Origin of the sequence: Spirosoma lacussanchae, assembly GCF_005870035.1 — a bacterium.
GTDB classification, from domain to species: Bacteria; Bacteroidota; Bacteroidia; order Cytophagales; family Spirosomataceae; genus Spirosoma; species Spirosoma lacussanchae.
In genome coordinates this window covers 945,010-1,060,352 of the sequence record NZ_SWJG01000001.1, presented here as the reverse complement: position 1 = coordinate 1,060,352, position 115,343 = coordinate 945,010, and the positions used below count along the sequence as shown (strand labels likewise).

Here is a 115,343-nt window from a genome sequence, read left to right as displayed (position 1 = left end):
GCTCAAAGATATAACAGCGGGTGGATTTGTCTTCTATACTAACTACGAAAGCCGTAAAGGACGCGACCTGACCGAACGCCCGGTGGCCGCTCTGACCTTCTTCTACCCCGAGCTGGAACGCCAGATCCGGATCGAGGGCCACGTGGAGAAAGTAAGCGCTGCCGAGTCAGACGCGTACTTTGCCAGCCGGCCGCGAGGTAGCCAGATCGGGGCCTTGGTATCAAACCAAAGTTCGGTTATTACCGATCGCAACACCCTCGAACAGCGCCAGCAGGAACTGGAAGCCCAGTTTGACGGTCAGTCGATTCCGCGACCGCCCCACTGGGGTGGGTTTCGGGTGATACCGGATCAGGTTGAATTCTGGCAGGGGCGCCCCAGCCGTCTGCACGACCGCATCCGTTACCGGAAAGACGGACAGGACTGGCTTATCGAACGGCTTTCCCCCTAGAACTTGTTAAAACAGTTTTTTTTGAGGTTGCAGGATGGGCCGATGCTCATTTTGCAACCTCTTGTGTTTGCTGGCCCCTCTTCTCCTCAACTGCCAACCTGATGGCAGTCCCCGCTGTCGCCAGTTTCCTTCGTCTGGCTACAGCACCCTTTCGCCAACGGATGGTTTGCCAATATATACTACTGAAAGCGGCCGTTTACAGCCTATTTTATTGAGCTATTTTGGGATAAAATTGTGCTATTATGCTAAGTTACTATATATTTGGTAATTTGATAGCGATAATCCTACCCACCCCTCATGACTGCGTCTCATTGTCCCAAGTGTAATAGCTCTCAACTGGTTAGAAACGGCATTCTTAATAACCGACAACGATACCGATGTAAGCACTGCGCGTATAACTTCACTGTCGACAAGGTGGGCAAAGGCATCAATAGCTATTACGTCATCAAAGCGTTGCAGCTTTACATTGAGGGCGTCAGCTTCCGGGAGATCGAGCGGCTGCTGGGCGTAAGTCATGTATCGGTTATGAACTGGGTCAAGAAATACCAGGTGAAAGCCCCCCAGAACCGGCTCTACCACCCAACCTATAAGATATTGAACCACAAAGAGTTGTCTGAATTTTTCAGTAGTCGCGAAAACGTGCAGGGCGCAGGTATGATCGTTACCGAATTAGGCGATAAATTTATGGTTATTCGCTGGGAACGCTTCCGCGACTGACCATCGCTATCAATTGACCGTATCTATCCCAACGGTTTCGCAGGTCTTGCAGAAAGAGACAGTTTTGATCCGGCAACGAACGCCGATCCGAACTTGTCTTACCCATGAAACATAGCTTACAACTGCTTGTACTCGCGCTGCTGATCAGCGGGCCATGTCAACAACAAAGTATAGCTCAGGGGTCATCCGACTACGGAGCCGGGCTCAAATTGAACCTGAATCCGGAAGGGACTAAATACGCCCGAATTATTATGTGGAACCAACTGTGGTTCAGATCCATGCAGATGAATCCCGGCACGGCGGTAAACGGAGTGCCGACCGAGACCCTGACGGATATAGGCGCCCGGCGGCTTCGGGTACTGGCCTACACCCAGATTTCGCCCCGTTATCTGATTCTGACCCACGTAGGTATTAACAACCAGACATTCATAAACGGCGGAGCCGCAGGAACCAGCGGTACGGGTGGGTACGGCCAGGGCAAAAAGCCGGGTCTGTTTTTCCACGATGTCTGGAACGAATATGCCGTCGTGCCCAGCGGGCAAGACGCAGCCGGCTTGGTTCGTAAAAACACGCTCTATCTGGGCGCCGGGCTGCACTACTGGCACGGTATATCCCGGATGACATCGGCCAGCACGCTGAACTTCCTGGCGGTCGACGCCCCGATAGTTAACTGGCCACTGATCGAAAATTCGGATCAGTTTGCCCGGCTGTTCGGTATCTATGCCAAAGGCAAACTGGGTAAGCTGGAGTATCGCCTGAACTACAACAAGCCCTTTGCTACCAACCAGACGCCCCCCCTGAGCGGCACGACCGTAACGCCCAATGTAGCCGTTGACAACAATGGCGTCAGTAAAATGTCCTATGGTGGCTACTTCGAGTATCAGTTCCTGGATCAGGAAGCGAATGTGTTACCTTTTAAGGTGGGCTCTTACGTAGGTACCAGGCGCGTATTTAACCTGGGCGCGGGGTTTTACCGGCAGCCCGAAGCAACACGCTCTATGAACAACGGTAAACCCAACGCCCACGATATCAATCTTTTCTCGGTCGATGTCTTCGCGGATATGCCCATTGGGAAACAGGACAAAAACATGGCCGTAACCACTTACAGCGTACTTTACACGTATGATTTCGGCTCGAACTACCTGCGGAATGTGGGAATCATGAACCCCGGTACGGCCGACCCTTCTTTTGAAGGAAAGCGTGCGCTAGCCGGTCCGGGTAATGCGCGGCCGCTGGTCGGTACGGGAACGATCTGGTATACCCAGGCCGGTCTGCTGTTGCCCAAAACCACTGACAAACCCTTAGTGCGGATACAGCCCTATGCAGCCTACACCCTCAAAAACCTGGAAGCGCTCGGAAAATCCGGTACTTATTACGACCTCGGCTGTAACTTTTATCTGGACGGCCACCATGCCAAAATTACCCCCCAGTGGTCGGTACGTCCTGTCTACACCGACAAAAACACCATCAGCGGTAAGCGGGGTGAGTTTATCCTGCAGGCCCAGGTTTATCTTTGATTCATTCCCTATTCCATTAATCTTCTTTCATTCATGATTACAGAACCTAAGGCCAAACCAGCCACTAACATCCGTTCGCTGATCAGCGTCATCGGAGCCTCTTCCGTTGGAACGCTCATCGAATGGTACGATTTCTACATATTCGGGTCGCTGGCAACGGTACTGGCCACCAAGTTTTTTCCGGAAGGCAATTCAACGGCGGCCTTTCTGTCTACGCTGGCCACGTTTGCCGCCGGTTTCGTTGTTCGTCCGTTCGGCGCGCTGTTTTTCGGGCGGCTCGGCGATCTGATTGGCCGGAAATACACGTTTATGGTCACACTGCTGCTGATGGGCGGGGCCACATTTGCCATCGGTCTGATTCCGAGCTACGAAACCATTGGCTTCCTGGCTCCGCTGCTGGTGCTGATTCTGCGCCTGTTGCAGGGGCTGGCCCTGGGTGGCGAGTACGGCGGTGCCGCTACCTACGTAGCCGAACACTCGCCCAAAAGTGAGCGCGGGTTCTGGACTTCCTGGATTCAGACTACCGCCACCATTGGTCTGTTCGTTTCGCTGCTGGTGATTATGCTCACGCGGTTGTCGATGTCCAAAGAAGCCTTTACTGACTGGGGCTGGCGGGTGCCGTTTCTGGTATCGATCCTGATGGTGCTTATTTCATATGTCATCCGGAAAAACATGAGTGAGTCGCCCCTGTTCGCCAAAGTCAAGGCAGAGGGGAAAACGTCGGCCAGTCCGCTGAAAGAAAGTTTTGGCAACCGGTACAACTTCAAATTCGTTCTGCTGGCGCTGTTTGGCGCAACCATGGGGCAGGGCGTAGTCTGGTATACGGGCCAGTTTTACGCCATGAGTTTTATCCAGAAGATCTGTAACGTAGAAGCAATGCAGGCCGACGGGCTGATGACCATAGCCCTGCTGATGGGCACGCCTTTCTTCGTGCTATTCGGCTGGCTCTCGGACAAAATTGGCCGAAAAAGCATCATGCTGGCGGGTATGCTGGTCGCCATTCTGTCGTACCGGGCCATCTACGAGAAAATGTACCAGACCACCAACCTGAGCAACAAAACCGAAATAGCCGGTGCTGCCCGAATCGACTCGGCAACCGCTCCCAACCCAAAAGAAGCCGGTGGGTTTATCATGACCAAGACCATTGCCAAAGCGTATACCGACGGCACCACCTATGAGGAAGTGATCAAAACAAAAATTGCCGCTACGCCTGCGGCTGAAGCGCCCAAGCCGGAAATCAGGAAGACCGTCACCATCAATGATGCTGACAAATGGACGCTGATCTGGCTGGTATTTATTCAGGTGATTTTTGTAACGATGGTGTACGGCCCTATTGCCGCTTTTCTGGTCGAGATGTTCCCGACCAAGATTCGGTACACGTCCATGTCGTTACCTTACCACATCGGGAACGGGGTTTTTGGCGGCCTGCTGCCGGCTGTAGCGACCTACCTGGCCACCAAAGCCAACGACGCCAACACGGCTGCGGAAGCCGTTGGAGCCGCCCTGCCCAACGCAGCTCCCTATCTGGAAGGCCTCTGGTACCCGATCGGTGTGGCTGCGGTCAGCTTTGTCATTGGCCTGCTCTACATCGACAACAAAAACCGGACAACCCACGACTAATTCATTTCAACCTGTAGACATTCTGTTTCATGAACGCAATCAAAAAATACGCTGGCATTGTCTGGCTGGCGCTGGCGGCTGTTGTCGGCTACTACGGCCTTACCCAGTTCGGTCTGCCCAAACTGACGAGCGGCAAAACCGAAGACCTGGTTTTTGGCATCATCATTTTGTTCGTACTGTTGCCCATTATCGTGGGTGGACTGGTCCGGTTTGGCCTCTACGCGCTCCAGGGCGAGTATGACGATGAAGTCAGCTAGGCCACACCCGCTGTCAGTAAGGCGGCAGAGCAGTACCGCTGGCCCAATACCAGCGGTACTGCCCGAGACCGGCTGTTGATCTATACCTATCCCGTAACTGACCCTATGAAAACCCGGCGACTACTGTTGCTAAGCATCGTATTCATGCTGCTTTTCAACGAGCCGTTCCTGTCGATCGTTAACGTACCCGACCTGACGGGTGGGTTGCCTGGCAGCTATGCCTATGTGCTGGTAGTATGGGCCGCCCTGATTGTATCGCTGGTGATCTGCCTGCACGGCAACCGCAACGCTGACGATTCATTCCATCCCGATGAATAGCCTTACGCTCATCGTCTGCTCGCTGCTCTACCTGAGCCTGCTCTTTCTGATTGCCTACTGGGCCGAACATCGCACGCATACCCGCCAGAGTCTGGTCAACAACCCGTATGTCTATTCGTTATCACTGGCTGTTTACTGCACGGCCTGGACCTTCTACGGCAGCGTAGGCCGGGCTGTATCGCACGGGATGCAGTTTCTGACGGTCTATATCGGCCCAACGCTCGCGGCTCCGCTCTGGTGGCTCATCCTCCGGAAAATCATCCGCATCTGTAAAGTGCAGCGCATTACCAGCATTGCGGACTTCATTTCGGCCCGATATGGCAAAAACCGGGGGCTGGGCGTTTTCGTGACGGGGTTGTGTGTAGCCGGTATCATTCCCTACATCTCTATCCAGATCAAAGCCATAGCGACCAGCTTTTCGGTATTGTCGGGGCAAGCAGATAACGCGTCGGAAGGCTTGTTTCTGGGCGATCAGGCCTTTTATATTACGCTGGTTCTGATCGTTTTCACGATCCTGTTTGGTGCCCGCACCCTCGAAGCGACCGAGCGACATGAGGGCCTGGTCACGGCCGTTGCGTTCGAGTCGCTGGTGAAGCTGGTCGCTTTCGTAGCGGTCGGGCTGTTCGTCACCTTTGGGCTGTTCAACGGCCCGACGGATATTTTTCAGCAGGCCCGGGCCATACCCGCGCTACGCCAGCAGTTCACGTTCGGGCCGGGCCATACGTCGGGCGACTGGTTCTGGAATATTATACTATCGATGCTGGCCGTTCTGTTTCTGCCGCGCCAGTTTCAGGTGGCCGTCGTAGAAAATACCAGCGAGAAGCACCTCAACAAAGCCATCTGGCTGTTTCCGCTGTACCTGTTCGTCATCAATATTTTTGTGTTGCCGCTGGCCTTTGGCGGACATATTCTGCTGGGCAACCTCCCCATCGACGCCGACAACTATGTACTGGCCCTGCCGGTGCAGTACGGCCGCGAAGGCCTGGCCTTACTGGCCTACATCGGTGGGTTTTCGGCGGCCACGAGTATGATCATTGTCGAAACGATTGCGCTCAGCGTCATGGTCAGCAACAACGTCGTGATGCCGTTTCTGGTGAGCCGTTCCAACTGGCAGAATCGGTTTGGTTCGGTGTCGAGTACGTTTGTCATCAACATCCGGCGGCTTACCATTGTCCTGTTTCTGATCCTGGCGTATATATACTACCGAACGGTGTCGCAGCAGTTCTCGCTGGTATCGGTTGGGCTGATTTCGTTCGCGGCTGTTGCTCAGTTTACGCCGGCCATGATTGGCGGTATTTTCTGGAAAGAAGGCAATCGGGCGGGGGCGCGGCTGGGTCTGTATGCCGGTACCGCTATGTGGTTTTACACGCTGATTCTGCCTACGCTCGTTCCCGGGCTGCTTCCGCCTACGCTACTGACCGAAGGCCCCTGGGGGATCGGCTTCCTACGCCCGCAAAACCTGTTTGGCCAGACCGATCTGGAGCCGCTGGCCCAGGGAATTTTCTGGTCCCTGCTGGTCAATAGCCTGGGGTATCTGTGGGGGTCTATCAACCGGCCGCAAAGCGCGCTGGAGCACAACCAGGCGGTCCTCTTCGTCGATATTTTCCGGCTTTCGCGCTCCGACGAGAGTTCCGTAATCTGGAAGGGGCAAGTAGTCGTATCGGAACTACAGCGACTGCTCACCACCTTTTTCGGAGCCGACTGGGCCAGGCGCGTTATTGAGCGGTATACCAGTCGTCATGCACCCGCCACCCCGACCATCTATGCCGACGCCCGGCTGGTTACCTACTGCGAGAAACTGCTGGCGGGCGCTATCGGAACGGCTTCGGCCCGTACGCTCGTAGCCTCCATCGCGAAAGAAGAAACCATTTCGGTCGATGAAGTGATTCGTATTCTCAAGACCTCGCAGGAGCTGATTTCGGTCAACCGGGAGCTCAAACGAAAGTCGACGGAGCTGGAACAGATGGCTCAGCAACTCAGCGAAGCCAACGAACGCCTGCAGGCAGCCGACCTCAACAAAGCCGAGTTTCTGTCGACCATCACGCATGAGGTTCGTACGCCCATCACGTCGGTGCGGGCGCTGGCCGAAATCCTGTACGACACCCCCGATATGAACGACCACTCCCGCCAGCAGTTTCTGGGAACGATCATCCGCGAGTCGGAACGGCTTACCCGACTCATCAACCAGGTGCTGGATCTGGAGCGGTTCGAGTCGGGGCGGTTACAACTGCAGCTGGAGCCGGTTCTGTTGCGCGATATCGTACGCCAGGCCATCGACACCATACAGCAGCTGATCCGCGAAAAAAACATCAGCATCACGGTGCAGCACGATATTCCGCCCACAACCGTGCGGGCCGACCACGACCGGCTGATGCAGGTATTCATCAACCTGCTGTCGAACGCGATTAAGTTCTGCGAGCCTAACCAGGGCCGGATTGCCGTACTTACGTCGGCTGATGGCACCAACCTGATCGTGAGTATTACCGACAACGGCGTGGGCATCGACCCGGCCTATCATGAGCTGATTTTTGACAAGTTTTACCAGCTCCACCACAAAACCCGCGACAAACCGACGGGCAGCGGACTGGGCCTGGCGATATCCCGAAAAATTGCCGAATTACACGGCGGTAGTATTCGGGTGGAGAGTCAATTGGGACAAGGTGCTACCTTTACCGTCCGTATACCAATTGACTAGCCATCAGATTACTGATCTATATGCTTACCGTAGTAATTGCTGACGACGAACCAAACATTCTGCTCTCGCTCGAATTCCTGATGAAGAAAGAAGGGCACCGGGTCTTTATTGCCCGCGACGGAGCCGAAGCGCAGGAACTGATCGACGCCGAAAAACCGGACCTGCTCCTGCTCGACGTCATGATGCCTAAAATGAATGGTCATGAACTCTGTCGGTACGTACGGGCGCAACCCGATCTGAACCATGCGAAAGTAATTTTTCTGAGTGCCAGAAGTAAAGAAGCCGATGTGCAGGCCGGTTACGAGGCCGGTGCTAACCTGTACATACCCAAGCCTTTTTCGACCCGTGACCTCGTCAGCCGAATCAATCAATTAATGAAGCCGGTCGGGTAAGTGGGTAGCTGTCTATACCAACTTAGCAAATAAATTGCCGGCTGGAACGCTGGTGTCATTTACTTTTACTGTCTCATTTACCTTTTGCCCTTCAACTATGCGTATCCGAACCTTTGACGACTATCAGCAGGCCTACCAGCAAAGTGTCGAAGACCCCGAGGCCTTCTGGGCCGGTGTAGCTCAGGAATTCCAGTGGCGCAAACCCTGGACCAAAACCCTGCAGTGGAACTTTACCGAACCCAATATCAAGTGGTTTGTAGGGGGTAAACTGAACATTACCGAAAACTGTCTCGACCGGCACCTGGCCGAGCGGGGCGATCAGCCCGCCATCATCTGGGAACCTAACGACCCGCACGAAGCCGGGGTTACCCTCACCTATCGGATGCTCCACGATCAGGTTTGCCGAATGGCCAATGTGCTCAAACGCAACGGCGTAGGCAAAGGTGACCGGGTCTGCGTCTATATGCCGATGGTGCCCGAACTGGCCATTGCCGTGCTGGCCTGCGCCCGTATTGGCGCGATTCACTCCGTTGTTTTCGGTGGATTTTCGGCCCAGAGCATTGCCGACCGGATCAACGATGCTCAGTGCCGACTAGTGATTACGGCCGACGGTGCTTATCGGGGCAACAAAGAAATTCCGCTCAAGAGCGTTGTCGACGACGCCCTGATCGGCTGCCCCAGCGTGGAGAAGGTAATCGTTATGACCCGTACCCGCACCCCGGTAGCCATGCTGAAGGGTCGCGACGTATGGATGGAGCAGGAACTCAAGCAGGTAACCGCCGACTGCCCGGCCGAAGAAATGGATGCCGAAGATGTGCTGTTCATTCTGTATACCTCGGGCAGTACGGGCAAACCCAAAGGCGTAGTCCACACCTGCGGAGGGTATATGGTCTATGCGGCCTATACCTTCGAGAACGTGTTTCAGTACGAGCCGGGTCAGGTGCATTTCTGCACGGCCGACATCGGCTGGATTACGGGACATAGCTACATCGTATACGGGCCACTGGCCTGCGGGGCCACGTCGCTGTTGTTCGAAGGGGTACCGACCTACCCCGACGCCGGACGTTTCTGGGATATTGTCGATAAACACCAGGTCAACATCCTGTACACCGCCCCAACGGCCATCCGGTCGCTGATGGGCTTTGGTCTCGACAAGGTAGAAAACCACGACCTGAGCAGCCTGAAGGTACTTGGCTCGGTAGGCGAGCCCATCAATGCCGAAGCCTGGCACTGGTACGACGATCATATCGGTAAAAACCGGTGCCCGATTGTCGATACGTGGTGGCAAACCGAAACGGGTGGTATGCTGATTTCGCCCATTGCAGGCGTCACCAAAACCAAACCCACTTACGCCACCCTCCCACTGCCCGGCGTTCAGCCCATGCTGGTCGACGAAAACGGGCAGGAGATCGAAGGCAACGGCGTATCCGGAAACCTGTGCATGAAGTTTCCGTGGCCGGGTATTTTACGGACAACCTGGGGCGATCATGAGCGCTGCCGACAGACGTATTTCAGCACCTATCCCGGCCTGTATTTCACCGGCGATGGCTGTCTGCGCGACGAAGACGGCTATTATCGGATCACGGGCCGCGTCGATGACGTCCTGAACGTATCGGGCCACCGCATCGGTACGGCCGAAGTGGAAAACGCCATCAACATGCACACGGGCGTGGTCGAAAGCGCCGTTGTCGGGTATCCGCACGACATCAAAGGGCAGGGTATCTATGCGTACGTCATTGCCGACGCCATGCCCTCCGATCATGACGCCGACCTGACCAAGCGCGACATTCTGGCTACCGTTAGCCGGGTTATTGGCCCCATTGCCAAGCCCGATAAAATCCAGTTTGTTTCGGGACTGCCCAAAACCCGGTCGGGCAAGATTATGCGCCGGATTCTTCGCAAAATTGCCGAAGGAGACACCAGCAACCTCGGCGACACAACCACCCTGCTCGACCCGGCCGTTGTAGACGAGATCAAAGCCGGCGCCGTATAGGTTCCTTCAGAATCCTTTCTCAAGCCTAAACGGTCTGTTTCGCGACCGTTTAGGCTTTTTTTGATGTCCTCAAACCCGCTTTCGCCCACCGGGCTATACAGGACCGCTGGCTGCGCCGTACCAGCAACAGGCTGAGTACGCCCAATAGGTTTTGTCAACGACGTTTTCAGTTCAGGCGATCTTTTAGGCTCGTCTGTTGTTACACCGACAAATCCCGTCCGCTCACCACCAGGCCGGGCCGTTAACTCCTGTATGAAACTACTTTACAGTTATTTGCGCCGTTACTGGGGCCTGCTGATCCTGGCGCTGCTGCTGGCCGCTATCAACCAGATTTTTTCGCTCCTCGACCCGTATATCTTTCGCAAAATCATCGATCAGTACGTTGTTAAGCCCGGCGGCACCCTGCGCGACATTAACTTCTGGGAATTTTTGCAGAACGGAGCGGGGCTTCTGATCCTCCAGGCCCTGGGCGTAGCCATGGTGAGCCGAATCGCCAAAAATTTTCAGGACTATTACGTCAACGTAATTACCCAGCGGCTGGGCGCCAGACTCTATACCGACGGCCTTCGCCACTCCCTCGAACTACCCTACCAGGTCTTCGAAGACCAGCGCTCGGGCGAGACGCTCGGCAAGTTGCAGAAAGTACGGTCCGATGTCGAGAAGCTGATTCAGTCGTTCGTCAACGTTCTGTTCACGTCCGTAGTGGGTATCGTGTTTGTGATGTGGTACGCCACCACCGTATACTGGCCCATTGCACCGGCTTATTTTCTGACCATTCCGCTGCTGGGGTTCGTGAGCTCGCTGCTCAGCAAAAAAATCAAGAACGTTCAGAAAACGATCGTTGCCGAAACCACGGCCCTGGCCGGATCGACCACCGAGAGCCTGCGCAACATTGAGCTGGTCAAAAGCCTCGGCCTGGCCCAGCAGGAAACCGAACGACTGAACGCCACAACCGAGAAAATTCTGAAACTCGAGCTGAAGAAAGTGCGCTACATCCGGTCTTTGTCGTTCGTTCAGGGCACTTTTGTGAACCTGCTTCGCAATGCCATCATGCTGCTGATGTTGTTTCTGGTCGTGCAGGGGCGCATTACGGTGGGTGAGTTTTTCTCGCTGTTCATCTATTCGTTCGCCATTTTCGGACCGCTCCAGGAATTGGGCAATATCATCAATATATACCGCGAAACGGAAGCGTCGCTGGCTAACTTCCAGCAGATTCTCGACACCCCGCGCGACGTTAAACCCGCCCTGCCGCAGCCCGTCAGGGATCTCCAGACGCTGGCTTTCGATGCGGTCCGTTTCAAACACCTGTCGGCCAGCGTTCCGGCCCTCGATGGTATTTCGTTCGATGTCCGGCTGGGCGAAACCATTGCCTTCGTAGGGCCGAGCGGCTCGGGCAAAACCACGCTGGTCAAGTTGCTGGTGGGCCTCTATACGCCCATGAGCGGCCAGATTCTCTACAACAACATACCCGGCTCGGCCGTCGACCTCGACGAGTTACGTGAGCAGATCGGGTTCGTTACGCAGGATACGCAGCTTTTTGCCGGCACCATCCGCGAAAACCTGCGCTTTGTGGCCCCCAACGCCACCGACGAAGAATGTCTGATGGCGCTCCGGCAGGCCGCGGCCGATTCGCTGCTGGCCCGCGCCCCGCAGGGCCTCGATACGGTTATTGGCGAAGGGGGCGTAAAGGTCTCCGGGGGCGAGAAACAACGGCTCAGTATTGCCCGCGCGCTGCTGCGCAAACCGACCCTGCTGGTCTTTGACGAGGCTACCTCGGCGCTCGACTCGCTGACCGAAGAAGAGATTGGCCGAACGGTTCGTGAGTTGTCGGGTTCGCACCGGCACATTACCATCCTGATTGCACACCGGCTGAGCACGATTCTGCACGCCGATCGTATTTTTGTGCTCGAACAGGGGCGGGTGGCTGAACAGGGCCGTCACGACGAGTTGCTGGCGCTGAAAGGTCTCTATTATGCCATGTGGCGGCAGCAGATTGGCGAACGCAAAGAGCTGGTAGCTGTCTAGCCGTTTACCCATAGCCCATCAATAGTAAAAAAGTCAGTTCTCCCGCTTCATTCGTAAAACAAGTCCCATCCCCCCTATGCTACGCTACACGATTGGCAGCGCCTTTGTGGCCGTATTTTGCCTCAGCAGTTTTCTGATCGACCGAAAGCCGGCGGCAAAAACGGCGCGCGAAAACTACGAAACCTATTGCTCCTCCTGCCACGGCGAAAAGGTAGAAGCCTTTGTTGATCGCCAGTGGAAACACGGGAAAGAAAAAAGCGATCTGGTCAAAAGCATAACCGGCGGTTACCCCGACCTGGGCATGCCGGCCTGGAAAGGCGTGCTGACCGATAAGGAAATCGACGAAATGGCCGATCTGATTCTGACGAGCCTGAAGAACGTGGATCAGTACAAGTTTGCCAACAAACCATCCTCCAACGTATTTACCTCGGAAGGCATGACGGTCAAGCTCGACACGGTGGCGAGTGGGTTCAAGTCGCCCTGGGGTCTGGCCTTCCTGCCCGATGGCAGCATGCTGGTGACCGACCGTACGGGCGATCTGTACCGGGTCGAAAAAGGCAGTCAGAAAACCAAACTAACCGGCGGCCCAACCGTACTGGCCGAAGGACAGGGCGGCCTGCTCGACGTAGAACTGCACCCCGACTTTGCGAAGAATCAGCTGATCTACCTGTCGTATTCGGCGGTGAAGCAGGAAGGCAGCGACAAACTTTCAACCACGGCCGTGATGCGCGCCAAACTGACCGGCAACACCCTGACCGATCAGAAGGTAATTTTTGAAGCGCTCCCCTACGCCAAAACCCGCCACCACTACGGCTCACGGCTGGAATTTGACAAGAAAGGGTTTCTGTACATTACGGTTGGCGACCGGGGCAGCGAGCAGCAAAACCCGCAATCGCTGGACCGCGACGCGGGAAAGGTGCACCGCCTGCACGACGATGGCCGCATTCCGGCCGATAACCCCTTCGTAGCCAACAAGAGCGCGCACCCGTCTATTTATTCGTATGGTCACCGCAATCCGCAGGGTATGGCCCTGAACCCGGCCACGGGTGCCATCTGGACCCACGAACACGGGCCGCGCGGGGGCGATGAGATCAACATCGTCAAAAAATCGGCCAACTACGGCTGGCCTGTCATCTGCTACGGCATCAACTACGACGGTAAACCGATCACCAACCTGACGGCCAAAGAAGGCATGGAGCAGCCGCTTACCTACTGGTTGCCCTCCATCGGTCCCAGCGGCATGGCTTTCGTAACCAGTTCCAGATACCCGGGCTGGAAAAACAACCTGATGGTGGGGTCGCTGCGGTTCCAGTACCTGAACCGGTGCGTCATGAACGGCGACAAAATTGTCAGCCAGGAAAATATTCTGAAAAACATTGGCCGGCTGCGCAACGTGACCATGGGCCCCGACGGCTACCTCTACGTATCGGTCGAAGATCCGGGCTACGTATTCCGGCTGCTGCCCGTTACCCAGTAAGCGGCTCACAACCCGACAAAAACGCCCGACAGCGCTGCTGCCGGGCGTTTTTGTATTTTACGAAGTTGTGTCTTCCGGCCATGGTGTCAGCTTCAGCAGGGCCCGCATGCGTTCTTCGACCAGATCGAGAAAAGAATCGTCGCGCAGGTAGGCCGTGTGCGACAGGGGCGTTTCTGACAGGGGCCACATACCGGCATTGATCGGAATGTCGTCGATGCGGGTGCCCTGCGTATCGTCCCAGATGTCGGCCAGCGGATACCCAAGCACATCGTCCGGATCGAACACGTTCTGCCAGCGGGCTTCGGCTTTCAGGGAAGCCGGTAGGTTCTGGTGCGGAAACGGAATGCATTTGATGGGGGGCGAAGGCGGCAGAAAGAGCGGAATATTGGAGCCGAACGTGATAAACGACGTGAGCGTTTCGGTCCGCTCGAAGGGCGTTTTGCCCAGACCAACATCCTCCTCGTTTTTGTTGTAATGCTGGTCCCAGATGTAATTACTGGCGATTACGCTGCCCAGCGAGTGGGCCAGGATCATTAGGGGCCGAGGTTGTCCCTCGCCTAGCCGGGCCGAGAGCTGCTCCAGACTGGTCCGCATGCATTCATGAATCTGCCCATACACCGGTTTGCCATCCTTGAAAAAACCAGACAGGTAACTCACCGGGTCGCCCAGTGCGCTGACGATCCAGCGCCGAAACGCCAGCGCATCCAGCTGACCACGCAGCAGAAGCCGATGCCAGGTTACGTCCTGCTGTTTCTGCAGAATAGGGGCCCAGTAGCACGCTTCAAACTCGACCTCCCGGGCCGCATCGCCCAGGCGTTTTGTCAACTGACCAATAAGTGTTTCGGCATAATCGGGAGCAGGATCGCCCATGCCGTGGATGATAAAAACGCCTAGTTTTTTGGTCATGGTTCAGCCCGTTTCATTGCCCTGAAAGTACGCAAAACATAAATCCCGTTCGCTCGAATAGCACTTTTCCAACACAACATCTCATCCCGGTGCCCCGTTAACCTTCCAACTACCTCTCGTTACGCAACAATGACGACAGGATTGCTTACTTATTTAGTCAACGATTTACCAACTCAACGTATGACCATTCATCTCAATTTCAACACATTCCGATCAGTGGCAGCGGCCTGCCTGCTGAGTTCGGTTGCCTTTCTGAGCAGCTGTACCAATAGCCCCGATCCGCAACCGGTTCCACCTACGACGACCAATCCGGGTTCGGGCACCGCGACTACGCCCGGCACCGGCACGGCCACGACACCCGGCTCCGGCACATCGACCACGCCGGGTTCAGGCACAACAACCCCCGGCTCGAACCAGACCGTTGTGGCCTCGTATGATTACATCAAGCAAAAAGATAATCTGACATTCCTGACGGCTGCCATCGCGCAGGCGGGTCTGGTTGCGGATGTGAACAAAGGCGCACTGACCATTTTCGCCCCCTCCGACGACGCCTTCCGGGCGGCTGGGTACGCCAGTGTGGCCGCAGTAAGCGCTGCGCCGGCGGCTGACCTGAAGCGGATTCTGCAATACCACGTCATCGGGTCGCTGATCGACCTGTCGTCCATCCCGACGCGGGTGAATACCTCGTATCAGACCACCTTGCCCAATACGCAGGTGTCGGTCTACAAGGTTAGCAACAGCGACGTCAGCATCAACGGGGCAAAGGTTACCCAGGGCGATATTCCGACAACGGGCAGCACGATTCATATCATCAACAAGGTGCTGATGCCGCCAACGATCAACGCAGCCGATGTAGTAAAAGCCAATAATGATCTGTCGCTGTTCGTAGCTGCCGCCAACCGGGCCGGTACCAGCATTCAGAACATTCTGAGCAACAGCACGCAGAATGGCGTAACCGTTTTCGCCCCCAACAACGCGGCCTTCAACGCAGCGGGCTATGCCAACGTGGCGGCCATCGAGAAAGAAGACCCGAAAAAACTGGCCGATCTGCTGGCCTATCACACGCTGAACTACCGGGCCTTTGCGCAGACGTTCCAAAACGGGGCTGATGTGGTAACGGCACAGGGATCGAGTGTGCGGTTCAACGTAGCCAATGGCAAAGTAACCGTTTTGGGTAAAGGCAATGGCACCAGCGCAGCCAACATCACCCAGGCTGACGTAGTGGCCAACAACGCCGTTATTCACGTCATTGACCGCATCCTGCTGTTCCAGTAGTGACCGCAGACAGGAGGTAGTTAAGCGTGCCCCGTTCAGGAACGGGGCACGCTTGTTTTAGGCCGTACAGTAGCGAACGACTTCGGCCCGTCTTTTACAACAAACACGTTTTCATACAGCCCATGCGCTTCCGGTTTATTTTGTCTGCCCTACTCATTCTGACTGCCAGCCTGACGCAGGCTCAGAATACCCTAACCTCACAGGAAAAGAAAGAGGGCTGGACCCTCCTGTTCAACGGCCAGAACACCAACGGCTGGCATACCTACGGTGGTAAAGGGGTTGGTTCGGCCTGGCGCGTGGAGCAGGGGGCGCTTCACCTGTACGTGCCGAACCGAATCGGCAACAAAGCCGCTAACGGGGGCGACCTGGTTACGGATGCCTCGTTTACCGGCGATTTTGAGTTCAAGGCCGACTGGAAAGTAGAACGGCTGACCAACAGCGGTATTTTCTTTTTCGTGCAGGAATCCCCCGCCCACAAGAACGTATACGATACGGGGCTTGAGCTTCAGGTCCTCGACAACGCCATTTACGAAGGAGCCGATGAAAATAAACACCGGGCGGGCGACTTTTTCAGCGTAGCCAACGCCCGCGTTCGTGAGGTCAACCCAGTCGGCTCGTGGAATCAGGTGCATTTTGTCATGAGAAAGAACACGCTGACCGTATCACTGAACGGGTTTACCATCCACGAGTACACCCTCAACAGCCCCGAATGGAAACAACGGGTGGCCGCCAGTAAGCTCAAAGACGCCCCCATCGGCAAAGGGCAATACATTGGCCGAATTGGTTTGCAGGACTGGGGCAGCCCCGTCTGGTTCCGCAACGTCAAGTTCCGTCGTCTATAGCATCCTTATAGATACCGCAGCCAGGTCACCTCGGGGTGGGCGGCTTTGTAGCGACCATACCAACGGCAGAGCGGATACAGAACAGCCACCAGCGCAAGCCAGACCCCATAAACGCCCCCCAGCGATATACCCGCTCCTTCGGGCCGACCAAAGTTGAGCGGCCCCGAAGGCACATCGGCCCAGGAGTAGCCCTGCGCAAACGACATCGCCAGCATAGACAGGTGAACGAGGTACCAGTGGATGAGGTAGTAGAACATAGGTACCTGGCCATATACGCGTAGCAGGCGGGTCAAGCCGTTGTCGGCTCCGTCGGCAGCAGCCAGAATCAGCAGTGCCAGTCCGATGGTTACGGCCGTGTAGAGCAACGAAGGCGGATATTTGCTCACGTTCAGGAACGAAAGCACCGTTAGTAAACCACTCTTCTGCACCGACCAGGGTGCCGGATCGCCATAGAGGTTCAGCAATCGAAGCACCAGAAAAACCGCCAGCGCCCCCAGGCCCAGTTGCCACAGCAGCCGTCGGCGACTGGTAATCGGCTGCTCGAACAACCGCCCGGCTGCGAACCCCAGCAGCATAATACCCAGCCAGGGCACCAGCGGATAACCCACCAGCACTGTCAGTTCCGGGCTTACCACAAACACGTTGGTTCGGAACAGCAGCGACCATACGAAACTCCCCACCGGATTAGCAAACGGCGCAAACGGCAGCAGGTTATGCAGCAGGACAATACCGAACCCGATACCAGCTATCCACCGAACGGATAACTTCGCCAGCAGCGACAGTACCATCAGCCCGCCCCCAATGGCAAAAATGACCTGTAGCATAAGGCTCCTGAACTGAATATCGAACCAGAACGCGAAGTTGATAACGGTCAGCTCCAGCACGATCAGCACCAGCCCCCGTTTCAGCAGAAACCGCCGGGCTTCGGGCGAGTTGCGCTTTTGTAACGACAGATAAGCCGACACCCCCGACAGAAATACGAAGGTCGGGGCGCAGAGGTGGGTAATCCAGCGGGTCAGAAAAATGGCAGGGGTTGTCGTGGCCAGATCGGTCGGGTTCTGCGTCAGGGCGGGTGTGTGGAGCAGGTCGCGGACGTGATCGAGGGCCATGATGACCATGACCAATCCCCGCGTTACGTCGATTGTCGTAATCCGGTTCATGTCATTTCTTGCGTCCGTACTGGCATCGGGTATTGTCGGACTTTACGTAGTAGGATTTGTAGTTCAGCGCCTTACGGTCGGTACAGCCTTTGAGTTCGAGAATCTCGACCGAGCGGAAATCGATCGGGTGGCTCTCGGCCTGCAGCGCAATGTAGCCTTCACCGAGTGGTTTGTTAGCCCGGCTGGCCCAGTAATCGACATTCTGAATTCCGGCCGCTTTCCAGTCATACTCGTCGCTGATGAAATAGCTGCTTACCCGGGGCCGCTGGTAGGTCAGCACCGTATCGCCATCTACCAGATGATGAATGACCGAATCGCCCAGCACGATGGCTTCGGCCGTTACCCACTGGTCGCCGTCGTAGGTTTTTGAGTCCGAATCGATGCAGTGGGCGGGGTTCAGCTTGCCATCCATGTAGACCTCTGTGCCGGGGGTGCAGAGGTTAGCGGTGTGGCGCGGCCCCTTCCCCAGCCCGCCCAGCAGCTGCAACTCGAGCGACACCGGAAAATCCTGGCCCAGCGACAGACTCGCAGCCGACTGCGAATGGAGCATGACTCCACTGTTGCGCACATTCCAGGCCGCTCCGCCTTTGGTTTGCTGACCAACAAACCGGTACGTGAACCGCACTCTATAGTGCGAGTAGGGTTTCTTGTAGTACAGGTGCCCGTATTTACCATCGAAGCTGGTATACTGATCATAGGCCAGCCGCATAATACCATTCTCGACCCGGAATGTATTCTTGTAATTATCATTCAGGGGCTGGCCCGTGATCTTGATATCCCAGCCGGTCAGGTCTTTTCCGTTAAAGAGCGGCTCCCAGTCCTGACGGTTGGGGTTAGTCTGGGCAAAGGCCAGGCCTGATGTAACGAAAAGCAGACCAGCGAGCAAGAGTGTACGCAATGGCATCATAACGAGTGGGGTTAACTACGTGTAGGACAGGCTCACGAATAGGATCAGTGCGAACACGACGGCACCGAAACCAGGTTTAAAGAGCCTGTAGGGCAGAAAGACGATAACCGCCGATAGCCTACTGTCTGTACAGCCCAGAAAGCCCTACTGCCGACGCTGGTAAAGGCTTTTTCGTAGCTTTGGGCCCCGGATAGGCTATGGTTCGACCTTCTTCAACCTCAATAATCGGCGCCTACTGGCAGCGCGTTCGCCCGTATCTGACCTCGGCCGACTGGTGGCTCTGGTGGGGATCGGTAGCGCTCTTCGGCAGCGTTGCGCTGGGAAGCTGGCTCGGTCAGCTCTACTTCTTCGAGTTATTCAGCCATTTTCAAGTTCAGTACACATGCATTGCGCTGGCCTTACTACTGGCAAACGGGCTGCGTGGGGTATGGCACAAACGATGGGTGCACCCCTGGTTCCTGCTTCTGACGCTGGCACTACTTGGCTGGAATAAGACAAACTACGCAGGCTGGTGGTATCCGGGCGACTACAATCAGCCGGTTCTGCCCCCGCAGGGCGACGTTCGGGTCTACCACGCCAATGTACTCGTTACCCGTAGCGAATACGAGACAACCCTGGCCACCCTCCGAAAACAACGGCCCGACCTATACGTGCTACAGGAAATGACACCCGCCAGCATTCGGTACGTTACAACCCGCCTTTGCGGAGCGTATCCGCACTGGTTCGCGTGCTGGTCGAAGAAACGGTTCTGGATACTGGTCGGTAGCCGCACGCCCATCCGGGTCGATACGGCCCTGGCCCGCAACCATCAGCTCATTACCCTCACGACGGTTGTGAACGGCCAGCCGATGGCCCTAGTCACCGTTCATCCACGCATCCCGCTGCTCCCGTCCTGGTTCAGGGGGCGCAATGCCCAACTGACCGAAGCCGCCCGCCGAACCCGCTACCACAGCCTGCCTGCCCTGCTCATCGGCGACTTCAACATCAGTATTTTTTCGCCCGTGTATGCCGATGTGTTTGGACCGCCCAACGCCGTTCCCGCTACGGGCGGGCGCTCTAACGTGCCCGCGCTAACCAGCGGTCGGCACACGCGTACCCAGCCAACCTGGCCCGCCTTCTTTCCGCCCCTCCAGCTTCCGATCGACCATGCGTTCGCCAATGCGGGCTTTCAGTTCAGTCAGTTCCGAACGCTCCCGCAGGCTGGCTCTGACCACCGCGCGCTACTGGTCGACCTTCGGTTTGCGAGCCGCCCCTGATCGGCAAACATCTTGGCACGCCGGTAGTTTTTCTGTATAGAAAATCGGGCCATCCGCCACGCGGCCGACCCGACAGCTAATAACCACTATCGTTATGAAAAACTCATCAATCTGGCGCATCGCCACGGCGGTACTGGCCGTCGGCAGTATTATCTATACCACCACCTCCAGTGCCCGTTCGCGTCGGGTAGGCAAACAGATGCAACAGGCCGAATCAGAACCTGAATTCGATGTGCCGGCCGAATACCAGAACGTATTCGACCGCAATCTGATCATCCCGGCTGGCTGGGCGTTCGGGGTGGTCTGGTCAACTATTTATTCGGGGCTAGGGGCAATGATGGTTCACCAGGCGCTGCCGGGTCAGGCCTACAACCCGCGCTACCAGAAAGCATTACCGTGGTGGCTAACCAGCTGGACGCTCAACGCCATCTTCGGCCGTTATTTTTCGCAGGATGATAAACGCAGTGTTGTCGTGTCTGATCTCACTACAAAGGCTAACCTGGTAGCAGCCCTGGGCTTGCACCATGCGCTCGAGATTGGCAAAACCGACGTACCCGCTCCCGAAAAATACCTGCGGATTCCGGTCAGTTTGTATACCGGCTGGCTAACGGCCGCCACCGTTGTCGGCACCCCCGATACCCTCCTGACTCTCGATGCCTGGGAAACTGATGACGAGCGGGATGTACCCGTAGCCGCGGGCATTCTGGGTGCTACGGCGGGCGCGGGTTATCTGGTAGCGCGCCAACTCAACGATCCCTGGTTCATGCTCCCGTTTGTGGCTGGCTTTGGCGGCATTGCTTCCCGGCAGTGGAACCGCTATCCGGTTGTAGGGCTGACGGCAGCCGGTCTGGCAGCCGCGTATGTCGGTTTGCTGGCCTACTGGCTTCCCAAAGGAAAGTTTCGTGACCATGACCGTACGGTTCTCGACGCGGCTGTAGTCGATCCCGATTATCAGGACAACCCGGCCGATGTATATTCGGGGCTTCAGCATGAAACCAATATCGAACGGGAACGTATGACGCCGATCGAAGCCGAAGGACTGGATTGATGACTCTATTTTGTCGAGCCTGTTTTTCTAAAGACTGCCCCGATCGGGCGGTCTTTTTTTATTGTGAGCAACGTTTATCAGACTATTCTGTCATTGGTGTAACTATGTTTTGCTTTACGTGGCAAAATGACGGTATTGTTTATCTTCCTAATCCCGATCCGTTATGTACGCTCCTGACACCCCCACATTTTCGGCACCGGTCAGCAAACCATCCCGCATTCAGGTTGTGGATGCGCTGCGCGCTTTTGCCCTGCTCGGCATCTTAATTGCCCACGTATCGGTCTGGTTCGATGGTGGGCCGTTACCCGGCTCGGTCTACCAGATCAACAGCCAGGGAACCGCCAACATGGTGGCCCAGACGTTTGTGGGTATTTTTATCAGCGGTAAATTTTACACCTTCTTCTCGTTTCTATTCGGGCTGAGTTTCGCGCTCATGCTGACCCGTTCTACCGATTCTGACGGCACGTTTCTCCGCCGATTTGCCTGGCGGCTGCTCATCCTGGGTGCCATCGGATTTCTCCATCACCTACACTGGCGGGGCGACATTCTGAGCATTTACGCCATGCTGGGTTTTGGCATGCTCCTGTTCCGGAACGTACCAACCCGCTGGGTGCTTGTTGCGGCCATACTACTGGTTCTGAACGTACCGGCTCAGATACGGAATAACTACAACCAGTTTGTAGCTCCGCAACCCACGAAAACCCAAAACGAACAGCGGCAAAAAGAGGACGAGAAGCTGGTAGAGGCCAATTACAAAGTCATCAAGCAAGGCACGTACGCAGAGGTTGTCCGCGTGAACCTGAGCGAATTCAAAACCAAGATGCAGTTCCAGTTCGAGAGCGGGCGTATCTATATCACCCTAGGCTTCTTTCTGCTGGGCTTGTATGCCGGTCGTCGGCGCTTGTTCCAGCAGCTCAGCGAATACCGTCCGTTTTTCCGGCAGCTGACACGGTATACGGGGCTACTGGTCTTGGGTATCATCCTTCTGTTTGTAGCGACTATTCTGACCCTCGGCCCTAACAGCCAGCCTCCCAAAGTAATCGAGGTTATTTTTGGATTTCTCTTCGATCTGGGGAATGCTGCCCTAACGGTATTTTATATCAGTGGCTTAACCCTGCTTTTCCAGCGGCTATCCTGGCAGCGGGTCGTTTCACCGCTGGCTGCCGTTGGGAAGATGGCCCTGACGAATTACATCCTGCAATCGGTCATCGGCACGCTGCTCTTCTACGGCTACGGCCTCGGCCTGATTGGCGAAATCGGCACAGCAACGGTGTTGTTGCTTACTATTCCCATTTTTCTGGTGCAGGTGCTGTTCAGCCAGTTTTTGTTATCCCGGTTTCATTACGGCCCCCTGGAGTGGCTATGGCGCTCGCTAACGTATCTGAAGTCGCAACCCATGCAGGCCCGCCACCCGTAAACCACCGCAACCATATTCCTACCCTCCAATAACCGGGATATCACCACAACCAAGCCCCGTGGGGGCGGCATGTCATAATTCATGCCGCCCCCACGGGGCTTCTCTATAAACTCCGTCCGTATGGCTATGGACACCCAGCTCCTGCGAAGCCGACCGTATTTATCCTATCCAACTGCTATTGACCTGTCGCTCCTATGGAGCTAATCATATCCGCCTTGGCCAATTGCCGTTGACATGCATCCCGTAGGCCACAGGCGGAATACCGAGAACCTTGCGCATTCAGAACGCCTGAACAAACCTGCCTATACAATTCCGAACAGACATTTTGACGCATTTAGCGACCCGGATAGCTTATTTTACGTCAAAATGTCCGCAAAACAGACCCGGCCCGGAGTTTGTTACCAACTGGTAAAGACTGACGGTACTCTCTGGTTATTGATTTATCTCATTCATTCCTCAACCAGCCATGAACGTTAACAACTATACCATCAAGGCGCAGGAGGTCGTGCAGCATGCGGCCCAGATGGCGCAGGGTAATCAGCAGCAAACGGTCGAAACGGGCCATGTGCTGAAAGCCATTTTAGAAGAAGACCCAAACACCGTCGGGTTTCTGGCTAAGAAACTCGGCACCGACATCAAACGACTGACCCTCGCCCTGGATGCCATCATCAACGGATACCCGAAAGTGGTCGTTGCGGGTGGGCAGCAGCAGGGCATCTACCTGGGCAATGACCTGAACGCGGCTTTGCAACGGGCACAGACGCAAATGAAAGACTTTGGCGACGAGTATGTCAGCGTTGAAATGATGCTGCTTGGCCTCGTTGGTGGTAAAGACACCGTAGCTACGTTACTGAAAGACATCGGATTCTCCGAAAAAACCCTAAAAGATGCCATTCGCGACCTGCGGGGCAAAAACAATCCTGTGAAAGACCAAAACGCAGAAGCAACGTACCAGTCGCTGGAGCGGTACGGTATCAACCTCAACGAGCGAGCCAGCGCGGGCAAAATTGACCCGGTGATTGGCCGCGACGAAGAAATACGGCGGGTGCTTCAGATCCTGAGCCGCCGGACTAAAAACAACCCGATGCTGCTGGGCGAACCCGGTGTTGGTAAAACCGCCATTGTAGAAGGACTGGCCCAGCGTATTGTACAGGGCGACGTTCCGGAAAACCTCAAGTCGAAGATTATCATGTCGCTGGACATGGGCTTGCTCGTGGCTGGTGCCAAATACAAGGGCGAGTTTGAAGAACGGCTGAAGGCTGTCATTAAGGAAGTGACAGACTCCGATGGCGAAATCGTCTTGTTCATCGATGAAATTCATACTCTCATCGGTGCGGGCGGTGGTGGCGAAGGGGCTATGGATGCGGCCAACCTGCTGAAACCAGCTCTGGCAAGGGGCGAACTGCACGCTATTGGCGCCACTACGCTCAAAGAATACCAAAAATACATCGAGAAAGACAAAGCCCTGGAACGCCGGTTCCAGGCCGTACTGGTCGACGAGCCCGACGTGCCGGATGCGATCTCGATCCTGCGCGGTATCAAAGAGCGCTATGAGCTGCACCATGGCGTACGCATCAAAGACGACGCGGTTATTGCCGCCGTTGAGCTGTCGAACCGCTACATTTCGGACCGGTTCCTGCCCGACAAGGCCATTGACCTCATGGACGAAGCAGCAGCCAAACTCCGGCTTGAGATCGACTCCGTACCCGAAGAGCTCGACGAGCTGAACCGCCGGATCATGCAGCTGGAAATTGAACGCGAAGCCATCCGGCGCGAAGACGACCGCGACAAAGAAAGTGTGCTGAGCCGGCAAATTGCCGAACTCAACGAACAGCGCACCGAACTGAAGGCCCGCTGGGAAACCGAAAAAGCGTCGGTCAACGAAGGCCGTACGCTGAAAGAACAACTCGATCAGCTCCGTATTGAAGCCGAACAGGCCGAGCGCGCGGGCGATTACGGGAAGGTAGCCGAGATTCGGTACGGCCGCATCCCGGAAATTGAAAAACGCCTGAACGAACTGCAACGGGAGAAAGGCGACGGCGACGTGTCTAACACCCAGAGCCCTATGCTACAGGAAGAAGTCACCTCCGAGGATATTGCCGAAGTGGTGGCCAAATGGACGGGTATTCCAGTGAGCCGAATGCTCCAGTCGGAACGCGACAAACTGCTATTCCTGGAAGCGGAACTCGGCAAGCGCGTAGCGGGTCAGGAAGAAGCGATCGAGGTCGTGTCGGATGCCGTACGTCGGAGCCGCGCGGGTATGCAGGACCCCAAGCGCCCCATCGGTTCGTTCATCTTCCTGGGTACAACCGGCGTCGGTAAAACCGAGCTGGCCAAGGCCCTGGCCGAATTCCTGTTCAACGACGAGAACGCGCTGGTTCGCATCGACATGAGCGAGTACCAGGAGCGCCACGCCGTGAGCCGCCTGATTGGTGCCCCTCCGGGCTACGTAGGCTACGACGAAGGTGGTCAGCTAACGGAGGCCGTTCGTCGGAAACCGTACAGCGTTATCCTGCTCGATGAGATCGAGAAAGCGCACCCCGATGTGTTTAATATTCTGCTGCAGGTGCTGGACGATGGTCGCCTGACCGACAACAAAGGGCGGGTAGCCAACTTCAAAAATACGATCATCATCATGACCTCGAATATCGGGTCGCACGTGATCCGGGAGCGGTTCGCCGATATAACGGATCAGAATGCTGATCAGATTATTGAGAGCACGAAAGAAGAGGTGTTCGAGTTGCTGAAGCAGACCGTACGACCCGAGTTTCTGAACCGGATCGATGAGCTGGTGATGTTCCAGCCGCTGACCAGACGCGAAGTGCGCAAGATCATGGAGATCCAGTTCCGGCAAATCCAGCACCGGCTGGCCGAGCAGGGTATCGCACTCGAAGCCGACACGGAGGTACTCGACTTCATCGCCCGCGAAGGCTTCGATCCTCAGTTTGGCGCCCGCCCGCTGAAGCGTGTGCTGCAACGGCGCATCCTGAACGCCCTCTCGAAAGAAATTCTGTCGGGCCGGATTCAGAAAAACGCCATCGTGGGCATGATGCTTAACGAAGACGAAAGCGGCAAAGAAGATATCATCTTCTACAACCTCGACAAGGTGGTACCGATACTCGACTAACAAAGACACAAAAACGCCCGGCCAGCAGGTCGGGCGTTTTTTTATGTCCTGTCAGGCAGTTCCTGATTATGGCACCGTTACTTAACGCGAACGACGAACAGTCAATTAAGCCTATTCGTTGCCATCCCGATGAGAGGACAAAAAAGCTATCTATAGGTTACCCTCGAATCATAGCCACATCACAACGCTGCGTCGGTAACAAACGGCAGGATCGCCTTGTCCCGTCAGGGCCTTCACAACGCAGCGTCGGTAGCAGCAAACGGCCCGATCATCTATGGCCCGTCAGGGCCTTCACAGCGCAGCGTCGGTAGCATGTCGGTAGATGTCGGTGCTTTTATTCGGTTTTGAAATCCGAATCTTTAAGCCCTTTATTCACCTTCACGTTATCGACGGTCATGACCATGGTACCGCGGGCCGACTTCTGGTTAAGCGTCATCGGGAATTTAATGCCACTCACATCCTTATAATCGTCGTATACGGTTGTCGTCGTCATACTACCCCGGGGCGATTTGTTGGTTACGACCGACTGCACTTTCAGGCCCGTGCTGGTGTCGAAGTTGTCTGTCCAGGTAGATGATCCGTCGGCGGTTGTGTGGCTGAGTTTATAGGTGCTCTTACCGTCAACGGTCTCGGGCCCGACCAGGGTGGTTTTCACCCCATTTTCGGCATAGTGCAACTCCGGAAACAGCGTATTCATCAGGGTCATCTGCTGGGCCGCCGGGCCGTCTAGTGTCTGGCTGCCCTGCATCCCGCCCATGAGTACCTTCTGTCCGTCGCCGGTTTGCTTCATCACCTCCATACCGTTGGCGTTAATCACCATCGAGAACTTGTTGGGTAGTTTCTGCTTGCGGGTAATGATCATCACCCCGCGCTCGGTCTCGCTCGACATGCTCATTGTCAGATCGTTTACCTTCATCAGGGCATCTTTACCGCCGAGGGCCGTAACGTATTTGTCCAGTACCTGATCGGCCGTGGGGGTGTCTTGTGCGGTGGCCTGCCGGAGCATCGCAGGCAGCAACAAGAGGGCTATAATGTATCGTTTCATGAGGAGAAAAGGGGGGTGATTGGTTCAACCAAATGTAAGCGATCGGACCTGAATCAGCAAGCCATTCAGCAGCTCCTGTACAGGCGGCTTCGGCTATCGGAACAGGGCGTATTCAACCAGGTATACCGCAGCCCCCGCGGCATAACCGATCAGCGCGAGCCAGCTGATCCGGCGCAGGTACCAGCCAAACGATAAGCGCTCCATACCCATAACCGCTACCCCGGCCGCCGACCCGATCAGCAGCAGACTGCCACCGGTACCGGCGCAGTAGGCCAGAAACTCCCATAGCTTGGCATCGGGCGGGTAGGTCTGCAAATCGTACATCCCCATGGCAGCCGCTACAATCGGTACGTTATCAACCACCGCCGATACGATCCCAATCAGCAGGACGATTACGTCCAGGTTTCCGACAGAATCGGTCAACGCGCCAGCCAGGCTCCGCAGCACGCCCGTCGCTTCGAGCGAACCGACCGCCAGCAGAATGCCCAGAAAGAACAAAATGCTGGACGTATCGATGCGGCTCAGGGCGTGAGCGGCTGTAAATTTCTGCCGTTCGGCTTCATCCTTATCGCTGTGAATCACCTCCGACGCCACCCAAATCACACCCAGCACGAGCATCATGCCCATGTAAGGCGGCAGATGGGTAACGGTTTTGAAGATCGGCACAAACAGCATGCCTCCCAGTCCGATCGCCAGCATCAGCCGTCGGTCGCGTCGGGCCGCCTTCGATACATAGGGACGACTGATGCCCTGCTTCGCCGTTGGCTGAGCGGCCTGCGTATCGGCTTTGTACATGAATGTCAGGATACCCAGCGGCACGACCAGCGAGACCAGGCTGGGCAGTAACAATTCGCGAATGATGTTGGCGGTGGTAATCTGCCCGCCTATCCAGAGCATAGTCGTCGTTACGTCGCCAATGGGCGACCAGGCCCCGCCGGAGTTGGCAGCCAGGATGATCATACCGGCAATGACCCGCCGTTGTTCCGCGTTACGGACCAGCTTACGGGCTACCGAAATCATGACAATAGACGAGGTAAGATTATCCAGCAGCGCCGACAGCACAAATGTCAGCAGGCTGATAATCCAGAGCAGCGTACGGGTATTGCGGCTGGCAATCCGGTCGGTAATGAGCGTGAAGCCATCGTGTGCATCGATCAGTTCAACGATGGTCATGGCCCCCAGCAGAAAAAACAGGATCTCGGCAACCCCCGTCAGGTGCTCGCCCAGGTGGTGGACAACGGCTTCTATATCACTGACCGACAGGGCATATACCGTCCAGCAAACCACGCCCGTAATCAGCGCCGTAGCGGTTTTGTTAATTTTGATCGGATGCTCGAGGGTAATCAGAATGTACCCAATAACGAAGAGTATGATGAGGGTTATTGTCATAAGTAGAACCGGAACGACTCCGCAATTGTCTGTATGTCGATGGCAAAGAAGCTATTTATTTTACGAATTCCTGCACTTGGCCCCGATGGCATGGCCCTGTTTCCATTCATTCTGGTCCGGCACAGAAACCCCGGTGCCACGCTGATCAATCACGAACGGATTCACCTGCGCCAGCAACTGGAGCTGGGCGTCGTACCTTTCTACCTTTGGTATCTGATCGAATACGCGATCCGCCGGTTTCAGTACCGCGATCATTATACGGCTTACCGGAATATCAGCTTCGAGCGCGAAGCGTTTGCCAACGACCAGAATCTGGGCTACCTGGCCATACGACCGGTCTGGGCCTTTCTGAAATGGACAAAGAAAAGCAGGCTGTAGTTCACTCGTTGTTCAGCCGCTGCCCCCGAACCGCCCCGCCGATCATCACCAGCGACGACATCACCACCACCAGCATGGGTATGCCCTCGCGAAAGCCAACCAGCCGCAGGTTCTCCGGAATGTTCAGGTAAAGAAGAATCGTGATTAGACCACGGGGCGCAATCCAGAGCAGGGGTCTTGCAGCACTCGAGTAGGTGATGCGCAGCGTAAGCCAGCGCCAGACAATGATGATAAAAACAAATAACGCACTGACAATCAGAGCATCCGTATCAACGAGTTCGCTCGGTACGGCTATGTAGCCGAAAATTAGGAAGAAAAATGTCCGGACAACGAAGGCCCCCTCGGCGGTGAGGTTTTTGAGCTGCTCAAGCTCTTTCTCAAACAGATCGTTTTTCAGAATACGGCTGAGTGTGCCGCGGATAAACAGCTCCGTGTTGTTCAGGAAAAGCCCGAAGATCAGGATCAGCAGCAACGACGACAGATGGTTTATTTCGGCCAGGGCGTAGACCAGAAACAGCACCGAAATAATGGGCAGAAACTTGATCCGGTGGTTGATGCGGCTGATCAGGTAAAGCAGCAGGAAACAGCAGGCCAGCGAGATCAGCGCCATCACCAGGGTGTCGCGTGCGAAGAACCAGACCGCTCCCAGCACCGAATCGCGGCTGAGCAGCAGAAAGTTATAGGCCATAATACCCAGAATACCGGCAAAGGCCGACTCATAAACTACAAAATCCTGTTTTCCATCCGAGAGGTTGGTCACGCTCGCATTGGCAACGGCACTACTGATGATAGAAAACGGAAGAGCCGCAATGAGGCAATGGTAAAACGTATCGTTGAGCAGCAGATACAGCGTGCCCGCCATCAGCAGCGTACCGCCAATAATCGATAGCAGCGACGCCAGCAGGGTTCGGCGCAGCACCCCCAGTCGCTCACCGTGGAGTTCGAGGTCCAGCCCGCCCTCCAGCACGATCAGAATAAGTCCCAGCGTGCCCAGTGTTGGCAGGATGGTATCCAGATAAGGCACCCGCACGCTAAAGTAGTCGGTGGCCTGCCGGGTCAGCATACCCAACGCCAGCAGCAACAGCACCGATGGAATCTTGAAACGACTGCTGAACAGGTCGAAGCCGTAGGAAATCAGCACCGCCAGGCTCAGCACTATAATCAGAATTGAGGAATCCATGCAGCAAGATACTAAAACGGTACTCAGTTTACAGAGTACCGCATCTGGTTTACTACGTTCTGTTGCCGTAGCTACCCGTCAGAATTAAACTACTGGCTGGCCTGCTCGTTAACCAGATCCGTCATGATTTTGGCCGAGAGCAGGCAGAGCGGAATGCCTCCGCCGGGATGAACGCTCCCCCCTACAAAGTACAGGTTCCGGAATTCGTGCGAGAAGTTGGCATGCCGCAGGAAAGCCGCAAACCGGTTGTTGCTGCTGTTGCCGTACAGAGCACCCTGGCTCGATGAGGTCCGGGCTTCGATACTGCGCGGGTCCAGAACAGCTTCGGTTTCTATTAGCGGCCCCACATCAACGCCCAGATTGTGGCTCAGTTTGCGGATCACGTCCTGCCGCGCCCGGCTGATGATAGTATCCCAGTCCTGGCCGGTATTGTTGGGCGCGTTGAGCAGGATGAACCAGTTTTCGCAGCCCGGCGGAGCATCATCGGCCTTATGTTTCGACGTGATATTGAGGTAGATAGTCGGGTCGCTGTACAGCTGGTTCTGGCCAAATAACTCGGCAAACTCGGCGCGGTAGTTGTTGCTGAAGAATATATTATGCAGCCCCAGCTCGGCAAACTCCCGCCGGATACCCCAGTAAAAAATCAGCCCCGAGCTGGATTTGGGCTGCCGCAGAATTCGTTCCGGCTGCCGGGCGTTGGGCAGCAGTTTCCGAAACGTACTGACCACATCCATATTCGACACAACCAGCGTGTAGGGCCGCGGAAGGTCCTCGCCCGCCAGCTGAACGCCCAGCACCCGCGTTCCTTTCGTGACGAGCTGGCTTACACGCGCCCGGTAATGAAACCGCACGCCGAGATCTTCGGCCAGCCGAACCAGGCTCCCGGTAATGCTGACCATGCCCTGCACCGGAAAAAAAGCGCCGATGTTATACTCCAGATGCGGAATGATATTCAGGGTGGCAGGTGTCTGGTACGGGTCAGAGCCGTTGTAGGTGGCGTAGCGATTAAACAGCTGAACGAGCTTGGGATGCCGAAACCGACCTTCATTGGCCTTGTTCATGGTGCTGAACACCCCCAGCCTGGGCAGGTTGAGATAGCCCCGCAAGGCATCCCGGTTCATCCAGGTACTAATTTTATGCAGCGACCGGTGCAGAAATAGCTTTTCGGTCACCTCGTATTTGAGAGCACTGTCGCGGAGGTGGTCCAGCAGATGACCGGCGGGTTCGCCCAGAACGGACTCTACTTCCTGACCAAATCGGGTATGGTCGGCCCAGGCCGTGAGCCGGGTGGCATCGTCCCAGAAATAGCGGCAGGTTTCGTCCAGCCGGATATAGTTAAAATAGTCGGCCGGCTGCCGACCCGCCAGCTGAAACAGTTCATCGACCAGGTGCGGCATCGTAAACAACGACGGCCCCGCATCGAATCGGTAACTCCCCCGCTCTGTGGTCAGATCGAACGCAGAGAGTTTACCGCCCGGATAGTCGTTAGCCTCGAATACGTCGACGGAATAGCCTTTCACCGCCAGCCGGATGGCCGACGCAATACCGGCAATACCGGCCCCGATAACAGCAGCAGTTTTCAAAAGGTGATAAAGTGAACCGGCAACAGGGCGTTCCGTTGCTGGTTATTTCCGGGCGTAATAAAAGAGATTAACGGCAGAAGCGCTGCCTTTCTCGCTGATGGTGAAATAGCCTTTGCCATCCTTGTCGAAACAGATGGCTTCACCCTGCGGCTCTACCCGATACGGCAAGGCCTTGCTATTACCTCGTTGCAGGGCATCGGCAATACTTTGGCCGGCATTCCGCTTCCAGTACCGGATTTCGGTATAAGTCCGTACCACAATCTCGGATCCATCGGGCGAAATAGCCGCTCCGGTTACGAACGTCATGGGAATTTCACCCAGCGATTCGGCAACGGTCAACTCGTTGATGTTCTGCGGGTACGGCAGCCGATACAGCCGCACGTTGGCCTCCCGCTTCGAGATAATGTAGATATCTTTAGTAGCCGGATCAATGAACATAGCTTCCGCATCGCGGGGGCCATCGGGGTAGCGGAAGTTGATCCGCTCAATCTGCGTGATCGGAGTTTGCAGGTTGGCAGGCTCCGGGAGTCGGTAGATCTGCAGAAACGGCTGCTGGGCGTTATTGTCGCCAATATCGCCGATGTAGAGGTAGTTAACGCCGTCCTGAGGGCCCGGTCCGCTGGCCAGCTCTTCCCAGTCGCGGTTTTCGAAACGCGGAACGCTGATCCGGCCTTTGAGTTGCCCGTTGTGTCCGAGCAGCGCTAATTCGGCTGGTGAGCCGCTGTCCTGGTTGATCCAGAGGTTACCCGGCTGGGTTCGGCTATCGACCATACCCGAGGCTTCGTCGATCAGACCAGCCTGAACGGGGGTTGCCGTCGGGTCCGCAAACTGAGCCTGATCTACACCCGGCAACTCCAGTTTGCAGGAGCTGGCGGTGAGCAGGCCGATTAATATAAGAACAATACGCATGAAGTCTTTCAGGTTGATTGTGCCTCAAAGTAACGAAAGGCCAGACGAAAAATTAGCGAATCGGGCTGATAAGCTATTCAACAGTCTATTATTCGGATTAAGCCGGAAGCAAAATGGAGAACGTAGCCCCCTGGCCCGGTCGTCCCTCGGCTTGTATGTAGCCGTGGTGGTTCTCGACTACTTTCTGCACAATGGCCAGCCCAATACCCGTTCCCTGGTATTCGCTCCGGCCGTGGAGTCGCTGAAAGACCTGGAAAATCCGGTCGGCCTGGCGCGGATCGAACCCGATGCCGTTGTCTGACACGTCGATCCGGCAAAACCACCGGCCTTCATCGGCCACCGACACCGGCATGCCCGCGTGTTTGCCCCGTATCATCTGGCCCGTAATGATCACTTCCGGCATCTGGTTCGGCTTCGTGAACTTGAGCGAATTGCTGACCAGATTCTGAAACAGCTGCCGAAGCTGAAGACCATCGCCCGGAACGGTAGGCAACGGGTGTACCTGAATATGCGCCCGTTTGTCGGCTATGGCCGTTTCCAGATCGATCAGCACATCGTCGATAAGCGGGTTTAGCTCTACAGGTTCTACTTCTTCGCGTTTGGTCGCTACACGCGAATAGGCCAGCACATCCTTTATGAGCACCTGCATACGGGCTGCGGCCGACTGCATACGCCGGACCATATCAACGCCTTCGGCATCCATGACGCTGACATACTTCGTCTGGATAATATCACCAAAGGCCTGAATTTTACGAAGCGGTTCCTGCAGGTCATGGCTGGCCACATACGCAAACTGTTCCAGATTCCGGTTCGACCGCTGCAGATCTACTACCGAGGCCTGAAGTTGCTGCTGGAGCTGTTTGAGGGGGGTATAATCGCCGAACGTGACCAGCACCTCATCGCCCATTTTGGTTGAGAGGATATCCAGCCATGCGTCGATCCCGTCGGTATTGTAATGAAAATCGAACCGCTGCGGATCGCCGGTAACGTAGGTTTTGTAGTAAGCATCGAACAGGCCATTGCTTTTGTAGCCTGGAAACCACGTGCTACCCAGCGCCCCGACTACGGCCGCCGGATCCTGCCCAACATACGAAGCGAGTTGCCGGTTGGCCACCCGAAACCGGAAATCAACGACCTGCCCCGACTTGTCGTGTACAGGACTGAACAGAAATATACCCGTCTGCGACGTGTCGATAACCGTTTGCAGCTCAACCGCCGACCGCTCAATGAGCTGAGAAGCCCTTTTTACGACTGATACATCCGAAAAGGTAACCACGAAGCCATCGCCCAGTTTCTGAGCCGACACATCGATCCAGAAGTCGAGTCCATCATGATTATAGTGTAGTTCCGTACGCGTCGGCTCGCCCGTTTCGGCGGTATTCACGTACATGGCAAACAAGCCACTCTCTACGTTACCGGGAAACAGGTTCAGCATCGTATGACGCTTGATAAAGTCGACGGGGTAGCCAACCAGCTGTTCGCTGGCCTGGTTCACCGTTACGTACCTGAAATCAACAATCGATCCTTCATCGTCCCGGATGGCTTCGAACGACATAATACCGCTGTTGGAGCTGTTGAGCACACTATCGAGCAGGTCGGCCTGGCGTTTGGTTTCGGCTGCCTGCCGTTCTACGGCCAGCTGAGCCTGCTTGAGGTCGGTAAAGTTGGTGAACGTAACCAGTACATCCTGCCCAAACTTCATGGAATGCACATCGAACCAGAGATCGAACTCGTCGACATCGTAATGAATGCTGAATCGCTGCTCCTCGCCGGTATCAAACGTATGCCTGTACCGATCAAACAGGCCCGTTTCGCGATAACTGGTAAACCAAGCTGACGCTATGGCCCCCGTTAGCACCTCGGGCGTCTGACCCACCATAGCGGCCACCATCCGGTTAATGGTTTTGAACCGGAAATCAACGTGCCGACCGGTTTCATCATACACCGGACTAAAGACAAATATGCCGGTCTGCGAATGATCAATAACGGCCTGCAGGTCGGCAGCAGCCTGTTTCAGGGCTTGCTGGGCGCGTCGGACTTCGGTGGTATTGGCAAAAGTAAGTACGACTTGTTCGCCCTGCCGAACCGACGACACTTCGAACCACCCCTGCAGTACCTCATCTTCGTAGTAGTTCTCAGCACGCCGTTGTTCACCGGTGGCCAGTGTCTCGCAATACAGCGCAAAGAAGCCTGCCTGCCGATAGCCCGGGTAAACGTCCTGCATGGTTCGGCCGATGGCCTGCACCGGGTCAGCGCCGGTGAGTTGCTCTACAGCCCGGTTGGCAGCCAGAATCCGGAAATCGATTACCGAGCCGGGTTCAGAACCAGTTGCCGGCTCGCGGATTGGCTCCAGCAGCAACACACCGTTGATGGAACCATCAAGCATGGTATGCATCAGTTCGGCCTGGGCTTTGTTGGCAGCGGCAGCCTGTTCGAGCGCCAGCTGCGCGCGTTTCTCGGCCGACACATTGGCAAAGGTGATGACCAGCTCCTCGTCGGCGAGTTTACGGGTATTTACGTTTAGCCATTGGCTGAGCCGTCCGTCGTTGTAGTACGTTTCAACAAACTGAGGTTGTCCCGTCTCTATGGTTTTAACAAAAGCGTCGAATAAGCCCGAATCGCGCAGGTTCGGGTGCAGTTCAAGATCGCGCCGACCGACCAGCGCATCGACCGTTGACTGCGAGATCGTGGCTGCCTGCTGGTTCGCCGACAAGACCAGGAAATCAACAATTTCGCCCTCGGCATTACGAATCGCCCGTTCGGCGACGATGCCGTTCGACGATGCGTCGAGTAATTTATTGAGAAAGTTGGCCTGCCGTTCTTTCTGCACAGCCGTCTGGTGCTGCTCGGTAACGTCGGTATAGGTAACCACCAGCCCATCGTAGAACGGCGACAGGGTGATATCGAGCCATATACCGTGGCCATCCAGTTCATACCATGTTTCGAATCGATGCGGTTCACGGGTTTCGGTCACCCGTACATACTGATCGAACAACCCATGTTCACGGATTCCCGGAAACACGTCCGAAGCACGCTTTCCAACTAAGTCTCCTACACTTTTGCCGCGCAGAGCCGCCCCTACTTTATTGATCGCAATGACTTTAAAATAGTCGATCCGGCCGGTTTCATCGCGAACGGCTTCCAGGGCTTTGATACCACTGGCTGAGCTATCCAGCACACTGTTGAGCAGGTCGGCCTGCCGTTTACTCGCGCGCGACTGCTCTTCCAGGGCCTGCTGATTCCGGCGGGCCAGGGTGATATCGTTGAAGGTAATGACAAACCCGTCGGCCAGCTTTACAACGGCCATATCGTACCAGAGCAGCTGATCGCCATCCGGATAGGGCGTCTCAACGCGGGCGGGCTCACCGGTATCGACAACCTGCATGAAGATGTCGAACAGCCCCCCTTCTTTTACGCCCGGCAGCTGGTCCAGCATAGGCTCACCAATAACCGCATCGGTCAGCCCCAGCATGCGTTTGGCCGCTTTATTGAGCCGAATAAATTTGAAGTCGATAATCTGGCCCGTCTGATCACGAACGGACTCATAAGTAATAATACCGTTTAATGATGCATTCAGGATGCCATCCAGTTGCTCAGTAAGCTCTGCGAGTGATTGGTGATCCGTGGAATCCGTTAGCATGATTGATGACATCCCAACCATTCAGATTGGGCAACGTTGAATGAGATAGCAAGTTATCATTTTTTACGGACAGTATCGTTTTTGCCGTTTCTGTGGCTAATTTTATACGCACGCTAACCTAAAAACTCAACTCATGTCCTTATTTACGACAATTTCTGACCTGTCGCGGTCGGTAGGCAAAGCCCGTTTTGCGCTGGCCCTGTCTGGCTTGCTGCTACAGGCCAGACTAACGGGTGCTCAGGATACACCGACGTATCAGACGCCACCCAAGGCGCTGGCCGATCTGGTTACGATGCCGCCCACGCCAACGGTCAGTCTGTCTGACAAAGGTGATGTTATGGTCATTCTGGAGCAGGCCTCAGCGCCCGGCATTGCCGAACTGGCCCAACCGGAACTCAAACTGGCCGGTCTGCGCATGAACCCAGCCAATAACGGCCCCAGCCGCATGCGCTACATCACAGGCCTGAAAATTAAAAAACTGAACGCCAGGGAAGAAACACCCGTAACGGGGCTACCAGCGTCGGCGCTGATCAGCTACGTACAATGGTCACCCGACTACAGCAAGATTGCCTTTGCCAACTCGACCGACGAGCGAATCGATCTGTACGTAGCCGATGTGGCGACGGCCAAGGCGACTAAAGTGGGGAGCGCTGCTCTTAACGCGACCATGGGTACCCCTTTCCGCTGGCTGTCTGACAGTCGGGCGCTGATTGTGAAGACCGTGCCAGCTGGCCGGGGCAACACCCCCGAAATGAGCCGTGTGCCCGCCGGACCTACCACCCAGGCCAACATTGGTGGCAAACGCGGGCAGGCTCCTACCTATCAGGATTTGCTCAAAAGCCCGTCTGACGAGAAACAGTTTGCCTACTACACCACCGCCCAGGTGGTGCGGCTTAGCCTGGACGGACAGGCAACCCCCATTGGCCAACCCGGCATCATTGCCTCGGCCGACCCATCGCCGGATGGTAAGTACGTCCTGATCGAAACCGTACATACGCCCTTCTCCTACCTGGTGCCTGTTTATCGGTTTCCGCTGCGTACTGACGTATATGCCAGTACGGGCGCTCTCGTAAAAACCCTGAACGACGGCCCCCTGCAGGAGAGCGTACCCTACAGCGCCGACGGAGCGCCAACGGGTCCGCGCGAGTTTGCGTGGCGGGCCGATGCCCCAGCTTCGGTCTACTATACCGTAGCGCAGGACAACGGCGATCCCAAAGTAAAGGCCGACGTGCGGGATAAGGTATTCCTGGTCGAAGCGCCTTTTTCGGGACAGCCTCGCGAAATATACGCAGCACAATACCGGTTCGAAGGCTTTGAGTGGGGCAACGAGACCATGGCACTGGCTACCGAACGCTGGTGGCAGACGCGCAAGATGTTGACCCGTACCGTAAACCCGACCAGCTGGCAGGCAGCCACCCTGTTCGACCGGTCGTACGAAGATCGGTACAGCAACCCCGGTCAGCCCGATACGCGCCACAACCAGTACGGTCGTGAAGTACTGAACCTGCTGGCTAACAACGAGATTCTGATGCTGAACGGGCAGGGTGCCTCGCCCGAAGGCGACCGTCCGTTTGTGAGCCTGCTCAACCTGAAGACCAAACAAACCCGCGAACTGTGGCGGTCGGCAGCTCCGTATTTCGAGCGTCCCGTTGCTGTACTGGACGCAGCCCGGCAGGTCATTCTGACCACTCGCGAAACGCCCGACGAGAACCCGAACTACTTTGTCCGTAACCTCAAGGCCCGCATCGCTCCGGTTCAGGTAACGGCTTTCCCGCACCCCTATCCGCAGCTGAAAGGCGTTCAAAAGCAACAACTTCGCTACAAACGGGCCGATGGCGTTGACCTGACGGCTACGCTGTATCTGCCAGCTGGCTACAAGAAAGAGCAGGGCCCACTGCCTACCTTCCTGTGGGCTTACCCGGCAGAGTTCAAGAGCAAAGACGCGGCCGGCCAGGTGTCGGGTTCGCCCTACCAGTTTAACCGCATCAGCTACTGGGGTGCTGCGGCCTTCGTAACCATGGGCTACGCTATTCTCGATAATGCCAGCATCCCCATCGTGGGCGAAGGCGACAAAGAACCAAACGACACCTACGTTGAGCAGCTCGTCAGCAGCGCCAAAGCGGCCATCGACGAAGGGGTTCGGCTGGGCGTAGTCGACTCGAGCCGTGTGGGCGTGGGTGGTCACTCGTACGGTGCCTTTATGACGGCCAACCTGCTCTCGCACAGCAAGCTGTTCAAAGCCGGTATTGCTCGCAGCGGTGCCTATAACCGCACGCTGACTCCCTTCGGTTTCCAGAATGAACAACGTACCTACTGGCAGGCGCCGGAGGTTTACAACACGATGTCGCCGTTCATGAATGCCGACAAAGTAAAAACGCCGATCCTGCTGGTTCATGGCGAAGCCGATAACAATACCGGTACGTTCCCAATTCAGTCGGAACGCTACTACAACGCGCTGAAGAGCTTCGGTGTAACCAGCAAACTGGTGCTGCTGCCGTACGAAAGTCACGGTTATACGGCCAAAGAATCACTGCTGCATATGCTCTGGGAAATGAACGGCTGGCTCGAAGCCTACGTCAAAAACCCCAAGCCAGCCACAGCCGCCGGTCAGGCCGGTAAAGTAGGGGGCGGCAAGTAAGAAGTCACCCGCTGATCGGGGTTGTTGAGATGCGGGTGATCCGTTTCTTGACAACCCCGATTTTTTTATAGCTACCTATCAGGCATCTGATACGGCCCAACCGAACCCGCGCCCCCCGCTGAATGTTGTGTATACAGGAGCAGCCTGTACGGCTCTATACCATCTGTTTTCTGCCTACAAACCCGAATGCTTTACCCCCAGACATTAGAACATAAACTAGGTTTCGACACCATCCGCCAGCACCTCAAAGACGCCTGCGTTAGCCCGTTGGGTCAGGATTATGTCGAGAAAATCCGCTTTACCGATAACCTCTCGCTGATTGATAAACTCCTGCGCCAGACCGACGAGTTTCGGCAGATTGTGCAGTTTGAACCTGACTTTCCGAGCAGTAACTACATCGATGTACGGCCCCACCTGAGCCGCGCCCGCATCGAAGGCCTAGCCCTGACCGAAGCTGAATTTTTTGACCTTAAACTGGCTCTGCGCACCATTCAGGACTGTCTGAAGTTTCTGGCCAAACGTGAAGAGAGTCAAACATTCCCGTTCCTGCGTGAGTTGGCCGGGCCGGTTGGCGTCGACAAAAAACTGACCGACGCGCTCGAACGCGTCATCGACGACCGGGGCAACGTTCGCGACTCGGCCTCGCCCGAGCTGGCTCAGATTCGTCGGCGGATCATTGGCGAACAGGCCAACCTGCGAAAACGACTCGACAGCATTCTGCGTCAGGCCCGGCAAAACGGCTGGATTCCCGACGACCTCAGCCTGACCGTACGCGGGGGCCGGCTGGTTATCCCGATTGCGGCCGAACATAAACGCAAGATCAAAGGCTTTGTCCATGATGAATCGCAGACGGGGCAGACCGTATTTCTCGAACCAGCCGAAGTGTTCGACGCCAACAACGAAATCCGCGAGCTGGAGTACGAAGAACGACGCGAGATTTACCGAATCCTGCTGGCCCTGACCGATCAGGTCCGGCCCCACCTCGATGATTTGAAACGGGCCATCAATTTCCTGGCGCAGATCGACTTTATACGGGCCAAGGCTAAATTGGCCATTCAGCTGGACGCGGTGCTGCCTAAGCTCCACGAGCGGCCGTTCGTTAACTGGACCAGTGCGCGCCATCCGCTGCTCCATCTGTCGTTCCGGAAACAGAATAAAACCGTGGTCCCGCTGGGCGTTCGGCTCGACGAAAAAGCCCGGATTCTGATCATATCCGGCCCCAACGCGGGTGGTAAGTCCGTTGCGCTCAAAACCATCGGGCTGGTTCAGTACATGCTGCAGTGCGGTCTGCTGGTTCCCATGGCCGATTATTCGGAGATGGGCGTCTTCCAGAATCTGTTCATCGACATTGGTGATGAGCAATCGCTGGAGAACGACCTCAGTACGTACTCGTCGCACCTGACGGCCATGAAGCAATTCGTGATTGGGGCCAACAAACGCACGCTCTTCCTGATCGATGAGTTCGGAACGGGTACCGAGCCAGGCCTGGGCGGAGCCATTGCCGAGTCGATTCTGGAAGACCTTAACAAGTCGGGCGCCTACGGAGTCATCAACACCCACTACACCAACCTGAAGGTGTTTGCCGATAAAACCCCGGGCCTTATCAATGGCGCCATGCGCTTCGACGGGGAGCATCTGGAGCCGCTTTACCAGCTGGAAATTGGTCGGCCGGGCTCGTCATTTGCGTTCGAAATTGCGCAGAAGATTGGCTTGCCCAAAGGCATCATCGACCGCGCCAAAGAGAAGCTGGGCAGCCAGCAGGTCAACTTCGAGAAACTGCTGAAAGAACTCGACATCGAGAAACGCGTCTTCTCGGAGAAAAACCTCGAAATCAGCATCAACCAGCGTAAGGTAGCCCAGCAACTGGCCGAATATACCGCCCTGAAAACCCGACTCGACAACGAACAGAAGCAGCTGCTCAACGAAGCCAAGCAGAAAGCCAAAGCCCTGGTGCAGGAAGCCAACCAGCGAATCGAGAACACCATCCGGGAGATTAAGGAAAACAAGGCCGAACGCGAAGCCACCAAACAGGTGCGCCAGGCACTCGAACGGTTCGACCAGAAAGAGCTGAAGCCCGAGCCGGTAGAGCTGGAAAAACCCAAACCCGAAGAAGAGTTCGAAGCCGATAACGGCGCCATTGCGGTCGGCAGCTACGTCCGGATTCAGGGCCAGAATACCATCGGCGAAGTGCTGTCGATTCGCGGCAAAGACGCCGAAATCCGGATTGGCGATCTGAAATCGAACATAAAGCTGAACCGACTCGAGAAAGTCAGCCGGAAAACGTTCGTAGCCGCTACCGAAACCCGAGACGACCGACCGCGCAGCCGGGGTGTCGACATGAACGAGAAGATGCAGAACTTCAGCTTCAACCTCGACATTCGGGGCAAACGGGGCGAAGAAGCCCTGGGCGAAGTAGACCGTTTCTTCGATGATGCGCTGATGCTCGGATACCCCGAATTGCGCATCGTACACGGCAAGGGCGACGGTATACTTCGTACCCTGGTCCGGAATCACCTGCGCGGCTACAAACAGGTCGGGTCGATGCAGGACGAACATGCCGACCGGGGCGGGGCCGGTGTTACGATTGTGAAGATGAAATAGGCTCGCCGACCAGCTGTACTCCTCAACCACAAACCGCAGTTCACTTGAGCTGCGGTTTGTGTGTCTATAGGCCCCCGAAACAGCCACCGGCCGACCGAAAAGCTGGCTATTATGACCAGAAAGTAATAGATTGTCAGCGGCTTATCCGGCCATTCATCCATACAACCTTACTCCAACCGTCACATGCGCAACCTGTACCTACTCGTTTTCTGTTTATGGGGCTTCATCACCTACGCCCAGCAACCGGCCGCCAACCCCGCCGACCTCACCGAACGCATCCGCAACCTCGAAGAAAAACTGGATTTTGCGTTGCAAAGCCAGGACAAAAGCACCGATGATCTGATGTGGTACCAGCGCGTAGGCGACGTTGCCTTTGTCGACAAAGTACGCTATACCAGCAAACCACCCCACGTGATCCGAAACCCGACCGGACAGGGTGCTACCAATCCACTGGTCATCCCGGCCTACACGTTCACGCCCCGCAAATACGCAGCCGACAAAAAACTACCGCTGATCGTGTTCGTTCACGGCGGGGTACATAGCGATTTCAACTCCAGCTACGCCCATATTGTCCGCGAACTGATCGAGCAGGGGTATATTATTATTGCCCCCGAATACCGGGGCAGCACGGGCTACGGCGGCTCGTTCTACAAACAGATCGACTACGGCGACTACGAAAATGATGACGTACTGGCCGGCAAACGGTGGGCCGTTGAGAACCTGCCGCAGGTTGATCCTGACCGGGTAGGTATCATGGGCTGGAGCCACGGCGGCATGATTACCCTGATGAATATCTTCGACCATGCCGACGACTATAAAGTAGCCTATGCGGGCGTTCCCGTCAGCGACATGATTGCACGGATGGGGTACAAAAGCCAGAGCTACCGCAACGAATTTTCGGCCGCTACGCACATCGGCAAAGATGCAGCCGACAACGTAGCTGAGTACCGACGCCGGTCGCCGGTCTGGAACGCCCAGAAGCTGAAAACGCCCCTGCTCATCCATACCAACACCAACGACGAAGACGTAAACGTACTCGAAGTAGAATCGCTGATTAACGCCCTGAAGGCCAACGGTAAGAAGTTCGACTACAAGATCTACCAGGATGCGCCCGGCGGCCATATTTTCAACCGCATCGATACCCGGCTCGCCAAAGAATCGCGCCAGGAGATTTACCGGTTTCTGGGTCGGCAGCTAACGCCCCCTAATGCGGTGAAATAGCAATCAATCAAGGAGCCGCCTGCTGCTCATCGGCTGAGTAGCGGGCGGCTCGTTTCACGCTGTTAACAGTGAGTCACGTCAGTGCGCCGATACCATTTTCAGCCCGATTACCGAACCGATCAGGAGCGCGATGAAGAACAACCGCCAGAAGTCGGCTGGCTCGCGGAAGAACAGCATCCCGATCAGCACCGTGCCGACCGCGCCGATGCCCGTCCAGACGGCATAGGCCGTACCGAGCGGAATAGTGATCGTGGCTTTGTTGAGTAAGTAGAAGCTAACTGCCGCACACACCAGAAACCCGGCCGCCCAGCCAGGTTTCTGAAAATTATCAGACAACTTGAGACAGGTAGTGAAGCCGACTTCAAAGAATCCGGCCAGAATCAGCAGTAACCACGCCATTCGATTAAAACAAATTGGTACATGCTGATAACCGCCAACCGGTACCATTTGTCTCCAAAGGGCCGGAAAGCCGCAATAAAAAGTGCCGGAAGCAACGCCCCCGGCACGCATGAAACTGACTGGCAAACAAGCCGCAAAACGGCTTCGCCGGTTACGACAGGCCCAGCACTTTTTTGTTAAAACTTTCGTCGGCTCCTGTGCCGGCGAAGTCGTCGAAGGCGCGTTCGGTTACCCGGATGATGTGGCCATCAATGAAGGGGGCTCCTTCGGCGGCTCCCTGCTCGGGATGCTTCAGCGCACACTCCCACTCCAGCACAGCCCAGCCATCGTAGTCGTACTGCGCCAGTTTGGAGAAGATACCCGAGAAATCGACCTGGCCGTCGCCCAGCGAACGGAACCGCCCGGCACGTTCTACCCAGCCCTGGAAACCGCCGTACACGCCCTGCTTACCCGTTGGGTTAAACTCGGCATCTTTTACGTGGTACGCATAAATACGCTCGTGGTAGAAGTCGATGAACTGCAGATAATCGAGTTGTTGCAGCAGGAAGTGGCTCGGGTCATAATTGATACCGGCCCGCGGGTGGTTATTCACCTTCTCCAGGAACATCTCGAACGTAATGCCATCGTGCAGGTCTTCGCCGGGGTGCAGCTCGTAGCCCACGTTGACGCCTGCCTCGTCGAAGGCGTTCAGGATAGGAAGCCAGCGGTTGGCCAGCTCGGTAAAGCCCGTCTCGACCAGTCCGGCCGGCCGCTGCGGCCAGGGGTACATAAATGGCCACAGCAGCGCTCCCGAGAAGGTAACGTGGCTCGTCAGACCGAGGTTTTTCGAGGCTTTGGCCGCCAGCATCAGCTGGTCAACGGCCCAGGCCTGCTGTTCGGTTGGTTTACCAGCCAGTTCGGCCGGGCCAAACCCGTCGAACATGGGGCCGTAGGCGGGGTGTACCGCTACCAGCTGCCCCTGCAGGTGGGTCGACAGTTCGGTGATTTCAACACCGATGTCGCCGAGTTTGCCTTTCAGCTCATCGCAGTAGGTCTGGCTTTCGGCCGCCTGCTTCAGATCAATGACGCGCGGATCCCAGGTCGGCAGCTGAATGCCCTTGTACCCCAGGTCTGCCATGTATTTGGCAATGGTATCCAGCGAATTAAAGGGTTCGGCATCACCCAGGAACTGAGCCAAAAAGATGCCGGGGCCTTTCATTGTTTTCATCTTTTATTGAGCGAGTTAGTGATTGTGTGATTGTGTGATGACTACGAGCCGCTATTGGCGCTACTACGCGATTTGGATAGTATCTTCAACAACTGATAGCCCTCATTCATCAAATCACTCAATCGTGTTTCAGACACTATTTCTGTAAAAATTAACATCTCCAGCCAAAAGAGCGACTCATCTAATTCCTCAACGACAATGCTGAGCTTAGCGAAAAACTCATTCTGGCTACGGGCACGGCGAACAGCGCGGTAATTGGCGGCAGATGAAGATGATGACCGTATCAGTTGCTTGCCAAAATGCTGAGCTTCATAAGCATGAGGAAGAGCCCGAAAAACCTGAACACAACGAAGCATGAACGTTTTCAGACGTTGCTCAATGTTGTCAGCAAACACCCCTTTATCCAGTTTGGCAGGCTCCATAATCATGCATAGGTAAGCGTCGCACTCAATCGCTCATTCACCCAATCACTCAATAATTACCCAGGCCTGGCTGCGGTTCGATTCCAGAATTTTTTCGCAGATGAGCAGTTCGCGGTAGCCGTCGGCGAACGTCGGATACGTCGGGTTTTCGGGTTGTTTACCGGCTTCGATGGCGGCATAAACTTCTTTGAACATCTGTTTCGATGTATCGGGGAAGCCTTCGTTGTGCCCACCGGGGAAGCTGATGACCGAGCGCGCTTCGGCATGAACCAGCGACGGATCGTCGGTCATGGTTTGGTTGTACCCGTCGCGGTTACCGATCCAGAGCTGGTTTGGCGACTCCGAATCGAAGGCGAAGGTCTTCTTCGAGCCCGAAATTTCGATCTTCAGCTGATTCTTGCGACCGGCCGATACCTGCGAAACCGTAATGACGCCCCGGTTGCCGTTGTCGAACCGCAGCAGCACGTTGGCATGATCTTCGGTATTGATCGGTACATCGGCATAATCTTCCGGCTGCAGCATCTTGCCCGAATACGTCTCAACGGGCTTCAGGGGCTTTTTGCGGGTTTTGTGAACCGTGTTGAAGTCGGCCAGTACGGCTACCGTTTTCACCCCGGTTACGTATTCGAGCAGGTCCATCAGGTGCGAACCGATGTCGGCAATAGCCCGCGAATCGCCCGATTTATCGGGTTCGAGCCGCCAGTTGTAGTCGGTGTTGTAAAAGAGCCAGTCCTGGAGGTAGGAGCCAATAATGCTGTACACATCGCCCAGCTCACCTTTCTCGCGCATGACCTTCATCTGCCGAACCAGCGGGTAATAACGTAGGTTGAAATGAACAGCATTGACCAGCCCCGTCTCTTTAGCCAGCTGTACCAGCTCCTCGGCTTCGTGCAGATCTTTGGCCAGCGGCTTTTCGCAGATCACGTGCTTACCGGCCAGCAAAGCGGCTTTCGACTGCTGATAGTGCAGGAAGTTGGGCGTACAGATGTGTACCACCTGGATATCGTCCATCTTGAGCAGCTCCTCAAACGTGGCCGACCGCTCAATACCGAGTTGATCGGCTTTCTGACGGGCCAGCTCCGGCGTTACTTCGCAAAGGGCCAGTACATTCGTGTTGGGCAGGCGACGGAGGGCTTCGATATGCGCCGGTCCAATGAATCCGGTGCCGACGACACCGATGTTGATTTTTTGCATGAAAGGTAGTTCCGAAGCTCCAGCTTCGGTTAAGGTTTGGTGTTTGTTACAGCCGAAGCTGGAGCTCCGGTTTTACTCAACAAATTTGGTCCACTTGGTAGAGTCGTCCTGGCTGGAGGCTATTACGGTGTCGATAAAAGCCAGCCCGCGCACGCCATCGTAGACCGTCGGGAAGTCATAGAGCGGATCGGCCGGCCGGCCTTCCATATGCGCCCGAACGGCGTAGGCAAAGTTGCGGTAAATGTTGGCAAAAGCCTCAAAAAATCCTTCCGGATGGCCCGCGGGCAGTCGGCCGTGCGCTTTGGCAGCCGCCGACAAATCACCCACCGACGGGCGAATGATGCGCTGGCTTTCCTGCGTCTTGTAGAGGAGAGTATTAGGCTCCATCTGACGCCACTCAAGGCCGCCCAGTTCACCGTAGACGTAGATTTTGAGGGAGTTTTCTTCACCGTTGCTGATCTGGCTGGCGTGCAGAACCCCTTTGGCACCCCCTTCGAAGCGCAGCAGCACATTGCCATCGTCATCCAGCTGACGGCCCGGCACGAAGGTGCTCAGATCGGCGCAGAGTTCGCTGATTTTTAGTCCGGTGATGTACTCGGCCAGGTTTTCGGCATGGGTACCGATGTCGCCCATCGCGCCGGCCGCACCCGACCGCGCCGGATCGGTACGCCAGATCGCCTGTTTGTAATCATTGTGCTCTTCGTCTTTCGAGAGCCAGCCCTGCGGGTATTCGACAACAACCTTCCGGATAGGGCCCAGTTTGCCGTTGCGCACCATGTCACGGGCTTCTTTTACCATCGGGTAGCCGGTATAATTGTGCGTCAGCCCGAACACCAGACCGGTTTTCTCCACAATGGTTACCAGATCTTTGGCTTCCTGCAGGTTGAGGGTCATCGGCTTATCGCAGATGACGTGAAAGCCGTTCTCCAGTGCCATTTTGGCGGCCGGGAAGTGCAGGTGGTTGGGGGTAACAATACTGACAAAGTCAATACGGTCGCCTTCGGGCCGTTCCTTCTCGGCCCGAATCATCTGTTCGAACGAATCGTAGACCCGTTCGTCGGGCAGATAGAGTGCCCGACCGGTGGCTTTGGATTTTTCGGGCGACTGGCTGAAGCAGCCGGCCACCAGTTCAATTTCGTGGTCGAAGATAGCGGCCCGACGGTGTACGGCCCCGATGAAGGCGTCGAGGCTACCCCCTATCTGACCCATGCGCAGTTTGCGATGCATAACGTAGTTTTTTAAGTAAAGAGCCTGTTCGGGCCGGTTTACCCGTTGTTCGGCGTGAACAATTTTCGGGGCGGAAATTAGCGGAATAACTTTTTTTTAGGAAATTTTGCACGAACGGACTACTTACAACAGGTAATTGCTACCATTAGACACCTTTTTTTGACAACCCATTTCGTTCTAATCTAAACCCCTAAAGTATATTCCAAATGAACCTAACCATCAACCGTTCGCGGCTGTTCAACGCCAGTTGCTTTGCAATCATTACCACGGCCATGGCGTTCGCTATCCGGGCGGGTGTGCTTACCCAACTGGGTAAAGAGTTTAACCTGACCGCCCAGGAACTAGGGTATGTAAACCAGATGGCTTTTCTGGGATTCCCCATTGCCATGATCTTTGGAGGACCGCTTTATAATATCATTGGACCAAAACGTATTGCCTGGGTAGCGTTTGCTACGCACGTGCTGGGTCTGGTACTGACCATCACAGCATCGGGCTTCTGGAGTCTGCTGATTTCTACGTTCTTCGTTGGTTTTGGTAACGGAACCGTCGAAGCAGCCTGCAACCCGATGGTTACGGACATGTACAGCGGTAACCAGACCACCAAGATGCTGAACCGGCTGCACATGTGGTTCCCAGGCGGTATTGTGATTGGTAGCCTGCTGTCGAAGTTCATGACCGACGCGGGCCTAAGCTGGCAGCTCCAAATTAGTGCGATCCTGATTCCGGCGGTTATTTACGCAGTCCTGTTTTTTGGCCAGCAGTTCCCAGCCAGCAAAGTAGAAGGGGCTTCGTCAACGGGAGAGAACTTGAAGGCCATGGCGTCTCCGCTCTACCTGTTCATGCTGGCCTGCATGGCGCTGACGGCTATTTCTGAGTTTGGCCCCGAGCAGTGGATTGATCCGATCATGAGAAACGCCGGTGCTAACCCCATGCTGATTCTAGCGCTAGTTACGGGCCTGATGGCCGTTGGACGTTATTTTGCCGGGCCTATCGTACACCGCCTTAACCCCACAGGTGTCATTTGGGGCTCGTCTATCGTAGCCGCTATCGGTATCTACATGATGAGCAACGCTACGGGCGGCATGGTCTATCTGTCGGCCGTTATCTTCGCTATCGGCGTGTGCTACTTCTGGCCAACCATGCTGGGCTTCGTCGCCGAATACATACCCAAGTCGGGCGCGTTTGGCTTGTCGATTATGGGCGGTATGGGCATGTTTGCTACCTCGATCTTTCAGCCCGTAATTGGAAGCTGGCTCGATACAGAAGCAGCCAAACGCGGTCTTACGGCCGAAACGGCCGACCTGGCAACGGGACAGGCTACCCTCGGCCACATGGTTATTTTCCCGCTAATTCTCATTGTGGCTTTCGGCATACTGTTCTTCGTGATGCGCAACCGCAAGCCGGGCCACCACGTAGACGAAAGCGTCGTGCTGAATCAGCCGATCCAGTAAGAAAGCAGGTTATTCTACCATCAAAAAGCCCTACTGTTGATAAGCAGTAGGGCTTTTTGATAGTGCCAGATCAGAATTTACGTTCTCGCCAGACAACCTGACGTGTGCTTGCTCCCAATCCGGCATCGGCAGCGATGCAGATCTGTATCTCAACGGCTTACCAGACAGCGGTAACGAACGTCTCCGGCCGACTTACACCAGAGCCCGTAGTGCATCCAGTCGCTGCTCCTTGGCCGCTTGCCGGGTAGCGATGGCTGTGGGGGTCCAGTAGCGGTGGCTGGCCAGAAAACTAACCTGTATCTGGTTCCAGACCGTTTTATCGGGCACCATATCCCGGACTTTCAGTTCTTCGAAAAGCGAGTGGGCAATGGGTTCGAAATCGGTGCGGCCCAGGTAATCCAGGTCAGCATCGCACAGGATCTCTTCCAGCTTGTTATGAGGAGTTTGTGGGATGCGTGTGGCCATGATCATCCCGCAGATGGTCTCTATTTGCCTGTCATTGTAATCAAAATCGGGCAATACCTGCCGCACGTACACGCAGCCAGCTTCTTCGTGGCCCCGGTAGGTCGACAGAAAGCCGGCATCATGAAACAGCGCTGCTGTATGGAGCAACGCCAGCGATTCTTCATCAGTGATGCCCTCGCCCTGGGCGATCCGGTTGGCAGACTCCACCACATCACGCACATGATGCAGGCCATGATAATGCAGGGTTGGCGATAGCCCGGCCCTCAGCTTATCAAAAATAAACTGTTCAGCATCGGCAAGATTCATGGATAACTACGATCAAATTTTTCGTACTGTTTTAGCGAATGTAAGCGAACAACCCAGTATATTAATAACATAGTACTGGAATATTTATAATTTAATTCAGCAGGTCAACCTCTTCATAGGCATATTATTCACGTACGTATGCCTCGACTGCTCGCGCCGAAAACTCACCTAACCCAGTATACTACAGACATTTTCCGGGCAGAACAGTGAACCCGGCGAACGGACCCATACAGGCAGACGCGCCAGGGAGGTTATTCACGACTACTTACAGGGTCCGTTCTGTAAGCGTGCCAATGCCAGAAAAAAGTCGCTGTCAGTATGTATTATTCATTGACAACCAGCTGACGTCACTCAATACACCCACTTTACGGCACGTTTTACCACTCCCGGCAAATTATCAAGTACGTAGTCAAGCCAGATCGATTTGTTGACCCGACTGGCAGTGGGGTACGGGTATATTTTGTTGAAGAAATCGCCGACCGTAAGCTTTTTCTGCACCGCCAGAATCAGCTCCTGAACCAGTTCACCCGCATTGGGCGCAATGACCGTTCCGCCCAGCAACCGGGTTCCAAACGGGTTGAGGCCTTTAGGTTCGGTGAACAGAATCATTTTAGCGTATTCGTAGGCTTCGATGACGGCCCGATCGTCTTCGGCAAAGTCATAGACGACCCGTTCGTACCGAATGTTACGCTTCGTCAGCTCATCTTCCTGCAGGCCGAAAGTCGCCACTTCAGGATCGGTGAAGGTTACCCAGGAAAAATGGTCGTAGTTTAGTTTTTTGTCGAGCACCTGGCCCGGCGTCAGCAGGTTGGTCACCAGCGTTGACACGTGAAGCTCGGCCGCGTGGGAGAAATAACGAGTACCCGCCGGCGCGCCGGCGGCCGCGTCGCCAGCCGCAAAAACGTGCGGATTGGTCGTTTGGAGGAAGTCGTTGAGCTTGATCTGCCCTTTATCGTTCAGTTCGATACCCGCAGCCGACAGGTTCAGGTCATTGAGGTTGGCTGTCCGGCCAACGGCTACCAGCACCACATCGAACGGCAGGGTCTCGGTGGTGCCGTTTCGGCTCTCGATCCGGGCCGTATGCGAATCGGGGAAAGCGGTTACCTGCTGCCCCAGCCGGAACGCGATCCCTTCGGCCTCGAGCCGCTGTTGCAGCAGCGCCGACACCTCGGGCAGTTCTTTGCTCAGAATCCGGTCTTCCTGGCCCACTACGGTTACCTGGCTCCCAAACCGCGCAAACGCCTGCCCCATCTCCATGGCAATTGGCCCGGCTCCTACGATGAGTAATCGGTTGGGCAAGCGATCGAGCGAGAAAATGGTCTCGTTGGTATGCACCTGAACAGCCTCGACTCCATCGGCTTTCAACCGCTGCGGCTTCGACCCGGTGCAGAGGACAATGTTTTTGGCCGATGTCCGTAGGGATGTCCCGTCTTCGCGGGTCACTTCGATTTCCTGTCGGCCAACGAAGCGTGCCGTTCCCAGCGCCACATCGAGCCCTTCGCTATCACGCAGGTAGGCCGCGTTTTCGTGGGTACGGATAATGTCCTGCCGCTCCCGGACGTACTGCATCACGGCCCCCAAATCGGTAGCTCCCTGCATTGTCCAGCCAAACGGGCCGGAGCGCCGGGCGTTGTGAATCATTCGGCTCACGTGGATCAGGGCTTTACTCGGTACGCAGCCATCGTTGAGGCAGTCGCCCCCAATACGCCGGTCTGATCGGTCAATGATAAGCACATCAAAGCCCAGGCGTTTCATGGCAATGGCCACGCCCAGCCCGGCCGAACCGGCTCCAATAGCAATTAAGTCGTAGTGCGTTTTCATGGTGTCGGCCGGCTAGTCTTTCTTAAAATCGGCCAGGGTTCCGCGAATGGTCGTGTTGAACTGGCTGTTTTTGAACGCCAGGTTACCGTCTTTATCGATGATTTTACAGTGAAACGTCACCAGGAAAGGGGTGTCTTTTTTGTCGAACAGCATCTTGGGCAATAAACCCAGCGACTGCCCCGGCTTTACCGTTACCGGAAAAACAACGGGTGTAACAGCCTGTTTTCTGATCAAAATTGGTTCTGGCTGCTCTCCCTCCGCAATCTGCTTTCCATCAATAGATACCGTATAGCGCGTGTCGGTGAAGTTATACGGAAACCGGTTGCGGTTTTCAACGTTCACCTTCGCGGCTACATCGGTTCGTTTCAGGCCGAGTTTACCGAAATCTATGTCTTCAATTTTGATGGTTGGAATGTAATACGTAGGCAGCTTCTTCTCGATGTTCTGCGTGAACGTACGTTCGCCCAGAATGGGCACATCGAGATCGAACGTGGCCCGAACCCCGTAGGTGGTACTGTCGATGCCTTTCTCATCCAGAGTTTTGAGTACCGTCATCAGTTTTTTGTTCAACAGCTTCATGGGCAGCGTAATAAACGTGCTGTCGCCCGACTCGACCTCGATGGGTTTGGCATAGGTTTCTTCGACAATGGGCGTTTTGGCCATGTAGACCGTATACCGTAGTCCAGTGGCCTTGAACCCTACCGGCAGCGGGTTGTCGATCAGCATCTTCAGGGTCATGTCGATCACATCGTCATCGATATTGGTGATATCGAGCGTGCTGACTTCCAGGCGTGGTTTGAGTGTGTTGTCATACGCGCCCCCTTCCGATTCGGCATTATTTTTCAGTCGGCTATACCAGACATAAGCGCCAATGACGCCGAGCAGCAGCAGCCCCAGAGCAATGATCCATCCTCTCTTCATAACGTTGTGTTAATAAGCTAACTTAACGATACACAGGCAACGACTGTTCAGACCGTTAAACTATTGGCCCCTTTTTAAACCTAAAAGGCATCAAAGACATTATTAGTCGGGTAGAGACCGGTTGGTTTTCTGCCTATCTCAACTTCCGTCATGATACTGAGACTCGTTTTAGTTCTGTTGCTTATCAGCGCGGCATGCCGCAGGCCGTCGACCCGGTTAGGCGCGACACTAACTCCGACCGGACAGGCGTCCCGGCCGGTTTCGACCACGCCCCTCCCCCAACTGGCCGACTACAGCTCCGCGCTGAAAGCCGGGCATGAACTCGTTGCAACTGGCACAGAGCCCTTCTGGTCGCTGACCATCAATCCATCCAAAAACCGACTACAATTTTCGACCCTGACCGGCGACAGTCTGACGACAGCCGTACCGCCAATGACTACCAACCCGGACGGCAGTTTCCGGTATCAGACCGAAGCAGGCACCGACCCAATCACCATTCAGTTCCGGCCCGACAGCTGCGTCAACGCTATGTCGGGACAGCGCTACGATTACCAGGTAAACATTTCGTATAAAGGTCAGAATTACGCGGGCTGTGGCGTATCGCTCCGGCAGGTTGCTCTGCTTCAGGACATCTGGGTGTTAAAAACCCTGAACGGCAAACCCGTTCAGGCCGCTGGCCCTCGGCAGGAGGTGCCACGGCTGGAAATCCAGCTAACCGAAGGGCGGGTTATGGGTACCACCGGCTGTAACCGCCTGAGCGGGCGCGTCAAGGCCGATACCCGACTGATTCAGTTTGGACCGCTGGCCGTAACGAAAATGGCCTGCCTCGACGAATCCGGCCGGACCGAGGGCGACTTCCTCGAAGCACTCAGCCAGTCGCTCACCTACAACGTTACGAACGGCACCCTGACGCTGTTGCGGGACAACAAGCCAATTATGACTTTCAGGAAGGTAGACTAAGTGGTTTACAGGCCGGTATAAAGTGTGTTGCCCTCGTCAAAAAAGCGGCAAAACCGGTATAAAACCTAGCCAACGAGCTTACTAGATCAGTGTCTTTTTGGTACATTTGTTTCTTGGTATAAGCCAATGTGGCTTTCCGTCCGGAACGTAGCTTCCGTCGTACTGTTCCCAGTTACCCAATCAGGTATATCTCTATGAAAAATGAATGGCTCCCCTCCCGCTCATGGTTGCTGGCGGGTGCGCTGGCAGCGCTGTTGCCCGGTCTGAGCGATCAGGCACTGGCCCAGTCATCGGCCAAACCAGCAACCGCAGCCGTTAAACCAATTGCGCTGAACCGCGTGCTGGTCTTCTCCAAAACAAAAGGCTACCGGCACGGCTCAATCCCCGCCGGTAAACGCGCTATGGTTAAACTCGGTCAGGAAAACGGCTTTGCGGTTGACACCACCGAAGACGCCAGCCAGTTTACCGATGCCAACCTGAAACGCTACGGTGCCGTAATCTGGCTCAGCACCACCGGCGATGTGCTGGACGACGCCCAGCAGGCCGCTTTTGAGCGGTACATTCAGGCCGGGGGTGGCTACGTAGGCATCCACGCAGCCACCGACACCGAATACGGCTGGCCCTGGTACAACAAGCTGGCGGGCGGGCAGTTTGCCAGCCACCCCGGTAATCCGAACGTTCAGGAAGGCGAAGCGTATGTAGTTAATAAGGACCACGCGTCGATGTTTGGCTTCCCTGACCGCTGGAAAGTCAAAGACGAGTTCTATGACTTCAAGAACTTCAACACCGACGTGAATGTGCTCGTCAAGATTGATGAGAAAACGTACAAAGACGGAAAAATGGGCGATAACCACCCCATGTCGTGGTACCACGATTACGACGGCGGCAAAGCGTTTTACACCAACTTTGGTCACCCCGACGAAACATTTGTCAACCCGGTTTATCTGAAGCACCTGCTGGGCGGACTCAAATCCGTGATGGCTACCAGCCTGAAATACAGCCAGGCCAAAACCCAGCCCTATCCCGAAGAAAACCGGTTCGAGAAACAGGTACTCGTATCGAGCCTCGACGAACCGACCGAACTGGCGGTGCTGGACAACGGTAAAGTGCTGTTTGCCGAACGCAAAGGCGCGCTGAAGCTCTGGGACCCGAAAACCAAGGCGGTAAAAGTAGTGGCCAATTTCCCGGTCTATACCAAGTTTGAATACGGCCTGATGGGTATCAACATCGACCCGAACTTCAAACAGAACAAGTGGATTTATGCTTACTACTCGCCCGTTGCCCGGGCCGAAGCGCCCGGCGATACTGCCCAGCACCTGTCCCGGTTCGTGTATGACGACGTTCGGGACACCCTGTTGCTGAACACCGAAAAGGTGCTGCTGACCGTCCCCGTCAAACGCACCGACTGCTGCCATACCGGCGGCTCTATTGCGTGGGATCGTACGGGTAACCTTTACCTCTCGACCGGCGACGATACCAACCCCTTCAACTCCCAGGGGTTTGCGCCCATCGACGAGCGGCCGGGCCGGAGCGGCTGGGATGCCCGCCTGACCAGCAGCAATACCAACGACCTGCGCGGCAAAATCCTGCGTATCAAACCAGAAGCCGACGGTACCTACTCCATACCGGAAGGCAATCTGTTTCCGAAAGGCAATCCCAAGGCCCGTCCGGAAATTTACGTGATGGGTAACCGTAACCCTTACCGCATTGCCGTTGACCAGCGTACGGGCTTCCTGTACTGGGGCGAAGTAGGACCTGATGCCGGTGAAAACAGCCCCCAAAAAGGCCCACGGGGTCATGACGAGATCAACCAGGCTCGTAAGGCGGGCTACTACGGCTGGCCGTTGTTCGTAGCCGACAACCGCGCCTATAACGCATACTCGTTCAAAGACAGCCTGTCGGGTCCGCTGTTCGACCCGATGAAGCCGATCAACGACTCGCCCCATAACACCGGTTTGCGCGAGTTGCCCCCAGCGCAGAAAGCGTTTATTTATTACCCCTATGCCGAGTCGCCCGAGTTTGGGGAGATTGTTGGCAAGGGTGGCCGTAACGGCATGGGCGGCCCGGTTTACTACTACGACGACTATCCGGAAACCCCCGTCAAGTTCCCCCGCCACTACGACGGGAAGTTCTTCGCCTACGACTGGATGCGCGACTGGATCAACCCCGTTACTATGACTAAAGAGGGTGACTTCGTGAAAATGGAGCGGTTCATGCCCAGCGCCAAATTCTCGCACACCATCGACATGCAGTTCGCCAATGACGGTAGCCTCTATACGCTGGAATATGGCCAGCGCTGGTTTGCCGCCAACGACGATGCCCGCCTGAGCCGCATCACCTACAACGCCGGGAACCGCAGACCGGTAGTCGTAGCCTCTGCCAGCAAAATGGTAGGCGCGGCCCCGCTGACGGTAAAGTTCGACAGCAAAGGCACCACCGATTATGACGGCGACGCGCTGAAGTACGAATGGTCGTTTGGCAAAGGACTACCTAAACAAACCACCGCCAGCCCATCGGTAACCTTTACTAAACCGGGTGTTTATCCGGCCGTTCTGAAAGTGACAGATGCCGCTGGTAACGTGGCCACCAAAACGATGGATATTCGGGTTGGGAACGATGAACCAAAAGTCGACCTGGCCGTAACAGGAAACCGCTCGTTCTACTTCCCCAACAAGCCGGTCAAATACGCCGTCAAAGTGGTCGATAAAGAAGACGGTACACTGCAGAAAGGCATCAGCGCCGACGACGTAACGATGACAATCGACTATCTCGAAGGTTTCGATAAAACGATGCTGGCGCAGGGTCACCAGGCCAATACCAGCTTCTCGACCGGCAAACGTCTGATCGAACTGAGCGACTGTAAAGCCTGTCATGCCATCGACAAAAAATCGATCGGACCGGCTTACCTCGATGTAGCCAAAAAATACAAAGGGGCGTTCCAGATTGAAGGCAAACTGGCCAACAAGATCATCAAAGGCGGGGGCGGTGTATGGGGCGAACAGGCCATGAGCGCACACCCGCAGCTCAAAGACAGCGAAGCAACCGAGATGGTCCGGTATATTCTGTCGCTGGCCGATGAGAAAACAGCCAACAAGCAGCCAGTAGCCGGTAACTACGTACCCGCCGATCAGAAGAAAGAGGGTGCTTATGTGCTGACGGCCTCGTATACCGACCGTGGTAACGGTACCATGGGCCCACTGACGGGAACAACCACACTGGCGCTGCGTAGCCCAAAGATCAAAGCCACCGCTGCCGATACGAAAAAAGATATCCGCGAGGTCGACATTCCCAAGCAGGGACCAGCCGCTTTCGGCACCAAATCGGGTAGCTACGTAGCCTTCAACGATATCGACATGACTGATATTCAGAGCCTGTCGGTGATGGCGTTTGCGCCGAACGAACGAGCCGCTGGTGGTAAGCTCGAAGCTCGTCTCGACTCACCCACGGGTACGCTGATCGGTGAGGCCGATGTGAAACAGGGAACAACCGGTCCGGTAAACCTGCCCTTCCGCCAGCCGGTAGCGGGTACCCATAAGCTGTACCTGATTTTTGTAAACCCATCGGCCGGGCAGAAACCCCTGTTTGCCGTTGATCGGGTACAGTTCTCAACTTCGGGTATGTAAGTAATTCCATCTGCAGATAAACATGAGTCATCCCGAAGTTTGTATCTGGTGAGCGATGAACAAAGCTCACAAAGCCGATCACAGCAGGAAAAGCGGTGTCAGTGCAAACTGGCACCGCTTTCCTGTTTGACGGCACTACCTCGAACTAAGGCTGTGCGCGGCTGGGTTTATTCAACTAACGGTTAGTCAAAGCGATCCAACAAAGGCTGTACACACTTACGGAACTGCGACTAAAAATAACAAGCCTTTTACTTGCCTTAGTCGGCTGTAGAGCCAATTTTTGCCACGTTTTTGGATACAAGAAAATCTATCGGTTAGTCGTTCGCACCACCAAACTCAGCAGGTTTCGCTGTTCAGCCGACTCCATCAAACTCCGGGATAACTCCTATTTATTTTTTTATAAGGTGAGAGGATGAATCATTCATACAACGCCTAAACAGATAGCTTAGTGGCTAATTATTCAGATGTGGCTGATCAGCTCACCCAATTTACGGATGCCATTGATGTATAGCTGGGTGAGAGGCTGACCACAAGTGATCCGCAGACATTGACCGTACTGCGGTTGAGTGGAGAACAGATAACCCGGGAAAAACGCAATACCCTGAGCCACAGCCTGCGCCAGAACCGATGACAGATTAACAGACAGATCATCAGGTAAACGCACCCACAGCACCAGCCCACCAGCAGGCATACTAACATGTGTGTTAGCCGGAAATGCCTCCAGAATCAACGCCCGATATGCCAGCACCTGCTGCTGAATAACAACCCGCAATTGACGCATATGACGTTCGTAACGACCCGTCTGCATAAAGTCGGCGATAGCGGCCTGGGGCAGCGTTGCCGGGCTGTTGGTTTGCATCAATTGCGCCCGGATCACTTCATCCCGGTAGCGGCCGGGTACTAGCCAGCCTACCCGATAACCCGGGGCCAGCACCTTCGAGACCGACCCACACAGCAAAACCCGCCCAACCCGGTCGAAACTCTGGCAAGTTCGGGGCCGGGCATAGCCAGCATACAGTTCACCATATACGTCATCCTCAATCAACGGCACATCATACGAGGCCAATAAATCGACCAGCGCTTTTTTGTGCTCATCGCTCATACAATATCCGATCGGGTTGCTAAATGTAGGAGTAAGCACCACCGCCCGAATGGGTTGGGTAGCTAATGATTGATTTAGCACCTCCAGATCAGGACCGGTTTGGGTATCAGTAGGCAACTCAAAGGCGCGCAAACCCAGCCCTTCCATAACTTGCAATAGGCCATAGTAGGTGGGCGACTCGATAGCTACCATGTCGCCGGGTTTGGTCGTGACGCGCAGGGCTAACGTAATGGCCTCGATACAGCCCGTAGTAATCACCACCGAATCGGGAGTCAGGACATGGTCGGCCCAGGTCAATCGTTGCGCTACTTGCCGACGTAATTCGGGAAAACCACACGTCGTTTCGTAGCCCAGACCGCTATCAGGTAAATGGCGCAGGATAGTCAGCAGGGACTTGTTGAGTTTGGCCTGCGGCAAGAGCGACAAACCCGGCACGGCCACGGCCATATCTATAACGTTCGGGTGAGACCAGCCTCGGGGCAATTGGCGCAGGGCTTGGCTCACGGTAATGTTCATGGCGATAGGCTGGGGTTTGCTAAGCTGGGAAGGTTGTCGGAAGCGATTCACCACTTCTCGAACATAATAACCTGATTGGGGCCTAGCCACTACTAGCCCCCGGGCTTCGAGTTCGTAGTAAGCCCGGAAAACAGTCGTCAGACTGACCCCTTGTGTATGACTGGTCTGACGCACTGAGGGCAGCCGTTCACCAGGTTTCAACAAACCACTAACGATTTGTTGTTGCAGTTGTTTGGCAATAGCCTCGTAACGATAGGCTGTCTTCATCGGTAAATTGATCTGGTTATTTTTCACAAAATTGCTACTGTTTTTTTCATCAATCTAACCCAACCTTTGCAGTCGATATCTAGCCGATAGTAAATGACTCACTATGCCATCTACTCCTTACTTGCCCGAACACGATTCACTTGATCAGTTACTCGATGCGGCCCGTGCCTATTGTGGCCAGTTTCTGGCAGATTTACCCGAACTACCCACGTCTCGTCCCGATCCGCAGCTACAGCCCGCTCAGCTTCCTGAAATCGGCATAGGTGGCCTGGCTGCGCTGGCCGAGTTCGACGCTCAGTTTCGGAATCTGTTGGTGGGGTCGGCGGGGCCACGCTATTGGGGCTTCGTCACAGGCGGCACTACCCCCACCAGCATCGTAGGCGACTGGCTCACCACTGTTTTCGACCAAAATCCGAAGGGCCTGACCGGTCCAGGTGATCTATCAGCAAACATAGAAGCGCAATCGCTGGCACTTTTCCGCCAGCTCCTGAACCTGCCTGACGATTTCATGGGTGGTTTCGTGACGGGGGCAACTATGGCAAATTTTACGGGGCTGGCTGTGGCCCGGCAGTGGGCGGGGCAGCAACTTGGGTGCGATGTGGCGCGGGAGGGTGTCAGGCCCGGTCAGATCCGGGTGCTGGCTGCCGTGCCCCACTCGTCGGCTATCAAGTCACTGGCAATGCTGGGGTTGGGCAGTACATCGCTTGAAAACGTACGCAGCCTACCCGACCGGGAAGCTATCGATATAACCCACCTGACCGAACTGCTGAACCAGCAACCCGGCCAGCCCGTGATTGTGATGGCTAGTGGCGGCACAGTTAATACCGTCGACTTTGACGATCTGACTGCGCTGGTGGCGTTAAAAAAGCAATTTGGTTTCTGGCTGCACGTCGATGCTGCGTTTGGTGGTTTTGTGGCCCTCGTCCCCTCCCTGGCGCCCCGGCTGGCGGGTTGGGAATGGGCCGACAGCATTGCCATCGACAACCATAAGTGGCTCAATGTACCCTACGACAGCGCTGTCTGGCTAGTGCGATCAGTTTACGCCGTTCTGCAGGTTCAGACGTTTCAGAATACCAACGCCCCCTATCTGGGCGATCCTATGACTAATTTTAGTTACCTCAATATGGGTCCCGAAAACAGCCGCCGACTCAGAGCCTTACCTGTTTGGCTGTCGCTCATAGGGTATGGCCGAACGGGCTTCCGCGTTATCGTGGAGCGGTCGGTGGCCCTGGCGACAGAATTTGGTCAACTGATTGCCAAAAGCGGTTTTCTCCAGCTAGAAGCTCCTGTTAGGGTTAATGTAGTGTGTTTTTCGTTGCGGCACCATAGAACCGACGCGACCTGGCTGGCCACGTTTCAGACAGCCTTGAACGCTGAAGGCCAGGTATATCTCACCCCGACGGTATATAATGGAGTAAGCTGCCTGCGAGCAGCTTTCGTCAACTGGCGGACTCAGACGGAAGATCTGCACCGGGCTATCAGAACCATGACTACCGTTTACCAACAGCTGACCGAGGCTGGCACAGACAACCTTCGTATCGATCGGCACTTTTTGTAGGTTTGTGTCTCCTCCACTCTGTATCCTATGCTCCGTCTTTTCCTTACCGCCTGCTCTCTGCTCTTCATCGCAGCCGCCTGCCAACCGCAGAACGACGCTCAAAACCTGATCGATCAGGCGATTGCGGCCCACGGTGGCGATGCGTACCAGAATAAGCGAATCTCGTTCGACTTCAGGCAGTTTCACCTCGTGCTGGAACAACAAAATGGCCGTTTTCGGTACGAACGCAGCTATCGGGACTCGGCCGGCGCAGCCATTCGCGAAGTGCTTACCAACGATTCGTTTACCCGCACCCGCAACAACCAGACTCAGCCGCTCGATACCGCCCAGATCGGTAAATACAGCCGCGCGGTGAACTCAGTAGCCTATTTTGTGCTGCTGCCGCACAAACTGAGCGACCCGGCCGTACTGGCCGATTATGCCGGCCAAAGCCAGATTGACGGGCAGACTTATGATAAAGTACGGGTGCGGTTTCGGGCCGAAGGCGGTGGCGACGATTACCGGGACACATTCTTTTACTGGTTCAACCAGCAAACTCACACCATGGATTACCTGGCCTACAGCGAAGGAGGACCCCGCTTCCGCAAAGCCATCAATCCGAAAACGGTCGGTGGTATCCGGTTTCAGGATTATATCAACTACAGGGGCGACGAAAAAGATACGACCTCGGTGGGCACCTATGACCAGCGCTACCAGGCGCGACAGCTTCCCGAGCTGTCGCGCATTGAGCAGAAAAACATTCAGGTTACGCCCTTGGCCGATCAGTAGCGAATGGTCCAGAACGGGTTGCGATGAGCGGTCATGCTCTCCGCGATATGCTGCGAAATCAGGGCGTCGTAGGCCGAATCGCTCAGCTTTTTCCCTTTCAGCTTGGGTAGCTTCAGATCATCGGGGGTGAGTTTACGGAAGGCCACGCCGGTTGCTTCGATGATAACATCTCCCTCGTTCAGGTTCAGCTCCAGAATGACTCCGGGCAGGCCACTGTACCGCTCCGGACCGGCCGGTACCGGAATATCCTGCGCAAACCAGGCCGTTATCTTCTGCTTCTTGATGGGATCTTCCGTATCGGCCCGCATACAGATGTAGCCTGCCACTTCCTTGATCTGGTTACCGATTTTCCAGGTCGGTGTATGCAGAGAGTCTTCAACGATGTAGGTTTTACCCAGCATCTCCATCACATCGATTTTTTTGTCTTTGTCGAAGTTTCGGTACAGCACCAGATCGGCATTACGCCACGAATACTGGCCGTCTTCAGTTTCGCCCTGCTCGCTGGCGTAGGTATAGAGACTCTCATTGGCGTTGAACGACAGCTTCATTTTTTCTTTCGATTCGTCGTCGTTTTTCCAGGTCTGAGCCGCCCGGTCTTTCTGTTCCTGGCTCAGAAAGGTCATCCGGGCTATAATCTTGCTCCAGTAGGTTTTGCGCTGGTACGTTACCACGCCTTCGGTTTGCTGCGCCAGCGATAGCGTAGTCGTCAGTATACCGCAGAGAATAAGAATGAACCGGTTCATAACTGGCTAATTTGAGTGTATCAGACGGGTTGGTTTCTCCATTAAAAGTTTTCCCGGCGCATCTTGGCCTGAACGCCACGCATGTTATAGGTAAAGCTAAGCAGAAAATACCGGGCCAGCGTCTGCACCCGCTCTTCCGAAACGAAGTTCTGGCCGGCATACTGCGACACGTTGAGATTCCGATTCAGCAGGTCGACCGCTGATAGCCGGACTTCGGCTTTTTTCGCCTTGCCCAGGATGTGATAAGCTGATACGTTCAGGAGCGGCACCCGCTGATCAAAACCGAAACGTTCATTTTTATAGACCCGGTAGTTCAGCGCCGATGTCAGGTAGATACCGGCCGGTAGCTTCAGGTTAAGATCGCCCCCGAAGTTGTTGGTGATAATGGTCTGATTCTGGCCCGTATTGATCGAATATCGGGTTTGGGCGATACCTACGTTCGCGTTACCGTAGAACGTCAGCCACTCAACCGGTGTCAGGTCGAGCCGGGTTCCTATATTGTAGCTTTGGTTGTAGGTCTCATTGGTAACTCTATCGATATTGGTCAGGTTGCGCCCAAAGTTGAGCTGGGTGTTGAGCCGCAGTGTAGCTTTGGTTTTTTTGATGGGAAAGCCGTAGTCCAGGTATGACCCGATGGTACGCCCGCCGGTCAGGTTTTCCGGAAAGCTGCGGGTAACGAGCGTTTGCCGGTCAACAAGCTGGCTGTATACGATCTGGTTGACGTAGTAATTGCCGTAGAGGTTGGCGAAAAAATTGGTGAAGTTACCGGGGTTGAAATAGCTGAAGCCCACATTCACACCGTGCTGGAGTTCGGGCAGCAGGTTCGGATTACCCTCGGTGATGAATAACGGATTGGCGTTATTGGGAAACGGCTGCAAATCCCGCGACGAAGGTATGCGTACGTTCAGGTCATACCCGCCGTAGACGTACCGGTTGTTTTTCATATCGTAGTTCAGCGAGACGTTCGGCACAACGGTCGTGAACGTCCGGCGAATGAACCGGAATGCCGACGAGGTCTGATCAACCGCAAACCGACCATCGATCGTAAACTGCTGCCCGGCCAGCCCCACCGCCAGATTCAGTCCCTTGTACGAATAGCGGACGCTGCTGCCCAGTCGGTTGTAGATGTAATTGTTTCTGTAGTAGCGGCTCAGCGAATCGTTACGACTGTTGCCCACATCGGCCACATCGAGCACGTTCCGGTCTACTTCATCATAGCGGAGGCTGAAGTTGTAGAACGACTCCCAGAAGAACTTCTTCGCAAATGGTTCGATAAACAGCAGACTGGCTTTGTATTCGCTGCGCAAACTGGTGGTTTCCTGATCCTGCCGAATCCGGCGCAGCTGTTCGTTGACGCTGGTGGCCTGAAAAAACTCATTCGTCGCGTCCAGGTTCAGGGTGCCGTCGCTAGTATTGATCTGGTAGGTAGCGCTGGCGGCAAAGCTGCGCCCTTTCTTTTTGAACTTGAGCCGGTACAGGAGCGTATTGGCCGACCCGAATGTGGCCGCTATCGTTCGGTTGTTGGTACGGTTGCGGGTCGATACTAGCTCGGGCCCCGATGTCCCGTTGACCCGGAATTGTTCCTGTAATCTGAACAGGCCCGCATTCCCGTTGCCGAGCCGACTGTTGTTGATAAAGATGATGGTATTCAGCGAGTCGATGGCTTTTTCGTAACGCAGGCTGACGCGGTGGTTGGCGTTGAAATTAGTCTGACCGCTCGTTTCTGCCGTCCGGAACGAACCGTCTTCCAGAAAGTTACGGCGGTTTCGTTCGGCATCGAGTTGCAGACGGGTCTGGCTGTAATAGTAGCTGGTGCTGAGTTTGGTTTTCTTGGTATCGTAGTTGTAGTTGGCCCCACCGGCCACGTTGTTGGAAAAGCCCCGCCCCGCCCGGCCATCGACCGGAATACTCAGGCTTTCGTTGTCTTCATCCCCCCCGAAGAATATGAACCGTCCTCCGCTGCTGAAGCCAAAATCAGCGTTGTCGTTCCAGTTGAACGAGTTACTCCCCCTAAAATCCTGATAATCGTTCCAGGACAGCCCCTGCTGGTTGGTGTTGTTGCCCAGCCCGATAACCGAGAACTGCCGCTTAGCGTCGAATTTGTTGTAGTTTCCCTTGGCGTCGGCCCGGGGGCTTATGCCGTTCGAGGCCGGGCCTGCCCCGGCGGTCAGCTTACCGAATCCGCCTTTCTTAAATTCTTCCTTAAGTTCCAGGTTAACGGTCTTCTCTTTCTTGCCGTCTTCAACACCCGTCAGTTTGGCCTGTTCCGTTTTGTCGTTATACACCTGCACTTTCTGAATCGCGTCAGCCTGGAGATTCTTGGTAGCCAGTTTGGGATCGTTGCCGAAGAAATTCTTGCCATCTACGGTTACTTTCTTGACCTCCTGCCCCTGCGCCCGGATGTTGCCGTCCTGATCGACCTGCACGCCGGGTAGTTTCCGGAGCAGGTCTTCAACAGTCGAGCCCGGCGGCACCTTGAACGAACTGGCATTATACTCAATCGTGTCTCCTTTGATGGTCAACGGGGCCTTGGCCGTTCTGACCACGACTTCCATCAGCTCTCTGGTAATCGGTTTGAGTTTCAGCGCACCCAGGTCTACGAGGGCCTCGCCCGCTGGTTTCACCAGCTGATTATAGGGCATGTAGCCAACGAAGGATATTTTCAGGATATAGTTACCTGCCTTCAAGTTCTTGAATGAGAAGGCTCCTTTCTCGTCGGTCCGGCCAAAATTCACCAGCGACGAATCCCTGGGGCTGAGCAGCATCACGGTAGAGGAAGCCAGCGGAGCGGCCGACGTATCTACGGCGCGGCCCTGCAGGGTAAACCGAGCCGGAGACTGAGCATGGAGTTTCCCCATTAGCAGGCACAGTATGGCCAGCAGGAAAAGGTTTTTCATACGGTTTGGATTTAGGAAAGGTGTAACCAATAGTAAAGCTACGCGTACAATCTTTACCCTGGTTACAGGCTTAACGATTTTTAACTAAAAATATAGTAGTTTATTTCGTAAGCGGCAGATACCGCCCTCTGGAGCCTGTAAACCAGCAAATGACCGCGCGACTTACCTCTGGTGAGTCGATTCCGACAGAAATTCCATACCGATCTGGCAAAAGATTATTGAACCGCCAGCGCCCTCGCTCAGCCAGCCAGGGCGGTCTGCTCCAGCACCTCCCGAATAGCGCTGGCTTTGAGCAGACATTCGGCCCACTCCTGGTCGGGGTCAGCGTCGTAAGTAATGGCGCTCCCTACCGAAAACGATGCATACCGCTGCTCGGCATCGTACAGTAATGAGCGAATCACTACGTTGAAGTCGAAATCACCGTCGGGGGTAATGTAGCCGATCGCCCCCGAGTATACGCCCCGCCGACTGGCCTCCAGCTGATCGATCCGTTCCATAGCCCGGATTTTAGGCGCTCCCGTCATACTACCCATCGGGAAGGCATTGCGGATACTATCCGCCCATGACACATCGTTCCGTAGCGTGGCCGATACCGTTGAGATCATCTGGTACACCTGCCGGAAGCCATAGATTCCGAACAACTCGTCTACTCGTACCGAGCCAGTTTCGGCACTTCGGGCCAGGTCGTTCCGTACCAGATCGACAATCATCAGGTTTTCGGCCCGCTCTTTTTCCGACTGAAAAAGCTGGCTCCGCAACTCGGCATCTTCGTCGGTCGTTTGCCCGCGCCGGATGGTGCCTTTGATGGGTTGTGACAGAATACGGGAGCCTGTTTTTTTGAGAAACCGTTCGGGCGAGGCTCCCAGCACATACCGGTTGTCAAGCCTGAGAAACGACGAGAACGGCATCGGCGACCGCTCGGTTAGCGCCTGGTATGTACGCAGCGGGTCCAGCCGGGCCTTTTCCAAAAAGAACTCAATGCAGTAATTAAGTTCGTACACATCCCCATCGCGGATAAGCTGCTGAATCTGCCGAACAGTATTCAGGTAAGCTTCGGGCGTAACGCGACACTGAATGGCGGGCGCTGCTGGTTCATCTGACCGGAAAACCTCGCTCGCCGGCGTCCGAAAGGCCAGGATAGCCGCCATAACCGCCCGCGCATCTCCCTCGCCCCGAACCGTTATCTCCTGCAATGAGCCGTTGATCTGGCCTATGTCGATAACCCAGGCTGGCTCCACAAAGTAGGCATCCGGGAAACCCAGCCGATTGGGGTGGCGGCTGTTCAGTTTTTCGAGCTGGTTTTTGAGGTCGTAGCTGAAGTAGCCAACCAGAAACGAAGCCTGTTGCCGATGGGCTTCGTACAGAGCCTCGAAAACATCGGAACCCGCAGAACGCCTTGTGCTATCGGCGGTGGTTATGGTCGTCTCCTGGCTGGCCTCCGAAAACGAAATAACCCGTTTCGCCCCAACAAACAGTCGGTTCGGAAACGGGTCATTGGGATACATAATGCCGTTATTGGTCAGTGAAGCAACGAAGGTACCAGTGGGGCTGGGTTGTGACATTGCCCACTTCAGCGCCTGCCACTGAAGGGGTGAACCATCGGTAATCGTTACCCGCGCTTCACGCATATTTACGGCCGAAGCAGCCGGACATCTACGGCAATGTCTTTGCCCTCGGCGTTATGACCAATACTGAACTCCACTTCATCGTCTACCTGCAGTTCGTTAAAGTCCGTATCCAGCAGACTCGTGTAGTGGAAAAACAGGTTGTTGGGTGGGTAGTTCACAAAACCATAGCCGGTTTTCAGGCTGCGGATCGTACTGATCTTGCGGCCTTCCGGATCGTCGTCGACATCGTCGGCCACGTTATAGTTAGGTTCGTCATTTACCTGGTACGCGTTGTTATACCCGTTCCCGTTCAGGTAGTCGCCGTCGTAGTTACTGCCATTGGCGGTAGCCGCCGTGAAGGCGGGCCGGGACTGCTGTTTTACGAACAGGTTCTGGATAACGGTATCGTTCCGGCGACTGCGGTCGTCGATCAGCGCGTGCATACCAACCGGATAGGATACTTCTTCGAGCAGGTCCTGCGAGGTGCGGGTCACCTGCTTTTCGCCCTGTTCGTTCAGGAACTCAAAATCCCAGCTCAGCACCATGATCCGCGAGCCGAGCGTGTTGAGTTTACGAATCAGCGGTACGTAATCGCCATCAGAAGTGATCAGCACAACGACATCGAATTTTTTGTACTGAGCCAGCTCGAAAGCTTCCAGCGCCAGCCATACATCGATTCCTTTTTCCTGCCGATACCCCTGGTAGGTTTTAACCGGCAGATAGTGCGTTACTACCCCTTCCGACATCAGGATATCGTCGAACAGGCGATCGTAAAAAAGCTGATTACCGCGCTGGTTGGCTTCGTGTGCGTTGAGCCGCCCCCGGAAATAGTGAGCATCGACAATCTGGCAAAGCCGTTCGTTAACCCCTTCTTCTTCAGCTACCTGGCGTCGGATAAAGGCATGAAGTCCGGAAATACTGATGCGACTGCGTCGTTCGTGGGAGTAGTTGTAGTAGTTGCTTACGTGTAAAAAATAATTACCATCATAAAAAACCCCGATTCGGGTTAGTCCAGATTGTGCAGGCATAAGTTAACCGTAGTTTATCGAAATGTACGAACTGTAAAAAAAGGCAACGTCTGATGTTCTTATTACTGTAATCGAGCTGTTAGGATGTGTACGGGTTGTCTTTCGTCTGGCTTCTTTTGCGGAGCAGGTCTCTATTTCTTTCGTATGGATAAACCAATAAGGCAGCTTACTACAGATAACAACGGGTACTTTTTCTGGCTAATAAAGAGAGGTGTACAGCTATAAAGAACTACAGGGCAAAAATAGCATAATTTCACTTGCAATCCGATGGGGGCGTATCTTTGTCCGCTCATTTGCGCCTACCATGCAGAAAATTCTTTTCATTGATCGCGACGGTACTCTCATCGTAGAACCCCAGCCCGACCAGCAAGTCGACTCGCTCGCCAAGCTCGATTACATACCCAAAGTGCTATCGGCCCTGCGCCGGATTGCCGAAGACACCGACTACAAACTGGTGATGGTTACCAACCAGGATGGGCTTGGTACCGACGCCTTTCCGGAAGATACCTTCTGGCCCGCCCATACCAAGATGATGAACACCTTCGCCGGTGAGAACATCCACTTTTCGGGCGTCCATATCGATCGCCATTTCCCCCGGGATAACGCCCCTACCCGTAAACCCGGTACCGGCATGCTGACCGAATACATGGACGGCTCGTACGATCTCGCTAATAGCTACGTCATTGGCGACCGCCTTACCGACGTGCAGCTGGCGGTCAACCTGGGGGCGCAGGCCATCCTGTTTCTGCCGCCGGGTGGCCTCGATACCGTCCAGATGGCCGATGTTACCGGTTTGACGGAGGCTATGCAGGAGCGGATAGCGCTCAAAACGGGCGACTGGGACGAAATCTACGCGTTCCTGCGAATGCCCAACCGCACGGCCACCGTTGCCCGAAATACGAAAGAGACCCAGATCAGCGTCGAGTTGAACCTCGACGGGCGCGGCCGGGCCGATATTCAGACGGGCCTTGGCTTCTTCGACCACATGCTCGATCAGGTTGCCAAACATTCCGGAGCCGATCTGACCATACGGGTGCAAGGCGATCTGCACATTGATGAGCACCACACGATAGAAGACACCGCGCTGGCCCTCGGCGAAGCCTACCGGCGCGCCCTCGGCGACAAGCGCGGCATTAGCCGCTACGGCTTTCTGCTCCCCATGGACGAAGCGCTGGCTCAGGTGGCCATTGATTTTTCGGGGCGACCCTGGCTGGTTTGGGATGCCGACTTCAAACGCGAAAAAATTGGGGACATGCCAACCGAAATGTTTTTCCATTTCTTCAAGTCGTTCTCCGATACGGCCCTGTGTAACCTCAACGTAAAGGTAGAAGGCGATAACGAGCACCATAAAATCGAGGCTATTTTCAAAGCCTTTGCCAAAGCCATCAAAATGGCGGTTCGGCGCGATAGTAAGGAGCTGGACAACCTGCCCAGCACCAAAGGCGTTTTATAAGCAGTTACCCCAAAAGGTAGATCGAGCCTTTAGGTTTAAACCGCTGGCTCTTGTACTTTTGCACCCGAATTCAACTGAATACAGACATGGATCTTTCAACCCCACTAACTATTCTGTTCTACGTTGTTCTGCTGGCGGCTTCTTTCATGACCGGCCGTTGGTTAGAGCGCAAAGACCGGAAGTACTAGTTCAACTAGTCGTGAACAGGTATTGGTCAGGCTCTTCAGCTTCGGTTGAGTGTATACCCGTATCTGTTCACGACTAGCTGTTCACGTCTTTTTATTATGCTTGGCGCACTAGCCCGTTGGTTATTTAAAATATGGGGCTGGCGTATTGTCGGGCCGGTTCCAACAGTGCCGAAAGGGATCTGGGTAGTAGCCCCTCATTCGACTAACTGGGATTTCCCGATTGGCCTTGGTATTCGGCCCACCATTCACATCTGGATTCAGTATCTGGCCAAAAGCTCGCTGTTTACCTGGTATGCCGGGTGGCTGTTCCGGGCGCTGGGTGGCAAACCCGTTTACCGAGACAAGTCGAACAATATGGTCGACGCCACCGCCAGTCTCTTCCGGGAAAGCGACGAACTTCACATCTGCATTGCGCCGGAAGGAACCCGAAGTAACGTTTCGCGGCTCAAGACCGGCTTCTACTACATTGCGCTCAAGGCCGGGGTTCCGCTTATTCTGGTTGGCTTCGACTGGCCCCGCAAGCTCGTTCTGCTCAGCGAACCGCTCTACGTGACCGGCGATTACGAACGCGATATGCTGCCGTTTTACCAGTTTTTTTCGCAGGTTCAGGGCGTCAAGAAAGACTGGCTCCGCAACTGGGAGCGTACGGGCATCATCGAAAAGAACTAGCGCATCAGCTCGACCATGCGTTTGCCCGCCCGCTCCGACCCACCGGGCTCGCCCATTTTCTGCGCTACCTCAGCGTATCCCGTCAGGACTTCCTCCCGCCGGTTGCCGCCCGGCAAAATAGCCCGCAACTCGGCCGTGACCCGCTCCGGTGTGCAGTCGTGAATCAACTCCCGAACTACTTCCCGACCGGCAATCAGATTTACCAGCGACAGAAACGGCACCGCCAGAATACGCTTGCCGATCTCGTACCACCAGCGTGGCGTTTTGTAGAGCACCACTTCGGGTACGTTGAGCAGGGCGGTTTCGAGCGTGGCCGTACCGGACGTAACGAGTGCAGCCGACGCCAGATGCAGCAGGTCGTAGGCCGCATCGCTCACCCGCAGTACGGCCGGGTAGTCGGCCATGTATGTATTATACAGATCGTCGGGCAGGTTGCTGACCGTTCCGACCACGAACTGATAGTCCGTAAACGACCGGGTTGCCGCCAGCATAACCGGTAACATCCCTTTGATTTCCTGCCGCCGGCTACCGGGCAACAGCGCCACTACGGGCCGCCCGTCGAGCGCCAGCCTGCCGGCAAACGTCGGATCGGGCCGGAACGCTCGGAGCGCGTCGAGCAATGGGTTACCCACGTACTCGACCTCGTAATCATACTGGGCAAAAAACTCGGTCTCGAAGGGAAAAATGGTAAACAACCGATCAACACTGGCTTTGATCTTGAGCGCCCGGCGTGGATTCCAGGCCCATACCTTGGGCGATATGTAATAGAACACCCGAATGCCGTGGCGTTTGGCGAAATGGGCCATGCGCAGGTTGAATCCGCCGTAATCAATCAGAATCAGCACATCGGGCCGGTTGGCGAGCAGGTCTGCCTCACACTCACGCATGATGCGCCGGATCGTGCCCAGATTTTTGGCCACCTCCAGAAAGCCCATAAACGCCATCTCGCGGTAATGCCGGACCAGCACGGCCCCGGCGGCTTCCATCTGTTCACCCCCATAGCCGCGGCAACGGGCTTCCGGATCATACTGCCGGATGGCCCGGATCAGGTTCGCTCCGTGCAGGTCGCCCGACCGTTCGCCGGCTATCAGGTAATACGTCATCGGTGGTTTTTGACAGTCAGATGGAGACAGGCATTGCCTGATGATAAAGGCTATTCGCCAAAGTAATCAACGAAGTTTTTGGGTGTTTCGTAGAGACGCAGCTGGTGCAGATGGGCTTCGGTAACGGGCGCCAGCGCGCGCTCGAGAATTTTCCAGATCTCCATGACAAAAATTTCGCAGCTGGCCATTTTTCCCTGCATGAAATCGACATCAAGGTTCAGGTTTTTGTGGTCCACTTTCTCGATCACCTCCCGCTTGATGATATCGCCGAGGACTTTCAGATCGATCACGAAACCCGTATCCGGATTGGGCTCTCCTTTTACCGTGACAATCAGCTCAAAATTATGCCCATGCCAGTTCATATTCGCGCAGGGGCCAAACACCTCTTTGTTGCGCTCTTCCGACCAGGCCGGGTTGTACAGCCGATGGGCGGCATTGAAATGTTCAATTCTGTTTATATAGACCATTTTTCTGGTTTAGATAAGGCGGTTGCCAGAAACGCCGGTGAAAAAAAGTGCACAAAGATACGCATTGATGAGCCGCTATAAAAGCCGGGGGTCAATCCACAGAGTCAGTACCCGGCAGTACCATGCGGGTAGCATCAACTTCAATAAATACAATTTTATCATCAAAAACGCTATTCCTTTCTTCGGCCTAAAACCAGTATCTTTACACCCTACTTTGCCTTGTTTATCCTGATTATTATCGACTTATCGATACGAACACGTTTACGGACATACATTTATGATTATTGTTACGGGGGCCGCTGGTTTTATAGGGAGCTGTTTGATTGACAAACTAAATCAGGAAAATTTCAATTTTATCATCGCCGTAGATGACTTTTCCAACCCCCGTAAAGCGCCAAACCTCGCCAATAAACGTATTCAGGAACGGGTAGATCGGGAGGTCTTTTTTGATTGGCTCGACCAGAATTATCACGAGGTTGAATTCATCTTTCACATAGGCGCCCGCACCGATACGACCGAGTTTGACCGGCAGATATTTGAGCACCTCAACGTAGAATATTCCAAACAGATCTGGCACCGCTGCATCCAGTATCAGATTCCGCTCGTCTATGCTTCGTCGGCGGCTACCTATGGTTTAGGGGAGTTGGGCTACGATGATAACGAATCCCTGATTCCGCAACTCAAGCCGCTCAATCCGTACGGCGACTCGAAAAACGAGTTCGACAACTGGGCGCTGGAACAGGAACGAAAGCCGTTTTTCTGGGCCGGCCTGAAGTTTTTTAACGTATACGGACCCAACGAGTACCACAAAGACCGGATGGCCTCGGTTATCTTTCACGCCTACCGCCAGATTTGCCAGTCGGGCCACATGAAGCTATTCCGGTCGCACAACCCTGACTTTGCCGACGGCGAGCAGATGCGCGACTTCGTTTATGTGAAAGATGTGGTGGATGTTTGCTCCTTCCTGATGCACCACCGGCGCAACTCAGGTATCTACAACCTGGGCAGTGGCAAAGCCCGCACGTTCCGCGATCTGGCGGTCAACACCTTCCGGGCCTTGGGCCTCGAACCCAAGATCGATTTTGTGGATACCCCGGCCGATATCCGCGATAAATATCAGTATTATACCCAGGCCAACATGGCCAAAATCCGCTCCATCGGCTACGAACGCCCTTTCACCTCGCTGGAAGATGGCATTACCGATTACGTGACCAATTACCTCAAGGCCGATAAGTACCTCTGAGCCGCCAGCCCCGACTTACCATTTCTTGAAGATAAAAAATACGGCCAGCACAATGAAGGCGAATCCAACCAGGTGATTCCAGGCCAGCTTGTCGGTTTTGAAAAAGTATACCGTAATGATCGTAAACACGATCAGCGATACGGCTTCCTGAATGGTTTTCAGCTCGAACAGGGAGAAAGGCCCGCCCATTTCATTGGAACCGATCCGGTTGGCGGGTACCTGAAAAATGTACTCGAAGAAAGCGAGTCCCCAGCTCAGCATAATGATACCGAACAGCGACAGCTTGGCCAGCATCGGATATTGCTTGAGTTGAAGGTGGCCATACCAGGCCAGGGTCATGAATACATTGGAGAGCGTTAACAGCAGAACGCAGTAGATTCCTTTCATGGACGAAGCCCGTTGATGACGTTTATTCCCAGACGACCTCGATTACTTCCCGGATCAGGTCGACAGTGGTTTGTTTTTCACCACTACTGCGTTTAAGGGTCAGCTTGCCGCTGCTAACCTTAGCCGCTTCCTGTTGCAGTACATGAGTGGCATCTTTCTTATGAAAGACCGATACCGCCGGTTCAGTCGTGTTAACATCCAGCGTCAGCGACTTACCCGAGGCTTTGATGGAGCGGGCGGTTGACGGCAGGGACTGGTTTTTAACGAGCGCCAGCGCCCGCGACGCCTGGGGTACGCCGTAGCCAACGTAGTTATTGCCGTACGGGTACAAATGCGATGACTTCTCGATGATCTCCATCACCTGTTTATTGGTAAGCTTCGGATTGGCCTGCATCAGACAGGCGGCAAAACCCGTAATCACAGGTGCCGACAGCGAGGTGCCATAGAGCGAGAAACACGATACGTTGGGCTTCAGGTAGGGTAAACTCTCGGGGCCGATGCTGCTGTAGCCGATGCGGTTCCAGAGTTTGGCGTTAGTGGCGCCGATGGCCAGCACACCCTGCGCATCGGCCGGCGTGCTGATAATTCGCCACGAACGGTCATCACCTTCGTTACCGGCCGAAACTACGATCAGAATTCCTTTCTTATCGGCGGCAATCTGGGCGGCCCGGCTGATCAGGCTCGTGTGGCCATCCATCTGCTTGGGCTCGTAATTTTCCTTGGGGTTACTCATACCTTTGGCGTACCCCAGCGAGGTGTTGATGAGCCGCACGCCCAGGCTGTCCATCCACTCCATAGCGGCCACCCAGTTGTCTTCTTCGCCCCTGTATTCGCGGTTTCCCTGGTCAGTACGGGCCAAGTAGAAGGTGGCATCGGTAGCCAGACCATACTGAATATTTTCGGTGGGATCAGTACCGGCAATGGCAGCCAGCACCTCGGTACCATGAAAGTCAGACATGGACTCCAGCGTTCGGAGCAGATTGGTTTGCGGCCGGTTCGGATGCACATAATCGCGAACCTGCCGAACACCCTGCCGGGTAAACACGTGTTTGAGCGCGTTGGCCGAATCGGCTCCGAAAAAGCCCGCGTCGATCACCCCGATAGTCACGAATCGCCCCGTTAAGCCTGCCCTCGCAAAATCAGGTGCCTGAATCTGGGTCATGACCGGTGCGAGCTGCGGTTTGGAGACAGGCTCCGTAGCGGTGATAATCAAAGCCGGATCGATAGGCTGTATGGCTTTAACGAACGGCAGCGCCAGCACTTGGCGACGCTGTTCGAACGTTAACCGGGCCGATACCGCGTTGAGCCAGCGCGACTGGCGCAGGGGCCGGATACCGGTTTGCTGGAGCTGATGCAGATAAGCCGATGACACCGGGCGATCCGTATCGTCGATGGGAAGTTGCTGAAGTTGCCGTCGGGCCAGCGCTGCGGGCGATAAAGCGGGCGGAGCTGTGATGTCTTTACCCTCCAGCAGGATCCAGTAGTTTGTGTTCGCCGGTTCCGGCTGGCCCCATGCCAGGCCAGGCAACAGCCATAAAAGCCTCAGGCATCTCCGTACAACATGATTCATCATGCTAAAATAGCCACTCCAGACCGGAATTGTTCAGAAATTGTCGATAATTTCCCGAACCCGTACCCGCATCCGGGGCTTCTCACCCGCCGGTACGATCACAATGATCCGATCACTGACGCTCTCGCCGTTGCGAAGAATATAACCGGCCTGCACGTTGGTAGTTTTAACGACATCTTTACCGTCGGCTCCTTTTACGGTTTCGCGGTAGGGCACCACAAAGGGCCGGGCCAGCAGACTCCCGCCTTTGCTGGTCATCCGCTTGCCGGTTGCATTCAGACAATCGAAACTGGCCAGGAGGTTCGGGTTACTTTCGGTACCAAACAGGGTCTGCCGCGGGAAGATCAGCTTGGCACAGCCGCTTTTGTTGGTTACGTACAGCCCCAGTTCGTAGCGGTTATATTCTTCGGTTTTGACGTCCTGGGCTCGTTCGTTCAGCACTTCGATGCCGTACTCGACGCCGTTGAATACGGCCGGCTCGCCGGGAGCTATATCGTACGACGTCTGCGCCAGAGCCGCCACAGACAGGGTAAGAAGCGTAATGGTCAATACCGAAAACCGGATCAGTGTAGAGGAAAAAGACATATGTGGTGGGGTTACATGAACGGCCAAATATGCACGCTTTTCAATTAATCAGCGCGACCATTTACTACATTTGCCGCACAGCAGACCGGCGATTTAGTAAACGTCACAATGCCGGCTACCACCATCAAATTCGTTGAGCCTAATGCGCTACTTACCCCTCGATTCATCTCTTTTCATTAAAAATCGGCAGCGGCTGGCCACCCGCCTGAAGCCCAGATCGTTGGTCGTACTCAATGCCAACGATATACTGCCTACCAATGCCGATGGCACGATGGCGTTCCGGCAGAACAACGACCTGTTCTATCTCTCCGGCGTTGATCAGGAAGAAACGCGGCTGGTTCTGTTTCCGGATCATCCCGATCCGAAATTCCGCGAAGCGCTGTTCCTGCGCGAAACCAGCGAACTCATCGAGATCTGGGAAGGCCATAAACTCACTAAAGCGGAAGCCGAACAGCTCACCGGCATTCCGCAGTCACGTATCTACTGGAACAATCAGTTTGAGCAGATATTTGGCCAGATGGTGTTCGAAGCGGAACACATCTACCTCAACACCAACGAGCATACCCGCGCCACGGTAGACGTACAGACCCGCGATGCCCGCTACATCGACCAGTTTCGGCAGATGTACCCGTTGCATCATCTGGAACGGCTGGCTCCGCTGATGCATTACCTCCGGGCAATCAAACAACCGCAGGAGGTGCAGCTTCTGCAGACGGCGATCGACACGACGGAAAAAATGTTCCGGCGCTTACTGGGCTTCATCAAACCCGGGGTCTGGGAGTACGAGATTGAGGCCGAGATGATGCACGAGTTCCTGCGCAATCGCTCCCGGGGAGCGGCTTATTCACCCATTATCGCGTCGGGAGCCAACGCCTGCGTACTGCATTACATCGACAACAGCCAGCAGTGTCAGGATGGCGACCTGGTCTTGCTCGACCTGGGCGCTGAGTATGCCAACTACAATGCCGACATGACACGTACGGTACCGGTAAATGGCCGCTTCACCGAACGCCAGCGGGCCGTTTACGATGCGGTACTGCGGGTGATGAACGAAGCCAAACAGATGCTGCGCCCCGGTAACCTCTGGGACGATTACCACCGCGAAGTAGGTAAGGTGATGGAGTCGGAACTGATTGGACTGGGCCTGCTGGACCGGGCGGCCGTAGAAAAACAGGATCCTGATGCCCCTTTGTACAAGAAGTATTTCATGCACGGCACTTCCCACTTCCTGGGGCTCGACGTACACGACGTAGGGAACAAGTACCGGAAGATGGAACCCGGCATGGTATTTACCGTTGAGCCCGGCATTTATATCCGCGATGAGAAAATCGGGATTCGGCTGGAGAATAACGTGATTCTGACCGAGTCGGGCAATATCGACCTGATGGCTAACATTCCGGTCGTTGCTGACGAGATCGAGGAGTTAATGAACCAGTAAGTGGGTCCTGGTAGTCGGGTTACGGGTATTGAACAAACTCCGGTACACCGCAACCCGACTATCAGATTGTCTATTTAATCTCGGCTTTCTTGGCGTTTTCGCGGTCGAGAGCAATGTTCAGGCTTGAATAAATCCGGCGGATGGCCGTTTCGATGCGTTCCCAGCCAGCTTCGGTACGGAGATCGATATCGACGATGTGATCGCGCTGCGCGCTGGTCAGTACCATGTACGTAACGGCCGAAACCATCAGGCTGGTAATGGCAATCGGGTCGAAATCGGTGTAGGGAGCCAGTTTGTCAACCAGGTTTTTATACGACCGATCCCGGTATTCGGCCAGCCGGCGGGCCAGTTCGGTTTCGCCGTGGGTCATCTCCCAGCGTATAAGCTCCTGCGACGGCTTGCGCGCCCGGAACTCCCGCAGAAACTGGATGGTATACTCAGACCATACTTTACTCCGGTTTTCGGCGGGCAGATTGTCGGGAACAGACTCCAGGAACTTATCATTGAACATCGACAGGAAGAATCCTCGCTGCACATATGCTTCCAGCAGACCGTTCCAGCCGCCGAAATAACGGTAGATCAGCACCTTATTAACACCGGCACGCTCGGCAACAGCGTTAATACCTGCTTTCTCAGTACCTCGTTCGGCCATTACATCCCCCATAGCACGCAAAATACGTTCCATGGTCATCTGGCGGTTTCTGCGCTTGACGACTTTCATACTTGTTAATCAGTTATGTTTTAATTAGGTGTTTATCGACTCGTACAATCGGGAGGGTGCTACTAACTCTACCCAAGCCATAGTCTGGGTACAAATATGTATAAACAAGTTGATGTTACCAAGCGGTAACCTTAACGCCTTACCGGAAAATTGAGGAACTGGTCCGACAGCTGACCAATGGCTTCGGCGAGCTTATGTCTGGTCACGACAACGGGCAGCCAAAACGGAGAAAGTGGGTCGTCGTGCCAATCAGGGGCTATTTCGAAGGCCAGTTTGATTTGCAGGAGAAACTCGTCGGAGTCGGCCGAAATACATTCGAGGCTGAGGCATGGCTCGGTAAAGACCAGTCGTCCCTGCGAACGACCGGTGGCGTGCAGCTGCCGCAGCCAGTCGAGCAGGGTACTGATTTCGTAGGTATACAGTATAGCAGCGGTAGAGGTAGACTGATGATGCTGCCAGCCAGACCGAAGCGCCACCCAAAGCAGGTTCCGATCGGCCGACGAAGGGCTGTCAGGGGCGTTTTCGTAGTCTAAAATGTTCAGTTCGAAGAAACTGCGCTGGCCGATTAGAAGCATGGGGTTAGAGCTGTAGCCTGACGTAGTACCTACCAGGTTGTGCAGAACACGTATATACGTCTGAAAGGTACCACTATGCGTTTAGATACGCAAACCCGGCTAGGGTCTGGCACCTCGCAAACGCACGAAAGAAACGACCGGCTACCGCTCCGGATAGGCCGCGACCTGACCCGACAGGTCCTGGATAGCTTCCTGCAGCTGCCTGCGGTTCAGCAGCAGATTGATCTTGACCGGAAAGCCGGGATATGTATGCCAGGCCGGGGTCAGCGCGTGGTCCAGCTGAATCTGTAATCGGTAGCTATCGTTCGGGAGCGCCGTGGCCTCAACACTCAGGCCTGGCTCCGGAAACGAAACGTCAATGTGGCTCGCGGCCTTGTTCCAGAGCGCTCGAAGGCCGTTCAGCAACCGGCCAACTTCCCAGGTCTGCAACGGCGCCGACTGCGTATCGGCCTGCTGACCCAGCAACGTCGATACCCGACACTGCAACCGGTTTCGCTCCCGCCAGTTGGTTGCCTTTTTACCGTAACCCAGAATTGAGAGTTCAAATGATCCAGCTGAGGAGATAAATTTCATAACGAGAGCGATTTAAGACTGCATATTTCCTATAAAACAAATATAGTAATAATTTGTTTAAGGTAACTATTTGTTCATCAGCGAAGATATCCCTTACTGACCAAGTCCGAGGCTGGCTTACTATCTTTGCGGCCAAAACGTAAACTATAGACGATACATGGCAAACGTGCTCATTATTGGAGCCGGTGGCGTTGGCAGTGTGGTAGCGCACAAATGCGCTATGAACAGCAACGTATTTACGAACATTATGCTGGCCAGCCGCACCAAGGCAAAATGTGACCGCATTGCGGCTGAAATTCAGGAGATGCACGGCGTTACGATTCAGACCGCGCAGGTCGACGCCGATGTGGTGGCCGAGATGGTGGCGCTGATCCGGTCGTTCGACCCAAAACTGGTCATCAATGTAGCTCTCCCCTACCAGGATCTGCCCATCATGGACGCCTGTCTGGAAGCCGGTGTGCATTACATGGATACCGCCAATTACGAACCTAAAGATGTAGCCAAGTTCGAGTACAGCTGGCAATGGGCCTATAAAGAACGCTTCGAGCAGGCCGGTCTGATGGCCCTGCTGGGCTGCGGCTTCGACCCCGGCGCCACGCAGGTGTTTACGGCCTATGCCAACAAACACCATTTCGACCGGATGGACTACCTCGACATTGTCGACTGCAACGCCGGTAACCACGGCAAAGCCTTTGCTACCAACTTCAACCCGGAAATCAACATCCGTGAAATTACCCAGCCCGGTCGATACTGGGAAAACGGCGAGTGGGTCGAGATACCGGCCATGAGTATTCATAAGCCCATCGACTACCCGGAAATTGGCCCCCGCGAGTCATACGTGTTATATCACGAAGAACTCGAGTCGCTCGTCAAGAACTTCCCTACGCTCAAGCGCGCTCGTTTCTGGATGACATTTGGTCAGGCTTACCTGACCCACCTCGAGGTGCTGCAAAACGTCGGCATGACCCGCATCGATCCGGTGCCGTTTCAGGGGATGAACATCGTTCCGCTCGAATTTTTGAAAGCGGTATTACCCGCCCCCGACAGCCTTGGCGAGAACTATACCGGCCAGACCAGCATTGGCTGCCAGATCAAAGGGGTAAAAGACGGCAAAGACCGGACCTACTTCATCTGGAACAACTGCGACCATGCCGAGACGTACAAAGAAGTGCGCGGCCAGGCGGTCAGTTACACGACCGGTGTGCCGGCCATGATTGGAGCGATGCTGATGCTGACGGGCGTCTGGATGAAACCCGGCGTCTGGAACTGCGAAGAGCTGGATCCGGACCCGTTCATTGAGCAGATGAACAAACAGGGCCTGCCCGTGCAGGAGCGCGTAGACATTCCGCTTCCTCACGAGTATCCGGCCTGAGCCTAAGGCAACGGCCTGACCTAAATCGGCATCAAGCACAGTCGGTCATTATAGTGACAAACGGCCATGTGTTTTGATGCCGATTTTGTATTTTTACCCCTGTTCATTCCCGTTAACCAACGAACTACTATGTTCCTGAAACAGTACGCATTGTTACTCCTGATGCTGCTTCCGTTTGCGCTGCAGGCCCAGACGACCGACAGCAGCCGGACCAGGCGCGCGCTTAAACCCGACCCGGCGCCGGTATCGTCCAGGCAGCCCAACAACCCAACCCTGACCAATCAGGAAATGTCGCAGATTGTCAACGCGGTGGGTAGCGCCGGTAGCCCGGGCATCATGGTCCGCACCATCGACACGCGCTACGAAGGTTTGCGTGGCACTCCCTATTTCCTCAACGGCTGGTCGAAGGGCCAGATTCTGCTGCTCGGGGGCAAACGCTATACCGACGTACCCATTAAATTCGATGCCTTCCGGCAGGCGCTGATCCTGCTCCGGCCTACGATGGGAAACGACTCCATCATTATTGACCGCAGCACGGTCAGCCACTTTCAGCTCGTTAGTCCTGATGGGCAGGAATATCTATTTAAGCGGTACCCGAACGTGAAAACAGCCGATGCGGCCGCCGATGGCAGCTATTTTCTGGTCTTGTACGAGGGCAAGACCGCCCTGCTGAAGCGGGTGGCGAAAACGTTCCAGGGCGCTGACTATAAACAGCCCTACTCCAACGACATCCGGTACGACTCGTTCCAGAACAGCCATGCTTATTATCTACTCAAACCCGACCAGACGCTGGTTAAAGTAAGGCTGACGAAAAAATCGCTGCTTGACGCCCTGTCCGACAAACGCGATGGGCTGAAAGCCATGGCTGACCAGCTTAGTTTCAAGAACGAAGGCGACGCGGCCAGCCTGGTAGAGCAATACGATAAACTGTAAGTTTTATGGAAATAGAACGGAGCGTACATCCATGCGGTGCAAACCAAACCGCTCCGAGATCATGTCCCGTATATCTGCGCCAGCTGATACGCTGACCTACAACGAAATCATTTTTCAGGCCCGGCATCGGGCCTACGGTGCCTTTGACCTGCGCCAGCATTACCGACCGGCGCTTACCCGCGCGCTGTGGGTCGGCGTGGGCCTGTTTCTGCTAGGCCTCGCGGCACCGACTCTTTACGCCCGGCTTTTTCCGAAGCCCGACCTAGGCGATCAGATCGTACTGGTCGAAACGGATCTGGTTAAGCTACCCGACACGCCCGACGAACAACCCATTCCGATCCCACCGCTCGAACAAGCCCCGGCGGTCAGTACCGTCCGGAACCTGCCGCCGGTAGTACTGCCCGACCCCGAGGTCGTTGACGAAGCCATGCCACCTACAACCGAGCAACTGGAGAAAGCCACCTCCGGGCCGGTTACGGCCGAAGGAACGGGAGTCGACGAAGTCATTGCCGCCCCCGAGGCTACCGGCCCCACGGCAACCGAACGGGCGCTGGAGGTAGCCCCTACCAACCACGATGAGGCCTTTATTGCGGTCGAGCAGCAACCCGAGTACCCCGGCGGCATGGCCGCTCTGAACGACTTCATTACCCATACGTTACGATACCCCCAACGGGCCAGTTCGGCGGGTATATCGGGCCGGGTATACGTCAGTTTCGTCGTTAATACCGACGGCAGCCTGACCGAGGTTCAAGTGCTGAAAGGAATAGGATTCGGCTGCGACGAGGAGGCTATACGCGTGGTCCAGAAGATGCCCCGATGGCGTCCGGGTAAGCAATCGGGACGTACCGTTCGGGTAAAATTCAGCTTGCCCATTGCCTTCACACTGGAATAGCCCGCCCGACGGGGCAGTAATGCCGGATCGGTCGCGTGGTCAGAACCAATCAGGCCGTACCTTTGCGCCATGCAAACGACCTTACATCAACCGGCTTATATCAATACGGCTCCGTCGCCCTGTTTCGTGCTGGACGAAGCCAAACTACGCCGGAACCTGGAACTCATCGACTCGGTGCAGCAGGCGGCCGGTGTAACCATTATTCTGGCGCTGAAAGGGTTTTCTATGTACAGCGCGTTTCCGCTCGTGCGCGAGTACCTGAGCGGAGCCACGGCCAGTTCGTTGAACGAGGTCAAGCTCGTAAACGAGTACATGGATGTTAAAGCGCATACCTATATTCCGGCTTACCAGGATGGGGATTTCGAGGAGGTCGTTGAGCGGAGCAGCCACCTAACGTTCAACTCGTGGAGCCAGTGGGAACGGTTCGGGCACCGGGCAGTGGGGCGGGTATCCTGCGGGATTCGGGTCAACCCCCAGTATTCGGAAGTAGCAACGGACATGTATAACCCTTGCGTACCCGGTTCGCGGCTGGGTGCCACCCGCGATCAACTCCCCGATCAGCTCCCCGAAGGCCTGGAAGGTATTCACTCACACACCCTCTGCGAAAACGACTCCTACACGCTGGAACGCACCCTCGATGCGCTCGAAAGCCGGTTTGGCACTTTGCTCCACCAGGCCCGGTGGGTTAATCTGGGCGGGGGCCACCTGATGACCCGCGAAGGCTACGATACCGACCACCTCATCCGGATTCTGCGGGCGTTCCGGCAGAAATACAATGTAGACGTCATTCTGGAGCCGGGTTCGGCGATTGCCTGGCAAACGGGCGTGCTGGTTTCTACCGTACTCGATGTGTTCAACAGCCAGGGTATCGATGTAGCCGTTCTGGATACGTCGTTTGCCGCTCATATGCCCGACACCCTCGAAATGCCCTACAAACCGCGCATTCTGGGGGCCTACCACGAGCCGGTAGCCGGCAAGCCCACCTACCGACTTGGCGGTATGACCTGCCTCGCCGGCGATTTTATGGGCGATTATTCGTTCGACGAACCGCTGGCCGTTGGCGACCGGATCGTATTCGACGATATGATTCACTACACTATGGTGAAGACGACCACTTTCAACGGGGTGAACCTGCCCAGCATTGGTATCGTCAACGAAGACCAGCACTTCCGGCTGGTACGGAGCTATGGCTACGATAGCTTCAAAGATCGCCTGAGTTAACCGGTTACCGCTGGTGCAAATCCGTTCCGTTCGGCGGGGCGAATTTGTGCCAGCGGACCGGCCATAAAAAAAACCTGCACGCATCGGGGCACGCAGGTTTTGATCAGACAGCTAAAGGTGTTCTGCACAAGGCAGATACTGCCGTAAAAGTACAAATAGATTTACGATTTTGTGATATAGTTTCCAACTCCACACCCGGCCGATCTTGTGCCCGCCAACCGGGGAGCTGGCCTACCTTATTTGAACTCGCGGTGATAAGCGGCTTTGTACAGTTCTTCCTGAGGCAGGCTCTTGAAGTATTCATACGTAACCCGTAGTCCTTCGGCCCGCGACACCTTGGGCTCCCAACCCAGTAGTTCCTTAGCCTTGGTAATATCGGGCTGCCGCTGTTTCGGATCGTCTTTCGGCAGGTCTTTGAAGACCAGTTTCTGCGACGTACCGGTCAGCTTGATAATTTCTTCGCCAAACTCCCGGATCGTGATTTCAGACGGATTACCGATATTGACCGGGTAAGCATGGTCGCTGAGCAGCAACCGGTAAATGCCTTCAACCAGATCGTCGACGTAGCAGAACGAACGAGTCTGGCTCCCATCGCCAAACACGGTCAGGTCTTCACCACGCAGGGCCTGGCCAATGAAAGCCGGCAACACCCGACCGTCGTTCAGGCGCATCCGGGGCCCGTAGGTATTGAAGATCCGGACAATGCGCGTTTCCAGACCGTGGTAGGTATGGTACGCCATCGTCATAGCCTCCTGAAACCGTTTCGCTTCGTCATAGACACCCCGCGGCCCGACCGGGTTCACATTGCCCCAGTACTCTTCATTCTGCGGATGCACGGTAGGATCGCCATACACTTCTGAGGTCGAGGCAATCAGCACGCGGGCCCCTTTTACCCGGGCCAGCCCCAGGCAGTTGTGAATACCCAATGAGCCTACTTTCAGCGTCTGAATCGGGATTTTCAGGTAATCGATCGGGCTGGCGGGCGAAGCAAAGTGAAGAATATAGTCTAGCTCGCCCGGTACGTGAATGAACTTCGAGACATCGTGATGATAGAACTCGAAATTTGGCAGGTGGAACAGGTGTTCAATATTCCGGATGTCGCCCGTGATGAGGTTATCCATCGCAATGACGTGATACCCCTCTTTAATAAAGCGATCACTCAAATGCGACCCCAGAAAACCGGCCCCGCCGGTAATAAGTACACGTTTCATGAAATGCCTGTAAAATGAATAAACATAGCGAAGTAGCTAACAACACAGCGTAACGAAAATTGCCGTCTGTCCTGCAAATCTCCGTTACGCCGTCGTTAAAAACTATACTTTTTGTTCTACTGGTGCCAAAACGGCTTCGCGGCCTACGCTATAGTACGTATAGCCCTGTTCACGCATCTGGTCCAGTTCGTATACGTTACGACCATCGAAGATGACTTTGCCTTTCAGCAGCAGGTTCATCTTGTCGAAATCGGGCGTACGGAACAGCGGCCACTCCGTCACGATCACGAGTGCATCGGCATCGTCGAGGGCGGCATACTGGGTATGGGCGTAGGTAACGGTGTTGCCGATCAGGTTGCGCACGTTCTCCATCGCTTCGGGATCGTATACGGTTACTTTAGCACCTGCATCAACCAGCGCCCGGATGTTATCAAGCGCCGGTGCTTCGCGGATATCGTCGGTATATGGTTTGAACGCCAGACCCCATACCGCAATGGTTTTACCTTTCAGATCCCCCCCGAAATGGTTCAAAATCTGCGGGATGAGCTTGACCTTCTGCTCGTAGTTTACCTCCATGACCGACTTCAGTACTTTGAAGTCGTAATTGAAATCCTGGGCGGTTTTGGCCAGAGCCTGTACGTCTTTCGGGAAACAGCTGCCGCCGTAGCCAATCCCCGCAAACAGGAATCGTTTGCCGATACGGCTGTCGGTACCGATACCGCGCCGGATGTCGTCTACGTTAGCGCCCGCCCGCTCACACAGGTTGGCGATCTCGTTCATAAACGTAATCTTGGTAGCCAGGAACGCGTTGGCTGCGTATTTGGTCATCTCAGCCGAGCGCTCGTCCATGAAAATGACGGGGTTACCCTGCCGCACCAGCGGGGCGTACAGCTTGTTCATGACCGACTTGGCCCGCTCAGAGCGCGTACCGATAACGACCCGGTCAGGCTTCATAAAGTCTTCTACGGCTACCCCTTCGCGCAGGAATTCGGGGTTCGAGACCACGTCGAAATCGACCGTTGCATTGTCGGCGATGTGGGCGTATACCTTTTCGGCAGTTCCTACCGGCACCGTACTTTTATCGACGATCACCGCGTACTGCTTCAGGATCGGGCCCAGATCACTGGCTACTTTCAGAATATATTTCAGATCGGCCGACCCATCTTCGCCCGGCGGGGTGGGCAGGGCCAGGAAAATTACTTCGGCACCTTTGATGCCTTCTTCCAGGTTTGTGGTGAACGATAAGCGTCCTTCTTCTACGTTACGGTGAAAAAGCGTTTCCAGTCCCGGCTCGTAAATTGGCACGATGCCGTTGTTAAGCTTCTCTACTTTCCGTTCGTCAATATCGACGCACGTCACCTGGTTGCCGGTCTCCGCAAAGCACGTTCCCGTCACAAGACCTACATAGCCGGTTCCAACGACTGCCAATTTCATAGACTGAACATTAAAGAGTTGTTACTAAGAGTTGGTTGAGATAGACCGAATGACGGTCGAACGTTGCAAAAATAGGAGTTTTTTAATAATACGCTACGTTCCCGTCTGAATACTAACTATTCCGGTGAAACTTATCGACCTGGTCGACTGGTTCATCTCCGACACTTTATTTCGTATAACCTAAGCCAATGGATAAACTATTGGTAATCAGGATTGGTCTGGCTCGTATTTTCCGTAAAAAATGACCTAATTCTGGTATCCATTTTGCCTACATGGTGGTTAGATAAGAAGCGATTGCATTTATCCGTTTTAAGGATAGCTTCAACAACAAACCGATAAAACCAGGAACTGCACTTATGGTCAGTGAAATTGTAGAAAACCAAGTTAGTACATCTGAGCGAACGGCATTGTGTCAGCTCATTATTCAGGCCGTTCGTGACATTAGTGAGCGTCATATCCGTCCAAACAGCCGCCAATGGGACGAGACCCAGCATTTTCCGGCCGATCTGTTTCGTTTGTTGGGCGAACAGGGGCTGATGGGTATGCTCGTGCCGGGCGAATATGGCGGGGCCGGGCTCGGCTACCGCGAGTACGTAGCCGCTATTGTTGAACTGTCGCGGGTCGATGGTTCGATTGGCCTGTCGATGGCCGCCCACAATTCGCTCTGCACCAACCACATTTTATTATTCGGTAACAGCGAGCAGAAGCAAACCTACCTGCCCCGGCTGGCCAGCGGAGAATGGATCGGGGCCTGGGGCCTCACCGAACCCAATACCGGCTCTGATGCGGGCAACATGCGCACAACGGCGGTTCGTGACGGCGATGAGTGGGTACTTAACGGGGCCAAGAACTTCATTACCCACGGCAAGAGCGGGAACGTAGCTGTGGTGATTGCGCGCACCGGCGAACCAAATGCCCCCCATAACGCTACGGCCTTTGTGGTTGAACGGGGTACGCCCGGTTTCACGGGTGGACGAAAAGAAGATAAGCTGGGCATGCGCGCTTCCGAAACGGCCGAGATGCTGTTTCAGGACTGCCGGATACCAGACAGCCAGCGGCTTGGCGAAGTAGGCGATGGCTTTGTTCAGTCGCTGAAAGTGCTCGATGGCGGGCGTATCTCCATCGCGGCCCTAAGCCTGGGAATTGCCTACGGAGCCTACGATGCCGCAGTGGCGTACGCCAAAGAGCGCGAACAATTCGGCAAACCGATTGCCAGCTTCCAGGCAATTGGGTTCAAACTGGCCGACATGGCTACCGAGATCGAAGCTTCCAGGCTGCTAACCTACCAGGCAGCTGACCTGAAAGACGAAGGCAAAACGGTGACAAAAGAGTCGGCCATGGCCAAGCTGTTTGCGTCGGAAACAGCGGTGCGGGTTGCCAACGAAGCCGTTCAGATATTTGGCGGTTACGGCTATACGAAAGATTTCCCGGCCGAGCGGTTCTACCGCGATGCCAAGCTGTGTACCATTGGCGAAGGCACCAGCGAGATCCAGAAGGTTGTGATCTCCCGCCAGATCCTGAAATAGTCTGAGAACAGCAGCGGGGTCAGCAAGAAGAGGAACTTACCGTATCCTGCTTCCTGTTGACCCCGCTGCTGTTATAATCTTTATTAGACCGTCCGGCGTGAGCCTTTAATCAAAGCCGCAATACCGAGAATAATAACTGCCCCTACAAACGCGGTCAGAATCTGATCAATGATACCACCATCGCGGCCAAAAATCCACCCGCCAACAAATCCGCCGGCAATACCAAGCAGAATTTCAGCAAGCAGCGAAAACGAGAACCGTTTGAAAACAAGGTCGGCCAGCCAGCCAGCTACCGCACCCACCAGGATTGAAACTAGGATACCCATGGTCTTGTGTGTTTGGTTTGTTATACGTTGAGTAAAAGTTGTTTGTGTCAAACAGATACTTAACGCAGGACACAAAACTTTGTTTAGCACTTCGAGCCAATGACCGCGAGCATACGCCCCGTTTGCCCCTTCTCGGCCCGGTACGAGAAATAGTCGGCCCGGTCGGTTACCGTCGAGAAGGGAGACAGTTCGATCTGGTCAGCCAACAAACCGGTATCGATCAGCTGCTGTCGATTGGCCGCTTTCAGATCAACAGCTGGGCGCTGCGTCTCAGGCTGTATCTGTACAAATTCGGCGGCAAACTGATCAGCTACTTCCGGCCCCACCTCAAACGAGCAGGCATCGATACAGGTACCTATATATCCATAACAATCGGCCGGGTCGGTACCGAACTGATTCGTCATAGCAGCCAGCGTTTTCACGACAATACGGCCAACGGTACCGCGCCAGCCCGCATGAACAGCCGCTACCGCCTTATGCCGGGGGTCGTAGAGCAGGATCGGTACGCAGTCAGCGACCGTAACACCTACCAGCAGCCCCGGTACGTTCGTGATTAGCGCGTCGTACCCGGCATACCGGCCAGGCTCAGTGGCATACAGCACATCGGTACCATGTACCTGGTGAGCAGACGCAAATCCCAGGTCGGTGGCGCCGATGTACTGGAAGAAGCGACGCCGATTCTCCTCCACATGGGCGGGCAGATCGTCGGTATTGATGCCTAGATTCAGGGAAGCAAACGGAGTCGGGCTCACACCGCCATGTCGGGTACTCTCGGCCGATACCAGCGTATCGAAGCGGGCCAATAACGCTGGTTTCCGATACAGCGGGGGTTCTGTCGTAGTTGGTTGATTGATCATGTCGCTCATCTGCAAACCGGACGGGTTCGCCATAGGCTGTTAAGGCCCGAAATGTACGGAATCGATTAGTTTACCCAATGATCCGGACAGCTTTGCTCCTATACGGTGACTGGCTGCCGGGCTTGTACCGCATCGAACCGGGCTGGCTGCTGCACAACTTTACCAGGCCTCAAACCACTCATCCGGTATATCGACCATTCCGCTAGTTTGCAATGCATAGTACTGTTGGGTACCCATATCTTTGTTTCACCAACCGAGACAAACCCGGCTGCTGAACACAAACAACAAAAGCTATGAAAACCCTCATCAAATCACTCGCGCTGACTCTTCTGACAGGCATCGCCACGGCATCGGTATCACTGGCCGAAACCAAACCCATTGTTCGCCCTACGGCCGCAGCTTCGTTTAAAACGGGTGTTTACAGCACTTCCAGTGGCAAACTGCACATTTCGCTCGACAAACAAACCGGCGGTACGGTTGATGTTCGGCTCAAGGATGCCAAAGGAGCCGTACTATACAGCGAACACCTGGGCCGGAACGAAACCCGATACCGCACCCGTCTGGATTTGTCCGAACTTGAAAACGGCACCTACGAACTGGAGATGACCAATGGCGTTGAAACCACCCGCCAGACAGTCGTCATTAACGCGCAGCAACAACGGATTGTCAACATTCAGCTGCTGGCCGCCAAGTGATGATAACCGCTCACTGGCCCCGACCGCCGGACTGATAGCTCAGTCCGGCTTTTTTTGTGGCAAAAAGGCCGAATCTAGGGAATACCGCGTCATTTCCGATACTGTTTCTGTCCATTAATACGTTACTTGTGCTGTCAACGTTGCCCATTTTTGACCACTCGTCAACCTGTATACGCGTTATGGACAAACCACCCCGCTACCAGAATTACGTTATCCTCCCCGCTATCGGCGTTCATTTTTCAACCAATCGTCCGGTTTCAGAAACGCAGGTTCAGTACGCCAGACTCACGCCCAACACCCACCTCAACACCCTGCTGGACGGTGGCCTGCCCGACCAGGCGGTGGTGCTGGACTCGACCGAACGGGGCGATATCAAGCTCATCCGGCTGCCCGAGTCCGAACTGCCCGACCTGCGAGCTCAGCTACCGGGTCTTCGCTTTGTTCCGGAAGTATTTTACTACCCACAGCGCTGGCAGCACGAAGTCCGCAACAAACCGGCTCCACTGGCCAATCAGGTTCGCACGGCAGTACGGATTGTGCTGCGGGCCGCCAAAACCAATATCCCTATTGCGGGTGCAACGGTCATTGCCTTTACCAACTTCGACGAGCGGGAAGGTGAACAGGCGATCTCGAACGCGCAGGGCGTTGTTCGTTTCAACAGCGTTGGCAACCGACCTATCGATCAGCTCTTCGTGTATCCTAAGGTGGGGTACTGGAGTTTCTGGAAGCAAAACCTAACACTGACCAACAACGAGGTCTTTGCCATACAGCCCGTTACTCCCGACTATACCGACGCTAAAAACTTTTTCTACCCACCCGCGCCGGCAGGTGATCCGAATGGACAGCAGGTAAAAGTAGCGGTTATCGACACCGGTGCAGGCCCCCACCCCGATCTGATCATTAAAGGGGGGGGCTGTACCGTAACCGGCGATGACCCCAGCGATTATGCCGATATCGATGAGCACGGCACCCACGTATCAGGCATTATTGCCGGACAGGGCACCCCACCAGACAGCCTCCGGGGCGTAGCGCCCAACGTCTCGCTGTTTGTATACCGCGTATTTGGCCGGAGCAGCCAGGGAGCGTCCAACTTCGCGATCATCAAAGCCATTGAACAGGCCGTAGCCGACGGCTGCGATCTGATCAATATGAGCCTGGGGGGTGGTGCATCCGACGATGCCACCGAAGATGCCATCAGCTATGCGCACGCGAACGGAGTTGTCTGTTTCGTAGCGACCGGCAATGATGGCCGGCAACCGGTCAGCTTTCCGGCTTCTTACTCGCTGGCCCTGGCGGTTGGGGCCATGGGGCGTAAAGGCACGTTTCCGGCCAACACGACCGACGCGCCAAACGTAGAAGCTCCTTTCGGTACCGACCGCAAAAATTTTGTAGCTGCCTTTTCCAACATTGGCCCCGAAGTCGATTTCATTGCGCCGGGCGTCGGGATCGTCTCAACGGTGCCGGGGGGGTATGCTCCGCTCAGCGGTACGAGTATGGCCTGTCCGCTGGCAACGGGTATCGCAGCCCGGCTGCTCTCGGCCGAACCCGATATCCTGAACATGCCGCGTACGGCTACCCGGGCCGAAGCCATTGTCCGCCTGCTGGCAACAAAAGTAAAAACACTGGGTTTCGGACCAACCTTCGAAGGGATTGGAATGTTGTTTGTATAAGTTTTGTTGGCTATCTATGCAAACAGTTTGCAACCCAATGACAATCAGGACTATGGCGCAGGACAGATATATCTTGAATTTTAAGGGCACCCCGCCCCTGCCTGCCGATGATATCCGGCTGATCCGGGCCAAGTCGAACGTGGTCGATTCGAGCCGCAAAACGCTGCTGGTCGAAGTCAACGAAGAGGAAGCCGTTTATGAGCTAACCCGCCGACTGACCGACTGGACCGTTAAAAAAGAAGCGCACTACACCGTACCAACCACCAGACCCAAGGTTCAAAAACCGCCCCGGCCGTATAAGAAATAACTCGTTGATACCAAGCCAGTCTTCTGCATACGGAGGCTGGCTTTTTTTCTGGTAGCCGGCCACTGCCCAAGTTGGGGTAACATTGGGTTGTTGCGTTTGTTGTATATTCAAGAAATTATTTACCTACAACCGTTGACTGACTGGCCCAGGCCCGCGGCTCAGGCCCGGCTGCCCGCCACTCGCTGATCAGCCCATACCCGTTGCGCAGACCCCGGTCGGCGCCTTATCCAGTATGTCTAGTACGCCGTTTATCTCCTCAATCACTGCCTGGCCTGACCTGGCTACCGATACTCAATTCCGGGCTGATCTCGCTCAACTCTTACTGCCCTATATCAACACCTGCCGCTGGTTTGCCGGTAAAGCCCGGCAGCAGACGGGCTGCTCCGTACAAACGGTTCACACCCTGCCGCTGCCAGACGATTCCGTAGCGTATCTGCTTATTCTGGAAGCCACCTACGCCGACGGCATCCCGGAAAGCTACCAGCTTCCGCTGGCGTTCCTGCCCGACAACGCGTCCGCGCTGGAGGCTGTGCCCGACAAAGGCCGCATCGGTACCGCCACCCTGGCCGATCAGCCCGGTACGCTGATCGACGCCATCTACGACGAGCGCTTCCGAACGGCCTTGTTTTCGGCCATATACGCCAACCAGACGATAGCCCAGCCCGAGGGTACGCTGGCATTTCACCGCGGCAAGGGACTGGCCGACGGCGATGCCAGCCTGCCTTCCCAGGTGTTGCCCGTCGACTCCAGTAACTCGGCCATGACGTTCGGGGGCAAGTACTTCCTGAAGCTATACCGCAAGCTCTTTAACGAAACCAATCCGGAGGTCGAGATGGTCGCCTTCCTGACCGACGAGAGCGAGTTTGCCCACATACCGGCTTTTGGTGGTAGCCTGGTCTGGCAGCGGCCCCAAACCGACATAACCCTCGGGATGGTACAGCGCCTGGTGCCAAACGACAAAGACTCCTGGGCACAGACGGGCGATTACCTGAACGATTTCTTGTACGCTGTACCACAACGCCTGTTTGCTATTCGCGAAGACGTATTCGACAAAGTAGAACTGCTGGGCCGACGAACCGGCGAAATGCACTGCGCCCTCTATAAACCCGACCGGCCCAACGAACCGGCCAACCCGGCCTTCGCCCCGGAACCGTTCACCAATGAGTACCGCGACTTCCTGATCCGGCGTTTCGAAGACCTGCTCGACCGCCGGTATGCCCTGCTGATCGACAACTACACCCGGCTCGACGCCCAGGCGCAGCGGCTGGCCTGGGTATTTATGGAGGCCAAAGAGATGATCGACGCCTTCGTCGACGATTTTCGCACGCGCCCGCTCGACTCACTCCGCATTCGGATTCACGGTGATTATCACCTCGGACAGGTGCTGGCTACGGAGTCGGACTTTGTGCTGATTGACTTCGAGGGCGAGCCGGAAAGCAGCATCAGCGAACGAAAAATCAAGCACTCACCCCTGAAAGACGTGGCGGGCATGATCCGGTCGTACCATTACGCGGTTTCGGCCAAGCTCTTCAACTCCGCCGAAACCGAAGGCATCGACCCCGACCATCTGCAACGGGTGTCGGACCGCTGGTTCTACCTGATCCGCGATACGTTTCTGGATGCCTACCTCGACACCTTTGGCGCGCCCCACCCGCTCTTCAAGAACAACAACGAGATCAACTTCCTGCTGCTGATCTACCTGCTCGAAAAAGCCGTGTACGAGCTGGGCTACGAAATCAGCTACCGCCCCTCCTGGGTAAAAATTCCGCTTAAAGGTATTATTGATGTGGTACGCGAGATCGAAAAAATCCGGCTCAGCGACGGCGACCTTATACCCGACGTACCCATGCTCCAAACAGGGCTTTTGCAGGGAAAGCATAGTTGATCCTGGTCCATTCTAAACCCATACCATACCCTTGAATCCGTTTCAGAACACCGTTGTCCTTATTACCGGAGCCGGGTCAGGGATTGGCCGTCAGCTCACGATTCAGGCCGCAGCGCAGGGAGCCGCCGTGCTGGCCACCGACCTCAACGAAGCCGGTCTGGCCGAGACAAAGTCCCTGTCGACCGGTGTGGTTACAACAGCCCGGCTCGACGTTTCGGACGCCGGCGCGATTCGGGCATTTGCCGCCGAAACCATGCCAGCTCTGGACGGGCGCAAACTCATTCTGGTCAACAACGCCGGGGTAGCCCTGGGCAGCGGCCCGTTCAGCGAAACCGACCTGGACGATTTTGAGTGGCTGCTCAGTATCAACCTCTGGGGGGTTATCCGGATGACCAAAGCCTTTCTGCCGTATATGCTGGATGCGAGCCGCGCAGGTGGCCCGAATGGCCATATCGTTAACATATCGAGCGTATTCGGTCTGGCGGGCGTCATGAACCAGTCGGCCTATTGCACCGCCAAGTTCGGGGTTCGGGGCTTTTCAGACGTGCTGCGTATGGAGCTGCTCGACACCCCGGTTCGGGTAACCTGCGTACACCCGGGCGGCATCAAAACCAACATTGCCATCAGCGCCCGCGTCGGCAAAGGAACGTTCGTTACCGAGGCCATGCATAAGCAGGGAGCCGCCAGTTTCGAGAAAGCCGCCCGAACCACCCCCGACGAAGCCGCGCGGGTAATCTGGAACGGCGTCCGGAAAAATAAAGCCCGGGTTCTGATCGGGGCCGATGCTCACCTGATTGAGCGGCTGACCCGTTTGTTTCCGACCGCCTATGTCGGGCTGATGAAGAGCCAGATTGAAAAAGCGTTTAGTACGGAAGGCTGAGATTTTTTCTAACTTTCCGGCCCTGATCGCGTTCAACAACGTACGTAATCCGATTCGTATACCCAATGGCAAAACGCACAACTTCTTCCGAATCAACGTCTGATTCCTCCAATACGCCCCGACCGACCCGTTCCCGCTCGGCTAAAAAAAGCGACTCCATCACCGAATCGATCAACGCCCAAGAGGTACCGGTTCAGGCCGATCCCGTCAGCCAGCCGCCCACCGAAACCGGGCCTTACTCTCGCTTCACCGATTTCGATATACACCTGTTCCGCTCGGGTAAGCACCAGCGGCTGTACGAAAAGTTCGGCTCGCACGTGGTTGAACACAATGGCGTTACAGGTACCTACTTCGCCGTGTGGGCTCCGTCGGCCCGGTACGTAGCTGTCATCGGCAATTTCAACGGCTGGGACCGGGGCAGCCACCCCATGAACGTTCGCTGGGACTCGTCGGGTATCTGGGAAATTTTTGTTCCGCATATCGGCAGTGGCGAATCCTACAAATATTTCATTGTCCACGAAGGCGGCCGCGAGCTCGAAAAAGGAGACCCCTATGCCCACTTCTGGGAAGTACCCCCCCGTACGGCTTCCATTGTTCGGGATACGTACTACGAATGGCAGGATGGTGACTGGATGGCCAATCGAAAAGCCAAAAACGCGCTCAACGCGCCCGTTTCGGTGTATGAGGTTCACCTCGGCTCATGGAAACGCGACCCGTCGGACCCCGAACGGGAGCTGAGTTATGGCGAGATAGCCGACGCGCTGGTGCCGTACGTGCAGGACATGGGCTTCACCCATGTCGAGTTCATGCCGGTGATGCAGTATCCCTACGCCCCGTCGTGGGGTTACCAGATTACCGGCTACTACGCCCCCAGCAGCCGCTTTGGCACTCCCCAGGATTTTATGCGCCTGGTTGAGCGACTCCACCAGGCCGGAATCGGCGTATTGCTGGACTGGGTACCGAGCCATTTTCCCGGCGATGCCCACGGGCTGTACGAGTTCGACGGGTCGCACCTGTACGAGCACCCCGACCCGCGCAAAGGCTATCATCCCGACTGGAAAAGCTATATTTTCAACTACGGCCGCCCCGAAGTGCGCTCGTTCCTGCTGAGCAACGCCCTCTTCTGGCTCGACCGGTGCCATGCCGACGGCCTTCGGGTCGATGCTGTCGCGTCGATGCTTTATCTCGATTACTCGCGCAATGCGGGTGAGTGGGAGCCGAACGTATTTGGCGGTCGCGAAAACCTCGATGCCATCTCGCTCTTCAAAGAGATCAACGAAGCCGTTTACCTCAACTACCCCGACGTACAGACCATTGCCGAAGAGTCGACGGCTTTTCCCGGCGTGTCGAGACCGGTATTTACGGGCGGACTGGGTTTTGGTATGAAGTGGATGATGGGCTGGATGAACGATACGCTCCGTTACTTCGAGCGCGATCCGGCCTTCCGCAAGTTTCACCAGGACGAACTGACGTTCAGCACGGTTTACGCCTTCACCGAAAACTTCATGCTGCCGCTCTCCCATGACGAGGTCGTGTACGGGAAACACTCTCTGGTCGGCAAGATGCCCGGCGACGAGTGGCAGCGGTTCGCCAATCTGCGGTTATTGTTCAGCTACATGTTTACCCACTCCGGCACCAAGCTGCTGTTTATGGGTGGCGAGTTCGGACAGACATCGGAGTGGAAGTTCGACGCCAGCCTCGACTGGCACCTGCTGGAGTTTGCTCCGCATCAGGGCATGTCGGCCTGCGTTAAGGCGCTCAACAACCTGTACCGCACCGAGCCAGCGCTGTTCGAGCGCAACTTCACGGCCAACGGCTTCGAATGGATCGACACGACAGATCGTGAGAACAGCGTCATCACCTACGCCCGGAAGGGTGAAAATCCGGCCGATACGCTGCTGATTGTCCTGAACATGACCCCGATTCCGCGGGGCGATTACCGCATCGGGGTACCGTCGGCGGGGTCGTATAAAGAGATTTTCAACTCCGATGCGCGGGCGTTTTACGGAAGTGGCGTACAAAACGAAGGAACCATCGGCAGCGAAGAACAGCCCTGGCAGGGCCGGCAGCAGTCGATCCGGCTTAACGTGCCTCCGCTGGGCGCGGTGATTCTGAAAATTAGCCAGTAAACCTACGTCCTCAGAAGCCTGAAGGAGGAACCAGAGAAGGGAAGACCGTTAACTCCCTTCTTTGTGTCCTCCTTCTTCTGTTTATTCGCTTTCTCTATCTTTGCCCGCATGAAGACAGTTTTTGCTGGTTTGTTTTTCCTGCTATCCGTTCAAAGTTTTGCCCAGTCGCCGGTGGCAGCCCGCCTAAGCAGCGGATACGATCTGGGGATGGCCTACTCGAAAGATCACTACAATCCTTCCCTCGCTTATTATCAACTCATAAACATCGGCGAACGAAAGCTCTTTGCCCTGGGCTGGACACTGCGGCTCGGCGCCTTTTACGGGGATAACCTCAATTACTACACGGCTCCGGCCCGGCTCACGCGTGAGAAAACCGGTTTCGAAGCGCTGGGAGCTCCCCTCGTAGTGCGTAATGTAGACACCGTTCGTTATGATTACATTACCGCCACCTCGCTGAACGTAGGCATTCGTGCCCAGGTCAACCTCGGGCGGGTAACTCTGGGAGCCAGTGCCGACGTACTGGGTCTCACGCTGGGTCGCTGGCGCACGGGGCGTTACCGCTCGTCTACGGGTCAGTTTACTATACAGAGTGCTTCAGGCAGCGATTCGGCGAATGTCTTCTTCCAGGGCGCCAATACCTTTCAGCGGTCGTACCCAAGCCGGGTTAACCTGCGGCTGCTGGGCGATAACGACATCGGCACCCTCTCGACCGAGGTATACGCCCGGATTAACGTTTCGCAGCGCCTGGGCGTGAAACTCGGCTACCAGTGGCTCACCACCGAAGCAACCGTTCAGAACCGCGACGTCATTGCCGACAACAACCGCTTCCGACACCGCGCGGGCATGCCTTACCTGGCCCTGACGTTCCCGATTTTTTACTGACATTCTCTATCATATATACAAAAGGGACGGCGCCAAACCGTCCCTTTTTTAGTGTGACTGACTGTCTTGTTTTGCCGCCTGGTGGCTAGCAGAACGGGTGATACTGAAAAACGACCCAACGCGGAGCGGGCCACGTTTAATTCTCTATAGTATCAAGCCCCTGCTCTCTCAGTTTGGCCAAGCCATCCTTCATGGCTTTAACCTGTTCTGGTGAGTGTCCCTGCCAGAGCGTAACCTCTCCAACAACTTTGAAGGGATGCACGGAGCGGTATGCCATCGTCGGATTACCCGGAAACTTCCTGTTGGTCAGATTCGGGTCATCTTCGATCGGCCCCGTTGGTTCTACCAGATAGATCCGTTCGCGGCCCTCGCCAGATGCGAGTTCGGCACCCCAGACAGCTGCGTCGAGCGTTGCGGTCAGGTAAATGTGGTTCAGTTTATCGTACTGAGCGTAGTTTGAGCTGAAGCCCACTTGTATAAAGTCACCCACCTTCAGGTCGGCTTTGGTGCCGTGCAGGTATGTCTGGGCAAACGGGCTGTAAAAAGGGGCTGTCGTTTTCGTTTCGCGCTGCGTGTCTTCCATAACCGGTCGTTGAGGACACTCGTTGATTTAAACGTTCTCGTGACGTGGCAGTCAGGCCCCGTGCTGTGTACTACTTCTTCAGGATGCCCTTCTCGACACTCTCGTTGATCAGGCCCTCGGCGTACTTCCAAACCGCTGCCGACCCGTTTTTAATCGCTTTTTTCTTGTCGTATACTTTTTGATACCTGACGTCGAACTCCGCCCAGGTTCCACCATTGTTTGAGGTGTTCTGGAGCAGCGGTTCAAACCGGTCCATGGCTCGGGCAAATTTCGCTTCAGCCGTCAGCCCCTCTTCAAACTCTTCCCAGATCGCTATAAACTCATCAGCCTGCTTTTGTGGCAACAACCCGAATATGCGTCGGGCAGCCGCTAACTCTTCGTTGGTATTCGTATGATTTTTTTGCGTGTCATAAATGAACGTATCTCCAGCGTCGATCTCGACAATGTCATGAATCAATACCATTTTGATGACTTTCAGGACGTCAACCGGAACATCGGAGTGCCCGGCCAGCACAATGGTCATCATGGCCAGATGCCAGCTGTGCTCAGCATCGTTTTCGGGTCTGTTGCTGTTAAACAGCTTTGTTTTACGCTGTATGTATTTGAGTTTATCAATCTCCTTGATAAAGTCGATTTGCTTTACCAGATCGCTAGTTTCCATGCTGAGTAATAAATAAACCTGATTGTCTGATCCAATAACGATGTCAACAACAACGCCGGTTAACCGACCTAAACCATCAGCTAATGCCAACGGGTGTTGACGCTAAACGAGGTATCTGATTGCGCATCGGGCTCTACCCGTTGCTTCCTGTTCGGTCGAGCAAAGGGCGGCACGAGTAGCCTGCCGATCAGGAAGCCATAGCGCGGCCTGAAGTCAAAAAACCTGGCTGCGCGCCTGCAGTTCCTTTTTGACAGCCCTCACATCATTTATATTGATATAGAGAACTGAAGACAAGGCCAGGGGAATTATCAGCAGGGGGAGCCCGATGGAAGCCTGCTGGTTAAAACACAAAAAGAGAGCGGCTATCAGCAATAGCGAGAGTAACCCACCGAGCGCAGCTGTTACAACTTCGGTCGTCCTTTTCCGTTTGAGCAAAGCCTCGTTGCTCATCTCCTGAATTGTCGGGCTTTTCATACAGCTAATGTAGCAAAATCAAAGTTATTTTATCGGGTACATATACCGTTATCGGACCACTTTCTGGCCAATTCAGCCTTACCTGGAACCGTCATATATACCGCACCGAGCTTAAAAGCGCGGCCTCCCGGAGCGTGCCTTCGTAAGCCAGGGCGGCCTGCGACTTTTAAACCCCGCCAGCTGACTACTTAGAGCATCACTACCGGTTAACCCGACGGGCAAGCAAATAGTGAATTGTTCCTATCAGAAAACATAACAAACCTACCCCTCTGAGCAGAATCCCCCAGCCGATGACGTAATACGTGTCATAAAGTTGAATGTCAACTTCACTACGACCAGCCCATAAAGAGACAACTATCAAGAGCAGGCTAACTCCTAAAAATATCAGTCTGGTGTTCATTACTACTTTGTCTACGATGGAGCTATACCTAGGTCTACGTCCCTGCTGCACGAACGCAGGCACACGAACATTTAACAAATGGTCCGTCTAACACCCGCAGGTATTGACGTTACTTATCAAACTGACTAATTGGCGCGTCCGGCTTGTCGCCCGAAACCCGAAATGGAAGCCCAGCGCTACCCTTCGGGACATGAAGCTTGTCGCCCAGGACCGCCAAACGATCACGGAATTTTAAATTTGCGCCCAACGCCTACGGGGGCTGATGGTCGGCACATAAGTCCGTACGAACGAACGTACTTGCACCTTTACATACCCATCTTGATGTACGCATGCCTCCTAACACCCTCATTATCAAGCTTCACCCAAGTTAGTAAAAAGCCCCAAATCTGCGCCCGTTATCCCAAACTTTAGCAGCTTTTTCTTCATCTGACGAATCTGTTGCTGCCGTACTTGCTCCCCATCCCGAACCAACTTGCCCGGATCATACGCTTCTTTCGTAGTCAGCATCTTGTAGACCACTACCGCTAACTTACGAGCTGTGGCCGTAATGGCTTTGATTCGGCCTGCTTTGTAGGCAATCTTCTGGAAGAAGGCCGTTAACGGATTCGGTTTTTTCATGTTGCCCAGCGAGTTAGCCACCATTCGGAACGTGTTGGGCAAGGTTGATTTGTTCTTTAACGTCTTCTTCGACAACACTTTACCGCCCGACGCTTTGTTGTTCGGTGTGAAACCCAGCCATTTGGCGAAGGCTTTGGCCGAGTGAAACTTGCGGATCGACTCGCCTACTTCCGCCATGAACGTCAACAACGCATCCCGACCAAAGCCAGGAATGTTGCTTAAGTCCACTCCCAGCAACTTGTGAGCATATTGCTCGATAGGTAGACGCGGAGTGTTGCGCGATTGACGCAGTTTCACCCGGCCAACCGTGGGGTCAGCTACAGCCTTAGGTTGCTCCAACCCGTTGGTATGATCAGTGAAGTGTCGGTCAAGTTCCTTGTCCAACTCAGTAATCTCATTTTGGAGGTTCAGATAAAGCCGATAGTTGCTGCGCACTTCAAAACGCATCGCCCCATTCCAATTGCCCCGCAGCAGTTCAATAATTTCGACAGGTTTCTTTTTACAGCCACTGTCGACTAGCCCGGCCAGTTCGACCGGGTCTTCCTGGCCCTGACAGATGGCGGCAATCACCCGCAAGCCTGATACCGAATTGGTGTCCGTTAATACTGCATCAAGCCGGATGTTACCCGCCCGCAGTGCCTTCTGGATACGCCGGATGTAATCTGCGGCATCCTCCACCAGCGTCCTGCGCAACCGGACTAAAGGTCGGATGAGCGTGGAAAACTCATCAGGCAGGAAAATGGGCGGTAACAAACCCAGACTGTGCAGGGTACGGATGTGGATAGCATCCGACGTATCTGATTTGAAACGTCGGTAGTTTTTCGTGTTGGCACCGGCTGTCACCAACACGTCAAAACCAGATTCCTGAAGTACATTAACTAATGGTTTTTCGTAGCCGCCCGTTGCTTCCATCGCCACATGCTTGACCTCATGCTCGGTCAGCCATTGGGCCAGCCTAAACAATTCTTTGGTCGATACACCAAACTGTTTGACGTGTTCTTTAGGATCGTCGCCCACAGCTACAACGTGAAACTGAGAGCCAATGTCGATACCTGCCACCTGCTGGTGGACGATGGGCATAGCCAGATAGTTGTCTTGCTTTTTCATGCTTGAGGGGTAGTAAGCAGTTGAAACAAAGGGCTATCAGCGGGCTATTAAAGATGAACGATAATCATGATGTACGGAGTAAGAGCCAAGCTCTTCTACCAATTGGGTTCTCAAAGCATAAAGTGCCAAGCAATCTATGACAAATAGCCAAATCGGGCAGTTGGACGGGTTGATGAGCACCAAAAGACAGGGACGATCTTCCCAGAATGGGCTACTGACAGCCAGGTAAATATAGGGGCAAAAGGTGGCCTCCTGTTCTCATGCGTTCTCTTGGTTTCGTTCGTGAGCGAACACAGTGGCTGTTGGGCTGTCAGCCTAACCTCGGGACGAGCAACCTGTCGCAAGACAGGTAAACTGCGCGAAGTAAAAAAAGCATCAATACGGAATACTGCCAAGTAATAACGTACCGGTAAAATCACCGACGATAAAAACGCAAAGCCAATTGTGTCTACTACGTAAGTGTTCAATTGCTGGAGTATCATTTTCATCAGCACTCAGAAAATAATAGATATAAAGCAGTTTTCTAAAATCTGGCTTAAACGTATACGTCAACAAACTTAGTACGGGTTTACTATCTCGTAACTGAATCACTTTGTAACACCAATAAATTTTGACTTGTATGAGCCAGATTATAAACAGGATATTATAGATAAAAATAATACCGAAAATTGCCACGAAATCTACTTTCATTTCTGAATTAATTTGCACTCTACTGTAGCTTTTTCTGTCGAACGCTACGAGCCAACTCACTTTTTGTCAGCCTGACCGACCGGGGCGGTTCTCGTGTCGACCGAAACTTGACTAACAAGCCAAAAAGTTGCCTGTCGAGACGTGCACCCTGTCGACCGAAAGCTGACTACTACGTTGTTTTCAGCTTGTTGCAGCACCCAACATAGTATTGTACGCAAGACCGCTTAATATGAAAAGCCTGATAGTCAGCACTTTCATATTAAGCGTTATAATGCCCTTTGTACTTCTACCTATATTTACCTTGTGGTAAGTAAAGGCATTACAAGCATACGTAAAGTAGCAAAACAAGACAACCCGCATGGCAAAAAAAGGTTGTGTTCTTCAACGGGTCGAGCGTATCTGGGACATCGACGGGTTTCCGAACTACTTCTTCGGCCACCATAAACAGCTTTACCGCTTTGACACACGTGGACAGGTAAAAACCAATAAACGAGTCATCATTGGCACTACACAGGGGTATATACTCAGAACTGAATTTTATAGTCTCTCCCAACTCCGCCCACTGCTGCGCCGACATGAGGCTACAGATCATCAAGCGGACTTTTGAGCTTACTGATTTTATCAGCCGTCACGTGCGTGTAACGCATGGTGGTCAGGATGCTCTCATGACCTAATAATTGCTGAATGTACCGTATGTCGGTGCCAGCTTCCAGCAGGTGCGTAGCAAACGAATGCCGTAAGGTATGAATACCGCCACGCTTCCGAATACCGGCCGCCTGCGTTGCCTGCGCATAAACGAGCTGGATGGTCCGGGTTGCCAGCGGCTCGCTGGTCTGACTTTCTTCAAACAAATACGTCCGGGGTTTATACGTGGCTACGTAGTCAGAAAGCAGACCGTCCAGTTTTTCGGAAAGCATTACCGCGCGGTCTTTTCTGCCTTTGCCACCCCGCACGTTAATGAGATGCCGGGTTCGGTCAAGGTCGGTCAGTTGCAGGCTGGCTACTTCGCTAAGCCGCAGGCCGGTGGCATACACCAGCTGAAATAAGGTTCGGTATTTCAGGCTGGTTGTAGCGTTAACTATAGCCTTCACCTCGGCTATGCTATACACGGTAGGCAATCGGCGGGGTTGCCGTGGGTAGTCAACGTCGTAAACGGCTCGGTCTCGCCGTAAAACTTTTTCCTGATAGAATTTCCAGGCGTTTATATGCACGTTGACGGTTGCCGGTCCAAGCCGTTTTACCTGAATCAGAAAAAGCAGGTATTGCTGATAGTCGGCCTTCGCGAGATTTATTAATTCCTGCGGTTGCGTGTACTGAATAAGCGTAATCAGGGCCTGTTTGTAATTTTTGGCCGTTTTTTGGCTGTAGTTGCCAATCTGCATCGCATCGGCAACGGCCACAATGACCGGATGCTGGTCATACGCACGCTGGGGCGGAGCGTACCGAAATGGTTTTCGATGGAAAGCCGGCTGTTGTTTGCCGATGGGCGGCCAGGGCGGATTGGCCGCGTTTTCCACTTCGGAAACGGTTGCCTGGGGCTTGTAAAGCCGTACTACGGCCTCATCGAACCGGCAGTGCTCTTTGCCGAACAACTGGCCCAGCTTTACAACGCTTGCGCGGGTGTTAGGTACTACCCAACACCGGCGACTGTAGCTCCACCGGCGGCCGGGTACCTGCCCAATCTGGTTATTACCGATGGGGTCGGCAGGAAACGAAACGGCTAACAACGACGAATCCTTATCGTCGATACGAATGGTAATCATGTTCAGGAATAGCTTGCTTACAGACAGCTATTCCTGAACATTGTCACTAGGCCTCTACCGGTTTTAGATCAAAATAGGTCTGAAAAATGGCCGTACCCACTTCGTTCGTACGTGTCTGAAACTGATCGAGGTACTGGTGCAGGCCCGCTTTGAAAATGTCGGCGGTTTCGGTGAACTCGATTTCGGTACGAAGCTTTGAGAGAGCCCGTTCGGCGGGGGTACCGAAGCCCTGGGTTGGGTTGTTACCCGATATTTCATACAGCGACAGCTCGGCCTGCCGAATGCAGTGGGCTACCGCCCTGGGAAACATCTTGTCCAGGATCAGAAATTCGACAATGCTGGATGGCGTGAGGCTGCGGTACTGCTGCCGGTGCATGTTATACGCACTGACCGACTTCAGTACGGCCGACCAGATCATGAGGTCGATGGTTGACCCAACGGCATCTACTTCGGGCAGCAGCGTGAAATACTTCACGTCCAGAAAGCGCGATGTTTTGTCGGCGCGCTCCAGAAACCGGCCCAGCCGCCCAAAATGCCAGGCTTCGTTGCGAGTAATGGTTGCGTCGATGATGCCGTAGAACAGCTGGGTGCTGTTGCGTACTTCGGTAAAAAAGTGCTGCGTCTGATTCTGGCCCCACTGCTGCTTGGGAGCCATGTCGCGCACCATGAGGTAGAACTGGTTCAGGTGTTCCCACATCTCTTTGGAGATAGCCTCCCGAATGGTACGGGCGTTTTCGCGGGCGTTGCTCAGACATGACACAATCGAGTTCGGATTCCGCTTGTCGAACGTCATGAACTGAATCACGTTTTCCCGGGTGGGCTGGTCGTAGTATTTCTCGAACAGGTGATTGTCGGCCGTAGCAATCAGCAACGGCTCCCACTGCTGATCTACGTTGGGAGGCAGGTCGAGCGCCAGGTTAAAATTCACGCTCATGAACCGGGCGTAGTTCTCGGCCCGCTCAATATAGCGGTGCATCCAGTAAACAGAGTTGGCAACGCGGCTCAGCATAGACTAAAAGCGTTAGTTATAGGGGTGGGTGACCAACAAAAATAGGGTTTATGCGCTATTCTACAAGTATTGCGGCCCTGGTTTTCGCTTTTCTCCCATAGCGTCGGTAGCTGACCACTCCCCTACCGACCCGTCAGTACGAACCTACATTTCAGTATCAACCACGTCTATCAGTATCGCCTGCCCGTCTTTACCATCATGTCCAGACTATCTTTTTTACTGACCCTTGTCATGCTGTCAGTGTCTACTCTGTATGCCAATGCAGCACCGGGAAAGCCGGCTTCGTCCAGGCTCTACGAAATTCGTATCTACTACCCCACCCCCGGCAAATATGCTGAGATCGTGGATCGGTTCCGGCAGTATACCACCCGGCTCTTTGCGAAACATGGCATGGAAAATATTGGCTACTGGACCCCCACCGATACGAGCCGTAAAGAATTGATTTATATACTGGCCTACCCCGATCGTGAAGCCCGCGAAGCCTCGTGGCAGGCATTCAGTAATGATCCTGAATGGAAAGCGGTGGTGGCCAAAACGGAAGCGAACGGAAAGCTGGTCGACCACGTAGACCAGATTTTCATGACCGAATCGCGCCTGTCGCCAACTATTAAAACGGGCGTCAAAAATCCCGAGCGGATCTTCGAAATGCGTACCTACACCTCGCCCCGTGGTAAACTGACGAACCTGCTGACCCGCTTCCGGGACCATACGATCAAGCTGTTCAGTAAACACGGCATGACCCATATCGGCTATTGGATTACGACCGAAGCCGACGGGAAGCAACCGAAACTCATCTACATCCTGGCCCATCCCAGCGAAGCAGAAGGCCGACAGCATTTCAAGGACTTTGCCGCCGACCCCGACTGGGTCAAAGCCCGCGAAGCCTCAGAAGCCAACGGCAAAATCACCGAGAAAGTCGAGTCGGTCTATATGAAACCCACCGATTATTCCCCGATCCGGTAGAGACGCAACCGCCCGGCGGCCCGGCCATTGCGTCTCATTCGCGTCAGCAATAAGCCATCCGGTCAGGAGACGATAGCCATCCGGTCAGGAGACGCAAGGGCCGGGCGGTTGCGTCTCTACGGGTTCGAAGAAATACGACATGCGTTCGCCTTCTACATCATCATAGGTATAGATGGTGCGGGGGCGGTGTTTGTACCAATACCGGATCAGGACAAAATCGCCGATGCAGGCGCTGCTATGGATGAGCAGAAGACCTATCCAGAACACAGGATAGGCTGGCACGAGTACCCAGCCGACAATCAGGCCGATGGTGATGACCAGGAAAGGCATAACGGCCACAAAGGCCACTTCGCGCATGGTAGCCGGAAAGTGCTGGCTGTAGGCGTATACCATCAGACTTTTCAGGGAATACCCATACCCTACCTTTGGCGCGCCGATGTATTTGAAAGCCAGCCCGTGGATGAGCTCATGAATAGGCAGCAACAAAAAAAGACCCAATACGGCCGCGCCGATCTCCCATAACTCTGTTCCAGCGCCCGATTTGCCCACGCTGCTTACCAGGTAGTAGGTAATAGTAAAACCAAGCCCCCCGCTGATGGCACCTACTCCCATCATGGTCAGTGTTTTCTTCCAGTTTTGCCGGGCGGATTGCTGCGGAGATGGGGCCGTGCCCAGCTCTCGCATAATGAACTGATTCATATCGTCAATCTTAAAAGATTCTATCAGTCGATACTGCCCGGAATGATGTAGTTCGTCAATAGTAGGGCGCATGGATGCAGTCGATTAGTTTTCGTAACAAAGACCCGAACGGCAGGTTCAGTCACCAAAGCTACAACGTTATGAAATTACTCGAACACCTCGCCAATGGGTCGGCTGCCGACACCACAGATACCGCTTTGTCACGCCAGCATTTTCTGCGGCTGGCGGGGCGCAGCGTAGCCGTAGGCTTCGCCGGAAGCCTGGCCGCATCGTGCCAGACGAGCCGGAACCCAACTACGGCCTCGGGCATATACAGTACAGCAGGAGGAGCGTCGGTGCCAAAGCTCCCGGCCACGTCGCCCCCCGCCAACGTACCCGACAAACCCGAAGATCCCGTTAAGCTGGAAGCCTGGAAGGCAAAGACCGAACGGGAGTCGGGCCCTACGCCGACCCCCATGGCCCCGGGTCAGCGCGTTGGCTATGCGCTGGTGGGTCTCGGCCATCTTACCCTGGAAGAGTTGCTACCCGCTTTTGGCGAATGTAAAAAGTCGAGGGTAGTAGCGCTGGTGAGCGGCAATCCGGACAAAATGCGCAAAGTAGCCCGGCAGTATGGCATCAAAGAAACCAGCCTCTACAGCTACGAAACCTACGACCAGCTAAAAAACAACCCGGAAGTTCAGGTCATTTATATTGTGCTGCCCAACGGCATGCACGCTGAATACACCATCCGGGGTGCGCAGGCCGGGAAACATATCCTCTGCGAAAAGCCCATGGCCAACACCCCCCAGGAATGCCAGGCCATGATCGACGCCTGCCAGAAGGCCAACCGAAAGTTGATGGTAGCTTACCGGATTCAGTATGAGCCCAACAACCGCATGATTCGGGAGATGATACAGTCGAAGCGATTTGGTCAGACCAAGTTCGTTGAAGCGTTCAATGTGCAGAACTCAGCCAATCCGGATCACTGGCGCCATAAGAAAGCCCTGGCGGGTGGCGGGGCCCTGCCCGACATCGGCTTGTACTGTCTCAATACGGTCCGCTACCTGCTGGGCGAAGAACCCACCGAAGTGTTCGCGTATCAGCACAGCACACCCGGCGACGCCCGTTTCCGGGAGGTAGAAGAGATGGTCAGCTGGCAGATGCGGTTTCCGAGTGGTATCGTCGCCAACTGCGGCACCCACTACGGTGTTCACGAAACCCGTCGCTACCGGGTCATGGCCGAACGCGGCTGGATGGGACTCGATCCGGCTTTTGCCTATAACGGCCTCCAGCCAGAGGTGTCTTATGCAGACGGAAAAATCGAGCATAAAGAGCAACCGAAACAAGCCGAGAAAAACCAGTTTGCGGCCGAGATGGATCACTTCTCGGACTGCATCCTGAACGATAAGCAACCGTTTACTCCCGGCGAAGAAGGGCTACAGGATCATAAAATCATGGCCGCTATCTACCAGTCGGCCCGCGACGGTCGGCCCGTGAAATTAACAGCCGTGACCAAGAAAGACGCGTTTCGCGGACCGCTGCCGGAGATGCAGTGACCAGCTCGGGGCTAGAGCAGCACAAACTCGACCCGGCGGTTCTTCTTTCGGTTTTCTTCGTTATTGTTCGGCGCTACGGGTTCAGTAGGGCCACGCCCTACGGCCCGGAGCCGCTGTTTGCGAATGCCTTTGCCAACCAGGTAATCAACCACCGACTGGCAACGGTCGCGGGAGAGCTGAACGTTGGCATCGAAGTCGCCCTGGTTGTCGGTATGGCCCTGAATTTCGATACGCATCGACGGATACTGATTCAGTACCTCATACAGCTGATCAAGTTCGGCATACGATTCGGGACGCAGCACCGGGCTGCTCTGATCAAAATACAGCTTGTTGAGCCGGATGCGTTTCCCTTTTTCAACCACACCGAACGCTTTGGTAGCTACCGCCGATACCGAGGTTGCTGCGGTTTCGGGACTCGGAGCTGGTGCTGGCCTAATTCTGCTGGAGTCTGCCTTCTGAACGACTACCGCAACGGGTTTCGCCACCAGCCTGACCACCACCTCGTTCTGCGCTTTATCGATGGTAACGGACCGGCTCAGGTCTTCGTACCCTTCGGCCAGGACGCTAAGCTGGTAGGTTCCTTTGGTAAATACCTCAACGCTGGCCTGCTGCGTACGCGCATCGGTTTTCAACGGCTGGGCCTCTGGCTGGCCAGGCCCAGCCAGCCGGAACTGTGCATTCGGAACGGACTGGCCGGTCTGGCTGTCGACGGCCCGCACCGTCAGGAAAAAACGAATAGCATCCAGTTCCGCGTCGAACTCGTACCGTTTCCCGCCCGCCGGTACGTCGATGCGGAGCGTTCGGCGAATCGACGTATAGCCCGGTGCGCTCACCTCGATCGTCAGGTCATCGTCGGTTGTGTACTGTTGCTCAAGTCGCCCGTCGGGTAGGGTAAACTGTTCCGTTTTCCCGCTGGCTGTCGACGTAATGTCAACGATGGCCGAACGCAGCGGCTGCCCGATGTGCATGGCGAACACTTTAATGGTTAGTATGCTGGGCTGTCGGCGCACGGTATCGGCCAGCACCAGACGAGCGGTATCGGCCAACGCCGGTTGTGACGCCCGTATCCGCTCAACAGCAGGCTCTGCCGGTTTCTGAGCCGCTACGGGCGGGGGTACAGATTCCACAGCAGTAGCCGCCGGCCGCGGTGGTTCGCTTACAATCACAATATCGTCGGCCTGACGGCCGGCTGCGGGCAGGGTGCTGGTTTCGGTACGAATAGATCTCAACCGGAAATGAACAGGAATTACGGCGCAGGTCAGGTAAGCTGCCCGATCGACAGCCCGGCTCATGAGCCGGTATTCTTTCTCATTGACCGACAGCCGGTATCCGTTCGTTATGGGCAGCAGCACCGTATAGCGCCCATCGGCCGGGTTGGTTTCGACTGTAGTGATTACGCTTCCGGAAGCCACGTCGGTCACTACCACCCGGGCCGGCAGGGGCGCGCCCGTCAGCGAATCGGTCACGAACCCCTGCACGGTAGCTAGTTTAAACGGACGGAGTTCTTCGGGAATGGCCGTTGTGTACAGGTCGCCGTCGCTGACGTAGTAGAGCAGATCCCCGCAGGCACTGATGGCTACCGACTGATCGGATCGTTTCGTGTTGATGTACTGTAAGTTCTTCGGCTCTGACCAGCGCCCGTCGGCCTGCATGGTACTCATGTACAGATCGAAATCGCCCATGCCTTTGGTTTTAATCGATGAATACACCAGGGTGCGGCTGTCAGCCATGATCCGTGGCGCTTTCTCACAGTCGAGGTTAACCGGCGGGGGCAGTTCGATCGGGCGTTTCCACTGGCCGTCGCGTCCTTTTTCGGAGACCAGAATGCTGTAGCAGGTATGCCCCTCGCGGGAGCGGCTGGTCAGGTTTTCGCGGACAAAATACAGCCGGCGCCCATCGGCCGAAATACTGGGAAACCCTTCGTAGCCGCTGGTGTTAATGGCTGGCCCGGCGTTGATGGGTGGCCCCCAGCCATCGCGCTGCCGAACGCAGTAATAAATATCCTCACGGCCAAAACCGGGTTTAGTTGGGAAGTTGGCGAAGAAGAACAGGTAATTCCCGTCGTAACTGATGCTGGGCCCGCCAATCAGGGGCGTCATTCCATCGCTATCGTATCGGTTGATCGACTGGATCGGTTCGGGCCGGGTCCACTGCCCGCTCGGGTGCAGATGCGCTTCATAAACCCCGAAAAACTGGGCACTGAGTTTATCGTCGACGGCCTGCTGATCCCCCTCGGCGTTGATACGCGGCACTTTCCGATACGCATTGACAAACAACCCGTAGCGATCCGACTGAAAAACGAGCGTTTGCCCGTCGGCACTCACCGATGGGGCATATTCGATATGGTCACGTAAGTTCAGCGGCTCCGGCATTCGCTTTTTCCCCTGCGCCAGTGCATCGGCACCGGGCACAGTCAGCAGCCCAGTCAGTAGGGCCCTGGCCAAATACCTAAAAACCGGTCGACTCAGGCATTGCCGGAAGCCAATAGTGATCATCATGCAGGTTGTTTTCAGCTATCGACGCGATGCTCGACTCCTTTTTATTCATCTTTGAACGAAACCCGCAAACCGGCTGCAGTGCCCGGCCGGATGGCTACCGAAAAACGAAACCGTTTCGTATCGCCGAAAGCCGTGCCCAGTTCTTCTTTGAACAGATTTGCCACCCGAACCAGCGGCTCCTGATCGCCCCCCGAAAACTCCAGCGTAACGACCCGCTTCGGATTAGCCGACAGGTACGTTTTGAGGTTCCCAATCGCATCATCATCCTGTTTGGGCCCAAGCAGCCAGCGCCGGTTCAGTTGATGGAGCAGAGCGCTTTCGGCGGCCGACAAGCCCGCAACAGGAAGGGGCTCCAGTGCTTTCAGGGCGCAGCCATCCAGCTCTTTCAGGCCTGCTTCGGTGGGGCAGGCGTCCTGACTATCGCGCAGGCCATCCTGGTCCCGATCAGGACAGCCGCCCAGCGCCGGCACACCCGCCACCGTTGGGCATTCATCGTCGTTATTGGCGATTCCGTCGTTGTCCGTATCGGGGCATCCGTTAAACCGGGCCGGGCCGGCTTCGTTGGGGCAGGCATCATTCTTATCGAATATACCGTCTTTATCGGCGTCGGGACATCCTTTTGTTTCGGCGGGTCCGGCATCCTGCGGGCAGGCATCGTCTTTATCCTGAATGCCATCGCGGTCGGTATCGGGGCATCCCTGAAACGTCCAGATACCGGCCAGATCGGGGCAGCGGTCCCGGCGGTTCGACACATAATCGCCGTCGCGGTCGGGCGGTCGCCGGGCACCTATGGGCAGGGCTACACCCGCAAAAACGTGGGCCGACAGGCCGTTATCGCTGAAGAAACCAAGCAGGTTATCGGTACCGACCGTAAACAACCCCACCCGAACGTGGGTGCCGACCGAGAGCTTTCCGAGTGGTTGCCAGTAGTTGCCCGTCACCGAGAACTCGCTGCCCGCCGACTCGTAGCGCGGCCCGAAGGTAATCAGTTCGGCCCGGTGCTGGGCAGCAGCATCGGCGGTGGTCGGTTTCCACCAGGCCGCGCCGAAGAACCACCCCTTCCCCAGCTGCGCATCGGCCTGAACCGAGAAAGTCTGCGGGAGTTTATGGGTCAGATCCCCGATGCTTCCTTCGGGCAGTACGCCCAGCGACTGCGCTACGGCATTGCGTACCTCGGTGGGTGTTTTTGGGGGTTGAACGGCCGCTTGCTGCAGCATACCGGTTCGGGGCTGAACGGTCCATGAGCTGGCATTTTTATACCGGATCGAGCCGATGTCGAGCAGGGCCAGTCCCAGCCGGAACTGGTATTTGGTCTGCGTCACATCGGACATCGGCTTGCCATCCATCTGATACCGGAACGACTCGGCCCGGGGCCTGAACTCATAGGTAACGCCAATATCGAAGCCGCTCCCGCTTCCCGGAACGCTACCCAGCAACACATCGGCCACGTTCAGCTTGCTCAGCGTGGCCAGGTCTGAGTAGGTTGTCTGCAGGCTGTTCAGCGAATAGCTGACCTGGGTAGACGGGGCGCTGAAATCGCCATTGGCCTGCAGGCTGGACGACTGAAGCCCCCGAATGTACTTGTAGGTAAGGCCCGCTTTCACGAAATGCTGCTGCCAGTCGAATACGGGCATGGCATAGGAAAAAGCCACCTCACCGAACGCATCGGAGCTGAGCGCCACGGAGCGGTTACCGGCAGGGAGTGGTGCTTTACTTCCTTCGAACCAGTCTATCAGATCATAGCCCCCCGTCAGGTTGATGTCGGACCGGTAGCGGGTTGTGATCGCAAACGCCTTACTGTCGCGCAGCTGTACCATCAGGCCCGGCCCGCGCAGGTCTGCCTCTTTTACGGCCAGGTCCTGCCCGCGCAGTTTCAGGCTGGCACTGGCAAAAGGAACCGTAGCCAGCGGCAGGCGGGGTTGAGCCGCGGCCTGAAACGACACGGTAGCCAGATTGATATGGGCACCCAGCCGCGAGTCAGCCATTGAAGACGGATTCAGATACGCGCCGTTCGTGCCGGCATAGTTACTGAGCTGATAGGCCGTTAGGCGCTGGGCAAACGCATGGGCAGACAGCAGACACAGTACGAGAGAAAAGAAGAAGTGGGGCATACAGAGAGGAGAAACGTACCCGGCAAAAATGCCGAATTGCGCCCCCGCATCCAAAACTAACCCAGTCTGATTTAGTAAGCGCGCAATCTACTGATAACCACGAGCCTGTAAACCGAACAATTCGGCATAGCGACCGTCTTTTTCGAGTAGTTCATAGTGACTGCCTATTTCGAGCAGAGTCCCGTTCTCCAGCACCAGAATCCGGTCGGCCATCCGAACCGTACTGAACCGGTGGGAAATGATAACAGACGAGCGGCCTTCGGTCAGTTTGATAAACCGCTGAAACACCTCATATTCGGCGCGGGCATCGAGGGCAGCCGTGGGCTCGTCCAGAATGATCAGCTGCGCATCGCGCATGTAAGCCCGGCCCAGCGCTACCTTCTGCCACTCGCCCCCCGAGAGTTCAACGCCTTTGTTGAACGAACGGCCCAGTTGCTGATCGTAGCCGCCGGCCAGTTTGGCGATCACGGTATCGGCCAGACTCCGCTCAGCTGATGTCTCGATGCGCGGCTGGTTGGTTCGTTCGTCGATGTCGCCCACGGCGATGTTGACCCCCGCCGACATTTTGAAGCGTGTATAATCCTGAAAAATAACGCCGATGTTTCGTCGGAGTTCGAGCAGGTCGTACTCGCGCAGGTCATAGCCATCGAGCAGGATACGGCCTTCGGAGGGGTCGTAAAGCCGGGCCAGCAGTTTGACGAGCGTGGTCTTACCGGCGCCGTTTTCGCCAACCAGCGCCAGTTTTTCACCAGCCTGAAGCGTGAACGACAGGTTGCGTATGGCCCAGCGTTCGCTATTGGTGTATTTGAAGCCGACGTTCTCGAACACGAACCCGGTGCGGATGGGATTTGGGAAAGGGCGCGTCGTTGCGGGCGAGTCGATCAGCGGTTTGATCGCAAAATAGTCGAACAGGTCCTGCAGGTAAATGGCCTCCTGAGTCAGGCTGCTGAACTGCAGCAGAATCCCTTCCAGCGAAGCGCGCACCTGCCGGAACGAGCCCGCCAGAAATGTCAGGTCACCCAGCGAAATCTGTCCGTTTACGGCCCGGAGCACAATCCAGACGTAGGCCCCATAGTACCCCGCCGTACCCAATGCCGTCAGCAGCACGCCCCAGCTGGCCCGGCTGACAGCCAGCGCTTTGTTCTTCTGAAAGAACTCGTTCGATAAGGTCCGGAACCGATCGATCAGGAAACCAGACAGACCAAAAATTTTCACTTCCTTGGCCGTTTCATCGCTGGCCCCTACGTAGCGGAGGTAGTCCAGTTCGCGCCGTTCGGGTGTCCAGGAACGCGACAGCGAGTAGCTGCGCTGGTTGAAATAGTTGTCGCCGATAAACGAGGGCGTTACGGCTACCAGAATCAGCAGCAACAGCCAGGGGTTGTACACGGCCAGACCAGCAGCCAGAAAACCGACCGAAATCAGCTCCTGCACCTGTCCGAACACCCCCGACAGCAGCACCGTGCGACCCGTAGTCTGCCGACGGGCGCGCTCCAGCTTATCGTAAAACGTAGCGTCTTCAAACTGTTCCAGATCAAGCGATGCGGCATGCTCCATGAGCCGGATCGAGGTGCGGTTGGCGAACAGATCGCCCAGCAGCCCGTCCATGAGCGACACCGCCCGGCCCAGAGCGGTAGACAAAATAGCCATGCAGAATTCGGCCGCCACCAGCCACCACAGGTAATCGGTATCCTTATCGGTTGTCTGTCCCGCCAGCAGCACCACTTCGTCGATGAGCAGCTTACCCACGTAGAGCGTAGCCGCCGGAATGGCCGCCCGCACCAGTCGCAGGAGTGCATTTCCGATAAAAAGCCCCGGCGACACCGCCCAGACCAGTCGAAAAAAAGCGGGCAGGTTACCCAGGGCGGCAAACCGGTCGCGCCAGCTCAGCTCTTCTTTCCGATCCGTTGGCACCGCACCGTTCGGCAAACCGGCGGGGCGTGTAGTTGTCTTTGCCATATACGAAAAAGACAAGGGCCGTATCTGATTAGTTCATAGACAAGCACCCCACCAGACTGGTGTAAAATCATTTTATGCCAGTCTGGTCAGAATAGCCGTTATTTCGTGTAAAGATGCCAAACCGCCCCACTGCATGAACACGAACAAATTCACGGCCTTCTTTGAACGCTTCGCATCCCGGGCCACCCGCGCCACCGGCTCCTCAACCGCCTTTCTGCTCGCCCTGCTAACTATCCTGGTCTGGGTGATTACCGGACCTGTTTTTGGCTACTCTGATACCTGGCAACTGGTCATCAACACCGGCACGACTATCATCACGTTTCTGATGGTGTTCCTGATCCAGAAATCACAGAACAAAGACTCACTGGCTATGCAGATCAAACTGAACGAACTGATTGCCGTCAATCGAAAAGCCAGCAACCGCCTGCTCAACCTCGAAGACCTCAACGAAGCCGATCTGATTGCGCTGCATCAGTTTTTTGGTCGACTCGCCGAGAAAGCCAAACAGGAAGACAGCCTCTCCGAGTCGCACTCAATCGAAGAAGCCGAAGAGATTCACGTTGAGAAACTCGAAGAAAAACACAACCGTACTGCGCGTAAAACCCCCAGAACGAGCGCCAGCTGATCGCCGTTGGCTCGCCATATCGGTTACCTTTGCGCCATGAAGCGACTTGTCTCTGTTTGCGTACTGTGCCTGCTGTTGATCAACGTCCGCGCCGACGAACCGGTGGGCATGCGGTTCTTTGTCGGTTCCTGGCAACAGGCCCTGGCCGAAGCCCGCAACCAGCACAAACCGCTGTTCGTAGACGTCTACACCACCTGGTGTCCGCCCTGCCGACGAATGGCCCGCGAAGCGTTCCCCAACCCGGCCATCGGCGACGCTTTCAACGGCCGGTTCATCAATTACCAGCTCAATGCCGAAGTTGGTGAAGGCCCCGCTGTGGCCCGGCAATACGGTGTAGGCAGTTACCCGACCGGCCTCTACCTGACCCCCACTGGCGAACTGGTTCATCGGTCGGTTGGTTACGCGGGCGTCAACGCTATGATTCAACAGGCGGACCTGGTCTGGCGGATGCCCAGGCTACGCCGGTCGATCAGCAAACGAAATCGGGTCTATACCGAGGAGGAAAAGTAAAAACATAGCCTCGGGCACTTTCTCTGGGGTTGGTACTTCTTGATCCTCAGCCCGTCTATGCTCACCCGTCGTGACTTTTTGCAACGTTCTTCGCTCAGTGCAGCTGGCGCGCTGGTAGCGTGGGAAACCACCTCCGGCACGCCCCTCCAACTCCCGACCCAGCCTTCCGGCGTTCAGCCACCCACTGGCCTCCGGTTTCGACAGGTTCACCTGGACTACCACACCAGCGAACTGATTACCGATGTGGGTGCCCAGTTCGACCCCGACGAGTTTGCCGATACGCTTACCAAAGCCCGCGTTAATTCGGTTACCTGCTTTGGGCGCTGCCACCACGGCTACATCTACCACGACACCAAACGCTTTCCGGAGCGGCATCACCCCCACCTGAAGCGGAACCTACTGAAAGAGCAGATCGAAGCCTGCCACAAACGCAACATCCGGGTTCCCGTTTACCTAACCGTGCAGTGGGATCATTTTACGGCTCGGGAGCATCCCGAGTGGATCGTTATTGATGAACACGGCAAAGCCAGTGGTACCGAACCCTTCGACGCCGGGTTCTACCGCAATCTGGATGTCAATACGCCCTACGGCGATTTCCTGAAGGAATACGTGGCCGATCTGTTCGAAGCGGTACCGGTGGACGGGCTGTTTTTCGATATCATCAAAGTGCTCGACTCGTCGAACCCGCATACCATCCGCCAGATGACGGCAAAAGGGATGAACCCAGCCCTGAAGAGCGACCGCATCCTGTTTTATAACGAGGTGATGGCCAACTGGCGGGCTGATATGTCGGCCTTCGTGCGCAGCAAAGACCGCAACGCTACCATCTTCTACAACTCCGGCCACGTTGGGCCGTATATTCGCCGACACCTGCCTACCTACAGTCATCTTGAGCTCGAATCGCTGCCGAGCGGTGGCTGGGGATACCTCCATTTTCCGCTCACGGGCCGCTACGCCCGCACGCTGGGCATCGATTTTCTGGGTATGACCGGCAAGTTTCACACCTCCTGGGGTGACTTCAGCTCACTCAAAAACCAGGCCGCGCTGGAGTTCGAATGTTTTTCGATGCTGGCCCTCACCGGCAAATGCTCCATTGGCGATCAACTGGCCCCCAACGGCAAAATCGATCCGGCTACCTATGGCCTGATTGGCTCGGTATACAGTCAGGTCGAGCAGAAAGAACCGTACTGCGTCGACGCCCGACCCCTGGTCGATATTGGGGTTGTAACCATGGAAGAGATTCAGCCGCTTGACGTCACCACCCGCGTACCGGACCCGATGATGGGTGCTATCCGAATGTTGCAGGAGGGTAAACACCAATTTGACGTCATCGACGGTCTGACCGACTGGTCGGGCTACCGCGTGCTCATCCTGCCCGATCAGATTCTGCTTACCGACGCCCTGAAAGCCAAACTTGACGCTTATCTGGCCGGTGGTGGTGCTGTACTGGCCTCCTATAACTCGGGCCTGACACCCGACAAACGAA

Annotated in this window: 91 protein-coding genes (2 of these 91 only partly in view); 47 read left to right on the top strand and 44 right to left on the bottom strand. The window is 55.2% G+C overall.

Features of this window, described 5'->3' with window-relative positions; all coding sequences use genetic code 11:
• From pdxH to FBR45_RS04300, 11 genes are all read left to right on the top strand, one after another.
• A protein-coding gene (gene pdxH / locus FBR45_RS04350; protein ID WP_138499652.1) for a pyridoxamine 5'-phosphate oxidase crosses the window boundary here: on the top strand, positions 1-448 show its 3' portion. The gene continues 194 nt to the left of window position 1, outside the view; 448 of the gene's 642 nt are visible here — the last part of the coding sequence; its start codon lies beyond the left edge, outside the window; its stop codon occupies positions 446-448.
• 297 nt (positions 449-745) lie between these two features.
• Positions 746-1,165, top strand: a complete 420-nt coding sequence (locus tag FBR45_RS04345; protein ID WP_138499650.1) for an IS1 family transposase — start codon at positions 746-748, stop codon at positions 1,163-1,165.
• Positions 1,166-1,269: 104 nt separating this feature from the next.
• Positions 1,270-2,682 carry a porin gene (locus FBR45_RS04340; protein WP_212748614.1) on the top strand — a complete coding sequence of 471 codons (1,413 nt, stop codon included), beginning with the start codon at positions 1,270-1,272 and terminating at the stop codon, positions 2,680-2,682.
• Between the two features lie 33 nt (positions 2,683-2,715).
• Positions 2,716-4,302, top strand: a complete 1,587-nt coding sequence (locus tag FBR45_RS04335; protein WP_138499648.1) for an MFS transporter — start codon at positions 2,716-2,718, stop codon at positions 4,300-4,302.
• Between the two features lie 29 nt (positions 4,303-4,331).
• Positions 4,332-4,559, top strand: coding sequence for a DUF6814 family protein (locus FBR45_RS04330; RefSeq protein ID WP_077919247.1), 228 nt, complete (start codon positions 4,332-4,334; stop codon positions 4,557-4,559).
• Between the two features lie 105 nt (positions 4,560-4,664).
• A complete protein-coding gene (locus tag FBR45_RS04325) occupies positions 4,665-4,877 on the top strand; it encodes a hypothetical protein (protein ID WP_077919248.1) in 213 nt (70 codons plus the stop codon).
• Entirely contained in the window at positions 4,870-7,572 is a 2,703-nt protein-coding gene (locus FBR45_RS04320; protein ID WP_138499646.1) for an ATP-binding protein, read from the top strand. The genes FBR45_RS04325 and FBR45_RS04320 overlap by 8 nt, the downstream gene beginning before the upstream one ends.
• A 20-nt stretch (positions 7,573-7,592) precedes the next feature.
• Positions 7,593-7,964, top strand: a complete 372-nt coding sequence (locus FBR45_RS04315; RefSeq protein ID WP_077919250.1) for a response regulator transcription factor — start codon at positions 7,593-7,595, stop codon at positions 7,962-7,964.
• Positions 7,965-8,061: 97 nt separating this feature from the next.
• On the top strand, positions 8,062-9,957 hold the full coding sequence (gene acs, locus FBR45_RS04310) for an acetate--CoA ligase (RefSeq protein ID WP_138499644.1): 1,896 nt from the start codon (positions 8,062-8,064) through the stop codon (positions 9,955-9,957).
• A 252-nt stretch (positions 9,958-10,209) separates the two neighbouring features.
• On the top strand, positions 10,210-11,982 hold the full coding sequence (locus tag FBR45_RS04305) for an ABC transporter ATP-binding protein (RefSeq protein ID WP_138499642.1): 1,773 nt from the start codon (positions 10,210-10,212) through the stop codon (positions 11,980-11,982).
• A gap of 76 nt (positions 11,983-12,058) precedes the next feature.
• A complete protein-coding gene (locus FBR45_RS04300) occupies positions 12,059-13,459 on the top strand; it encodes a PQQ-dependent sugar dehydrogenase (protein WP_138499640.1) in 1,401 nt (466 codons plus the stop codon).
• Positions 13,460-13,516: 57 nt separating this feature from the next.
• Here FBR45_RS04300 and FBR45_RS04295 read toward each other — a convergent pair whose 3' ends face one another.
• Positions 13,517-14,365: a hypothetical protein gene (locus FBR45_RS04295; RefSeq protein ID WP_138499638.1), complete on the bottom strand. Its 849-nt coding sequence runs from the start codon at positions 14,363-14,365 to the stop codon at positions 13,517-13,519.
• A gap of 180 nt (positions 14,366-14,545) precedes the next feature.
• Here FBR45_RS04295 and FBR45_RS04290 point away from each other — a divergent pair, with 180 nt between their 5' ends.
• Positions 14,546-15,640: a fasciclin domain-containing protein gene (locus FBR45_RS04290; protein WP_138499636.1), complete on the top strand. Its 1,095-nt coding sequence runs from the start codon at positions 14,546-14,548 to the stop codon at positions 15,638-15,640.
• A gap of 122 nt (positions 15,641-15,762) precedes the next feature.
• Entirely contained in the window at positions 15,763-16,482 is a 720-nt protein-coding gene (locus FBR45_RS04285; protein ID WP_138499634.1) for a 3-keto-disaccharide hydrolase, read from the top strand.
• A 5-nt stretch (positions 16,483-16,487) separates the two neighbouring features.
• Here the strand turns inward: FBR45_RS04285 and FBR45_RS04280 are convergent, their stop codons facing one another.
• Complete coding sequence (locus FBR45_RS04280) at positions 16,488-17,642, bottom strand: DUF1624 domain-containing protein (protein WP_138499632.1); 1,155 nt, start codon at positions 17,640-17,642, stop codon at positions 16,488-16,490.
• Position 17,643: 1 nt separating this feature from the next.
• On the bottom strand, positions 17,644-18,549 hold the full coding sequence (locus tag FBR45_RS04275) for a 3-keto-disaccharide hydrolase (protein WP_138499630.1): 906 nt from the start codon (positions 18,547-18,549) through the stop codon (positions 17,644-17,646).
• Between the two features lie 197 nt (positions 18,550-18,746).
• Between FBR45_RS04275 and FBR45_RS04270 the strand changes: the two genes are divergently transcribed.
• The 4 genes from FBR45_RS04270 to clpB all read left to right on the top strand — a co-directional run bounded on the left by FBR45_RS04270 (position 18,747) and on the right by clpB (position 25,397).
• Positions 18,747-19,805 (top strand): endonuclease/exonuclease/phosphatase family protein, encoded by a 1,059-nt coding sequence (locus tag FBR45_RS04270; RefSeq protein WP_138499629.1) that lies wholly within the window; start codon positions 18,747-18,749, stop codon positions 19,803-19,805.
• Positions 19,806-19,899: 94 nt separating this feature from the next.
• Positions 19,900-20,853 (top strand): TspO/MBR family protein, encoded by a 954-nt coding sequence (locus FBR45_RS04265; protein ID WP_138499627.1) that lies wholly within the window; start codon positions 19,900-19,902, stop codon positions 20,851-20,853.
• 163 nt (positions 20,854-21,016) lie between these two features.
• Complete coding sequence (locus FBR45_RS04260; RefSeq protein ID WP_138499625.1) at positions 21,017-22,270, top strand: DUF418 domain-containing protein; 1,254 nt, start codon at positions 21,017-21,019, stop codon at positions 22,268-22,270.
• A 466-nt stretch (positions 22,271-22,736) separates the two neighbouring features.
• Entirely contained in the window at positions 22,737-25,397 is a 2,661-nt protein-coding gene (clpB, locus tag FBR45_RS04255) for an ATP-dependent chaperone ClpB (RefSeq protein WP_138499622.1), read from the top strand.
• A gap of 334 nt (positions 25,398-25,731) precedes the next feature.
• Here clpB and FBR45_RS04250 read toward each other — a convergent pair whose 3' ends face one another.
• Positions 25,732-26,442: a LolA-like protein gene (locus FBR45_RS04250; RefSeq protein ID WP_138499620.1), complete on the bottom strand. Its 711-nt coding sequence runs from the start codon at positions 26,440-26,442 to the stop codon at positions 25,732-25,734.
• A gap of 93 nt (positions 26,443-26,535) precedes the next feature.
• Positions 26,536-27,831: a sodium:proton antiporter NhaD gene (gene nhaD / locus FBR45_RS04245; protein WP_138499618.1), complete on the bottom strand. Its 1,296-nt coding sequence runs from the start codon at positions 27,829-27,831 to the stop codon at positions 26,536-26,538.
• A gap of 39 nt (positions 27,832-27,870) precedes the next feature.
• Between nhaD and FBR45_RS04240 the strand changes: the two genes are divergently transcribed.
• Positions 27,871-28,209, top strand: coding sequence for a hypothetical protein (locus tag FBR45_RS04240; protein ID WP_138499616.1), 339 nt, complete (start codon positions 27,871-27,873; stop codon positions 28,207-28,209).
• Between the two features lies 1 nt (position 28,210).
• Here the strand turns inward: FBR45_RS04240 and FBR45_RS04235 are convergent, their stop codons facing one another.
• The 4 genes from FBR45_RS04235 to FBR45_RS04220 all read right to left on the bottom strand — a co-directional run bounded on the left by FBR45_RS04235 (position 28,211) and on the right by FBR45_RS04220 (position 35,521).
• A complete protein-coding gene (locus FBR45_RS04235; RefSeq protein WP_138499614.1) occupies positions 28,211-29,389 on the bottom strand; it encodes a cation:proton antiporter in 1,179 nt (392 codons plus the stop codon).
• An 89-nt stretch (positions 29,390-29,478) separates the two neighbouring features.
• On the bottom strand, positions 29,479-30,972 hold the full coding sequence (gene crtD, locus FBR45_RS04230; RefSeq protein WP_138499612.1) for a 1-hydroxycarotenoid 3,4-desaturase CrtD: 1,494 nt from the start codon (positions 30,970-30,972) through the stop codon (positions 29,479-29,481).
• A gap of 42 nt (positions 30,973-31,014) precedes the next feature.
• A complete protein-coding gene (locus tag FBR45_RS04225; RefSeq protein WP_138499610.1) occupies positions 31,015-31,881 on the bottom strand; it encodes a PE-PGRS family protein in 867 nt (288 codons plus the stop codon).
• Positions 31,882-31,978: 97 nt separating this feature from the next.
• Complete coding sequence (locus FBR45_RS04220) at positions 31,979-35,521, bottom strand: PAS domain-containing protein (protein WP_171044829.1); 3,543 nt, start codon at positions 35,519-35,521, stop codon at positions 31,979-31,981.
• A gap of 133 nt (positions 35,522-35,654) precedes the next feature.
• Here FBR45_RS04220 and FBR45_RS04215 point away from each other — a divergent pair, with 133 nt between their 5' ends.
• The 3 genes from FBR45_RS04215 to FBR45_RS04205 all read left to right on the top strand — a co-directional run bounded on the left by FBR45_RS04215 (position 35,655) and on the right by FBR45_RS04205 (position 41,981).
• Positions 35,655-38,159 (top strand): S9 family peptidase, encoded by a 2,505-nt coding sequence (locus tag FBR45_RS04215; protein ID WP_138499606.1) that lies wholly within the window; start codon positions 35,655-35,657, stop codon positions 38,157-38,159.
• Positions 38,160-38,345: 186 nt separating this feature from the next.
• Complete coding sequence (locus FBR45_RS04210; protein ID WP_138499604.1) at positions 38,346-40,760, top strand: endonuclease MutS2; 2,415 nt, start codon at positions 38,346-38,348, stop codon at positions 40,758-40,760.
• A gap of 183 nt (positions 40,761-40,943) precedes the next feature.
• Positions 40,944-41,981, top strand: coding sequence for an alpha/beta hydrolase family protein (locus tag FBR45_RS04205; RefSeq protein ID WP_138499602.1), 1,038 nt, complete (start codon positions 40,944-40,946; stop codon positions 41,979-41,981).
• 78 nt (positions 41,982-42,059) lie between these two features.
• Here FBR45_RS04205 and FBR45_RS04200 read toward each other — a convergent pair whose 3' ends face one another.
• The 5 genes from FBR45_RS04200 to FBR45_RS04180 all read right to left on the bottom strand — a co-directional run bounded on the left by FBR45_RS04200 (position 42,060) and on the right by FBR45_RS04180 (position 46,412).
• Positions 42,060-42,380 carry a DMT family transporter gene (locus FBR45_RS04200; protein WP_138499600.1) on the bottom strand — a complete coding sequence of 107 codons (321 nt, stop codon included), beginning with the start codon at positions 42,378-42,380 and terminating at the stop codon, positions 42,060-42,062.
• A 151-nt stretch (positions 42,381-42,531) separates the two neighbouring features.
• Positions 42,532-43,587 (bottom strand): sugar phosphate isomerase/epimerase family protein, encoded by a 1,056-nt coding sequence (locus tag FBR45_RS04195; protein WP_138499598.1) that lies wholly within the window; start codon positions 43,585-43,587, stop codon positions 42,532-42,534.
• Between the two features lie 41 nt (positions 43,588-43,628).
• The gene (locus FBR45_RS04190; RefSeq protein ID WP_138499597.1) at positions 43,629-44,009 is read right to left on the bottom strand and encodes a four helix bundle protein; all 381 of its coding nucleotides are present in this window, start codon (positions 44,007-44,009) and stop codon (positions 43,629-43,631) included.
• 45 nt (positions 44,010-44,054) lie between these two features.
• A complete protein-coding gene (locus FBR45_RS04185; protein WP_138499595.1) occupies positions 44,055-45,203 on the bottom strand; it encodes a Gfo/Idh/MocA family protein in 1,149 nt (382 codons plus the stop codon).
• Positions 45,204-45,275: 72 nt separating this feature from the next.
• Positions 45,276-46,412: a Gfo/Idh/MocA family protein gene (locus FBR45_RS04180; RefSeq protein ID WP_138501922.1), complete on the bottom strand. Its 1,137-nt coding sequence runs from the start codon at positions 46,410-46,412 to the stop codon at positions 45,276-45,278.
• Between the two features lie 224 nt (positions 46,413-46,636).
• Here FBR45_RS04180 and FBR45_RS04175 point away from each other — a divergent pair, with 224 nt between their 5' ends.
• Entirely contained in the window at positions 46,637-47,881 is a 1,245-nt protein-coding gene (locus FBR45_RS04175) for an MFS transporter (RefSeq protein ID WP_138499593.1), read from the top strand.
• 192 nt (positions 47,882-48,073) lie between these two features.
• Here the strand turns inward: FBR45_RS04175 and FBR45_RS04170 are convergent, their stop codons facing one another.
• The 3 genes from FBR45_RS04170 to FBR45_RS04160 all read right to left on the bottom strand — a co-directional run bounded on the left by FBR45_RS04170 (position 48,074) and on the right by FBR45_RS04160 (position 51,394).
• On the bottom strand, positions 48,074-48,652 hold the full coding sequence (locus FBR45_RS04170; protein WP_138499591.1) for an HD domain-containing protein: 579 nt from the start codon (positions 48,650-48,652) through the stop codon (positions 48,074-48,076).
• A 351-nt stretch (positions 48,653-49,003) separates the two neighbouring features.
• Positions 49,004-50,473, bottom strand: coding sequence for a dihydrolipoyl dehydrogenase family protein (locus FBR45_RS04165; protein ID WP_138499589.1), 1,470 nt, complete (start codon positions 50,471-50,473; stop codon positions 49,004-49,006).
• A gap of 12 nt (positions 50,474-50,485) precedes the next feature.
• Positions 50,486-51,394: an LEA type 2 family protein gene (locus FBR45_RS04160; RefSeq protein WP_138499587.1), complete on the bottom strand. Its 909-nt coding sequence runs from the start codon at positions 51,392-51,394 to the stop codon at positions 50,486-50,488.
• A 150-nt stretch (positions 51,395-51,544) separates the two neighbouring features.
• Between FBR45_RS04160 and FBR45_RS04155 the strand changes: the two genes are divergently transcribed.
• Both FBR45_RS04155 and FBR45_RS04150 read left to right on the top strand, forming a co-directional pair.
• A complete protein-coding gene (locus FBR45_RS04155; RefSeq protein ID WP_246082101.1) occupies positions 51,545-52,354 on the top strand; it encodes an META domain-containing protein in 810 nt (269 codons plus the stop codon).
• A gap of 194 nt (positions 52,355-52,548) precedes the next feature.
• Positions 52,549-55,977, top strand: coding sequence for a ThuA domain-containing protein (locus FBR45_RS04150; protein ID WP_138499585.1), 3,429 nt, complete (start codon positions 52,549-52,551; stop codon positions 55,975-55,977).
• A gap of 460 nt (positions 55,978-56,437) precedes the next feature.
• Here FBR45_RS04150 and FBR45_RS04145 read toward each other — a convergent pair whose 3' ends face one another.
• The gene (locus tag FBR45_RS04145; protein ID WP_138499583.1) at positions 56,438-57,862 is read right to left on the bottom strand and encodes an aminotransferase-like domain-containing protein; all 1,425 of its coding nucleotides are present in this window, start codon (positions 57,860-57,862) and stop codon (positions 56,438-56,440) included.
• 103 nt (positions 57,863-57,965) lie between these two features.
• Between FBR45_RS04145 and FBR45_RS04140 the strand changes: the two genes are divergently transcribed.
• Positions 57,966-59,420, top strand: coding sequence for a pyridoxal phosphate-dependent decarboxylase family protein (locus tag FBR45_RS04140; RefSeq protein WP_138499581.1), 1,455 nt, complete (start codon positions 57,966-57,968; stop codon positions 59,418-59,420).
• A 27-nt stretch (positions 59,421-59,447) separates the two neighbouring features.
• Positions 59,448-60,188, top strand: a complete 741-nt coding sequence (locus tag FBR45_RS04135; RefSeq protein ID WP_138499579.1) for a DUF6503 family protein — start codon at positions 59,448-59,450, stop codon at positions 60,186-60,188.
• Here FBR45_RS04135 and FBR45_RS04130 read toward each other — a convergent pair.
• The 4 genes from FBR45_RS04130 to FBR45_RS04115 all read right to left on the bottom strand — a co-directional run bounded on the left by FBR45_RS04130 (position 60,182) and on the right by FBR45_RS04115 (position 66,463).
• Positions 60,182-60,931, bottom strand: a complete 750-nt coding sequence (locus tag FBR45_RS04130; protein ID WP_138499577.1) for a GLPGLI family protein — start codon at positions 60,929-60,931, stop codon at positions 60,182-60,184. The genes FBR45_RS04135 and FBR45_RS04130 overlap by 7 nt on opposite strands.
• Before the next feature lie 41 nt (positions 60,932-60,972).
• Complete coding sequence (locus tag FBR45_RS04125) at positions 60,973-63,828, bottom strand: outer membrane beta-barrel protein (protein WP_138499575.1); 2,856 nt, start codon at positions 63,826-63,828, stop codon at positions 60,973-60,975.
• Between the two features lie 239 nt (positions 63,829-64,067).
• Positions 64,068-65,456 (bottom strand): aminodeoxychorismate synthase component I, encoded by a 1,389-nt coding sequence (gene pabB / locus FBR45_RS04120; protein ID WP_138499573.1) that lies wholly within the window; start codon positions 65,454-65,456, stop codon positions 64,068-64,070.
• A 2-nt stretch (positions 65,457-65,458) separates the two neighbouring features.
• Positions 65,459-66,463 (bottom strand): NYN domain-containing protein, encoded by a 1,005-nt coding sequence (locus tag FBR45_RS04115; RefSeq protein ID WP_138499571.1) that lies wholly within the window; start codon positions 66,461-66,463, stop codon positions 65,459-65,461.
• 304 nt (positions 66,464-66,767) lie between these two features.
• On the opposite strand from FBR45_RS04115, the gene hisB reads away from it, so the two are divergent.
• Positions 66,768-67,916, top strand: a complete 1,149-nt coding sequence (gene hisB / locus FBR45_RS04110) for a bifunctional histidinol-phosphatase/imidazoleglycerol-phosphate dehydratase HisB (protein ID WP_138499569.1) — start codon at positions 66,768-66,770, stop codon at positions 67,914-67,916.
• A 284-nt stretch (positions 67,917-68,200) separates the two neighbouring features.
• The gene (locus tag FBR45_RS04105; protein WP_138499567.1) at positions 68,201-68,773 is read left to right on the top strand and encodes a 1-acyl-sn-glycerol-3-phosphate acyltransferase; all 573 of its coding nucleotides are present in this window, start codon (positions 68,201-68,203) and stop codon (positions 68,771-68,773) included.
• Here FBR45_RS04105 and lpxB read toward each other — a convergent pair.
• Both lpxB and FBR45_RS04095 read right to left on the bottom strand, forming a co-directional pair.
• On the bottom strand, positions 68,770-69,876 hold the full coding sequence (lpxB, locus tag FBR45_RS04100; RefSeq protein WP_138499565.1) for a lipid-A-disaccharide synthase: 1,107 nt from the start codon (positions 69,874-69,876) through the stop codon (positions 68,770-68,772). The two genes, FBR45_RS04105 and lpxB, sit on opposite strands and share 4 nt — an antisense overlap.
• Before the next feature lie 50 nt (positions 69,877-69,926).
• Positions 69,927-70,343 (bottom strand): 6-pyruvoyl trahydropterin synthase family protein, encoded by a 417-nt coding sequence (locus tag FBR45_RS04095; RefSeq protein WP_138499563.1) that lies wholly within the window; start codon positions 70,341-70,343, stop codon positions 69,927-69,929.
• A 277-nt stretch (positions 70,344-70,620) separates the two neighbouring features.
• Here FBR45_RS04095 and rfaD point away from each other — a divergent pair, with 277 nt between their 5' ends.
• Complete coding sequence (gene rfaD, locus FBR45_RS04090; protein ID WP_138499561.1) at positions 70,621-71,586, top strand: ADP-glyceromanno-heptose 6-epimerase; 966 nt, start codon at positions 70,621-70,623, stop codon at positions 71,584-71,586.
• A gap of 15 nt (positions 71,587-71,601) precedes the next feature.
• Here rfaD and FBR45_RS04085 read toward each other — a convergent pair whose 3' ends face one another.
• Genes FBR45_RS04085 through FBR45_RS04075 form a run of 3 tightly spaced genes read right to left on the bottom strand, consistent with a single transcriptional unit; the run spans position 71,602 to position 74,128 of the window.
• Positions 71,602-71,973: a DMT family protein gene (locus FBR45_RS04085; protein WP_138499559.1), complete on the bottom strand. Its 372-nt coding sequence runs from the start codon at positions 71,971-71,973 to the stop codon at positions 71,602-71,604.
• 22 nt (positions 71,974-71,995) lie between these two features.
• Positions 71,996-73,543 (bottom strand): S8 family serine peptidase, encoded by a 1,548-nt coding sequence (locus tag FBR45_RS04080; RefSeq protein ID WP_138499557.1) that lies wholly within the window; start codon positions 73,541-73,543, stop codon positions 71,996-71,998.
• A 33-nt stretch (positions 73,544-73,576) separates the two neighbouring features.
• Positions 73,577-74,128, bottom strand: coding sequence for an ABC transporter permease (locus FBR45_RS04075; RefSeq protein WP_246082100.1), 552 nt, complete (start codon positions 74,126-74,128; stop codon positions 73,577-73,579).
• 142 nt (positions 74,129-74,270) lie between these two features.
• On the opposite strand from FBR45_RS04075, the gene FBR45_RS04070 reads away from it, so the two are divergent.
• Positions 74,271-75,566, top strand: coding sequence for an aminopeptidase P family protein (locus tag FBR45_RS04070; protein WP_138499554.1), 1,296 nt, complete (start codon positions 74,271-74,273; stop codon positions 75,564-75,566).
• A gap of 70 nt (positions 75,567-75,636) precedes the next feature.
• Here the strand turns inward: FBR45_RS04070 and FBR45_RS04065 are convergent, their stop codons facing one another.
• The 3 genes from FBR45_RS04065 to FBR45_RS04055 all read right to left on the bottom strand — a co-directional run bounded on the left by FBR45_RS04065 (position 75,637) and on the right by FBR45_RS04055 (position 77,435).
• Positions 75,637-76,287, bottom strand: coding sequence for a TetR/AcrR family transcriptional regulator (locus FBR45_RS04065; protein WP_246082099.1), 651 nt, complete (start codon positions 76,285-76,287; stop codon positions 75,637-75,639).
• Between the two features lie 131 nt (positions 76,288-76,418).
• A complete protein-coding gene (locus FBR45_RS04060; protein WP_077924089.1) occupies positions 76,419-76,862 on the bottom strand; it encodes a WapI family immunity protein in 444 nt (147 codons plus the stop codon).
• A 141-nt stretch (positions 76,863-77,003) separates the two neighbouring features.
• On the bottom strand, positions 77,004-77,435 hold the full coding sequence (locus FBR45_RS04055) for a WapI family immunity protein (protein ID WP_077924088.1): 432 nt from the start codon (positions 77,433-77,435) through the stop codon (positions 77,004-77,006).
• 157 nt (positions 77,436-77,592) lie between these two features.
• Here FBR45_RS04055 and FBR45_RS04050 point away from each other — a divergent pair, with 157 nt between their 5' ends.
• The 4 genes from FBR45_RS04050 to nspC all read left to right on the top strand — a co-directional run bounded on the left by FBR45_RS04050 (position 77,593) and on the right by nspC (position 81,853).
• A complete protein-coding gene (locus FBR45_RS04050) occupies positions 77,593-78,807 on the top strand; it encodes a saccharopine dehydrogenase family protein (protein WP_138499552.1) in 1,215 nt (404 codons plus the stop codon).
• Between the two features lie 129 nt (positions 78,808-78,936).
• Positions 78,937-79,740: a hypothetical protein gene (locus tag FBR45_RS04045; protein WP_138499550.1), complete on the top strand. Its 804-nt coding sequence runs from the start codon at positions 78,937-78,939 to the stop codon at positions 79,738-79,740.
• Between the two features lie 61 nt (positions 79,741-79,801).
• Entirely contained in the window at positions 79,802-80,632 is an 831-nt protein-coding gene (locus FBR45_RS04040; RefSeq protein WP_138499548.1) for an energy transducer TonB, read from the top strand.
• Between the two features lie 69 nt (positions 80,633-80,701).
• Positions 80,702-81,853, top strand: a complete 1,152-nt coding sequence (nspC, locus tag FBR45_RS04035; protein WP_138499546.1) for a carboxynorspermidine decarboxylase — start codon at positions 80,702-80,704, stop codon at positions 81,851-81,853.
• A gap of 236 nt (positions 81,854-82,089) precedes the next feature.
• Here nspC and FBR45_RS04030 read toward each other — a convergent pair whose 3' ends face one another.
• Positions 82,090-83,064 (bottom strand): UDP-glucuronic acid decarboxylase family protein, encoded by a 975-nt coding sequence (locus FBR45_RS04030; RefSeq protein ID WP_138499544.1) that lies wholly within the window; start codon positions 83,062-83,064, stop codon positions 82,090-82,092.
• A gap of 102 nt (positions 83,065-83,166) precedes the next feature.
• Entirely contained in the window at positions 83,167-84,498 is a 1,332-nt protein-coding gene (locus FBR45_RS04025) for a UDP-glucose dehydrogenase family protein (protein WP_138499542.1), read from the bottom strand.
• Between the two features lie 356 nt (positions 84,499-84,854).
• On the opposite strand from FBR45_RS04025, the gene FBR45_RS04020 reads away from it, so the two are divergent.
• Complete coding sequence (locus FBR45_RS04020; RefSeq protein ID WP_138499540.1) at positions 84,855-86,024, top strand: acyl-CoA dehydrogenase family protein; 1,170 nt, start codon at positions 84,855-84,857, stop codon at positions 86,022-86,024.
• 83 nt (positions 86,025-86,107) lie between these two features.
• Here FBR45_RS04020 and FBR45_RS04015 read toward each other — a convergent pair whose 3' ends face one another.
• The gene (locus FBR45_RS04015) at positions 86,108-86,350 is read right to left on the bottom strand and encodes a GlsB/YeaQ/YmgE family stress response membrane protein (RefSeq protein WP_138499538.1); all 243 of its coding nucleotides are present in this window, start codon (positions 86,348-86,350) and stop codon (positions 86,108-86,110) included.
• Between the two features lie 83 nt (positions 86,351-86,433).
• A complete protein-coding gene (pgeF, locus tag FBR45_RS04010) occupies positions 86,434-87,207 on the bottom strand; it encodes a peptidoglycan editing factor PgeF (protein ID WP_138501913.1) in 774 nt (257 codons plus the stop codon).
• Positions 87,208-87,500: 293 nt separating this feature from the next.
• On the opposite strand from pgeF, the gene FBR45_RS04005 reads away from it, so the two are divergent.
• The 7 genes from FBR45_RS04005 to FBR45_RS03975 all read left to right on the top strand — a co-directional run bounded on the left by FBR45_RS04005 (position 87,501) and on the right by FBR45_RS03975 (position 95,655).
• Complete coding sequence (locus FBR45_RS04005; RefSeq protein WP_138499535.1) at positions 87,501-87,902, top strand: T9SS type A sorting domain-containing protein; 402 nt, start codon at positions 87,501-87,503, stop codon at positions 87,900-87,902.
• 179 nt (positions 87,903-88,081) lie between these two features.
• Positions 88,082-89,572 carry a S8 family peptidase gene (locus FBR45_RS04000; protein WP_138499533.1) on the top strand — a complete coding sequence of 497 codons (1,491 nt, stop codon included), beginning with the start codon at positions 88,082-88,084 and terminating at the stop codon, positions 89,570-89,572.
• Positions 89,573-89,609: 37 nt separating this feature from the next.
• Positions 89,610-89,879: a hypothetical protein gene (locus tag FBR45_RS03995; protein WP_138499531.1), complete on the top strand. Its 270-nt coding sequence runs from the start codon at positions 89,610-89,612 to the stop codon at positions 89,877-89,879.
• A gap of 232 nt (positions 89,880-90,111) precedes the next feature.
• The gene (locus FBR45_RS03990) at positions 90,112-91,764 is read left to right on the top strand and encodes a putative maltokinase (protein ID WP_138499529.1); all 1,653 of its coding nucleotides are present in this window, start codon (positions 90,112-90,114) and stop codon (positions 91,762-91,764) included.
• Between the two features lie 31 nt (positions 91,765-91,795).
• On the top strand, positions 91,796-92,644 hold the full coding sequence (locus tag FBR45_RS03985; RefSeq protein WP_138499527.1) for an SDR family NAD(P)-dependent oxidoreductase: 849 nt from the start codon (positions 91,796-91,798) through the stop codon (positions 92,642-92,644).
• A gap of 65 nt (positions 92,645-92,709) precedes the next feature.
• Positions 92,710-94,773, top strand: coding sequence for a 1,4-alpha-glucan branching protein GlgB (gene glgB / locus FBR45_RS03980; protein WP_138499525.1), 2,064 nt, complete (start codon positions 92,710-92,712; stop codon positions 94,771-94,773).
• 108 nt (positions 94,774-94,881) lie between these two features.
• The gene (locus tag FBR45_RS03975; RefSeq protein WP_138499523.1) at positions 94,882-95,655 is read left to right on the top strand and encodes a hypothetical protein; all 774 of its coding nucleotides are present in this window, start codon (positions 94,882-94,884) and stop codon (positions 95,653-95,655) included.
• A gap of 136 nt (positions 95,656-95,791) precedes the next feature.
• Here the strand turns inward: FBR45_RS03975 and arr are convergent, their stop codons facing one another.
• From arr to FBR45_RS03940, 6 genes are all read right to left on the bottom strand, one after another.
• On the bottom strand, positions 95,792-96,238 hold the full coding sequence (arr, locus tag FBR45_RS03970) for an NAD(+)--rifampin ADP-ribosyltransferase (RefSeq protein ID WP_138499521.1): 447 nt from the start codon (positions 96,236-96,238) through the stop codon (positions 95,792-95,794).
• Between the two features lie 70 nt (positions 96,239-96,308).
• Positions 96,309-96,899 (bottom strand): HD domain-containing protein, encoded by a 591-nt coding sequence (locus FBR45_RS03965; RefSeq protein WP_138499519.1) that lies wholly within the window; start codon positions 96,897-96,899, stop codon positions 96,309-96,311.
• Positions 96,900-97,112: 213 nt separating this feature from the next.
• The gene (locus FBR45_RS03960; protein WP_138499517.1) at positions 97,113-97,373 is read right to left on the bottom strand and encodes a hypothetical protein; all 261 of its coding nucleotides are present in this window, start codon (positions 97,371-97,373) and stop codon (positions 97,113-97,115) included.
• 751 nt (positions 97,374-98,124) lie between these two features.
• Positions 98,125-99,498, bottom strand: coding sequence for an IS110 family RNA-guided transposase (locus FBR45_RS03955; RefSeq protein WP_138499515.1), 1,374 nt, complete (start codon positions 99,496-99,498; stop codon positions 98,125-98,127).
• Positions 99,499-100,769: 1,271 nt separating this feature from the next.
• Positions 100,770-101,951 (bottom strand): tyrosine-type recombinase/integrase, encoded by a 1,182-nt coding sequence (locus tag FBR45_RS03945; protein ID WP_138499511.1) that lies wholly within the window; start codon positions 101,949-101,951, stop codon positions 100,770-100,772.
• A gap of 46 nt (positions 101,952-101,997) precedes the next feature.
• Complete coding sequence (locus FBR45_RS03940) at positions 101,998-102,960, bottom strand: alpha-E domain-containing protein (protein ID WP_077924060.1); 963 nt, start codon at positions 102,958-102,960, stop codon at positions 101,998-102,000.
• A 198-nt stretch (positions 102,961-103,158) separates the two neighbouring features.
• Here FBR45_RS03940 and FBR45_RS03935 point away from each other — a divergent pair, with 198 nt between their 5' ends.
• The gene (locus tag FBR45_RS03935; protein WP_138499509.1) at positions 103,159-103,923 is read left to right on the top strand and encodes an NIPSNAP family protein; all 765 of its coding nucleotides are present in this window, start codon (positions 103,159-103,161) and stop codon (positions 103,921-103,923) included.
• An 84-nt stretch (positions 103,924-104,007) separates the two neighbouring features.
• Here FBR45_RS03935 and FBR45_RS03930 read toward each other — a convergent pair whose 3' ends face one another.
• Entirely contained in the window at positions 104,008-104,622 is a 615-nt protein-coding gene (locus tag FBR45_RS03930) for a DUF3267 domain-containing protein (RefSeq protein WP_171044828.1), read from the bottom strand.
• Between the two features lie 140 nt (positions 104,623-104,762).
• Here FBR45_RS03930 and FBR45_RS03925 point away from each other — a divergent pair, with 140 nt between their 5' ends.
• The gene (locus FBR45_RS03925) at positions 104,763-106,157 is read left to right on the top strand and encodes a Gfo/Idh/MocA family protein (protein ID WP_138499505.1); all 1,395 of its coding nucleotides are present in this window, start codon (positions 104,763-104,765) and stop codon (positions 106,155-106,157) included.
• Between the two features lie 11 nt (positions 106,158-106,168).
• Here the strand turns inward: FBR45_RS03925 and FBR45_RS03920 are convergent, their stop codons facing one another.
• From FBR45_RS03920 to FBR45_RS03910, 3 genes are all read right to left on the bottom strand, one after another.
• Positions 106,169-108,601 (bottom strand): OmpA family protein, encoded by a 2,433-nt coding sequence (locus tag FBR45_RS03920; protein WP_171044827.1) that lies wholly within the window; start codon positions 108,599-108,601, stop codon positions 106,169-106,171.
• 95 nt (positions 108,602-108,696) lie between these two features.
• Positions 108,697-110,766: a DUF5723 family protein gene (locus FBR45_RS03915; protein WP_246082098.1), complete on the bottom strand. Its 2,070-nt coding sequence runs from the start codon at positions 110,764-110,766 to the stop codon at positions 108,697-108,699.
• Between the two features lie 87 nt (positions 110,767-110,853).
• Positions 110,854-112,722, bottom strand: coding sequence for an ABC transporter ATP-binding protein (locus tag FBR45_RS03910; protein ID WP_138499501.1), 1,869 nt, complete (start codon positions 112,720-112,722; stop codon positions 110,854-110,856).
• Positions 112,723-112,855: 133 nt separating this feature from the next.
• On the opposite strand from FBR45_RS03910, the gene FBR45_RS03905 reads away from it, so the two are divergent.
• The 3 genes in view from FBR45_RS03905 to FBR45_RS03895 are tightly spaced (at most 57 nt apart) and all read left to right on the top strand, a layout consistent with a single transcriptional unit that may run on beyond the window.
• Positions 112,856-113,347: a low affinity iron permease family protein gene (locus tag FBR45_RS03905; protein ID WP_138499499.1), complete on the top strand. Its 492-nt coding sequence runs from the start codon at positions 112,856-112,858 to the stop codon at positions 113,345-113,347.
• A gap of 36 nt (positions 113,348-113,383) precedes the next feature.
• Positions 113,384-113,857 carry a thioredoxin family protein gene (locus FBR45_RS03900; protein WP_138499497.1) on the top strand — a complete coding sequence of 158 codons (474 nt, stop codon included), beginning with the start codon at positions 113,384-113,386 and terminating at the stop codon, positions 113,855-113,857.
• Between the two features lie 57 nt (positions 113,858-113,914).
• Positions 113,915-115,343 carry the 5' portion of an alpha-amylase family protein gene (locus FBR45_RS03895; RefSeq protein WP_138499495.1) on the top strand. 674 nt of this gene lie beyond the right edge of the window, so the window shows 1,429 of its 2,103 coding nt (coding positions 1-1,429); its start codon is at positions 113,915-113,917; its stop codon lies off the right edge, out of view.

Bases quoted from the DNA above. Each gene is read 5' to 3' on its own strand.
- FBR45_RS04345 (WP_138499650.1), top strand. From the start codon at position 746: ATGACTGCGTCTCATTGTCCCAAGTGTAATAGCTCTCAACTGGTTAGA.
- FBR45_RS04340 (WP_212748614.1), top strand. From the start codon at position 1,270: ATGAAACATAGCTTACAACTGCTTGTACTCGCGCTGCTGATCAGCGGG.
- FBR45_RS04335 (WP_138499648.1), top strand. From the start codon at position 2,716: ATGATTACAGAACCTAAGGCCAAACCAGCCACTAACATCCGTTCGCTG.
- FBR45_RS04330 (WP_077919247.1), top strand. From the start codon at position 4,332: ATGAACGCAATCAAAAAATACGCTGGCATTGTCTGGCTGGCGCTGGCG.
- FBR45_RS04325 (WP_077919248.1), top strand. From the start codon at position 4,665: ATGAAAACCCGGCGACTACTGTTGCTAAGCATCGTATTCATGCTGCTT.
- FBR45_RS04320 (WP_138499646.1), top strand. From the start codon at position 4,870: ATGAATAGCCTTACGCTCATCGTCTGCTCGCTGCTCTACCTGAGCCTG.
- FBR45_RS04315 (WP_077919250.1), top strand. From the start codon at position 7,593: ATGCTTACCGTAGTAATTGCTGACGACGAACCAAACATTCTGCTCTCG.
- acs (WP_138499644.1), top strand. From the start codon at position 8,062: ATGCGTATCCGAACCTTTGACGACTATCAGCAGGCCTACCAGCAAAGT.
- FBR45_RS04305 (WP_138499642.1), top strand. From the start codon at position 10,210: ATGAAACTACTTTACAGTTATTTGCGCCGTTACTGGGGCCTGCTGATC.
- FBR45_RS04300 (WP_138499640.1), top strand. From the start codon at position 12,059: ATGCTACGCTACACGATTGGCAGCGCCTTTGTGGCCGTATTTTGCCTC.
- FBR45_RS04295 (WP_138499638.1), bottom strand. From the start codon at position 14,365: ATGACCAAAAAACTAGGCGTTTTTATCATCCACGGCATGGGCGATCCT.
- FBR45_RS04290 (WP_138499636.1), top strand. From the start codon at position 14,546: ATGACCATTCATCTCAATTTCAACACATTCCGATCAGTGGCAGCGGCC.
- FBR45_RS04285 (WP_138499634.1), top strand. From the start codon at position 15,763: ATGCGCTTCCGGTTTATTTTGTCTGCCCTACTCATTCTGACTGCCAGC.
- FBR45_RS04280 (WP_138499632.1), bottom strand. From the start codon at position 17,642: ATGAACCGGATTACGACAATCGACGTAACGCGGGGATTGGTCATGGTC.
- FBR45_RS04275 (WP_138499630.1), bottom strand. From the start codon at position 18,549: ATGATGCCATTGCGTACACTCTTGCTCGCTGGTCTGCTTTTCGTTACA.
- FBR45_RS04270 (WP_138499629.1), top strand. From the start codon at position 18,747: ATGGTTCGACCTTCTTCAACCTCAATAATCGGCGCCTACTGGCAGCGC.
- FBR45_RS04265 (WP_138499627.1), top strand. From the start codon at position 19,900: ATGAAAAACTCATCAATCTGGCGCATCGCCACGGCGGTACTGGCCGTC.
- FBR45_RS04260 (WP_138499625.1), top strand. From the start codon at position 21,017: ATGTACGCTCCTGACACCCCCACATTTTCGGCACCGGTCAGCAAACCA.
- clpB (WP_138499622.1), top strand. From the start codon at position 22,737: ATGAACGTTAACAACTATACCATCAAGGCGCAGGAGGTCGTGCAGCAT.
- FBR45_RS04250 (WP_138499620.1), bottom strand. From the start codon at position 26,442: ATGAAACGATACATTATAGCCCTCTTGTTGCTGCCTGCGATGCTCCGG.
- nhaD (WP_138499618.1), bottom strand. From the start codon at position 27,831: ATGACAATAACCCTCATCATACTCTTCGTTATTGGGTACATTCTGATT.
- FBR45_RS04240 (WP_138499616.1), top strand. From the start codon at position 27,871: ATGGCAAAGAAGCTATTTATTTTACGAATTCCTGCACTTGGCCCCGAT.
- FBR45_RS04235 (WP_138499614.1), bottom strand. From the start codon at position 29,389: ATGGATTCCTCAATTCTGATTATAGTGCTGAGCCTGGCGGTGCTGATT.
- FBR45_RS04225 (WP_138499610.1), bottom strand. From the start codon at position 31,881: ATGCGTATTGTTCTTATATTAATCGGCCTGCTCACCGCCAGCTCCTGC.
- FBR45_RS04220 (WP_171044829.1), bottom strand. From the start codon at position 35,521: ATGCTAACGGATTCCACGGATCACCAATCACTCGCAGAGCTTACTGAG.
- FBR45_RS04215 (WP_138499606.1), top strand. From the start codon at position 35,655: ATGTCCTTATTTACGACAATTTCTGACCTGTCGCGGTCGGTAGGCAAA.
- FBR45_RS04210 (WP_138499604.1), top strand. From the start codon at position 38,346: ATGCTTTACCCCCAGACATTAGAACATAAACTAGGTTTCGACACCATC.
- FBR45_RS04205 (WP_138499602.1), top strand. From the start codon at position 40,944: ATGCGCAACCTGTACCTACTCGTTTTCTGTTTATGGGGCTTCATCACC.
- FBR45_RS04200 (WP_138499600.1), bottom strand. From the start codon at position 42,380: ATGGCGTGGTTACTGCTGATTCTGGCCGGATTCTTTGAAGTCGGCTTC.
- FBR45_RS04195 (WP_138499598.1), bottom strand. From the start codon at position 43,587: ATGAAAACAATGAAAGGCCCCGGCATCTTTTTGGCTCAGTTCCTGGGT.
- FBR45_RS04190 (WP_138499597.1), bottom strand. From the start codon at position 44,009: ATGGAGCCTGCCAAACTGGATAAAGGGGTGTTTGCTGACAACATTGAG.
- FBR45_RS04185 (WP_138499595.1), bottom strand. From the start codon at position 45,203: ATGCAAAAAATCAACATCGGTGTCGTCGGCACCGGATTCATTGGACCG.
- FBR45_RS04180 (WP_138501922.1), bottom strand. From the start codon at position 46,412: ATGGGTCAGATAGGGGGTAGCCTCGACGCCTTCATCGGGGCCGTACAC.
- FBR45_RS04175 (WP_138499593.1), top strand. From the start codon at position 46,637: ATGAACCTAACCATCAACCGTTCGCGGCTGTTCAACGCCAGTTGCTTT.
- FBR45_RS04170 (WP_138499591.1), bottom strand. From the start codon at position 48,652: ATGAATCTTGCCGATGCTGAACAGTTTATTTTTGATAAGCTGAGGGCC.
- FBR45_RS04165 (WP_138499589.1), bottom strand. From the start codon at position 50,473: ATGAAAACGCACTACGACTTAATTGCTATTGGAGCCGGTTCGGCCGGG.
- FBR45_RS04160 (WP_138499587.1), bottom strand. From the start codon at position 51,394: ATGAAGAGAGGATGGATCATTGCTCTGGGGCTGCTGCTGCTCGGCGTC.
- FBR45_RS04155 (WP_246082101.1), top strand. From the start codon at position 51,545: ATGATACTGAGACTCGTTTTAGTTCTGTTGCTTATCAGCGCGGCATGC.
- FBR45_RS04150 (WP_138499585.1), top strand. From the start codon at position 52,549: ATGAAAAATGAATGGCTCCCCTCCCGCTCATGGTTGCTGGCGGGTGCG.
- FBR45_RS04145 (WP_138499583.1), bottom strand. From the start codon at position 57,862: ATGAAGACAGCCTATCGTTACGAGGCTATTGCCAAACAACTGCAACAA.
- FBR45_RS04140 (WP_138499581.1), top strand. From the start codon at position 57,966: ATGCCATCTACTCCTTACTTGCCCGAACACGATTCACTTGATCAGTTA.
- FBR45_RS04135 (WP_138499579.1), top strand. From the start codon at position 59,448: ATGCTCCGTCTTTTCCTTACCGCCTGCTCTCTGCTCTTCATCGCAGCC.
- FBR45_RS04130 (WP_138499577.1), bottom strand. From the start codon at position 60,931: ATGAACCGGTTCATTCTTATTCTCTGCGGTATACTGACGACTACGCTA.
- FBR45_RS04125 (WP_138499575.1), bottom strand. From the start codon at position 63,828: ATGAAAAACCTTTTCCTGCTGGCCATACTGTGCCTGCTAATGGGGAAA.
- pabB (WP_138499573.1), bottom strand. From the start codon at position 65,456: ATGCGTGAAGCGCGGGTAACGATTACCGATGGTTCACCCCTTCAGTGG.
- FBR45_RS04115 (WP_138499571.1), bottom strand. From the start codon at position 66,463: ATGCCTGCACAATCTGGACTAACCCGAATCGGGGTTTTTTATGATGGT.
- hisB (WP_138499569.1), top strand. From the start codon at position 66,768: ATGCAGAAAATTCTTTTCATTGATCGCGACGGTACTCTCATCGTAGAA.
- FBR45_RS04105 (WP_138499567.1), top strand. From the start codon at position 68,201: ATGCTTGGCGCACTAGCCCGTTGGTTATTTAAAATATGGGGCTGGCGT.
- lpxB (WP_138499565.1), bottom strand. From the start codon at position 69,876: ATGACGTATTACCTGATAGCCGGCGAACGGTCGGGCGACCTGCACGGA.
- FBR45_RS04095 (WP_138499563.1), bottom strand. From the start codon at position 70,343: ATGGTCTATATAAACAGAATTGAACATTTCAATGCCGCCCATCGGCTG.
- rfaD (WP_138499561.1), top strand. From the start codon at position 70,621: ATGATTATTGTTACGGGGGCCGCTGGTTTTATAGGGAGCTGTTTGATT.
- FBR45_RS04085 (WP_138499559.1), bottom strand. From the start codon at position 71,973: ATGAAAGGAATCTACTGCGTTCTGCTGTTAACGCTCTCCAATGTATTC.
- FBR45_RS04080 (WP_138499557.1), bottom strand. From the start codon at position 73,543: ATGAATCATGTTGTACGGAGATGCCTGAGGCTTTTATGGCTGTTGCCT.
- FBR45_RS04075 (WP_246082100.1), bottom strand. From the start codon at position 74,128: ATGTCTTTTTCCTCTACACTGATCCGGTTTTCGGTATTGACCATTACG.
- FBR45_RS04070 (WP_138499554.1), top strand. From the start codon at position 74,271: ATGCGCTACTTACCCCTCGATTCATCTCTTTTCATTAAAAATCGGCAG.
- FBR45_RS04065 (WP_246082099.1), bottom strand. From the start codon at position 76,287: ATGAAAGTCGTCAAGCGCAGAAACCGCCAGATGACCATGGAACGTATT.
- FBR45_RS04060 (WP_077924089.1), bottom strand. From the start codon at position 76,862: ATGCTTCTAATCGGCCAGCGCAGTTTCTTCGAACTGAACATTTTAGAC.
- FBR45_RS04055 (WP_077924088.1), bottom strand. From the start codon at position 77,435: ATGAAATTTATCTCCTCAGCTGGATCATTTGAACTCTCAATTCTGGGT.
- FBR45_RS04050 (WP_138499552.1), top strand. From the start codon at position 77,593: ATGGCAAACGTGCTCATTATTGGAGCCGGTGGCGTTGGCAGTGTGGTA.
- FBR45_RS04045 (WP_138499550.1), top strand. From the start codon at position 78,937: ATGTTCCTGAAACAGTACGCATTGTTACTCCTGATGCTGCTTCCGTTT.
- FBR45_RS04040 (WP_138499548.1), top strand. From the start codon at position 79,802: ATGTCCCGTATATCTGCGCCAGCTGATACGCTGACCTACAACGAAATC.
- nspC (WP_138499546.1), top strand. From the start codon at position 80,702: ATGCAAACGACCTTACATCAACCGGCTTATATCAATACGGCTCCGTCG.
- FBR45_RS04030 (WP_138499544.1), bottom strand. From the start codon at position 83,064: ATGAAACGTGTACTTATTACCGGCGGGGCCGGTTTTCTGGGGTCGCAT.
- FBR45_RS04025 (WP_138499542.1), bottom strand. From the start codon at position 84,498: ATGAAATTGGCAGTCGTTGGAACCGGCTATGTAGGTCTTGTGACGGGA.
- FBR45_RS04020 (WP_138499540.1), top strand. From the start codon at position 84,855: ATGGTCAGTGAAATTGTAGAAAACCAAGTTAGTACATCTGAGCGAACG.
- FBR45_RS04015 (WP_138499538.1), bottom strand. From the start codon at position 86,350: ATGGGTATCCTAGTTTCAATCCTGGTGGGTGCGGTAGCTGGCTGGCTG.
- pgeF (WP_138501913.1), bottom strand. From the start codon at position 87,207: ATGATCAATCAACCAACTACGACAGAACCCCCGCTGTATCGGAAACCA.
- FBR45_RS04005 (WP_138499535.1), top strand. From the start codon at position 87,501: ATGAAAACCCTCATCAAATCACTCGCGCTGACTCTTCTGACAGGCATC.
- FBR45_RS04000 (WP_138499533.1), top strand. From the start codon at position 88,082: ATGGACAAACCACCCCGCTACCAGAATTACGTTATCCTCCCCGCTATC.
- FBR45_RS03995 (WP_138499531.1), top strand. From the start codon at position 89,610: ATGACAATCAGGACTATGGCGCAGGACAGATATATCTTGAATTTTAAG.
- FBR45_RS03990 (WP_138499529.1), top strand. From the start codon at position 90,112: ATGTCTAGTACGCCGTTTATCTCCTCAATCACTGCCTGGCCTGACCTG.
- glgB (WP_138499525.1), top strand. From the start codon at position 92,710: ATGGCAAAACGCACAACTTCTTCCGAATCAACGTCTGATTCCTCCAAT.
- FBR45_RS03975 (WP_138499523.1), top strand. From the start codon at position 94,882: ATGAAGACAGTTTTTGCTGGTTTGTTTTTCCTGCTATCCGTTCAAAGT.
- arr (WP_138499521.1), bottom strand. From the start codon at position 96,238: ATGGAAGACACGCAGCGCGAAACGAAAACGACAGCCCCTTTTTACAGC.
- FBR45_RS03965 (WP_138499519.1), bottom strand. From the start codon at position 96,899: ATGGAAACTAGCGATCTGGTAAAGCAAATCGACTTTATCAAGGAGATT.
- FBR45_RS03960 (WP_138499517.1), bottom strand. From the start codon at position 97,373: ATGAAAAGCCCGACAATTCAGGAGATGAGCAACGAGGCTTTGCTCAAA.
- FBR45_RS03955 (WP_138499515.1), bottom strand. From the start codon at position 99,498: ATGAAAAAGCAAGACAACTATCTGGCTATGCCCATCGTCCACCAGCAG.
- FBR45_RS03945 (WP_138499511.1), bottom strand. From the start codon at position 101,951: ATGATTACCATTCGTATCGACGATAAGGATTCGTCGTTGTTAGCCGTT.
- FBR45_RS03940 (WP_077924060.1), bottom strand. From the start codon at position 102,960: ATGCTGAGCCGCGTTGCCAACTCTGTTTACTGGATGCACCGCTATATT.
- FBR45_RS03935 (WP_138499509.1), top strand. From the start codon at position 103,159: ATGTCCAGACTATCTTTTTTACTGACCCTTGTCATGCTGTCAGTGTCT.
- FBR45_RS03930 (WP_171044828.1), bottom strand. From the start codon at position 104,622: ATGAATCAGTTCATTATGCGAGAGCTGGGCACGGCCCCATCTCCGCAG.
- FBR45_RS03925 (WP_138499505.1), top strand. From the start codon at position 104,763: ATGAAATTACTCGAACACCTCGCCAATGGGTCGGCTGCCGACACCACA.
- FBR45_RS03915 (WP_246082098.1), bottom strand. From the start codon at position 110,766: ATGCCCCACTTCTTCTTTTCTCTCGTACTGTGTCTGCTGTCTGCCCAT.
- FBR45_RS03910 (WP_138499501.1), bottom strand. From the start codon at position 112,722: ATGGCAAAGACAACTACACGCCCCGCCGGTTTGCCGAACGGTGCGGTG.
- FBR45_RS03905 (WP_138499499.1), top strand. From the start codon at position 112,856: ATGAACACGAACAAATTCACGGCCTTCTTTGAACGCTTCGCATCCCGG.
- FBR45_RS03900 (WP_138499497.1), top strand. From the start codon at position 113,384: ATGAAGCGACTTGTCTCTGTTTGCGTACTGTGCCTGCTGTTGATCAAC.